Below are 115,343 nucleotides of genomic sequence, written 5' to 3'. Positions count from 1 at the left end.
GAAGAACCCGCCGGTCCGGACTTGGGGGGTGTACGGACCAGCGGGTTCGACCACTTAGCATAGTTGAATTAGCACCTCACGTAAAATCCCGGCCCGCAGCACTGCAGCACCGTTACCACCAGCCTCCGTCGCCCCACCGTATGCCAGTAGCCACACTGTCCAACGACTCCGCAGGAAGCCCTAGATGCCCCTACCCGCCAAGGCGTTCCAACTCTGGCTTCATCAGGTTGCCCCGTCCGCGAGCACAGCCGATATCTGCAGGATCTCCGGGATCAAGCGCACCACGCTGGCACAGCAGCTGGTGCGCGGCAAGGTGGCCGAATCGACCCTGGTGAGCATCAGCAGGGCCTTGGACTTGAACCCGCTGGCCGCTTTGGCCTCGTTCGAGCACTACAAGGAGCTGGGCACCCGGCCGCAGCCGCCGACCCCGGCCGAACTCGTCAGCCAGATTGCCACCATGGACCTGTTGCGGGCGGTCATTTCGAGGTCCTCGCCGGCCTACGGCGGCTATGGCGACGAGGGCAGCTCAATGACCCCCGCGTTGAGTCCGGCCCCGCACGCCACGTCCGTCCGGAACTGGGTGGACGCGATCGACGACGGCGAGTTGCGTCACAGGGTTTCGGCCGCGACCGGCGTCGCGCCGCAGAACTATTCGGCCCAGCTCACGGCCAATCGGCTCTCCCCCGAACTGGCGGTCGCTACTTCCCGCGCGGCGGGCGTAGGATTCACGGGCGGGCTCGTCGCCACCGGCCTAATCACCGAGGACGAGGCCGGCTGGCCGCCTGGGGCCAAGCAGTCCGCCTTGGATGCACTCTCCGATGGAGAACTTACCGCCCTGGCCGGGGAACGGCTTCAGGCGCTCGGAAAATCGCTGCGCCGCCAGGAGCAGGAACAAGCACAAACAGAGAAGATTTGGGAGAATCTCGGATGATCGCGATCCTGCAGTGGACCACTTTGGCCATCTGCGCACTCATCGCGGCAGCCCGTGTCCCCAGCGCGCTCCGGGGCGAAAACCGCTCGCTGTTCGGAATCTTCGTGCTGATGACCATTGCCATCTCCCTGAGTATCGAGGCCGGCTACACCGCCGTGGATTCGTTCCTCGGCGCCAACAACGTCGCCAATGTCCTGTTGCGTTTCGTCATCTACGGCACAGTCCTGCTGGCCGGTTACCGGATCGCCAACGGGTTCGACTCGGCGCCCAGTGTCCGGTCAATCGTGGGCCCCTGGGGAGTGGCAGTACTCGCCCTTGTTTCAGTTGCCACGCTGGTCCCCTTCCTCATGGCCAATACCGCCGGCACTTCCACGGGACTGACCCACCTGCCGGACCAGTCGCCCCACAACAGGGACTTGATCAGGTTGTACACCGCTGCGGGCCGGTTCTACCCCGCCTATATCGCGGCGTGCCTGCTTCCTCCCATCCTGGGTGTCCTGAAACGCCGGGTTCTTCCCCGGCTGGTACGCATCGGTGCCGCGATCTTGCTGGTCGGCGCGGTCGCGATGATTGTTCTCGCCCTCAGCGACATGCTGCCTCAACAGCTCGCATACCTGCAGTACTTCATCAGTTCCACGGCCGTGCTGGGCTTGGTAGTTGGCCTGGCCCTGATCTGGGCGGGACGGGTTCGGGCCGGCAGGCAGGCCCTGCGACGATGATCGGGATCCTGCAGTGGGGCACGCTCGCGGTGTGCGGCGTGGTCACGCTCGCCCGCGTTCCGAGCGCCCTCCGGGGCGAGAACCGGTCCCTGTTCTCTATCTTCGCCCTGATGACCGTGGCAATCCTGCTCAGCATCGATGCCCCGTACTTGGCCGTGGACCGTGTCCTGGGCGGCCTGAACGTCGCCAATCTGGTGCTCCGATTCGTCGTTTTCGCCGCCATTTTCTTCCTCGGGCTCCGGGTTGCCCGGGGCTTCAGCGCGGACGATGCCCTCCGTCTCATCACCGGCCCCGCCGGCATTGCTGTAGCCGCAGCCGCCTCGGCCGCTGTGGTGGCGGTGTTCTTCATGATGGACACGGCCGGCTCCACGGCGGGGTTGGTCGGCGTGTCCGCCAAGGACGGCCGAAATGCCGCCTTGGTCGAGTACTACGGAGCGGCCGGTCGTCTCTATCCGGCGTACATCACCGTGGCGCTGTTCCCGGCTATGGTGCGGACCGTGCGCGGCGGGCTTCCTGCCCTGGTGCGGTGCAGCGCGGCGTTGCTGGCGCTGGGCACCGTGGCCATCTCCCTGAGCCTGCTGTCCCCGGTCATTCCTCCGTCGCTTGGATTCCTGCGGTTCGTCTTTAACTACACTGCCGTGCTGTGCCTGGTTCTGGGTTTGGTCCTGGTCTGGGTGGCCAAGGTCCTTGCGAAGCGGGCGCCGAAGAAGCAAGCTAGCTTCACCTGAGTTCCTTGATTTTAAGGCCCAGGCCAGTGATGTGGGAGAACCCGGCATGATAGCAATCCTCCAGTGGGGCACGCTGATCATTTGTTCCGTGGTGCTCCTCCTCCGCGTTCCGGATGCGATCCGGGGGCGGAACAGGACGGTTTTCGGGATTATGGTTCTCGCGACCCTGTGCAGCCTGCTCTCGGTCCCCGGGCCCTATGAGGCGATCGACGCGGCTCTCGGAGGCTGGAATCTCACCCACCTCATCCTGCGATTCATCGTCTTCGCCGCGGTCCTGCTGGTGGGCGTGCGGGTGGCCAGGGGACTGGGAGACCCGCGCGGCCACCGCCTCATAACAGGCCCGGCAGGACGCTGGGCCCTGGCCGTCAGCAGTGTCGCCGTGGCTGCCACCTTCGCCTTCATGGACACCCGAGGGTCCTCGGTGGGCCTCCTGGACGTGGCGGACAACGGCGGCCACAATGCCGTCCTGGCGCCGTTCTATGCCGCCGCCGGCCGCACCTATCCGGCCTTTGTCTCCCTCGCTCTCCTGCCCGCCTTGCTGGCCACGGCCCGCAGCCACTTGCCCCGGCTGGTGCGGGCCGGGGCCTCCCTGACGTGCATCGGCGCCGTGGCCGCCGTCCTCAGCATCCCCGCCTCCTTCGCCCCGGAGGCCTGGGTCCCCGCGCAGCAGACCGTCAACTATCTGGCCGTCCTGGGCTATGTCCTGGGGCTGGGCCTGTTCTGGGTTTCCGGGCTCGTTGCGAAGGAATCTGGTAACGCTCGCGCAACATTCCGCAAGAACTAAGGACAGGGCATTCACAAAATCATTAGACCGTGAAAGAATCATGAATGTGTGAAAGCGACATTCGCTTTGTGTACGGAAGTCAGCCGTGCAAAGCCGAGGCAGTCGTCCAAGCGCCATTGGGGGGATGAGTGGTAGCGGTCCGCAAGGACCGCTCCCACTCAGCCTGTTTAAGGGTGCTTTCCCTCCGGTTTCCCCCCGGCTGCGGCCCGCCGTGCCGAACGTGGCGCCACGTGTCGGCGCCCCGCGTCAGCGCGTGAACCGCAGCGTGACCAGCTGGAACGGCCGCAGCGTGAGCTCGGCAAAATCGAGGCCTGCCGTCACCCCCGGGGCGGCGACGGGCCGCTCCAGCAGGTCCACGGTATGCACTCCGCGGACCTGGAAGTTGGCGGTCACGAGTCCGGCGGACCGCTCCCCCAGCGATTCGTACAGCCGCACGATCACGTCGCCGGAGCCGTCCTCGGCGAGTTTGACCGCCTCAATGGCGAGGGCGCGGTTGACCACGGTGAAGAGCGGTTCCACCCCGTGGGCACCTTTCACCACGCGCGGTGCCAGGTTGGTGCGGTAGCCCTCTTCGACGGCGTCCGCGATGGTTGCGCCCGGCCGGATCGTGACGTGGAGGTCGTGCCTGCCCTGGTCTGCGCCGGGATCCGGAAACTTCGGTGCCCGCAGGAGCGAGACCCGCACGGTGGTGGTGGTCCCGCCGTCGTTGTCCCGGATATTGCGGGTGACGTCGTGGCCGTAGCTGGACGCGTTGGAGATGGCCACCCCGTAGCCCGGCTCGGCGACGTGGATCCAGCGGTGGGCACAGATCTCGAATTTGGCGGCCTCCCAGGAGGTATTGAGATGGGTGGGGCGGAAGACGTGTCCGAACTGCGTCTCGGCCGCCGAGCGGTCGGCCCTGACGTCCAGCGCAAAGCCGAGCTTGAGCAGTTTTTCGCTCTCCTGCCAGTCCACGACCGTGGAGATCGCGAGCGAGTCGGCTCCTGCCTCCAGCACGATCCGCTGCGTCACCGCCGAGGAGCCGGCCATCCGCTCCACCACCACGACGGCGTTCGGGCTGTCTCCTCGGGGGTCGCGCTCCAGCGTCACCGAACGCGCCTCGACCAGCCGGACCACGTTTCGGCGGTAGAACGCGTCGATATCCCAGGCGTCCCATTCATTCGGCGTGTCCCGGTGCAACTCCAGGAGGTTGCCGCACTCCCCGGGAACGATCGCCTCGCGGCCGGTGGCGTGGTCCATGAGCGAAGCCAGCAGCCCGTTGGCATCCACCACCGCCCGGATGATGCCGTTGTCCAGGATGTAGCCGCCGTCGGCTGCGGTGACAGCCACCGGCTGCCCTGGCCCTGCGGGTTCGGCAACGGCCAGTGCCGGCACGCCCCTGCGCTCGTGCGGGGCGGCATTGAGGAGGAATTCCCGGTTCCCGGCCCCCAGTGCCGCGGCCGCGGCATCCGTGATGATCGCCTCCAGCCCCCGTTCGACGGCTGCGTAGTTCCGTTCGGCGTCCTGGTGTACCCACGCGATGGCGCTCCCCGGCAGGATGTCGTGAAACTGCTGGAGCAGCACCAGCCGCCACAGACGCTTGAGCTCCGCGGCCGGGTAGCTGTGCCCGGCACGAACTGCCGCCGTGGCACTCCAGAGTTCGGCTTCCCGGAGCAGGTGCTCGCTGCGCCGGTTTCCCAGCTTGGTCTTGGCCTGGCTGGTGTAGGTGCCACGGTGCAGTTCCAGGTACATCTCCCCCACCCAGACCGGCAGGGGCTCGTATTCGGCCTGGGCCTGGGCAAAGAAGCTGGCTGCCGAGCCGATCCGCACCTTCGGGGACCCTTCCAGGTCAGCCGTGCGCCGGGCCGCGGCCAGCATCTCGCGGGTGGGACCTCCGCCGCCGTCGCCGTACCCGAACGGAACCAGCGACGTGGTTCCGTGGCCATGATCCCGGTAGTTGCGTTCCGCGTGGGCCAGGTCCCGGGCGCTGAGGTCGGAGTTGTAGCTGTCCACCGGCGGGAAATGGGCAAACACCCTAGTGCCGTCGATGCCCTCCCAGTTGAACGTGTGGTGCGGCATCCTGTTGACCTGGTTCCACGAGATTTTCTGGGTCAGGAACCAGCGGCTGCCTGCGGCCTTGATGATCTGCGGCAGCGCCGCGGAGTACCCGAACGTGTCCGGGAGCCAGGCCTCCTGGCAATCCACGCCGAACTCGGCCAGGAAAAAGCTCTTGCCCTCGAGGAACTGCCGTGCCATGGCCTCGCCGCCGGGCATGTTGGAGTCCGATTCGACCCACATCCCGCCGACGGGAACGAACTGGCCGCCCCGGACCTTGTCCAGGATGCGCCCGAAGAGCTCCGGATAGTACTCCTTCATCCACGCGAGCTGCTGGGCCGAGGAACACGAGAAGACGAAATCGGGGTGCTCGTCCATGAGCGCGACGACGTTGGAGAAGGTCCGCGCGCACTTGCGGATGGTTTCCCGTACGGGCCACAGCCAGGCTGAATCAATATGGGCGTGCCCCGTGGCCACGAGCCGATGAGCCGAGGCATACGCCGGCCGGGACAGGACCTCGGCCAGGGCTGACCGTCCCGCATCCGCGGTGCCGGCAACGTCATCGGGGTCCATGATGTCCAGCATGCGTTCGAGCGCCCGCAGGATCTCATGGCGTCGGGGCAGGTCCATGGGAAGTTCGTGCATGAGCCCGCTAAGGGCCAGGATGTCCTGCTGCAACTCCCAGACCGTCTGGTTGCGCTCGGCGATGGCGATCCTGCCGAGGCGGTATTTCGGCTCGCTGCCCGACGTCGCCTTGTCGCCGTAGGGGGTGGCCGCGAAGGTCCAGTTCTGTGACAGGTCGGGGTTGGCGGCGGCTTCGACGTAGAAATCGACGGCCATGCCGCCGCCCAGGAGCTTGAGCGGGATGTACTGGTTCCGTGGTGAGATCGCCTTGATGATGGTCCCGTCGGACCGCCACGCGATGCCTTCGCACTGGAAGCCCGGGAGATCACCGCTGAAACCGAGGTCCACCAGGACTTCCACCGATGTGCCGGCCGCCGTGCCCCAGGTGTCCGGCACCTCGCCCTGGAGCCGCAGCCACTTGGTGCTCCAAGGACGGCCCCAGGCCGCGCCGTGTTCCTGGGGCATGAACTTGTGCCGCAGCGCCTCCAGCGCCGGTACCGGTTCCTCCGGCGCGTCCCAGTTGCTTAGCGTCAGGGGAATGCTGCGCGGGTACACCGCGGGGCCGATGCGGTCACGCAGAAAGCGGTCCAGCCGGACTTCGGTAAGACGGCGGTCATCGTGCAAGGTGTTCCTCTTCAGCCCGGGGTCCGATTGACTCCAATCGGTGGATAAAACTTACGCCGCAGGCAAGCCTTTGGCCAAGTGCCGACGTTGGCCGGTCCTGCCGGCCAGCCGTGCCTCCCGGCCCGATGACCGGAGCAGGTGCCCGTTCCAGCCGACGGCGCTGGCCGCCCGCGCTAGCCCACAGCGCTAGCCGACCGCGGGGGACGGAACCTTTATGCGGTGCTCGCCCGCGTACACGTTCAGGCTGGTCCGGCGGCTGAACCCTGCCAGGGTCATCCCGCTGGCCTCGGCAAGCTCGACGGCGAGGCTGGAGGGGGCGCTGACAGCGGCGAGGACCGGAATTCCGGCAAGGGATGCTTTTTGGACGAGCTCGAACGACGCCCTGCCGGACACCTGCAGCACGGTCCCCCGGAGCGGAAGCATGCCTTCGCGGAGCGCCCAGCCCACGACTTTGTCCACCGCGTTGTGCCGTCCGACGTCTTCCCGGAGGCACAGCAGCTCCGCCGAGCCGTCGTCGGAGATCCTGAACAGACCGGCGGCATGCACGCCGCCGGTGACATCGAAGATGTCCTGGGCGGAGCGGAGGGCGTCCGGGAGGGCCGCCAGGGTTGCCACGGGAACGGTCAGCGGATCCCCGGCCGGGCTGTAGTGCGAGGATTTCCGCACCGCATCAATCGAGTCCGTCCCGCAAATGCCGCAGGAACTGGAGGTGAAGACGTTGCGTCCGGTCTCCGGACGCGCGACGTCGGGCCGGAGTTGAGCCTCCACAACGTTGAACGTCTGCACACCGTCGGCGTCTTCGCCGGCGCAGAACCTGAGCGAGACCAGCTGCTCGGGGGTCCAAATGACACCCTCTGAGACAAGGAACCCCGCGACGAGGTCGAAATCATGGCCAGGCGTTCGCATGGTGACGGAGAACGGCATGCTGCCGAGACGGATTTCCAGCGGCTCCTCGACGGCAAGGACGTCCTCCCGGTGCCGGACCGGGAATTCGAGAGCCTGCGGGGAACCGTCCAAGACGATCTTGTGCACCTTGCGGCGCTGTGTCAGGCGGCCCATCCGGTACTCCTAAGCAACATGGTGTGCGGTTGTTTTGATTCTCTGGCTGGTTCCATCATTGCAAGCGCCGGACCGTGAGGCCAGCGCAGCGGGGGTGGTGGACCTTCCGTGGGCCTGTTCGGCGGACCTGTCCCGCTCGGGACCGCGGGGCCTGATCCGCTTGGCGGGACCGGGGGACCCGATCGGGCGGGACCGGCCGGGTTCGCGCCCGGGTGCCTGCGGTCTTCAGCCCAGCAAGGCACTCCAGTCCACCGGCCCGTCGCTGGCTGCGGGTTTCCTGGCCGTCCGCTTCGCGGCGGGCTTTGGCGCGGCGGAGGCGGTCGCCGGGTCCGGGAGCGGTGCGCCCCACGGGAGCGCGAAGGCGGGGACCAGCTCGCCCAGCTGCACGCCGTGGGGCGGGACCACCAGGACTCCGTCGGCGGCGGCCAGGCCCCGCATCATTCCCGGTCCCGTGTGTTGTGCCGGCGACGCCATGCCGTAGAGCAGGCGGAAGGGCATGAGCCGTGTCCGGCCGGGATCGGGGTCAATCGTCGAGCCGCAGGGCACCTCGCTGAGCGGAGGAATGGGACGGTGCCCCAGGGCTGCCAGGAGAGGGGCTCCGATGGTGGACAGCGCCATCATGGCCGCGAGCGGGTTTCCCGGCAGGCCGAGGATGTACCTGCCGTCCGGCAGTTCGGCCAGGACGGCGGGGTGGCCTGGCCGCATCGCGATCCCGTCGATCAGCAGGCGTCCGCCGAGGTCGGCGACCGAACGCCGGAGGTGGTCCGTTCCGGAGCGTCCCGTGCCGCCGGTGGTGATGACGACGTCGGCGGGCAGGCTTTCATCGGCGGGCTCGGCAGCCGGAGCCGAGTGTTTGTGGCCGGAGGGATTCCCGGTGGGGTCGCGGAACGGCTCGCTGGCTGCGCCGCCGGGCTGAGCGCGGGTGGGGTCGCTGGCCGCGGTGACGGGCTCGTTGTCCTCGAGGGCGGCGAGCCATTCGGCGTAGGTGTCGCCGATTTTCAATTCTTCCGTGCAGATCCCGCCGAGCATGTCCACGACGGCCGCCAGTTGGGGTCCGAACGTGTCGCGGACCTGCCCGGGCGCCGGCGTCCCCGATGTCACAACCTCGGAGCCGGTGAAGACGAGCCGCACCACGGCCTTGCCGAGCACGGGAAGCATGTCAAGTCCGGCCAGCGCGGCGAGGGCGAGGTGAGCGGGGTTCAGGACGGTGCCGCGCTTGATCAGGAGGTCCCCTGCGGCAGCCTCCTGCCCCGCCTTCCTGATGTGGTCACCGTTCCGCGGGTCACCCGGCTTCGCGGTGCCGCCCAGCTTAAGCACGGGCAGGCCGTCCTCGTCGGTGTCGATCACGCCGCTTTCACTGCGGAGGACCGCCTTTGCCCCGGCCGGGATGAGGCCGCCGGTGGCAATCGGACTTGCCTGGTGCGGCGCCAGCAACTGGTTGGGTTCGGCCAGGACCCAGGGGCCGCTGCCGTTGACAGCCCAGCCGTCCATGGCAGAGGAGGCATAGTGCGGCATATCCTGCAGGGCGACCACGTCGGCGGCCAGGGTCCGGCCCAGGGCCTGCCGGAGCGGGACGGGGGCGGCAGGGATGGGAGTGGCACAATCGAAAGCTAGCTGCCGGGCCTCCTGCCACGTGTGCGCCAGGTGCCGGTGCTGAACCTCCGCCGCGTCCCCGTCTGAAGTGTCCGTACCCGAAGTGTCTGCCGCCGCGACCTGGGCTAGCGTGTCCCGGTCCGCGTCGGCCTGACCCGATATGTCTGTGTCGGCGATGTCTTGTTCTGTATGGATAAACGGAGCCGCAGGGCTGCTGTCGGGACCGTTCCCGGGGCCGCTCTCATGCCCCTGTTCGCCAGGGGCAGCCGGTCCGCCGCCGTCCGGGGGCGCAGGCGTCATGCCCCGGAAGCTTCGGCGGCTGCGTAGTCCGTGGCGAGTCGGCGCGCGACAGCCATGGCGGCCTGCATGGAGGCGGTGTCCGTGGCCCGCCCGGAACCGGAGGCCAGACCGGCGGCAAAGCCGGCAATGAATGTGGTCAGCGGCGCCGCCGGGCGCACCACGGAATGGGCGGCCACGCCTGCCAGGGCGAGCACCTCGTTCACGTCAATCTCAATGTCTTCCAGCTCCAGCGCCTGGAGCAGGGCACGGCACCAGTCTTCCAGCGTTTCATCCTGGCTCTTCACCGTTTTGCCTCCATGGTCGAGTTCAGCTGCGGAATTCCGGACCGGTTCCCGGACCGAGGTCTGGAAACCTGTCGGACATCCCTAATGCGGAAGCGTCATCCCAGGTGTCAACATCATCCGTGGAACCGGAGGGAACGCGAACTTCCCGCACGTCCAGCCTAGCAAGAAGGGCGAAGACCGACGCGTTTTCCAGGCTGCCCGCGCGCGCGGCGTCCTCGGCGCATCGTTGTAGCCCGGCCGTGCTATAAAACCCCAGGAGCGGCTGCTTCCGGCCGTCAGCCGAGACGGCCATGACGCCGTCGCGCCCTTCGCTGCCCGTCGTACCGTCCGGCGTCACAGCGGGCGAATCAGCGGGCGAAGCGGCCAGCGCGTCGGCCAGGGTGCGGACGGCCGCGGCCGACCGCGGCATGTCGCAGGCGAGGACAAGGATGAACGGCGCGGGGTAGCCCGCTTCAGGGCGGCCAGCGTAATCGGCGGCCAGCGCGCCCACTCCCGCGGCGATGGCGGCGGCCGGGCCCGCGAACGGCGGGTCTTCCCGGCAACTGAGGACGCCGACGGGCAGGCCCCCGGGGTCAGGACCGACGACGACCGTGCGCCCTGCCGCGGCCGCGGAACGCAGTGACCGCTCCAGGAGAGTGGCGCCGTCGTAGATCAGCCGGGACTTGGGCACGCCGCCCAGGCGGGACGACCGTCCCCCGGCGAGAATGATGGCATCGAACTCCACCGGTTCAGCCTATCGCGGCGGGGGCTGCCGACGGTTGCCGCCGGGCCGGCGCCGCCCCCGGCTCCTTCGAGCGGCAGGCGGCCGCTCCGGGTCACCGACGCAGGGGCCTGGTTCAGGCGGCCGATTCAGGCAGCAGGAACGGGTCCCACGCCGGCGTCGGCTTTTCGAGTTCCTTGATCTGCCAGATGGTGCCCTTCGGCGGCCCCGGCACGAACCCGACCTTCCAGCCCATCTCCGCTGGCGTATGGTCTCCCTTGGCGTTGTTGCAGCGCAGGCAGGCCGCGACCAGGTTCTCCCAGGAATCGGCGCCGCCCCGGGACTTGGGCTGGACGTGGTCGATGGTGTGGGCAGCCTTGCCGCAGTAGGCGCAGCGGTGGGCATCGCGGCGGAGCACGCCGCGGCGGCTGACCGCTGTCATCGTGTTGTACCGCGGCCGGATGTACCGGTTCAGGAGGATCACGGAGGGGCGGCCCAAAATGTCCTGGGGGCCGACGACAGGGTCCTCACCTTCGGCCACGACGCTGGCCTTTCCGGTCAGGACAAGGACTAGCGCCCGGCGGAAGGTCACTACCGCCAGCGGTTCATATCCAGCATTCAGAACGAGTGTGCGCATCCGCATACCTCTTCACGGCCGCACCCGCCAGGGGCACGAGGGCCGGCTGCCCTGTGCATGGTCGGGCTATGGATCGACAAGACAAGAGTAAACACTCAACTGCCGGATCACCGAATATTTTTTCACGGACGCGGTGATTGACGCGGAAAGTTAATGAGGCGGTAACGCAAAAGACCCCCGCCTCACAAGAGGCGGGGGTCTTTTGAAGTGCGGAGGGCTTGTGCCTAGCCGCCGACGCGGATGAAGACCGGGCCGGAGCCGACGTTCACGCTGTACAGCGCGGTGGTGCCACCGTTCCAGCCGCCGTGGACGGCCATGCCGTTGCCGACGTAAACAGCGATGTGGGCCAGGCCCACGCCGCCGTTCTGGTAGTAGGCGAGGTCGCCCGGACGTGCTTCGGCGGCGCTCACGGTGCGGCCGAGGGACAGGTAACCTGCCGGCCAGCCGTGGTAGTGGATGCCGGCCGCGGCCAGGGCGTTGGTGGCGAGGGCGGTGCAGTCCTGCGCCACGCCGATCTGTGCGTAGGCGGCAGCGGCGATGGTCGCCCCGGCGCCGCTTCCGATGCCGGCGGGAGCCTGCGCAGCGACGCCGCCGCTGACGCCAAGCTGGGCGCCGCCGGCCTGGGAAGCCGTGGCGTCCTGGACCTGCACGACGGGCTTGGGAGCCTCGACGACGGGAGCCGGCGACGTGGTGACGGCGGGCTTCTCGTAGGAGATCGCAATGGTGGACGCGGCCGAGATCGTGGCCGGAGCGGACGCCTGGACCTCAAGGGCGGAAGCGGAGGTGGATTCGCGCTGAACGTTGGTCTCAGCAGCGTTGGCTGCGATTCCACTGGTCAGAACCAGACCGGAAGCTGCGGCGATGACCGCGGCCTGACGGCCCATGCCGCCGGCGTTGTCGCCGACTGCCTTGGCAATAACAGCCAGCGAGTTGGTCTTGGTGACCTCGGCGCGGTGCCGTGCAATGGTTGCACGAGTAGTCATTAAGTTCTCTCTTTCGTGATCCTTGGACCGCGCGTTTTTGGGCGCGGACTGAGGACGCTCCGGCATCTTGGGGGTACGCCGGATCGCCCCGAAATGGGTTACTTAGCGAAGGGTGTACTGCGAAGACGCGCCAAAAGCGGGAACTGCATGCTGTCCGGACTCAGTGGAAATCGAGCCAGCGGAACGTGATCCAATCCGGGCGCCGGCAAGGGCGGCACGAGACATGGATTTCAGCGGGCTCATAAGAGCCGCGCCAGTGCGCAGACGCGCAGCATTGTGGCGTGAAGACACGAAAGTAGCCTCTCCCAATGCCTACGAGGTGAGCTGTCGGATTCGGATGGGAGTCACCCGGCCGCGCTGCTTCCTGGGAAGCGTTGCGACTTAACCCCAAGGCCTTCTTTCGAAGGCCAAAATTGGTTCCCCCGCCCCTGCCAGACGATGTAATGCGAACGGACCTTGAGCGGTGGCAGAGCTAGGCAATCCACTCAAGAGCGCCAACTTCGGAAAAGTTGGCGTGCTTCAAACCCTACAGGAGTCCGGACCCAATGTCACATTCAGATCACGGCGTGTCGCGTGGATTTGAGAGCGGCCCATCATCTTTCTAGAGCCAGCCGAGCGGGTCAACGACATCGCCGTTGACCATGACTTCAAAGTGAAGGTGGCAGCCCGTGGAGGCGCCCGTGGTGCCGCTCATCGCAATGACATCGCCGCGGGAGACCTTCTGGCCGACCGTGACCGACGACGAGGACAGGTGGTTGTACGTGGTCTCCAGGCCGTTGCCGTGATCGATCACCACGCGGTTTCCGCCGCCGTAGGGGTGCCATCCGTTGAAGGTAACGGTGCCGCTGGCCGCTGCATGGACCTGAGTGCCGCACTGGGCGACGTAATCCTGGCCGCGGTGGAACTCGCCCGCGCCGCCGGTGATGGGGCTGACGCGGTAGCCGAACGGCGAGGCCGTGACCATCTGGTCCAGCGGCGCACCGAGCGTGCCGGCCGATGCCGCACGGGTGATGCTGCCCACGGACTGCGCACTCAGCAGCTGCTTGAGCTTCCCGTCCGGATCGCCCTTGGTGGTGACGGCGGTGCGGCTGAAATCGACCTTCGCGGCGGCGGCAGCCGTGACATCCGGCTGCACTGCGGCGGCCAGGGCGCCCGATCCGTCGGTGTTCGAGGCCATGACCGGGCTGGTGACGGGGACCGTTACCGTGAGGATCAGGCCGGTTGCGGCCAGGGCGATCCCGGCCTTCTGCCCGACGCCGCTGGCCGCTGCGAAGTCCGTTACCTGACGGAACGGACCGCGCCGGCGACGGCGTTCATCCCGGTGCACGTCGCGCGGGCGTTCGGCCGTATAGGCGAGTACGGGACGCGGCTCCGGAGCGGGACCGCTCGCGCGGCGACGGCCCCTGGCGGTCTGGGTGGTCAAGAACGGTTCCTCTCTGGATAGCCTGCGAAGTTAGCTGTCGGATTCGGGTCAGAGAGATCAAAGACCCGGTCCGCCGTTGCAAGCGCCCAGACACAGGGGCATCCTCAGGGATCCCTCGGTGGAAGTTGCTTGCCGCTGACGGACTTCACCCCAAGGCTGCCGAAGAAGCAGCCGAAAGTGGTTCCCCCGCCCCTGCCAGAAGGTGGTTCTGCGACTGATCCGCTGGCAGGGCTCGGCTTCGGATCAGGTAACGCTTTGGTATCGGTACTGGCCACTAACTATAGGCGATTAAGCCGCCCGGTAATAAATCCGTAATCGCTTTTGTGCACAACTCATGGGTCGTCCCATCTCCGGGACGTCGTGGCTGGTCAGGCGACTGTTACAAACACGTGCGCGGCAACCTCGGGCGGCAGCTCCAGCGCGCCTTCGATATCCGGGACCCGGACCGAGATGTACTCCCCGACCCGCTCCAGCGACACCAGCGCACCGGGCCGGATTCCGCCCTCGTCGAGCTGGGCCAGGAGCTCCGGTTCCACCTGGATCGGCTCCGCGAGCCGGTTGACCCTGATCCGCGAGCCCGGACCGTAGCCGGCCATGGCGTCCAGCAGGTTCACAACCCCGTCCATGTGGGCGCCGGAGGGCGCACCGCCCAGTTCCGCAAGCCCCGGAATCGGGTTCCCGTAGGGCGAAACCGTGGGGTGGTTGAGCATCTCGAAGATGCGTCGCTCGACGCGTTCACTCATGACGTGCTCCCAGCGGCAGGCTTCCTCGTGGACGTAGGCCCAGTCGAGCCCGATCACGTCAGCCAGCAGACGTTCGGCGAGACGGTGCTTGCGCATCACGCCGACGGCGCGTTTCCGCCCGGTTTCTGTCAGCTCAAGGTGCCGGTCGCCCGAAACAACCACCAGCCCGTCACGTTCCATCCGGCCGATGGTCTGGGAAACGGTGGGGCCGGAGTGGCGGAGCCGTTCGGCGATGCGGGCGCGGAGGGCGACGATGTTTTCTTCTTCAAGTTCCAGAATGGTCCGAAGATACATCTCCGTGGTATCGATCAGATCCGTCATTCAGCTCAGCTCCTCGAGCGCAGTCCTTGCGTCATTCCCACCGTACCGCGTGCGGGCTGCGTGCAGGATGCGCCCTGGCGAGATCCGCCGTACGTTCGCAGGACAGCCTAGCCTATTTTGAATTACTCCGGATAATCCTTCGTCCTGCCCGGGCGGCCTCACGCCGTCCGCCCTCCGGCCCTTCGCGCGGCGTCTCAATGACCGGACTGTGACAGCCCATTTTCCGTATCGCCGGGACCTGTGAGGCAAAATGGCAAGGCAGAATAAAGAGGGGTGTCCGTTGTAGCCATCCCCATCAGGCCATCTCCCAGCCACGCTACGAACCAGCCGAAAATTGGAGCAACTGTGAGCGACACCAGCATCACGATCCCCGCCAACCTCCTCCCCCAGGACGGACGGTTCGGCGCCGGGCCGTCCAAGGTCCGACCGGAGCAGATGGAGGCCCTCGCCGCGGCATCGGCGAAGCTGCTGGGGACCTCGCACCGCCAGGCGCCCGTGAAGAACCTGGTCGGCTCCGTCCGCAGCGGCCTCAGCGAGTTCTTCCGTGCCCCGGAAGGCTACGAAGTGATCCTCGGTGTCGGCGGCTCCACCGCGTTCTGGGACATTGCCAGCTTCGGGCTCGTGGAGAACAAGGCGCAGCACCTGTCCTTCGGTGAGTTCGGTTCGAAGTTTGCTTCGGCTACCAACAAGGCGCCGTTCCTCGCCGAGTCCTCCATCATCAAGGCCGAGCCCGGCACGCGTCCCACCGCCGTCGCGGAGTCCGGCGTCGACGTCTACGCGTGGCCGCAGAATGAGACGTCCACCGGCGTGGCCGCTCCCGTCCGGCGTGTGGCAGGCGCCGACGAAGGCTCGCTCGTGCTGGTGGATGCTACGTCGGCCGCGGGCGGGCTGGACGTGGACGTGGCGGAGTCCGACGTCTACTACTTTGCGCCGCAGAAGAACTTCGCATCCGACGGCGGCCTGTGGCTCGGCCTGTTCTCCCCGGCCGCGCTGGAGCGGGCGGCACAGATCAAGGCCAGCAACCGCTGGATCCCCGATTTCCTGGACCTTCAGACGGCCATCGACAACTCGCGGCTGAACCAGACCTACAACACCCCCGCGCTGGCCACCCTGGTCACCCTGGATGCCCAGGTGCAGTGGCTCAACGCCAACGGCGGCCTGGACTTCGCCTCGGCACGGACCGCTGATTCGGCCGGCCGGATCTACCGCTGGGCCGAGGCATCCGGCTACGCCACCCCGTTCGTGGCCAGGGCCGAGGACCGCTCCAACGTGATCGCTACTATCGACTTCGACGAATCGGTCGATGCCTCCGCCATCGCCAAGGTGCTCCGCGCCAACGGCATCGTCGACACCGAGCCGTACCGCAAGCTGGGCCGGAACCAGCTGCGCATCGCCACCTTTGTGGCAATCGAGCCGGACGATGTCTCTGCGCTGCTCGAATGCATCGATTTCGTGGTGGCGGAACTCAAGAAGTAGAGCCTCGGCGTCCGACGGCGTCGTCCCGGCCCGGTGCCGCGGCGGCGCCGTCGTCGTTCCCGGCAGGACCGTCGGGACGCACGCCCGGCTGCGCACCCTGGGCGCCCAGCAGGTCGCCCCGCTGATCACCGTGCTGACCGCCCTGGCGGGAGCCGGTCGCGCCGGTTCCGGGTTCCAGGCGGAAGTAGCGCATACCCCGCGCGCGGCGGTTGAAGTGGAGCCGCAGCTGCTTTGCCCGGATGATCCACACCAGCCCGATCAGTGCCGCGAGCAGGCCGGCGACGGCCGCAACGGCCATGGACCAGCGGGGGCCGGCGATGTTGGCCACCCAGCCGACGAACGGCGCGCCGATGGGAGTCCCGCCCATGAAAATCGCCATGTACAGGGCCATCACCCGGCCCCGCATCACGGGGTCGGTGGTGGTCTGGACGTACCCGTTGGCGCTCGTCATCATAGTGATCGCGAACAGCCCCACCGGCACCAGCGCGACGCCGTACCAGAAGTAGTTTGGGGCCAGCGCGGCCAGGCCCGAGGTGACGCCGAACGCCGCGGCCGCGCCGAAAATGACCCGCAGCCGCGGTTTGCCGCGGCCGGCGGACAGCAGCGCCCCGGCGACCGAGCCAATGGCCATGATCGAATTCATCAGGCCGAAGGCGCCCGCGTCGAGACCGAATTCCGTGCCGACCATGGCCGCGATGAACAGGGCGAAATTCAGCCCCAGGGTTCCCACGATGAAGATGGCCACGAGCACCACGACCAGGTCCGGACGGAACCGGACATAGTGCAGCCCCTCCCGGATCCTGCCCTTTCCGGCCGGCGCCCGGGGCAGCCGCCGCAGCGACGCGGCCGGGATTTTCGCCAGGCTCAGCAGCAGGGCCACGAACGTGAGCGTGTTGATGAGGAAGACCCAGCCCGGACCGACAACGGCTGTGAGCACGCCGGCGACTGCCGGGCCGATCATCCGGGCGACGTTGAAAGAGGCACTGTTGAGCGCCACGGCGTTGGAGAGGTAGTCGTCCTGGACCAGCTCCGAGACAAAGGTCTGCCGCACGGGAGCATCCAGCGCGGAGACCACCCCGAGCATCAGGGCGAAGGCATAGACGTGCCAGAGCTGTGCCGCGCCCGACACCACCAGGATGCCCAGCCCGGCGCTCAGCAGCGCCATCGAGGACTGGGTCAGCACCAGGAGCCGTTTCCGGTTGAAGCGGTCGGCGACCAGTCCGGCCACGGGCGCCAGGAACAGCTGGGGGCCCAGTTGCAGGGCCATCGTCACTCCCACGGCCCCGGCGTCCTGGGCCGTCAGATGGGCGAAGACCAGCCAGTCCTGGGCGGTGCGCTGCATCCACGTGCCGATGTTGGAGATGAGCGCGCCAACAAACCAGATCCGGTAGTTCAGGATGCGCAGGGACTTGAACGTGGACCTCATGCCCAGCCCTCCGCCTGCACGCTCCCGGACGCTTTCAACCGCTAGTCGGCCTCGCCTGCGGGGCGTTCCCGTTCGTCGTCGGCGTCCGCCGCGTCCGCGTCGTCGGCGTCTTCGTCCTGCTCGTCGTCGTCCTGTTCGTCGTCCGCGTCCGCGTCGTCAGCACCCTGCCGGCCGGCGTCGGACGACTGCGACGGCGTTCCGGCGCCGGGCGCTTCCTCGGCGGCCTCGTCTGCCTGCGCGTCTTCGGGGCGGACACGCTCAGCCCACGGAATCCAGGCCGGCGCCAGAATGGAATCTTCCGAAGGCAGGAGGCCGAGTTCGTCGACCGTCACCACCTTGGACCGCGAGTTGCGGGTCAGCACGGCGTACCACTGCCAGCCCAGGTATCCGGGCAGCTTGGATTCGAAAAGGTGGGTGACGAGGCGGTCACCTTCGCTGCGGGCCCCGATGTGCTCGCCGATCTGCTCGGCGGGGGCAATGCCCTCCACAGCGGTGCGGGCGACGTCGACGGCGGCGGCCAGGAAGGCGTCCGGCTTGCCGGTGCGCCAGACGGGTACACCGGCGCGCGGACGGGATCCCTGCTTGGAGCCGGCTCCCTTGGACCCGGCAGGCACTGTGGGTCCGGCATCCGGCGCCGGCAACTGGTCAGGTTCCTGAGTCATCAAGAGCCTTACACGTCCAGCTCGTCGGCAACCTTACGCAGGGCCGCTGCGATCGCCTTGCCCTTGTTGCCTTCCGGGTACTTGCCCGCGGACAGGGTCCCGGACAGGTTGTCCAGCACGCTGACGAGATCCTGCACCAGCGGGGCGAGGTCCTTGGCGCTGGGCCGCTTGGCCTTGGCGATGGACGGCGTCTTGTCCAGCACCCGCAGGCCGAGGGCCTGGGCGCCCTTGCGGCCGTCGGCTACCCCAAATTCAACGCGCGTTCCGGCCTTGAGTTCCGTGACGCCCTCGGGCAGCGCGGACTTGGGCAGGAAGACTTCCTGGCCGTCCTCGCCAGCGAGGAATCCGAAGCCTTTTTCCTTGTCATACCACTTGACCTTGCCGGTAGGCACGTAATCAACCTTCTTCGTTCTGCGGGGACACGGCCGGCGGTCACCGCATCCGCATGGATACGCGGGTTCAGGGTATGACTGCCCGGACCGTGTTGGTCTGTATCTTTCAAGGTTATCCTGCCTTGTTCACTTTAGCGGCGTGAGGCGCGGGCGAGGCCGTACTGTTAGCGTTGCCCACATGACACTGATGCGTTACCGGCGGCCGGTCATGATCGTTGCGGCCACCCTTGCTGTCCTGTCCCTGGTTGCCGTCGGCGCAGTCATGGCCATGGCCTTCAACAATGTCGTCTCACCCGCCTGGATTACTTCGGTGGCCCTCTACGGGCTCCCGGCGGCCTTCCTGCTCATGCTCGCGCTCGTTGTGGACGCGGTGGTGGCCCGGCGGCGTCCGCGCGGGCCCGGCGAAAGGTAACGTTGGAACGATGTCCCTCATCCGCGCGCTCAGCAAGGAACTTCAGGCACGAAGCGACGACTCGTTGCGGGCCTTGTTCTCCGCGCGGCCGGACCTGATTTCTCCCGGCGTCCCGGATTTCGCCGCCCTGGCCGCCCGTGCCAGCGGACGCGTCAGCGTGCAGCGGGCGCTCGAGCGCCTCAACCGGCCGCAGATGCAGGTGCTGGAAACCCTCCACCTGTGCACCAACGCCGACACCGGACACAGCGCGTCGGCGGCGATGCTGAAGAAACTGATCAACGGCGCCTCGGTCGCCGCCATCGACCGACTGCTCCATTCCCTGCAGGAACTGGCGCTCGTCCACCGCGCCGATCCGCCGCACGGAGTAACCGCCGCCGCAGCCAAGCAGCGGCACTACCTCCCGGTCGGCAGCCTCAAAGATGTGATCGGCATCTACCCCGCCGGGCTGGGGCGCAGCTACACCGAACTCGTGCGGCTCCAGCCGGCTTTCGCGCAGCGCGTGGTGCAGCTGGTCGGGGAACTGCACCGCAGCGGGGCGTCCATCTCCCCGGCCACGACGCCGATGGAAGCGGCGCTGGCGCTGCAGCACTGGACGGCGACTCCGGAGTCGCTCCAGGCCATCCTGGCCACGGCGCCGGACCGGACGGCCGCGCTCCTGGCCCGGTTCGGAAACTGGGCCATGGGTGCCGTCCCCCAGGCGCAACGCCGCGCCTCCGTGCTCCACGAAGGCGCCGACGTCGGACCGGTGGACTGGCTGCTGGCGCGGGGGCTGCTGGTGCCGTTGGACGCCGCCCACGTCGAACTGCCGCACAGCGTTGGAGTGTCGCTGCGCGGCGGGTTTGTAATTGAGAACTTTTCCCTGGCGCCGCCGGTGCCCCAGCTGGGCCACACGAGCGCGGGGCTGCGCCGCAACGCCGCGCTGGGCGCGATCGCCGAGACGCTGCGGCTCGTGGGCGAGGTGCTGTACACCGTGCGCGAGCAGCCCCTGGCGACGCTGCGCAGCGGGGGCGTCGGAGTCCGGGAGATGCGGCGGCTGGCGGAGTCCCTGCGGATCGACGTGAACGAGGCCGGTGTCCTCGCGGAGTTCTGCGGGATGGCCGGTCTCCTGCGGCTGGACGTTGACAGTTCCGCGTGGGTGCAGCCGCCGCAACTGGAGTGGCTGGCGCTTCCGCGGCAGGAACAGTGGCTGTGGCTGGTCAATGCGTGGCTGGCCAGCGAGCGCGCACCCTCCCTCGTGGGGCAACCCGTCAATGCCGCCGCCGCGGGGACGGCCGGCCACCGGGGCCAGGCCGGGACCACCATCAACGCTCTCTCTGCCGAGGCGCAGCGGCCCGACGCCCCGGTGGTCCGCAAACGCGTCCTGGAAATCCTGCATGAGCTCACCCTGGAGGCCACAGCGCCCGATGGCCAGGCGCCGGTCCTGGATGCCGCCGCCGTGCTGGAGCGTGCCGAATGGGCCCAGCCCCGGATGGCCCGCCGGTTCAGCTCGCTGATCCGCGGCATCCTCACGGAGGCCGAGATGCTTGGCCTGATCGGTTCCGGGGCCCTCAGCCAGCTGGGCGCCGCGATTGCCGGAGAGCAGCCGGACGAGGCCCTGGGGATCCTGGGCGAGCACCTGCCGGCAGCCCTCCAGCACGTATTACTGCAGGCGGACCTGACGGCGGTGGCACCGGGCTATCTCGATCCGGAGCTGACCGACCGGCTCCTCACCATGGCCGCCGCAGAAGGCCAGGGGCCGGCCACCATCTACCGCTTTTCCGTCGCATCGGTTCGCCGGGCCCTCGACGCCGGCCAGGATGCCGCGGCGATGCTGGACTTCCTGCGCCAGCATTCAGCCACCGCCATCCCGCAGCCGCTCCAGTACCTCATCGAAGACACCGCCGCCCGCCATTCCCGGCTCCGCGTAGGGGCTGCGGCCAGCTTCATCCAAAGCGAGGACGAGACGGCCTTGCTGGACGTGCTCAATGCCCCGGCCGCCTCCGGCCTCCGGCTGGTGCGCATCGCGCCCACCGTGGTGATCTCGCACGCCCCACCCCGGGAAACCGCCCAGGTGCTCAAGGCCTTGGGCCTGTCCCCCGTCCTCGAGGACGCCGCCGCGGGCGTCGTCCGGCTGCGCCGCAGCACCCCGGTTCCGGGCCACGGCCGGCCGGTGTACACGGCCCCGCGCACCGCTCCGCCAGAGGCCGACATGGACGCCCAGCTGGCCGTGCTGCGCAGTGACGGGCACCTGGCGCCGGGCGACGCCGGCCACCCGGCGCCTGGCAGCGAGGAAGCGACCCAGCTCGGACTGGAGACCCTGCTGAAGGCGATCCGCCTCAAGCAGCGGGTGGTCATGAACGTCGTGGACAGCATGGGGAATGCCAGCCGAGAGACTGTTGTTCCGGTAGCTGTGAATGGCGGGCGGGTGCGCGTGTTCGATCCGGACAAGGAGACCGAACGTGTCCTGTCCATCCATCGGATTATCGACGTAGAAGCTACAGAGGAACTGCTCCAGTGAATGACGGGCCCCTGATCGTCCAAAGTGACAAGACCATCCTCCTGGAGGTCGACCACGAGCTCGCCACAGAAGCCCGGCACGCCATCGCCGCGTTCGCCGAGCTGGAACGGGCCCCGGAGCATGTGCACAGCTACCGGCTGACGCCGCTGGGGCTCTGGAACGCCCGGGCGGCCGGGCTGGACGCCGAGAAGGTGCTGGACACCCTGCTCAAGTACTCCCGGTTCCCGGTGCCACACTCGCTCCTGATCGACGTCGAAGAGACCATGTCCCGGTACGGCCGGCTTCGGCTGGAAAAGGACCCACAGCACGGCCTGGTCATGCGCACATCCGACTATCCGGTGCTGGAAGAGATCAGCCGGGCCAAGAAGATCGCCCCGCTGCTCGGGCCGCGGATCGACGGCGAGACCGTGGTGGTGCATTCCTCCGCGCGCGGCCAGCTCAAGCAGCTTCTGCTCAAGATCGGCTGGCCGGCGGAGGACCTGGCCGGCTACGTGGACGGCACGCCGCACCCCATCGTGCTCAACGAAACCGGCTGGAAGCTGCGCCCGTACCAGCAACTGGCCACGGAGAACTTCTGGGCCGGCGGCAGCGGCGTCGTCGTGCTTCCCTGCGGCGCCGGCAAGACGCTGGTTGGTGCGGCCGCCATGGCCACCAGCTCCACCACCACGCTGATCCTGGTGACCAACACCGTCGCGGCGCGGCAGTGGAAGGACGAGCTCCTCAAGCGCACGTCGCTGACGGAGGAAGAGATCGGCGAATACTCCGGCTCCGTCAAGGAAGTCCGCCCGGTCACGATCGCCACGTACCAGGTCCTGACCACGAAGCGCGGCGGGCTGTATCCGCACCTGGAACTCGTCGACGGCAACGACTGGGGCCTGATCATCTACGACGAGGTCCACCTGCTTCCGGCCCCGATCTTCCGGATGACGGCGGACCTCCAGGCCCGGCGCCGGCTCGGGCTCACCGCCACTTTGGTGCGGGAGGACGGCCGGGAAGGCGAGGTCTTCAGCCTGATCGGGCCGAAACGCTACGACGCGCCGTGGAAGGACATCGAGACCCAGGGCTACATCGCCCCCGCCGACTGCGTGGAGGTCCGGGTGGACCTGCCCCGGGACGAACGGGTGGCCTACGCAATGGCCGAAGATGCCGACAAATACCGCCTGTGCGCCACGTCCGAGACGAAGACCCGGGTGGTGGAGGAGCTTGTGGCCGAACACGCGGGCGAGCAGCTGCTGGTGATCGGGCAGTACATCGACCAGCTCGACGAGATCGCCGAGCGCCTCGACGCGCCGGTGATCAAGGGCGACACGCCGGTCAAGGAGCGCCAGCGGCTCTTTGACGCCTTCCGTGCCGGCGAGGTGAAGACCCTCGTGGTGTCCAAGGTGGCCAACTTCTCCATTGACCTGCCCGAGGCGTCGGTCGCGATCCAGGTTTCGGGCTCGTTCGGGTCCCGCCAGGAGGAGGCCCAGCGCCTGGGCCGGCTGCTGCGCCCGAAGAAGGACGGCCGTGCCGCCCGGTTCTACTCGCTCGTGGCCCGGGACACCCTGGATCAGGACTTCGCCGCCAAACGGCAGCGCTTCCTCGCCGAGCAGGGCTATGCCTACGGGATCATGGACGCCAAGGACGTCGGCACCGCCGGTTGAGAGCCCATGCAACACTCATCGTCCATTCAGAGAACTCCCAGAGTCTGGGAGCATCATGGGAACATGAAGAAGAACGGTCCCGAAGCCAAGCTGCTCGTCGTCGATGATGAACCGAACATCCGCGAGCTGCTGTCGACATCCCTGCGCTTCGCAGGTTTTGAAGTTGTCTCGGCCGGCAGCGGACGCGAGGCACTGGCTGCGGCCGAGCTGCATGCCCCCGATCTGGCGGTCCTGGACGTCATGCTGCCGGACATGGACGGTTTCACGGTCACCCGCCGCCTCCGCGCCGCCGGCAAGCACTTCCCCGTGCTGTTCCTGACGGCCAAGGACGACACCGAGGACAAGGTCACCGGCCTGACGGTGGGCGGCGACGACTACGTCACCAAGCCCTTCAGCCTCGACGAGGTGGTAGCCCGCATCCGCGCGGTGCTCCGGCGCACGCAGCCGCAGATCGACGACGACGCCGTGATTCGGGTCGATGACCTGCAGCTCGACGACGACGCCCACGAGGTCCGCCGCGGCGGAACCGTGATCGAGCTGTCCCCCACAGAATTCAAGCTCCTGCGCTACCTGATGCTTAACCCGAACCGGGTCCTGTCCAAGGCCCAGATCCTCGACCACGTGTGGGAATACGACTTCAACGGTGATGCCTCGATCGTGGAGTCCTACATTTCCTACCTGCGCCGCAAGGTCGATATCGACCCCGACGCCCCCGCACTGATCCAGACCAAGCGCGGCGTCGGCTACGTTCTGCGGACTGCCGAGAAGCGCTGACCTTGCTGCACCGCTGGAAGTCGGCCTCGCTGCGGTCGCAGCTTGTGGCCATCATGATGGCGCTCATGCTCGTGGCCCTCACCGCCACGGGCGCGGGCACGCTGACGCTGCTGCACAGCTTCCTGCAGGGCCAGGTGGACGACAAGCTCCGGGCCGCCGTCGATTCCGCGCGCCAGGAGAAATCCTTCAGCCAGCTGCAGGAAACCACTTCCAACGTTCCCACCGACTACTCCCTCATGCTCTTCAGCCCGGGCCTGAAGCCCTGGGTGTTCGGTGGCGACAAGGATTCCCACCCCGCCATCGCCACGTTCTCCACCGTCGAGGCCCGGGAGCGCCAGCAGATGCCCTTCCAGGTGCGCGGCTCCGACGGCGGCAACTGGCGGGTCGTGGCGGTCAACGTCGTGGACAACAACCAGCGCAGCGCCGTCGTCGTGATCGGACTGCCGCTGGACCCCGTCGATTCCGTGATGGAGCACGCCGCCCTGGTGGTGGTGGGGGTAGGGCTGCTGACCCTCGTGCTGGCGTTCTTCATCGCTACGTGGACCGTCTCGCGGTCCTTCCGGCCGCTGACCCGGGTGGAGAAGACGGCCGCGGCGATCGCCGCGGGAGATTTGTCCCGGCGCGTGGAAGTGGAAAATCCGGGAACGGAGGTGGGCCGGCTCGGCAGTTCCCTCAACGCCATGCTCGCGCACATTGAAACCGCGTTCGCCGCCCGGATGGCGTCCGAGGCACGGATGCGGCGCTTCGCCGCCGATGCCTCGCACGAACTGCGCACCCCGCTGGTGACCATTCGGGGCTTCTCCGAGCTGTACCGGCACGGCGCCCTGTCCACCCCGGAAGACGTGGCCACCGCGATGGGACGGATCGAAAGCGAAGCCAAACGCATGGGAGCCATGGTGGAGGACCTGCTGCTGCTGGCGAGGATCGACGAGCAGCGCCCGCTGCAGCAGAAACCGGCGGATCTGCTGCTGCTGGCCAACGACGCCGTGGTGGACACCCAGGCGAGCGACCGCAGCCGCACCATCACGCTGACCGGCCTGGACGGCGCGGCCCCCGCTGCCGCACCAGTGCTGGGCGACGAAGCCAAATTGCGCCAGGTGGTCAGCAACCTGGTCGGCAATGCCCTGCGGTACACGCCGGAGGGCAGCCCCATTGAAATCGGCGTGGGAGTCCGGACGGCACCGGATGGCGCACAGCAGTCCGTGATCGAGGTCCGGGACCACGGTCCGGGCGTCCCGGACGACGAGGCTGCCCGGATCTTCGAGCGCTTTTACCGGGCGGACACCTCGAGGACCAGGGAAACCGGCGGCAGCGGGCTCGGCCTGGCGATCGTGGCCGCCATTGTCGGCGCGCATTCCGGCTCCGTGCGGGTCGGGAAGACCGACGGCGGCGGGGCCACGCTGGTGGTCAGCATCCCGTACCTGGATGAAAACGCTAAGGAAATGTCCGCCGCAGAGATGTCCACATAGGGGCCGACGGCGGTGTCCCCGCGGTGCGCTGCCCGCCTACGCTCGAGGTGTCCGGAAGATCCGGGTGACCATTCGAGAGGGCATTGCCATGAGCATCATCTCCGTCGACACGGAACTCCTTCAGCTGAAATCGGCCAATGTGCAGGCCACGGTGGAGCGGATCAGCGCGGACGTCCACGCCATGAAGCGCGGGCTGGACGAGCTCCAGGGCAGCTGGCGCGGCTCCGCGGCGACAAATTTCCAAAGCCTGGTCGCTGAGTGGACGCTGACCCAGGGCCGGGTCGAGGCCTCCCTGGCGTCCATCAACCTCGCGCTGAATTCTGCGGCGGCCACCTACGCCCAGGCAGAGCTGGGCAACGCGCAGCGCTTCATGTGAGCCTCACAGGGCGGCCTGGGCCGGTTAGGCCTCGGGGGTGCCCTGATGGAAGCGCAGCCGCCACTGCGCGCCGTCGAGGACCCACAGGGAGCTGCGCAGGGCTGATCCCTCGCGCGTGCGGCTGCGGTAGGTCAGGAGCAGGGTCTTCTCGCCCAGCCGGTCCGCCCCCAGGAGCTCCAGCTCGGTGGGTCCGCCCGGGTTGTCCTCCAGGGCCATCATCATGGCGTCGCGTGTCCACATCCTGCCGGAGCTGCCGATCTCGGTGAAGTCCGGGTGGAGCAGGACGCCGGTGCGTCCCAGGTCCGCCCGGGTTTCCGGGCGGAGCAGTTCACGTTCGAGGGACTCGACGACGCTTTCGGGGCTGGCGTGCGCCCCGGCCGCGGCTGCGGCCTGTTCCGCTTCGAGTTCGCTGAAAAGGTCCGGTTCGTCAAAGAGGCTGGGTGCGCCGTAACGGCCGGTTGCGTCGTAACGGCTGGTTTCGTCGTGGCGGCCGGGTGCGTCGAACAGGTCCTGCTGGCCGGAGGGGGCAGGCGCGGCCTGCGGTGCCGTGTGCCGGGCCGCCTGCCGGTCTGGCGGCGTCGTGGTGCCCGCTGGCCGTGCCGACGTCGGCGGGGCCGCCTGCGGACTTGCCGGCGCGCTCCGGGGTGTCGTGGAGTCTGCCCGGGCTGCCGGTGCGGGCGTTCCCGCCGGGGTACCGAACCCGGGCCCCTGCCGGACGGCAACGCCCTGCTGGTATGCCGTGGCTGCCGCCCGGGCGCGGTCATCCGCCGCCTCGTTGAGATCGTGACCTGCATGGCCCCGCACCCATTCGAAGGTGTACTTGCGGCCCACAAGCTCCCGGTCGATTTCCTTGAGGAGGTCCACGTTCAGCACCGGCTTGCCATCGGCCTTGCGCCAGCCTTTGCGCTTCCAGCCGGGCATCCACTTGGTCACGGCGTTGATGACGTACTGGCTGTCGCAGAGGATCAGCAGGTCTTCCCCCGGCACGTGGGCCGTGGCCCGGAACAAGTCCAGCACCGCCATCAGTTCGCCCTGGTTGTTCGTGCCGTGGGGCCACCCGCCGGCCCGCCAGCAGTCGTCATTCACGTACCAGGCCCAGCCGGCCGGGCCGGGATTTCCTAAGGCCGAACCGTCGGCCGCTGCTGTAATCGTCACTGATCTATCCTGCCAGACACCGCCGACACCCGCCGACCCTCCCCGGATCCGTCGCCAAACCACCGCAGCAGCTGACGGAGGCTATCTGGGCCGAGACGTGATTCACCGAGAGGTGCTTAACCGACGACGGCGGCCCCACCCGAAGGTGGGACCGCCGTCGTTGAACGATTAGTTCAGGTGGCTGGAAGCCGGGGGTTTAGAAACCGCCCATGCCGCCCATGCCGCCCATGTCGTCGCCGCCGCCCATGGCCGGGGAGTTCTTCTCCGGCTTGTCGGCCACAACGGCCTCGGTGGTGAGGAACAGTCCGGCGATGGAAGCCGCGTTCTGCAGGGCAGAGCGGGTGACCTTGACCGGGTCGTTGATGCCGGCGGCCAGCAGGTCGACGTACTCGCCGGTGGCGGCGTTGAGGCCGTGGCCTGCGGGCAGGCCGCGGACCTTGTCCACCACGACGCCGGGCTCGAGGCCGGCGTTGAAGGCGATCTGCTTCAGCGGAGCGTCGATGGCAACGCGGACGATGTTCGCGCCCGTTGCCTCGTCACCGGAGAGCTGCAGGTTCGCGAACGCCTTGGCGCCGGCCTGGATCAGGGCAACGCCACCGCCGGCGACGATGCCCTCTTCGACAGCAGCCTTTGCGTTGCGGACAGCGTCCTCAATGCGGTGCTTGCGCTCCTTGAGCTCGACCTCGGTTGCGGCTCCGGCCTTGATGACTGCAACGCCGCCGGCCAGCTTGGCCAGGCGCTCCTGCAGCTTCTCGCGGTCGTAGTCGGAGTCCGAGTTTTCGATCTCGGCGCGGATCTGGGACACGCGGCCGGCGATCTGGTCGGCGTCGCCTGCACCCTCGACGATTGTGGTCTCGTCCTTGGTGACAACAACCTTGCGGGCCTTGCCGAGGAGTTCGAGTCCGGCGGTCTCAAGCTTGAGGCCGACTTCCTCGGAGATGACCTGGCCACCGGTGAGGATGGCGATGTCGGCCAGCTGCGCCTTGCGGCGGTCGCCGAAGCCCGGAGCCTTGACGGCAACGGACTTGAAGGTGCCACGGATCTTGTTGACGATCAGGGTGGCCAGTGCCTCGCCCTCGATGTCCTCGGCAATGATCAGCAGCGGCTTGTTGGACTGCATGACCTTTTCCAGGACAGCAACCAGTTCCTTGACGTTGGAGATCTTGGAGTTGACGATCAGGATGTACGGGTCCTCGAGGACCGTTTCCTGGCGCTCGGCGTCGGTGACGAAGTAGGCGGAGATGTAGCCCTTGTCGAAGCGCATGCCTTCGGTGAGCTCCAGCTCGAGGCCGAACGTGTTCGACTCCTCGACCGTGATGACGCCTTCCTTGCCGACCTTGTCGAGAGCTTCGGCGATCAGGGCGCCGATCTCGTTGTCGCCGGCGGAGATGGACGCGGTGGCGGCGATCTCTTCCTTGGTCTCGATTTCCTTGGCGGAGGCCAGGAGCTCGACGGTGACGGCCTCGACGGCCTTCTCGATGCCGCGCTTGAGGGACAGCGGGTCAGCGCCGGCCGCGACGTTGCGCAGGCCTTCCTTGACCAGGGCCTGTGCCAGCACCGTAGCGGTGGTGGTGCCGTCGCCAGCGACGTCATCCGTCTTCTTGGCAACTTCCTTGACCAGCTCGGCGCCGATCTTCTCGTAAGGATCGTCCAGCTCGATCTCCTTGGCGATGGAAACACCATCGTTGGTGATCGTGGGGGCGCCCCACTTCTTTTCGAGGACGACGTTGCGTCCCCGCGGGCCGAGGGTGACCTTGACGGCGTCGGCGAGGATGTTCAGGCCCCGCTCAAGACCGCGGCGTGCCTCTTCATCAAATGCAATGATCTTGGCCATAACGGCAGTAGTCCTTTCGGGACAGTCGTTAAGAATGAACCTTCGCTGTGGTGCCCGCGACGGACGATCCCTACCCGGCGGCCTCTGTATGCCGCTGGGCCCGGGATCTCACCCCAGCAAGGTGTTTCTTTAGCTCCTGGACCGGCCGCCACCACGTCGCGTCCGGTCGGACCGGGCGTCGTGTTAGCAGTCAGTGCGCTGGAGTGCTAAGTCAATAATTAGCACTCCCCCGGGGAGAGTGCAAGCAGTGCCCGGCCCGAACCGCCCGCCACGCGGGCCCAATACGCTACGAGCGATCAGCCGCCGCTGCTCGTGGCGGCTTCCGTGCCGCTCATCGAGGCCAGGTTGTCCTCGCCGTACGTGTAGACCATGTAGTTCGCCTGGGTGATGTCCCCGCGGGAATCGAAGTTGATCCGTCCGGATTGGCCGTCGTAGTCGGGGCGCCGGCCTGCCCGCAGGGCTTCGACACAGTCTTTGTAGCTCGTGCACGACTGGCTGGCGGGCTGGGCGCCCGGCTGGCCGCCCGCATTTCCGACTGCTCCCGCAGTTCCCCCGGAAACGGAGACGAGGGACGCCGCGATGGAGGTTCCGGCGTCGTCCTCTGCCGCGGCGGCAGCGACGGCGGCGAGGATGACGGCGTCGTACGTTTCGGCGGCGAACATCATGTCTTTCAGACCGGGATCCACGGCAACGAGGTCCGTCTGGAATGCGGCGGAGGGGAACACGCCGGGCTGGACTCCGCGTGCGCCCTCGAGCGCCCGTGCGCCCAGTCCGGAGCCGTACTTGTTGACTGCTCCGTCGCTTAGGACGAGTTTCTTGCCGGCCAGGCCGGCGTTGTTCAGTTCGGCGATGGCACCCTGCGCGTCTTCGCGCGCGACCAGGACCACGGCGTCGGGGTTTGCGGCTTTCACGGAATTGACGGCCTGTTGCGCTGCACCCGGCGTGAACTCCGCGTCCCCCACAGTGTCCAGTCCGGATTGCTTGGCCGCGTCAGCGACGGCAGCTGCGACGTCTTTGCCGTAGTCGCCCTTCTCGTGCAGCACCGCCAGGGTCCTGGCGCCGCCGTCCTTGACGAGTTTGGCAAGGACTGACGCCTGGGCGGTGTCGGCCGCCGAGGTGCGGAAATAGTAGCCGCCGCTCTTGTAGTTGCTCAGCCCGGGGGCGGTGTTTGCCGGCGAGATGATGGCGACTTTGGCGTTTGCCAGCACGTCGACGGCGGCAGGGGCACGGCTGGAATCGGTCGGGCCGATCACAACGTCGGCCTTGGCGGCCACGAGCGCTCTGGCCTGGGCGGCAGTGTCCGTGCTGATGGTTTCCGGCAGGAGCTCCACCGGTTTTCCTTTGTGGCCGCCGGCGGCGTTGATGTCCTTGACAGCAAGCTTGGCCGCCGCGAGCTGCGGGGCGTTGAGAAAATTCTGCTGCCCCGTGTTGTCCAGGATCAGGCCGATGCGCAGGGTGCCGTCACCGCTTGCGTCGGCGCTGGCCACACGGGCACTTCCCGCGGGCCCGAGACAGCCCGTCAAGGCAAGGGCCGCCGCTGTCCCCGCAGCCAGGGCGCGGCCCAGCCGGATCGTTCCTGACGCGTGCCGGGCTGGATCACGCGGGGCTGGGTCCCGCAGGGCGTTCGTGACGGCAGGAAGTGCCACTAGGCGGGCCGGACACTTTCTGCCTGCGGGCCCTTTTCGCCTTCGCCGATTTCGAGCTCCACCCGCTGGCCCTCGTCCAGGGCGCGGTAGCCTTCCCCGATGATCGCGGACCAATGCACGAAGACGTCGTTCTCGGAGCCGTCCACGGTGATGAAGCCGTACCCTTTTTCGGCGTTGAACCATTTGACGGTTCCCAGTGCCATGGCGTCCACACTTTCAGCTAGCTTGTGTGCGGCCCACCTCGATGTGTGCCGCGGACTGCGAAGAGAAATCCGCAGATACTGTACCCACAGCGTCCCTCAGTAATGCCGCCGCCGGGCAGGGCCGCGGGCTAATAGTTATTGAGGCGTAACCGGAATGGCTTACTGGAAGCCGGGTCCGATCACCACGACAAGGGGCATGTTGAACTCGGCGGACTCCACGAGGGTGTCGATGCCGAGGAGCGTGCCCAGAGCCTCCGCGTTGCCCTTCTGCTCGGCGCTGCTGTAGAAGATCACGGACGTCTGCTGCGGGACGCCGCCCCAGTTGCCCGTCTGGCCCAGGACCCAGCCGGCGGAACTGACGGTGCCGCCGACGCGGCCGGCGAGACCGGCAGTGGTGGTCCCGTTGTAGATCGTCACCGGCTGCGTCTTGTCCACGCCGGGGGCGGTGGCGCTGGGGGTCGCAGAGGGCGATGCCTCCGGCGCTGTGCCGGCCGCTTCCGGGCTGGCCAGCGCAGTGCCGGCCGCCTGGGGGCTTGTCTGCGTGGGGCTGGGGCTTGCCGTGCTCGAGGCGGACGCGCTGGCGTCGGCGGTCACGGCGGCGGCCTGCCCGCCGGAAAAACCGAGCTTCGGCAGGATCAGGAAGGCCACCAGGCCGATGGCCAGGGCTACGCAGCCAGCCGCCAGGATGGGCGCCAGGCTCCGGCGGCGCGATTCGGCGACTGCCCGGTGGACACCCTGCCGGGTAGAGGTCTCCGGGACCCGATCAAATTCATCCCGAGCGTATTTGGTCATGGTAAAACGACGTCCTTGCTGAGTTCATACGGGTGCCCGGGGCCGGAAACGGACGCAACAGGACTTGCGCATCCGGCCGCGCGTGACGCGACTTTACGAATCTGTTCCCAGACGGCGGGCAGTGCGGGCACGTTGGCGTGATGTACGTAGTCTACGCAATCTCTTGACCAGCATCGGATCGTGGGCCAGGGCGTCCTCGGTATCTATGAGGGCGTTGAGGATCTGGTAGTAGTGCGTGGCGGAGAGGTCGAACAGCTCGCGGATGGCCTGTTCCTTGGCCCCGGCGTACTTCCACCACTGCCGCTCCAGGGCGAGGATCTGCTGGTCACGGGCGCTCAGCGGAGAATCCGTGGATACCCCGCCCAGGCCGTCGCCGCCTGCAAAAACTCCGGCGGCGTCCCCCGCGGGCACGTACTCTTGCGCTGTTTCGGCCACGACACACTCCTGGTTGATTCCGAAAAAACTGGCTGGATCCGGTAAAAAAGCCAATCCCATGCTACGGCCGAATGACAGGGTTGTCATTCGGCCGTGCGCCTGAGCGGGGGCTGGCGGCGGGGAATCCTGCGGAAGAATAGGACCTGTGTTTGATTCCGATGCCCTGTTCGAGCTTGAGCCCCCGGCCGCTGACAGCGTGAGCTTCGCGGACCTGGCGCGGCGGCCGCTGAACGAATTGGTGGCTCCGGACTGGGCGGAGGCGCTGGCGCCCGTGGAGCCGCAGTTACGGGAAGTCCTTGCGTTCCTGGACGGCGAGGTGGCCGCCGGTCACGAGGTGCTGCCGTCACCGTCCAACATGCTGCGGGCCTTCCGGCAGCCGCTGGCGGGCGTCCGGGTCCTGATCGTGGGCCAGGACCCCTATCCGACGCCGGGGCACGCCGTGGGGCTGTCCTTCGCCGTGGATGGCGCCACCCGGCCGATCCCCCGCAGCCTCGCGAACATGTACAAGGAACTGCAGACCGATCTCGGCTTCCCGCCGCGCGTCCACGGTGACCTCAGCCGGTGGGCGGAGCAGGGCGTGCTGCTGCTCAACAGGGTCCTCAGTGTCCGGGCCGGTGCCGCGGGTTCGCACCGGAACAAGGGCTGGGAGGCCGTCACGGCCGCGGCCATCCGGGCAGTCGCCGACCGTGTGTCGGCGGACAGCGCGGGGCCGGCTCCCCTTGTGGTGATCCTGTGGGGGAAGGATGCCGAATCCGTGCGGCCGCTGCTGGGGTCCGCCGCTGTTATCTCCAGCGCCCACCCCAGCCCGCTCTCGGCCTCGCGCGGCTTCTTCGGGTCGCGTCCCTTCAGCCGCACCAACGCCATGCTGCAGGAGCAGGGCAACGGCACAGTCGACTGGGAACTGCCGCCTCTGCCGTAACAGGCCTCGCGGCCACAGTTCCCGGCCAGGGTTCTTGGTTAGGCTTAGCCTCATGACCTCCGCCCCCGCCGCCACCACCGCCAACCGGAACTCGCGTCCCCAGACTGACCTGACGGTCCTGCGCCGCGAACAGCTCACCCCGCACATGGTCCGGATAATCGCCGGCGGCCCGGGCTTCGCCGGATACGTCAACAACGGCTACGTGGACCGGTACGTCAAGATCGCGTTTCCACAGCCCGGCGTCGAATACCCGGACCCGCTGGACCTGTGGGCCATCAGGGAATCCATGCCGCGCAGCCAGTGGCCGTACACCCGGACCTACACGGTCCGCTGGGTAGACGCAGCGGCCCAGGAACTCGCCATCGACTTCGTCATCCACGGCGACGAGGGCCTCGCCGGCCCCTGGGCGGCCTCGGCCCGGCCCGGCGACCGGCTGACTTTCACGGGCCCGGGCGGCGGTTATAACCCTGACCCGGTGGCGGACTGGTACCTGTTTGCCGGCGACGAATCAGCCCTGCCGGCCATCGGCGCCGCCATCGAGTCCCTGCCACGGGACGCCCGCGGCCTGGCCATTCTCGAGGTGGACAGCGACGCCGACATCCAGCCGATCGCCGGCCCTGCCGGCGTCGAACTGCGCTGGGTGATGCGCCGCGGGGTCCCCGCCGGGGACAGCGACCTGCTGGTCGCCGCCGTGCGCGACGCCGAGTGGCCCGAGGGCAGGGTGCAGGTCTTTGCCCACGGCGAGCGGGGCTACATGAAGGGCCTCCGGGAGGTTTTCTACGCCCAGCGCGGGCTGGAACGGGCCCAGGTTTCCCTCTCCGGCTATTGGGCCAAGGGCCGGGTGGAGGACGATTTCCAGGCGGAGAAGAAGCTACCCATAGGGAAGATCTAGCAGGGAAGATCTAACAGGGAAGACCTAGCGGCCCACCTTCTAAGGGCGCCGCGGAGTTTCCCCACTTTTGCCACCACGACGCCGGGACCCGCCGGCGCGGCGGGCTGACACGCCGCCGGGTCCCGGCAAAAGCGGGGAAACCCGGCGCTTCAGGGCAGCCAGACGGGCTGACTTCGCACGAACTAGCGGCGGCGGGCCCGGCGCCGCTCATTGCTGGCGAGGCTCCGCGTCAGGGGCCGCGCCAGGGTGTCACCGAGCACGATGCCGGCGGCGACGCCCAGCACAATCGCCCCGGCGTTCAGCATCCCGCCGGCGCCGATAAGAATCTCCGATTCCTCGATGGTCAAGACATACATGGATCGGAATATGGTGAGCCCGGGGAGCAGGATGAGAGCCGCGGGGACGGCCACGACCAGCTGGGGAGCGCCCATCCGGAGGGCCACCACCCGGGCCAGAAGCCCGATGACCACGGCGGCGAGGGCCGGCGCGAACCGGGACCCGATGCCCAGGGCGTCGCCCCCGATCAGGACCAGATAGCCCACCACCCCGACGGCCGCAGTCGGCAGCAGGAGCTTCCAGCCGGTCTGTTCGGTGATGCCGATCATGAGCACCGCAATGGCGATCAGGATGACGAGAACCCACAAGTCATACTTGGGCGGGAATGTTTCAGTGACGTCGATCGGCTCCATGCCGGTCATGTCGCCCACGACGAACCCGACGGCGATGCCGGCAACCAGCGCACCGAAGGTCAGCATGGTGGACAGGAACCGGCCCGCCGCCGTGACCGGGAAGCCGTTGATCGCATCCTGCACGGAGGACACGAGGCGTCCCGTCGGCAGCAGCAGCAGGATCCCGCCGACCACCACGATCGCGGGCGCTATCTGCACGCCCAACGGGCTGCCGAAGCGCCACAGCAGCAGGGCGATGATGGTCACCAGGAACGAACACGAGGCCGTGATGAAGAAGTCCGGCGTACGCCACCGGCCTAGCTGGCGGGCCAGCAGGCTGACCAGCAGGTTGGAGGCGAAAGCGACCATCGAGGCGCCCAGCCCGCCGCCCAGGACGCCGACGAAGACAGCGGAGAACACTCCGAAGGCCACCGTGACCATCCACCGCGGGAACGGCTTGGCGCTGCGGGTAATGTCCTCGAGCCGGCGCACAGCTTCCTCGCGGCCGACGCCGCCGGCCACGATGTCCGTCACCAGCTGGTGGACTTGCGAGAGGCCCGCGTAGTTATTGGTCCAGGACCGCACGACGCGCAGCAAAGAGATGGGCGTCTGGTCTTTCGGGGCGTAGTTGATGGCCACCGACTGGTTGGTGATGTCCACCTCGATATTCTTCAGGCCCAACGCTGCGGTGATCGCGATGATGCTGGTCTCGACCTCAAGGGCGCCGGCCCCGTACCGGAACATGGATTCCGCCAGTTTCAAGGCGAAGTCAATAGTCTTGCGGGCTGAGGCGTCCACCCCGCCGACCTGGATCATCGGGTTCGCGTAGGGGCTGCCGGCGAGCCGGTCCACGATGCTCAGCGGCGCCGTCGGCGGGTTTTCTCCCTGGACCAGCCGGCGCAGCATGCGCTTGGCGGCGGCGTTCTGGCGCACCTGCATGGCCGACATCGGCTGCGTCCGGGGCAGGCCGTCGGTGGGCGGCCTGCGGTGGCCGTCGGGTTGGTTGTTCATTGCGGCCTCCTCACTGTTCTTGGCTGTCCCCGCCTGTCTGGCTGTCCTTGCCTGGGTTAGTAAAACTGCTGGCCCGTGCGCCGGGTGTAGAGCTGGCGTGCCACGCGCTCCCCCGCCGTCATCCAGGCCTTGTACTTCAGCGGGTTCAGGACCTGGTCATAGCAGCCGACGAAGTCGGTGACGGTCTTGCTGAAGCTGGTCTTGAACAGGCCCAGCCCGTGGAACGGGTTCGACGTGTCCTTGAGCTTGTCGCTTGGCGGCGTGCCGCAGAAGTCGTATTCGGTGCAGCCAAGGTCCTTGAGCTGGTTGATCGCTGTCCACTGCACGAGGTGGGAGTCGCCGTACTGGCTCCGCTTCTGCAGTGAGCCGCCGTCCTTGTACGTTCCCTTGCGGCCGTAGTTGATCACAAACGCGCCAACCGAGGGCACGTCGTTTTCGTACACGAACAGGAGCCTGCCCTGGTCGCGGGCCAGGAAGTTGGTCCAGAACTGGCGGTAGTACTCATACTCGCGGACGCGGACCTGGGACTTGGCCTCCACGGTGGTGGTCATCAGGGAGTACATGGCCTGGAAGTTCTCTTCCGTGGGCTCGACGTTGTGAACCTCGACGCCCTCGCGGATGGCGCGGCGCACGGCATTGCGGCCGCGGGAATGGAGGTTGCGCAGCAGCTGGTTTTCCTCCGGTGCAATGTCGAGAAGCGCAGTGGAGTCGTTGGGCTGCAGGTTGTGGGTCTTGACCAGTCCCGCCGCCTCCAGGACGCGCGTGGCGTCGTCGGAGAGGATGATGTCCGGCTCGATCTTGATCGCGAAGACGCCCAGCCGGGCCCTTTTTACGAAGTCCGCGTTGGCGGCGGCGATCCCGGGGATGTCCTCGACGGCGGCCACGTCGGGGCCCTTGATCAGGTACCAGAGCTTGCCCAGGAGCGGAAAGGACTTCTCCAGGACCAGGTTGTAGCTCGTGTAATCGGCGGTCTCGTACACGAGGTGCAGGGGTTTCCAGCCAAAGTGCTGCTTGACCTCGGCGAACGCTTCCGATTGCAGGAGATTGCCGCCATTGGGGTTCGCGGTGACGTGGGCATCCCAGTTGGCAATCTCTTCGGCAGAGGCAAAGCGGGCAGTGAATTCACGCAAGGGTGCGGTATCCAATCATTGCGGTACGAGCTTCGGCGGCATGCAGACATGCACCCCCAAGTCTATCGGTCCGCACCCTGCCGCCGGTCCGGGAAAGACGGTTACGCTGGTCTCATGCAGGCTCAGCAAGAACCGCTGGAAGCCCGTCCCGGAGCCTCCGGCCGCCGCTCACGGGGCGCCGGGAGCGGCTTCGGCGCCGGCTCCCAAGTCGTCGCGCTGTTGGTATTCCTCGTCGCGTCGGCGCTCGTTGCCGCGCTTGGCGGCCTGGCCACCGCCAACCACGTCAACGGCTGGTACGCCGCCGCGGACAAGGCGCCCTGGTCTCCGCCGAACTGGGTCTTCGGGCCGGTCTGGACGGTCCTGTACATCGCCATGGCCGTCGCGGCGTGGCTCGTCTGGCGCAGCCACGCCGAAGGGTCCAAAGCGGCCCTGACAGCCTATGGTGTCCAGCTGGTGCTGAACCTGCTCTGGACCCCGGTCTTCTTTGCCCTCTACCCGGTGCTCGGGACGCCGGCGCTGTGGATCGCGTTCGTGATCATCGTGGCGCTCGCCGTGGCCGTGGCCGTGACAGTGGTGCTCTTCGGACCCATCAGCCGGACGGCAGGGCTGCTGATGCTGCCCTACCTGTCCTGGATCGTGTTCGCGTCCTCGCTGAACCTGTGGGCCGCGCTGCACAACTAACGGCCGTACCGCTGGCGCGGACGCGGACGCCTACCAGCTGTACGCGCTCCCTAGCACTCCACGACGTTCACGGCGAGGCCGCCCATCGCGGTTTCCTTGTACTTGGAGCTCATGTCCTTGCCGGTCTCGCGCATGGTCACGATGACCTCGTCCAGCGAGACCCGGTGCGACCCGTCGCCCCACAGGGCCATCTTGGCGGCGTTGATGGCCTTCGCGGCGGCAATCGCGTTGCGCTCGATGCACGGAATCTGGACGAGCCCGCCGATCGGGTCGCAGGTCAGGCCGAGGTTGTGCTCCATCGCGATTTCCGCGGCGTTCTCCACTTGCTGCGGCGTGCCGCCCATGACTTCGGCGAGGCCGGCGGCGGCCATCGAGGAGGCCGAACCCACCTCGCCCTGGCAGCCGACCTCCGCGCCGGAGATCGAGGCCTGTTCCTTGTACAGCACCCCGATGGCGCCGGCGGTCAGCAGGAACTTCACCACGACGTCGTCGCGGTCGGCCTGGGTTGCCTTGTCCATGCCGGGGGCGAAGTGCAGCGCGTAGTAGAGCACGGCCGGGATGATGCCCGCGGCGCCGTTGGTGGGGGCCGTGACCACGCGGCCGCCCGAGGCGTTTTCCTCGTTCACGGCCAGGGCGATCAGGTTGACCCATTCCTGCCAGTACTTAGGGTCCCGGAAGTCGGGGTCCTGCCCCGTGGTTTCCTTCATGAGACGCTCGTGCCAGTCGGGCGCACGACGCCGGACCTTGAGCCCGCCGGGCAGCAGCCCCTCGCGCTTGAGGCTGACCTCGACGCAGCCTTCCATCACCGAGTAAATGTGCAGGAGGCCTTCGCGGATCTCCTCCTCGGTGCGGGAGGCGCGCTCGTTGACGAACATGATGTCGCCGATCGAGAGGCCCTTGGACTGGCAGCGGCCCAGCAGTTCAGCGGCCGTGCGGAAGGGCAGGGGAAGTTCCTTCTTCGACTCGTCGAGTTCCTTTAGCGCCGCGTCCTCCTCGCCTTCGCGGACAATGAAGCCGCCGCCGACCGAGAAGAACGTGGCGCTGTGCAGGGTTTCGCCCCCGGCGTCGGAGACCGTGAACGTCATCCCGTTGGTGTGCCGGGGCAGGATGGTCAGGGGCCGCAGGACCATGTCCTTGACCCCGTAAGGCAACGGAACGGCTCCAGCAAGCTGCAGGGTGCCGGTCTCCGCGATCGTCGCCAGCCGTTCCTCCACTTCCTCGGGGAGGATCAGCTCGGGGTGGAAGCCCTCGAGTCCGAGCAGGATGGCCGTCATGGTGCCGTGGCCGTGGCCCGTGGCGGCGAGGGAGCCGTAGAGGTCAACCCGCAGCGATGCCACGCGGTCCAGGTCCCCGGAGGCTTTGAGTTCTTCGGCGAAGACGGCGGCGGCCCGCATGGGGCCCACTGTGTGCGAGCTGGATGGCCCTAATCCGATGGAAAAGAGGTCGAAGACTCCAACAGCCATTGTCGGTTCCTAACTAGGTCTTGCTGTGGCCCGGCAGAGGGTCTTGCCGGAAGGCGGTGCGGCCGCCGGTAGGCGGCAGTCCCGCCAGGTGCACGACGCCGGGCGGCGGCTTGTGGCCGCGGCCCGCCCGGCGTCGTGTCTTATTCAGTCATACGTCGCCTAGGCGAGGTTATCAACTGAGGGGTAGAGCGGGTGGGCGGCGGCGAGGGCCTCCACCCGTGAGCGCAGACCGGACAGGTCCGCACCGGCGTCGGCGGTCAGGGCCTCGGCGATGATGTCCGCAACCTCGGCAAAGGCAGCTTCGCCGAATCCGCGGGTGGCCAGCGCCGGGGTGCCGATCCGCAGCCCCGAGGTGACCATCGGCGGACGAGGATCGAACGGGACGGCGTTGCGGTTGACCGTGATGTCGATGGCCGCGAGACGGTCCTCGGCTTCCTGGCCGTTGAGCTCGCAGTTGCGCAGGTCCACGAGGACCAGGTGCACATCGGTGCCGCCGGAGATCACGTTGATCCCCTTGGCCGTGACGTCCGGCTGGACCAGGCGGTCGGCGAGGATCCGCGCACCGGCCAGGACACGCTCCTGGCGCTCCTTGAATTCCGGCGACGCGGCGATCTTGAATGCCACGGCCTTGCCCGCGATGACGTGCTCCAGCGGGCCGCCCTGCTGTCCCGGGAACACCGCCGAGTTGATCTTCTTGGCGATGTCGGCGTCGTTGGAGAGGATGATGCCGCCGCGCGGACCGGCAAGGGTCTTGTGCGTGGTGGACGTGGTGACGTGGGCGTGCGGGACCGGGCTCGGGTGCAGCCCGGCGGCCACGAGGCCGGCGAAGTGGGCCATGTCAACCATGAGGTAGGCACCCACAGAGTCGGCAATCCGGCGGAACTCCGCGAAGTCGAGCTGGCGGGCGTACGCGGACCAGCCGGCAACGATCAGCTGCGGCTTGTGTTCCTGGGCCAGGCGCTCGACCTCGGCCATGTCGATCCGGTGGTCCTCCTCGCTGACCTGGTACGGGATGACGTTGTAAAGCCGGCCGGAGAAGTTGATCTTCATGCCGTGCGTCAGGTGGCCGCCGTGGGCCAGGTTCAGGCCCATGATGGTGTCGCCCGGACGGATCAGGGCGTGCATCACCGAGGCGTTGGCCTGGGCGCCGGAGTGCGGCTGGACGTTGGCGTACTCGGCGCCGAACAAAGCCTTGACCCGGTCGATGGCGAGCTGCTCGATCACGTCAACGTGCTCGCAGCCGCCATAGTAGCGCTTGCCCGGGTAGCCCTCGGCGTACTTGTTCGTCAGGACCGAACCCTGCGCCTGCATGACGGCCTTCGCGGTGTGGTTCTCCGAGGCGATCATCTCCAGGCCATCGCGCTGGCGGGTGAGTTCGGCGTCGATTTTCGCGGCGATCTCCGGATCCAAGGCGGACAGGTCCGCGTCCAGGCTCGGAGAGACGACCTGCTCGAAGGCAGTCTCTGTGCCTGCGGCCGCGCTCACAGTTCGCCGCCGTTCTTGGAGGCGTATTCCTCGGCCGAAAGCAGCGGGCCCTCCGAGTCGGCGGCCACCTTGAAGAGCCAGCCGGCACCATAAGGATCGCTGTTGATCAGCGCGGGGTCCTCGACGACGGCCGCGTTGACTTCGGTGACCTCGCCCGTCACGGGGGCGTACAGGTCCGAGACGGACTTGGTCGACTCAACTTCGCCGCAGGTCTCCCCCGCGGTCACCGCGGAGCCGACCTCGGGCAGGTCCACATAGACGATGTCGCCCAGGGCGTCCGTGGCGACCGCGGAGATGCCGATGGACACGATGTTGGATCCGGCGTTGCCGGAATCCCTCGCAACCCACTCGTGCTCGTCGGAGTACTGCAGTTCAGGGGCAACTCTTGCCATGTGTTTCTTCCTTTACGTTGAAAAGTCGTGGGCTAAATCAATTGTGGCTGGGTCAGGCGGCGGGACTCGCCATCCTCCGCGTGCTCGGTCGCGAAGGCGCCCGCTGGGCGGACGTGACGCTCCCTTAGACGCACGCTTCCGGATGCCGCGCCCCACCGCTATTCAGTTCAGTTTTCGGGGCCAGCGGTTCTCCGGAAAGAAACCCTGGCCTTTCGTATTCTTCTAGAGCCGGGCCGCGGTAGGCGGTACATCCCCAGCACCTTTGGTATTCGAAAGCGCTGCTTCCCGTTGGTCCGGTTCTGGAGCGTGGTATCAAAGGTGAGCTGCCCTTGAGGGGCTGGCTGGCCGCGGTTTTCGAAAGCGTGCGTCAAAGCGACGAAGGAGCAGCACGCGTGAAAACTGGGGCCAGCCGGCCCCGGAGCCGGGCACCGGTGAGGCGCACGGCTTCGGGACCGACCCAGCCCGGCTACTTTTGGCGCTTGTAGAACGGCAGTGCCACCACTTCGAAGGGCTCGGCCTTGCCGCGGAGGTCGATGTCCAGGGCCGTGCCGGGCTCGGTGAAGGCGACGTCGACGTAGGCCATCGCCACCGGGTAGCCCAAGGTGGGTGAAGGCTGGCCGGAGGTGACTTCGCCGACCACGTTGCCGTCCTTGAGGACCGGGTAGTGGCCGCGGCCGGCCCGGCGTCCGGGGCCCTTGAGGCCGACGAGCTTGCGGCCCGTGGTGGATCCGGCGCCGGCTTCCTTCTTGGCGGCCAGGGCGGCTTTGCCGACGAAGTCGCCTTCCTTGGACAGTGCGACGACGGGTCCCAGGCCGGCGGCGAACGGGTCGCCCTCCAGGGAGAGCTCGTTGCCGTAGAGCGGCATGCCGGCTTCGAGCCGGAGCGAGTCGCGGGAGGCCAGGCCGGCGGGCGTCAGCTCGCCGTCCTCGGCGATGGCGACGAGCGCCTGCCAGAGGGCTGCGGCGCCGTCGTTGTTCACGAAGATCTCGAAGCCGTCTTCTCCGGTGTAGCCGGTGCGGGCCAGCAGGAGGTCCTGGCTGGTGCCGCCCACGAGGAAGGGAACTTCGACGGCGGCGTAGTACTTGAGCTCCGTGACGAGGCTGTGCCCGGCGGCGGGAACCAGGCGTAGCAGGATTTCCTGTGCCTTGGGTCCCTGGACCGCGATGAGTGAGGTTTCGGCGGAGGCGTCCTGGACGGTGACGTCGAACCCGCCTTCTTGGGCAGAACCCGCCCGTTCAGCCAGGGCCGCCGCGACCACTTTGGCGTTCCCCGCGTTGGGGACGACGAGGAACTTCTGCTCTTCATCTTTTGCTGAGGGGCGGCGGTAGGTGATGAGGTCGTCGATGATGCCGCCGTCCTCGTTGCAGATCAGCGAGTACTTGGCCTTGCCGATCGCCATCGCGGAGATCTTGCCGACGAGGGCGTAGTCCAGGAAGGCGGCGGCGTCGGGGCCGGTGACCCAGACTTCGCCCATGTGGGAGAGGTCGAACAGGCCCGCGGACTTGCGGACGGCGTGGTGCTCGGCGAGTTCGGAGCTGTACTTCAGCGGCATCTGCCAGCCGCCGAAGTCCGTGAAGGAGGCGCCAAGCTTCTTGTGCTCTTCGTAAAGTGCCGTGTAGTTCTCAGTCATCGTTGGCTGTCCCTAATTGTTAGAGCCGGAGTTGGCGGAGTGGTCCTCGAAGGCTTCTGTGCTTTCCTCAAAGGCTTCGAGCGGTGGGCAGGAGCAGATCAGGTTGCGGTCCCCGGCAGCGCCGTCGATCCGGCCGACCGGCGGGAAGTACTTGTCCTGCCGGAGGGTGTGGACCGGGAAGACGGCCTGTTCGCGGGGGTACTCGCGGGCCCAATCGGTGCTGATCACGGCGGCCGCGGTGTGCGGGGCGTTGCGCAGCGGGCTGTGTTCGACGGTGAAGTCGCCGTGGGCTACCTGGTCGATCTCGGCGCGGATAGCGACCATGGCGGTGATGAACCGGTCGATCTCGCCGAGGTCCTCGGACTCGGTGGGCTCCACCATGAGGGTGCCGGCCACCGGGAACGCCAGGGTGGGGGCGTGGAAGCCGTAGTCGATGAGGCGCTTGGCCACGTCCTCGGCGGTCACGCCGGTCTTGGCCGTGAGTTCGCGCAGGTCCAGGATGCACTCGTGGGCCACCAGGCCGCCTTCGCCGGTGTAGAGCACCGGGAAGGAGTCGTTCAGGCGGGTCGCGATGTAGTTCGCCGCGAGGAGGGCCGACTTGGTGGCCTCGGTGAGGCCCCGGCCGCCCATGAGCTTCACGTAGGCCCAGGAGATCGGCAGCACGCCGGCCGAGCCGTAGCGGGAGGCGGAGATCGGGGTGCCGTCGGCACCGTTGGCCGGGTCTGCGGCGTTCCCCGGCATGAACGGCGCCAGGTGCGCCTTGGCCGCGACCGGGCCGACGCCGGGGCCGCCGCCGCCGTGCGGGATGCAGAAGGTCTTGTGCAGGTTCAGGTGCGAGACGTCGCCGCCGAACATACCGGGCTGGGCCAGCCCGACGAGGGCATTGAGGTTGGCGCCGTCGATGTAGACCTGGCCGCCGGCGGCGTGGATGGCGTCGCAGACCTCCCGGACGTCGGCGTCGTACACCCCGTGGGTGGACGGGTAGGTGATCATGATCGCGGACAGTGCGTCCTTGTGCAGTTCAATCTTGGCCTGCAGGTCGGCGTGGTCGATCGTTCCGTCGCTGGCGGTGGCGACGACGACGACCTTCATGCCGGCCAGCACGGCCGAGGCCGCGTTGGTGCCGTGCGCGGAGGCCGGGATCAGGCAGACGTTGCGCTGCGCGTCGCCGCGGGAGTGGTGGTAGCCGCGGATGGCCAGCAGGCCCGCGAGCTCGCCCTGGGATCCGGCGTTGGGCTGGATGGAGACCTGGTCGTAGCCGGTGATCTCGGTCAGCTGGGCTTCGAGGTCCTCGATCAGTTCGCGCCAGCCGGCGGTCTGGGATTCGGGGGCGAAGGGGTGGATGGAGGCGAACTCCGGCCAGGAAATGGCTTCCATCTCGGCCGTGGCGTTCAGCTTCATGGTGCAGGAGCCCAGCGGGATCATGGTGCGGTCCAGGGCGAGGTCGCGGTCCGAGAGGCGGCGGATGTAGCGCAGCAGCTGGGTTTCGGAGCGGTGGGTGTTGAATACCGGGTGCTGGAGGTAGTCGGAGGTGCGCTCGACGGCGGGGTCCAGGCCGAAGCCATCTACGGAATCCACCACGCTGGCGCCGAACGCGGCGATGACGTCGGCGACGACAGCCACAGTCGTGGCCTCATCGGCGGAGATGCCGACGGTGTCGGCGTCGATGGCGCGCAGGTTGATGCCCTTGGCCTCCGCGGCCGCGATGATCTCAGCCGCCCGGCCCGGCACGGAGACGGTGATGGTGTCGAAGAAGGAAGAGTGCAGCACGTGAAGGCCGGCGGCCTTCAGTGCGGCGGCGATGGTCTTGGCGTGGACGTGGACCGACTCGGCAATTGCCTTCAGCCCGTCCGGGCCGTGGTAGACGGCGTAGAAGGAGGCCACGATGGCCAGCAGCGCCTGCGCGGTGCAGATGTTGGACGTGGCCTTCTCACGGCGGATGTGCTGCTCGCGGGTCTGCAGGGCCAAGCGGTAGGCCGGGACGCCGGCGTTGTCCTTGGAGACACCCACGAGACGGCCGGGCATGGAGCGCTCGAGGCCCTTCTGAACGGCCATGTAGGCCGCGTGCGGGCCGCCGAAGAACAGCGGCACGCCGAAGCGCTGGGCGGAGCCGACGGCGATGTCTGCGCCCTGCTCGCCCGGGGGCGTGATGAGGGTCAGGGAGAGCAGGTCGGCCGCGACGGTCACGAGGGCGCCGCGTTCCTTGGCCTCGGCGATCACGGCGGTGTGGTCGAACACCAGGCCGGAAACACCCGGCTGCTGCAGGACGATGCCGTTGATCACGCCGTCGGGAAGGCCTTTGGAGAGGTCGGCGACCTCGACCTCGAAGCCGAGGGCCTCGGCGCGGCCCTTGACGATCGCGATGGTCTGCGGGAGGCAGTCGGCATCCAGGACGGTCTTGCCGTCGTGGGCCGTCTTGTTCTTGTTGGCGCGGCGCATCATCAGCACGGCCTCGGCGACGGCGGTGGCTTCGTCCAGCAGCGAGGCGTTGGCGATCGGCAGGCCGACGAGGTCCTGGACCATGGTCTGGAAGTTCAGCAGGGCCTCGAGCCGGCCCTGGGAGATTTCCGGCTGGTACGGCGTGTACGCGGTGTACCAGGCGGGGGCTTCGAGGATGTTGCGGCGGATCACCGGCGGGGTGAGGGTGTCGTAGTAGCCCTGCCCGATCATCTGCACGGCGGTCTTGTTCTTCGCGGCCAGCTTGCGCAGTTCGGCGAGGACTTCCACTTCGCTGAGGGCTGCGGCGAGCGCGAGGTCGGAGTCCTGCCGGATATCCTTCGGAACAGCGGTGTCCACCAGTGCGTCGACGGTGTCGTAGCCGACAGCCTTCAGCATGGCGTCGACGTCGGCCTGGCGGCGGGCGCCGATGTGCCGGTCAACGAAGGACGTGGAGGCTGGGGTAACAGTCACAAGGAACTCCATAACTCAGGCGGCGCAGGGTACGCCACATTGATTCGGGTTCCTCCCCGCTCTGTATTGGACCTGAGAGTTTCCGCGCAGCCATGCGTGTGAGTGGCTTCGCTTGCACCGTCGGTGAGCACAGCGCGCCAAGGACGCGCTTGCTACTTTCCAGAGGTGCCTTGCCGCGGCGGTACTTGGGCCTGAGAGATTCCTGGGGAGGATTTGCTCCTACGGCGCCTGCTTGTACCTACTTGCAGGACTCTCCCGCCGCAGATCAAAGGCGTATTCAGTTGGGGGTGACAACAGTCACAGATCCCATTGTCCTATGCCGGGCGCGCGTCCGCAAACTGCCGGCCGCTGCGGGCCCCAGGTTACGGACGGCGAGCCACTCCCGAAGGGTCCGCCAACGCGATTTCGCGGGATCTCCGCCGGGTCGCCGTAGCCGCATAAACGCCCCCCCGGGACGTTTTCGGCGACCGGGCGGGCGCCGGGGGCGCTCCCGGGCTCAGCGGCGCAGTTTCTCGACGGCGGCCAGGAGACTTTCGACATCCGCCTCGATTTCAGCAGGCGGGCCGGCGGGGCCCCGGCCCAGCATGGCGTTGAAGTACAGCCCGTCCCCCATATAGAGGACGGCCTTCGCCGCGGCGGGCCCGACGTCGGCCGCCAGCAGTTCCAGCCAGCTCGCCTGGCCGGCGGCGAAGCGGCGCTGGGTTTCCTCGTGCGCCACCTCAGCCAGCCGGGTGGCCGCCACGAACACCCGGTCCATGGGCGTATCCGCCCACACCGAGGACTTGATGAAGTACGCCGCCGCTCCTTCCGGAGCCGCCGCCATGGCCGCGACGTCCGCCGCCAGGAGCCGGTCGAGACGTTCCAGGAGGACCGCGATCATCGCCTCCTTGGTCGGGAAGTGATAGAGCAGGCCGCCCTTGGACACGCCGGCCCGGCGGGCGACGGCGTCCAGCGTCGCGGCGCGTTCACCCACTTCGATGAGCAGGGATTCGAAGGCATCGAGGACGGCCTCGCGGGCCACGGGTTTCCTGGGCATGCTTCCCATCATGCCTGTCCGTACCCGCATTTCTTAACTGTACCGTCCAGACGGTATAGTTACGATGCATGAGCACTTCATCGATCACGACGGCAACCAGCACCACGGCGCCTTCGCGGCCCCAGGCGCCCTGGCGCGACTGGGTGGCGCTGGCCCTGCTGATGTTCCCCGTCCTGCTGGTGGCCGTGGACAACACCGCGCTGACGTTCGCCCTGCCGGCCATCGCCCGCAGCCTGTCCGCCTCCGGCGTCCAACTGCTCTGGATTATCGATGCTTATCCCCTGGTGCTGGCCGGACTGCTGGTCGCAATGGGCAGCCTGGGCGACAGGATCGGCCGGCGCAGGCTCCTCTTTGTGGGCAGCGCCGGCTTTGCCGCGGTCTCGGCCGCGACGGCGTTCGCGCCGAGCGCCGAATGGCTGATCGCCGGCCGCGCCGGCCTTGGCCTCTTTGGCGCCATGCTCATGCCGTCCACGCTCTCCCTGATCCGCAACATCTTTCCGCAGCCCAACCGGCGACGCCTGGCAGTCGCGATCTGGGCCGCGGGATTCTCCGGCGGCGCCGCACTCGGCCCGATTGCCGGCGGCTGGCTCGTGGAACACTTCTGGTGGGGCGCCGTCCTGCTGGTCGCGGTGCCGATCATCCTGCCGCTGCTGCTGCTCGGGCCGGCGCTGATCCCGGAGTCCCGTGACCCGAAGCCAGGCCGCGTAGACGTGCCCAGCATCATCCTGTCCCTCTTGGTGATGGTGCCTGTGGTCTACGGGATCAAGGCACTCGCCACCCACGGGCCGGCACCGGAGGCGTTCGCGGGCATCGGCGTCGGCCTGTTCATGGGCTATGTCTTCATCCGCCGGCAGCACGCCCTGGCCGGAGGCCACAGGACAGGCCACAGCACAGCGCCGATGCTCGATGTGAGCCTCTTTGGCAACCGGATCTTCAGCACGGCAATCATTGCCAACGTGCTGGCGCTGTTCTCCTTCAACGGCTTCATCCTGTTCCTGGCTCAGCATCTGCAACTGCTGGAGGGGCAGTCCCCCTCGGCCTCCGGTGTCGCCATGGTCCCGGCCCTGATCGCCACGGTCGTGGCGGGCCTGCTGGTGGTCCCGCTGGTGCGGAGGGTCCGGCCCGGCTTCGTGGTGGCCGGTGGCCTGCTGCTGAGCGCGGCCGGCTATTTCATGGTGGCCTTCGGCGACCACAGCCACGGGCCCTCCCTGCTACTGGCCGCGCTCCTGGTTCTGTGCCTGGGCGTGGGCGCCGCCGAGACAATCTCCAACGACCTGATCCTGGGCGCGGCACCCGCGGACAAGGCGGGCGCCGCAGCCGCTATTTCCGAGACCGGCTATGAGGTGGGGTCCCTGCTGGGCACGGCGATCCTCGGCTCCATCCTGACGGCCTCGTACCAGGGCAATCTCCGGCTGCCCGACGGGGTGTCCGGGCTGGTCCCGGCCGCGGCCACCAGCCAGGCCGGCGAAACCCTCGCCGGCGCGGTGGAACTCGCCCGGATGCTTCCCGCTCCCCTGGCGGAGGCGGTAACGGCGGCCGCGCGCACCGCGTTCGACTCGGGCGTGCACGTCACAGCGGCAATCGCCTTGGTCCTGATGTCCGGGGCCTGCGTCCTCGCCGCTGTTGTGCTCCGGAAGGTGCCCAAGGCAAGATAGCGGCCTCGGAGCGCTAAACACAGGAGTCCGGCACCGGAAAATCCCGGTGCCGGACTCCTGTCCCAATGAGCGCGCGTGGGGGGCGGGCAGTCGCGCCTGCCCTTACTTGTTGTCCGGAGTGGTCACGCTGGCGTTTGCCCGCATGGTCTCGGCATTCACCAGCCAGGCGTACTGCTCCAGCTTGGCGATGAACGCGTGCAGGAGGTCGGCGGTGGTGGGGTCTTCCTCGTCCACTTCGTCATGGACTTTGCGCATCGTGCCGACGGCTGCTTCGAGGGCCGCGACAATCCGCTCGATGGCGTCCTTGGTGTTGATCAGGCCCGCGGGGAACTCGGCGAGTGCGGTGGACTTGGAAACCGTTGAGCTGCGTCCGTCCGGCAGGGCGTGGAGGGCGCGCATGCGTTCGGCGAGGTCGTCCGCGAAGTCCCGGGCGGCGTCGATGATCTCATCCAGCTGAAGGTGGAGGTCCCGGAAGTTGGTTCCGACGATGTTCCAGTGCGCCTGCTTGCCCTGGAGGTGGAGTTCGATCAGGTCCACTAGGACTGCCTGCAGGTTGGCTGTCAGTGTTGGTGTTGCTTTCATGCATCCTCCTGGATAGAACCGGTACCGTGCGGGCCTCGCGCGCCACGTTCTGGCGCACCGGCCGATGATTTCGACGCTACCCCAGGGCAGCTACGGGCGGCGATGGTTCCGGAAGGAATTTCTCGGTCAGCTTACTAAGTCGGCTTACTAACCGCTCCGGGGGCCGCTTAGACTCCCTTGTTGGGGTCCGGGCCTGTGCCACGGCAGCCGCCCGGCATTAGGGTGGGAGCTGACGGGGCCAAGCGGCCCGCCCCGTTGGACTGTTCCAGTGCCGGACATAACGGCCGCCCGCCTCGTCAGGAAGGCCAGCCATGGGGTCGTTTCCGGTATTTGAGCACTCGTTGAACCCGTTTCCCAACTACGAAGCCATGCGGCGCAGCGAGCCCGTTTTTCAGGACCAGGAGACCGGGGTCTGGCACGTCTTCGGTTATGACGATGTGCAGCGTGTCCTGTCCGAGCACGCCACGTTTTCGTCCCGGATCGGCGGCGACAATCCCTCCGAAACAGGCCAGCTCTTCGCCGCCAGCCTGATCAACACGGATCCGCCCCGGCACCGTCAGTTGCGTTCCCTGGTCTCCCAGGCATTCACGCCGCGGTCAGTGGAAGCGCTCGGCCCGCGGATCTCGGAGCTCACCGATGAGTTACTGGCCCCGGTAGTTGCCGCCGGCAGCACGGACCTGATCGAACAGCTGGCCTATCCTCTGCCGGTCATCGTGATCGCGGAGCTGATGGGCATCCCCGCCGCGGACCGGGACCGGTTCAAGCAGTGGTCTGACGTGATTGTCAGCCAAACCCGCCCGGGCGCCGACGAGTCCAGCCACACGGGGGCCCATCGGGAAATGGCGGAGTACTTCATGGGCATGATCGAGCAGCGGCGCCGGGAGCCGGGCCCTGATTTGATCAGCGCGCTCCTCGCGGCCGAGATTGACGGACAGAAACTCAGTGTCATCGAGCTGCTCGGGTTCTGCAGCCTGCTGCTCGTGGCAGGCAATGAGACCACCACCAACCTGATCGGCAACGCGGTGCTGTGTTTCACCGAAGCGCCAGGCACGGCGGAACGCCTGATCGCCGAACCGGGTCTGCTCCCGCTGGCGATCGAGGAGGTGCTGCGCTACCGCTCCCCCGTGCAGTCCATGTACCGGATCTCCGCCGTCGACACGACGCTGGGTGACCGGTCCGTCCCCGCGGGGTCGCCGGTTGTGGCCTGGATCGGTTCGGCGAACCGCGACGGCGGTCAGTTCCCGCACCCTGACGTGTTCGACGTCGGACGCGCACCAAACCGACACCTCGCCTTCGGGCAGGGCATCCACTTCTGCCTCGGGGCTCCTCTGGCCCGGCTCGAGGCCAGGATCGCGTTGCAGGCCGTTCTCTCACGGTTGCCCGGGCTGGCCGTGGCTCCCGAAGCGCAACTGGAGCGGATGGATAGCACGATCGTCTACGGGGTGAAGCAGCTTCCCGTGTCCTGGCAGGCTGCCTGACGGCGAGCGCCGCACGGGACGCTACATCCGGACCAAGCTGGACGGCCGGGCCTACCGATCCGGCCCGGCTTCAACTCGCCAACCCGCACGGCACCGCGACTTGACCCCGAGGCGCCGCACCGGCCTCACCAGAAGTGCGCGACGTCCACCACGAGTCGAGACCCGGCACCTGGCCCCGGCAGGGCAAAGACCCGGAACGGCAACCGCGCGCGGACGCCGAGGCCGAGGGTGCTGTAGCCTTCGAAGCTGCCAGCCCACGCCACCTGCCGAAACGTCTGGTAACCGGTCACGTTGGAGAGTTCATTCTTGTCCGCCGGGCTGTAGGTGGGATTGCCGGCGTCGTCATAAGCGGGCGCATTGACCGTGAGCTGAATGAAAGCCTGGCCGCGCAGCGGAACCGGCAGACCGGACCCGTCCTGCACCACCTGGGGAACATAGCGAACGGTGTAGCCGGCCACGGGCGCGTTGAGGTCGATAACCAGCCGGTCAAAGCAGTAGTGCTGGCCGGTCCGGACATTGACCACCTTGGCCTGGGTCATGGCCGGATCCGTTTTCACCAGCGAACCCCAGACCAGTCCGCAGTAAGGATCCGCGGCCGCCGGGGCCGGCGCAAGGACCCCCAGGGCCACGGCCATCAGCACTGCCGCAAGCAATGCGTGGATCCTCTTCAACTGGATCGTTTTCAACTGGGTCGTTTTCAATTGAGCCACCCCCTGCGATGCGGTGGCTCAAGCGTAGAAGCGTTGGCCTCGATGCGCGAGTGCCGGACGGTCTTCGGCGCCGAACCGTTAATCCGGCCGGTGCCGGGTCACCGGAACGTGACCTGCCACCTGTCCGCACGCCGCGCGAAGCGGTGCCAACCCGGGCCGCGGTCCATGCCGGCGACGAGACGGGAAACCCGGCGAAAAACCAGGCCAGAAACCAAGAGACGGGGCAACGAACCAGACGCCACCGGATACAAACAAAGCGCCGGCCCCCTGCGGGATGCCGACGCTTGCTTGATACGGATGAAATTGGTGCCGCGCGCTGGAGGGGTCCCCTAGCCTTCGCAGTCGCGGCAGTACTTCAGGCCGTTCTTTTCTTTGGCCACCTGGGACCGGTGGCGGACCAAGAAGCAGGAGGAGCAGGTGAATTCATCTGACTGCTCGGGAACAACAATGACGGTCAGCTCTTCGCCGGACAGATCCGCACCCGGAAGGTCGATGCCTTCCGCCGTGTCGTTCTCGTCGACATCAATTACAGCGGTCTGGGCGCCGCCTCCGCGCGACGCCTGAAGCGCCTCTAGCGACTCAGCGGGAGATTCTTCTTCTGTCTTGCGTGGGGCATCGTAATCGGTAGCCATATCGGGGTTCACTTTCGTTGCTGCGCAGCGCCATTTCAGGCACCTCAGTGAAGCAGTTTAGGACATTATGCATGGAGTTGAAGAATAGTGTGGCCAATCCGACAGAATGAGTCGTTCCGGCGCCACACACGGGGTGAAGCCGCCTCCGGCCGGGCCCCCGCCGTTACGCCCCGGCGCACAGTTCAAGCAACGGGCCAGACCACCAGGGTCTGCCATTTCGCCGGGTCTGGTTCGGCGCCGGGATCGGTGAGGTAGTACTCCCACATGGCCTCCCCCGGGCTCGCCCCGTCCTCCTGCATCCGCGCCATGATCGCGCCATAGGTGTGCTGCAGCGATTCATAGGGGCCAATGTGCATCGCCTCGTAGGCTTGGCCCGCGGGCAGGGTCCCGGCGACCACCGCCGAAACTTCCCCGCCCGCGCTCTTGAACGGCGCGGCGAGGGGGAATCCTGCTTCGACGTCGACGACGTCGGTCGGCATCCCGCGGTAAAGCGCGAAGGGAGGGCCGGCCAGTTGGACATGCTGTTCCTGCACTGCGCCCATGACGGCCCCGAAGGCACGGCCGAAAAAGTCTCTCAACGCGTTCATCGGGACGGTCTCGCGCACCACCGCCGTTGGCTGTTCCTTCAGCTGGGCGGCCCTGATGTCCGGCGAACCCGGGTTTGCTTCAGTCATACGCCCAGACTCTGCCGAGCCCATGCCACGGTCTAGGGCCTTACGTCCCGCGCGGCGGAAGTGCCCGGACAGTGACCTGTAATGCGCCCCTGGAAGCGCCCTGCGGCGGACAAGGAAGTGAGCACGAACCCGCCAATAAATAAATGAACTTTATTCATATTAGGTCTTGCCTCGCACGCCGATCACCCCAATACTAAATGAACACTGTTCATTTATGTGACGCCCGTCTCACTGGAGTAGCCATGATCGAAATCACTTCCCTCGACACCCCGCCCTCCCTCGCCCGTACCCTCCCGTCCAGCCGCCCGGCACTGCGGGTCGGCGTCGTGCAGCACCGCTGGCATCCGGACGGCGCCGTCCTGCGCGCCGAACTGGACGAAGGCATCGAACGGGCCGCCCGGCTGGGAGCCACCGTCGTCTTCCTGCCCGAGCTCACGCTGTCCCGCTACCCTGCCGACACGCTGCCCGAAAACGATGCCGCCGGGGGCGGCACCCGCCCGCGGCCCTCGGACATCGCCGAAGACCTGTTCACCGGACCCACGTTCCGTTTCGCGGCGGACGCGGCCCGCCGGCACGGAATCTGCGTCCACGCCTCGCTGTACCAGAAGTCGGAAAACCCGAATGGAACTGACGACGGGCTGGGCCTGAACACCGCCATTTTGGTGTCCCCCGCTGGCGAACTGCTGGGACGCACGCACAAGCTGCATATCCCGGTGACGGCCGGCTACTACGAGGACAAGTTCTTCCGGCAGGGGCCCGACGGCGATGACGCCTACGAGGTCCACTCCCCCGCCGAACTCGGCGGCGCACGGTTGGGCATGCCCACCTGCTGGGACGAATGGTTCCCCGAACTGGCCCGGATCTACTCCCTCGGCGGGGCGGAGCTCCTGGTCTACCCCACCGCCATCGGCTCCGAGCCGGACCACCCGGACTTCGACACCCAGCCGTTGTGGCAGCAGGTCATTGTGGGCAACGGTATCGCCAACGGGCTGTTTATGGTGGCCCCCAACCGCTGGGGCAGCGAAGGCACGCTGAACTTCTACGGTTCCTCCTTCATCTCCGATCCCTACGGCCGGATCCTCGCCCAGGCGCCGCGGGACGAATCCGCCGTCCTCGTCGCCGACCTGGACCTCGACCAGCGCCGGGACTGGCTCACGCTCTTCCCGTTCCTGGCCACGCGCCGCCCGGAAACCTACACCCGGCTGACCGAGCCCGTGCGCACCGACGCCCCGCTCGGCCGTCCTGCGGATGAGGCCAGTGCGGATGAGGCCAACGAGTATGAGGCCAGTGCGCGGAAGGTCACCGCGTGAGCGCCTGGCGGATGCCGTCCGAAACGGCACCCCAGGACCGCGTCTGGATGGCGTTCCCCACCGGCGGCTACACCCTGGGCGAGACAGCGGAAGACGCCCACGCCGCCCGCTCCGTGTGGGCCGGCGTCGCGAACGCCGTGGTGGAGTTCGAACCGGTCACCATGCTGGTGGCCCCGGAGGATGCGGAAACTGCCGCGCGCTACCTCCACCCCGATGTCGAGGTGGTCACCGCCGCGCTGAACGATGCCTGGATGCGGGACATCGGCCCCACGTTTGTCCTGGACGCCACCGGCCGGCTCGGCGCCGTGGACTGGGTGTTCAACGGCTGGGGCGGCCAGGACTGGGCCGTCTGGGACAAGGATTCGCTCGTGGCGGCGGAGGTCGCGGCCCGCTCGGGAGCCAGCCACGTGGTGTCGCCCTTGGTGAACGAGGGCGGCGGCATCCATGTGGACGGCGAAGGCACGGTCCTCGTCACCGAGACGGTGCAGCTGGATCCGGGCCGCAACCCCGGGCTCAGCAAGGCCGACGTCGAGGCGGAGCTGGCCCGGACCCTCGGCGCCAGCCACGTCGTCTGGCTGCCGCGGGGGCTGACCCGGGATTCGGAGCGGTTCGGCACGCGCGGCCACGTCGATATCGTCGCGGCCATCCCGTCCCCGGGCACCGTGCTGGTCCACTCGCAGCAGAACCCGGCCCATCCCGATTTCGAGGTCAGCCGAGAGATCATCGGCCACCTCGCCACCACCCGGGACGCGGCCGGCCGTGAATGGAACATCATCGAGGTTCCCGCCCCGGAAACCCTCACGGACGAGGAAGGCTTCGTCGACTACAGCTACATCAACCATCTGGTGGTCAACGGCGGCGTCATCGCCTGCACGTTCGGCGACCCGATGGATGAGAAGGCGTTGCGCATCCTCGGCGACGCCTACCCGGGCCGCAAAGTGGTCGGCATCAACGCCCGCGAGCTCTTCGCCCGCGGCGGCGGCATCCACTGCATCACCCAACAGCAACCGTCCACCTCCCAGAATCTCCCGGAATAAGGGTCAGCCATGAGTCAAACTATCGGCCGTGAAGACGGCATCACCACCACCGGTCACGACGTCGTCGATCCGGCCGGCTCCAAGCACGGCATCACCGGCAAGGGCCTCAAGGGCGGCCAGCTGGGCCTGCTCGCCGTCGTCGTCCTGGGCATTTCCTCCGTGGCGCCCGCCTACAGCCTCACCAGTTCGCTGGGACCGGCCGTCGGCGCCGTCGGTGTGCAGCTGCCGGCGATCTTCATCGTCGCGTTCATTCCCATGATCCTGGTGGCGTTCGCCTACCGGGAGCTCAACGCCGATTCCCCGGACAGCGGCACCACCTTCACGTGGGCCACGAAGGCGTTCGGCCCGTTCGTCGGCTGGATGGGAGGCTGGGGGCTGCTGGCCGCCAACATCATCGTCCTGTCCAATCTGGCCGGCGTCGCGGTGGACTTCTTCTACCTCTTCCTGGCCCAGGTGTTCAACAACCCCGAGCTCGCGGACCTGACCTCCAACACGGCTGTGAACATCGTTACGTGCCTCGTGTTCGTGGCACTCGCCGTCTGGGTCAGCTACCGCGGCCTGCACGCCACCAAGCTCGTGCAGTACAGCATGGTCGGATTCCAAGTGCTGGTCCTGGCCGTCTTCGTCATCATGGCGCTCAGCCACGCCGCCTCCGGTGACGCGGGCACCTCGATCGCCTTCAGCTGGGACTGGTTCAACCCGGCCAAGATCGAAAGCTTCGAGCAGTTCACCGCCGGCATGTCCCTGGCCGTCTTCGTCTACTGGGGCTGGGACGTCTGCCTCACCGTGAACGAGGAAACCAAGGGCGGCAAGGGCACCGCCGGCCGGGCAGGAACCACGACGGCGGTCGCCGTCCTGGCCCTCTACCTCGTCGTGATCGTGGCCACCATGATGGTGGCTGGCACCGGAGCCGACGGCATCGGCCTGAACAACCCGGACAACCAGTCGAATATCTTCGCAGCACTGGCCTCCCCGGTCATGGGTCCGCTCGCCATCCTGATGTCCCTGGCCGTACTCTCCGGCACCGCGTCCTCCCTGCAGTCCACCATGGCTTCCCCGGCGCGCAGTCTGCTGGCGATGGGCCACTACGGCGCCCTGCCGCCGCGTTTCGCTTCCGTCAGCAAGCGCTTCGGATCCCCCGGTTACGCCACGGTGATCGCGGGCCTGATTTCCGGCGGCTTCTACGCCGTCATGAAGGTGGTCAGCGAGAACGTCCTCAACGACACCATCATGGCCCTGGGCCTGATGATCTGCTTCTACTACGGCCTGACGGCGTTCGCCTGCACGTGGTACTTCCGGCACAGCCTGTTCTCCAGCGTCCGCAACTTCTTCATGCGGCTGCTGTTCCCGGTCCTGGGCGGCCTGGTCCTCACCGTAGTCTTCTTCCAGACCGCCGTGGACAGCTGGGCGCCGGAATTCGGTAGCGGCTCGGAGGTCTTCGGGGTGGGCCTGGTGTTCATCCTGGGGATCGGCATCCTCGCCCTTGGCCTCGTGATCATGCTCGTCGCGGCGAAATGGCATCCGGGCTTCTTCCGGGGTGAGACCATCCGCAAGGACACCCCCGCCCTGGTGGTTCCGGAGTAGCCGCAAGGCTTCCAGACGCGTACGGCCCCGCTCCCCGGACTCCGGGAGCGGGGCCGTACGTCTGCGGACTAAAATTGGGCCATGGCCCTCCGCCATATTTCCAGGAGTCTGCTGCTCGCAGCACTCGTCACGGGGTTCATCGCGGTGGTACCGTCCGCCCTCCACGCCTCACCCGCCCCGCCCCAGGAAGCCGCGCCCTGCGCGAAGTTGAGTGCCCACCAGACACGGTTCAGCGCCGGCACCGCCACCAGGGTGGTCTTCGTGACGGCCACCGACGCCGTGCTGATCACTGGCTGTGTCCGCAACGGCGAAGGTTACATTCAGGAGTGGCAGCAGACCGGCTTCATCGGCAAGAACGGGTTCGCCCCGGAAGGACAGCTGCGAGAAGGCCCATACCGGTCACCCACCGGCGCGTTCTCGGCCACCGGGGCCCTGCGCCGGGCGGATCCGGGCACCAGGCTGCTGTACCACACGGTCAATCCGAGATCACGGTGGGGCGGACCGGGCAGTCCCGCCTACAACAATTACGTGGAGGGCGGATCTCCCGCCGACGAGAACCTCTGGTACTGGATGAACCAGGGCACCTATGAGCAGGCAGCCGTCATCAACTACAACCGCCTGCCGGATGCCGTGCCAGTCCCTGGCGCCGACTACGCAATCTTCTTTGGTGCCGGCAACAGGGTCTCGGCGGGGTGCGTTTCCACAACACTCGAGACCTCGACCCGGGTAGTGAAGACCCTTGTTCCCGGCGACCGCTTCATCATGGGGGCGGTCAGTGACATCTTCGTGGCGGCCCCGCCTGCCACTTCGCCCCCTACAGTGTCCTCTCCTGCGGCGTCTTCTCCTGCTCCTTCCCCGGCTCGGGCCGCTCCAGCCACAACCACATCCCAAAGCCAGGGCACTCCTACCGCGGACACCGGCGGACCGTCGCTGGTCTCCCTCGGGTTGCTGCTTGTTGTCGGCGGTGCCGGGGCCGTAGCCATCTCCTTTGTGCTGCGGAAACGCCGGAAGGCCCAACGGTCCTGACCCTCCGCCTGGGGTTCGGCGACTAGGGCCGAGGACGTGCTCAGTTTTGCTGCACCTTCAGTTCTTCGATGCGATGCGAGTCAATGTCGGACCTTTGGTGAGCTCGGCGCCCCAGCAGCGCGTAGCTGGCAGCACTAGTCAGTCCCCCGGCCAGCCAGGAGAGGTCCCACCCGCCAAGTGCCGTGGCTATGGGCCCCTGCATCTGAGGCACCAGTCCGTACATGAATAGCCATGTGGCGAAAACCCCGAGCACAAGGGAAGTAATTCCGGCCCAGTTCACAGAGGGCAGCCTGTTTGACCCGGGAGCCGCAAATAGACGGTCTGTGCCACGCGGCCATTTCTTTTCCAGCCAGAAGAAGTGAACCAGCATGACGCCGCTCCACGCGGCAACCCACGCAACCAGGCCCACGAGCCACGAATCAAGCACGGATGCAAAGTCATCCTGGAAAATAAAGAAGACCACGGCCACAAAAGAAAGTGCCCCGACGAAGACGTTAAGCTTCCGTCGGCTGATTTGTATATCCAGGGCCTGCGTCGTCACTGAAAAGCTGTAAATATTCAGGATGTTTGTGGCGATCGGGCCATGCAGAACCATGAAGAGGACCGGGATCGCCAACGCCCCAAAATTCTGCACGATGAGCTTGCCTGGATCGATCTCTCCGCTATTGGTTGCGAGGCTGGCGCCCAGAATTCCAAGCCAGACAACCGGGATGAATTGCCCAAGCACGGAGGCCAGGTAGACCTTCCGCCCAGGTACGGAAATACTGACAAATCGTGAATAGTCTGCGGCGTAGGTGAACCAAGTAATTCCCCAGCCGATGCCGATGGCAGTCATGACGGCGCTCATGGCAGCAATCCGCTCGGATCCTTCGAGAATCTGGCCGGAGGGCCCCGCATAGGCCCAGTCGATCTTCAGTCCCAACCACGCGACCGCGGACATGATAACGAGGATGACAAGCGTGGGCGGCACAGTCCAGCGTTCAAAAGCAGCAATGGCTTTGTACCCAAACCAGGCGATTGCCACTTGGGCACCCATAATCGCTGCCGCGACGGAAATCTTCCATGCATAGTTCGGTGCGTCCGGATCAACCCAACCAAGCATGCCCAACAGGGCCATCACCAGATCCAAAATGACCCACGTATTCACTGCGCACCAGCCGATGACGAGGAGGGCTTGCATTCCCGCAGGAATGTAGTTTCCGCGGCGGCCGAAGGCGGCCCGGGACTGCACCATGGCCGTCGCCCCCGTCTTCTGACCGAGTAACACAAAACAACCGAACAACAGCATGCCGATCAGGTTCCCCAGTACCAGAACCAAAATAGTGTCAGCGAGCCCGAGGCCCAGGTGAATGCCCAAAGCCCCGAGGACCCAGTTGATTGGCGCGAGGTTGGCGCCGGCCCAAATCCAGAATTGTCCCGAGACTTTTCGAGTGCGAGCCGCCTCCGGAATCGGCTGAAGTGACGCTTCGTAGTCTCCGAGATGGACTTCGGTGTTGGTACGCTCGGCACTGCCGGGGCCGATTGGCTTGTATGTGGTCATGGCACAGATCCTTTGGTCGTTTCGGTTGTGGCGGACGTAGTTCCGTTCAAATCGTCTTGTAGATGGTCATTATTGGGCACCGAGTTTTCGGTGGTTTAGTGGTTCTGACTGGCGTGATTCATCAGCGCGCAGATTGCCGACATAGGCAAAGGCGCTTATTCGTGCATATGGGAAGCGGTGCAACTACCGGTACGTGCGACGCAGATAAATGAAAGGCCCCGATGGTCAAAATGTTCACGAGGCCTCTCATTTTATGATTGGGACTATTGGCCCGCTTTTTGTTTGGCGGCGTTCACGGCGCGACTTTCACCAGTTCCGGCTCCGGATCTGTCTCTGTCTCTGTCGCCAAGTGGGCGTCGCTATTGCGTCGACGCAGGCGTCTCTCCACCGCAAATCCCGCCAGGCCAAGGAGCACGAAGACCACAGTCACTGCGTAGTTCTGGTACCAGGGCGCTTCCGGTTGGCGCGGCCATGCGATATTGACGATCTCAAAACCCAACCACAGCAATGCGGCCACGTTCACTACTGGGCCAAGAACTCCCAGGCTGAAGGGTCCGGCATTCCACTCTCCCTTCAGCCGTACTACCAGCGCGGCCAGCACTGGAAAGATGAAAGCCACGTAGAAGCCCGCCGTCGCGAAGGCAACGAGGGCGCCGTACACCTGTGATGCCGACAGGGCCAGAACAATCATTGAAGCGACCGCGGAGACTAAGAGGGCGTTGATGGGCAGTCGGTCGGTCTTGCTGAGACGCCTCAGGATCTTGGCCGCAGGTAGGGCATCCAGCCTGGCGAACGCGAAAACCGATCGAGATACGGCCGCCTGCAGTGCCACCGTCCCGGCGATGAATCCCAGGACGATGGCCACCAGGAGGGGTTTGGTGACGCCCTCGCCGAGATTGGCAGTGAGGGTTGTCGTAATCGGGTCCGGGTCGGCCCCCGACATGGCGGCGCCAATATCCGGGATTGCGAGGAGCAGGGCCAGGCAAGAAAACGTAATGACAGATGCCACCGTGATCAGAGACGTAAGTACTGCCCTCGGAACTTTGCGTTCGGGAGATCGGACTTCCTCGGCAATTGCGCCCGCACTTTCGAATCCCACAAACGACCAACCGATGATTGCCACCGCGGCAAGGAAAGGCCCAAAGACATATGCGGTTGTGTCGGGTGCGGATCCGAAAGCGTCCAGAATCGTGCTCAGGGAATTTCGGCGATGGAAGATGATCAGTACCAACCCGACTCCCAGGCTGGCGATGACCTCACACACGATGCTCACAGTCACTAGCAGACTCAGCCATTTCCTTCCGGCAGAGTTGGCGATAGTACTTATCAACAAGATGACGGCGCCCAGCACGATTTTCGTTGTGGTGTCAGGCTGCTCAATGCCGAGCAATGAGGCAAGAAATGTGCCACCGCCGAAGGCCACGGCGGCAACTGTGATGATGAGCGTCCAGATGTAGGCCCACCCTGCGTACCAGCTGTAGGTGTGTCCGAGAAGGGACCTGGACCAGAGGCAGACCCCGCCGGCAACGGGCCATCGTGAAGCGAGTTCGGCAAGCACGGCTGCTACCAGGGCCTGGCCTAGGAGGACCACCAACAACCCCCACCAGAAGGCCGGGCCTGCGGCCATCAGGGCCAAGCCAAATACTCCGTACAAGCCGATGATTGGCGACATGAATGCGAACGCCAACGAGAAGGAGGACCAGAACCCCATCTCCCGTTTCAGTTGGAGGGATTCAGGATTAGGCGTCTGTGTTGGACCAGAGGCGTCCGACAACAGCTGGGACGGGGAGTTCATTGCCATGAGCCTTCTTTCGCTGGGTCGGTCTTAGGGGGAAGCTTCACAACGCGCGGCGGGCGTGGCTGATGGGCGGCCAAGGGCTTCGCCCTAGGGCTGTTGTGTTTTGGGGTCATAAATTTTCGCCATGTCGCCGGATTCAGCAGCCCGGCGCTCAGTTGGCGCCGGATTCAGCAGTCCGGCGCTCAGTTGGCGCCGGGTTCAGCAGTCCGGCGCTCAGTAGTGCGGATACAGCTCCGCGGACGCTGTCACTGGATTGAGGGGCTCGGCGATCAATGCAGGGTCATCGAGTGCCGCTTCCGCGAGCGCTTCGCACGTCGAGAAGCGGACGTCGCCTCGTTCCAGCGCAGTTTCGATAACCGTCCGCAGCGCCTCCAGCCGTCCTGCCCGCCCAGTGAGGAAAGGGTGGCACGTGAGCATGAAAAGCGCGCCATGGCGTCGCATTGCGTCGATCTCGTGAATCCACATGTCCGCCACGACCAGTGGCGACTGGATGATTCCACCGATCTTGGGTTCCGGAAGGAAGGCATACTGCTCCCAGTCGTCCAGGCTCCAATGCGGGGGGAGCTCCGCAACCGTCCCCGCGGGCGTTTCAATGAGATACGGGATGTCCGCATCCATCAGGCTGGAATCGTATTTCAGCCCATACTCAGCCACCAGCGACGGAGTCTGCCACGAGGGCTCCCACATTGCGGCGCGATGCCCTTTTGGAGAAATGCCGAAGCGCCCGAGCGCGGAAAGCGCCAGATCGAAGTCAGCGCGCTCGTCGTCGAAACTCATGCTCACCGCCGTGCGGTGAGTGTGTGAGTGGTGCGCGATCTCATGACCGGCTTCCAGGACCTGCTCAACCATGTGGGGATACCATTCCGCGGTTACGCCTGGAATAAAGAATGTCGCCGGCTGCTGCACGTCTTTCAACATTTGGAGAATCCGCGGAACACCCACCTTGGGTCCGAACGCCTGGTGAGTCATCGCCATTGCATTGTCGGCATGGCGGCGGCCGGCGGCCAGGATGGGGGACTCGGCGTCGACGTCGAACGTCAGCGCGGCAACGCACGCCGCCCCCTGCCTCCAGCCGCTCTTATTAAATGTCATGATTGCCCCTATCAGAAGAAATGGGTCAGAAGAACAGGCTCAGAAGTCATGAGTGGAGAGCCAGTCGGCGTAGTCGCCGAGGGCCCGCTGCAGGGGCCAGGCCGATTCGTAGCCCAGATCCGCGCCAGCGGAAGCGATGCTGAAGTGGCCCTGCAGGTCCAAGGTTGGATCCGTCCCGGGACCGATCTCCACGGTGGCGTCCGGGAATGCCATTCGAACTTCTTTGACTACGTCACTGAGTGTCCAGTACTCGCTGCCGGAGATGTTGTAGGCCAGGGGCCTGGCCGAGGCTGTTTGCGGTGCCTGGACTGCCGCCAGTATGGCAAGAGCGACGTCGCGGACGTAGACCAGGTTATAGCGGTGATCGGCCCCGTGGTCCTGTGAGAATGAACCGTCACGGACTACGCCGCGCATGATATCCCGCAGGACTTCATCCATGCGGTTTCCGGGTCCGTAAACTTGGCCGATGCGCAGGGAGATGACGTCGATTCCATACCTGTCGCCGTAGACCTGGCCGAGCCATTCCCCGGTAACCTTCGTCACGGCGTAGGGCGTCGTGGGATTTACCGGCTCCGATTCGAGAACGACCGGTGCTGAGGTCTTTCCGTACACGCACTCGGAAGAGAAGTTGATGATCCGTTTGACGCCGTGGAGTCGTGCTGCCTCGAAAACCGCCACTGTTCCCTCGACGTTGGCTGCAAACGTCGCCAGGGGAAAGCTCAAAGAATAGGTCGGGTGGGATATCGCGGCGGTATGGACGATGGTGTCAATGTCGTGCTCCTTGAATACTTCGAGGAGGCGAGGGATATCAAACAGTTCGCCCTGAATGGAAACCACATCGGGGCGTGGAGCCTCGAGGAAATCCCGGTTGTAGCTGACAGTCTGATGGCCGGCGTCGGCAAGTTCGTTGATGATGTGGCGGCCAGTGAATCCGGCACCACCTGTGACCAGGACAGAGCTCATGTGATTTTGCCTTTCAGCGCGAGTGATAGATGTCAGTGTCCGAGGGGGAACGTCGTGGTTCGACCACCGTCGACAACAAGGTTTGTTCCCGTGACATATGAGGAATCGGGGCCCAACAGCCACAGCGCCGCGGCCGCAATCTCCTCCGGCAGGGCGAATCGGCCAAGAGGCACGGACGCTTCGTCCCTGGCGCGTTCTTCTTCGTTCGCGAACTCGGCCGCAAGCATCGGAGTATCTGTCGTGCCCGGCGACAGCGCGTTGACCCGGACGCCGGCAGGTGCAAGTTCGGCGGCCAAGGACCGCACCATCGACAGGACGCCGCCCTTGGTCGCGGTGTATGCGCTGTAGCCGGCCTGGCCGACGAGTGATAGTTCGCTGGCAGTGCAGACGAGCGAGCCCCCGCCGTTGGATGAGAGCGTTCGCGCCGCTGCCCTGGCGAAGTGGAAAGTGCCGGTCAAGTTCACCTGGATCAGTCTCTGCCACAGTTTGTCGGACGTTTCGGCGATGGGCGCAACGCTGGAAATTCCCGCGGCGTTGAAGGCCCCGCTCAGGGGGCCGAGTTCTGTTTCCGCCCGGGCGAAGGCGCTATCGACCTGCTGGGACTCAGAGACGTCAGCTTCGATGAAGATCACGGCGCCCGACAGTTGGCGTTTTGCGTCATCAAGCAGACGGTCCGGGAGCCCTACTGCTGCAACCTTTGCCCCTTGCGCCAGGAGGGCCCTGGTGGTCGCGAGACCGATGCCGGAGCTGGCTCCGGTGACAAGGTAGGTCTTGTCCTGAAAATGGCTCATGTCTTCTCTTCCCCATTGATTGTGCCAGGGTGGGCAGTATGCCCCCGGTCACGATTCGGGGGCATACGCCGGAATTGCCGATTTAGCCTAGCTGGCTGATTTAGCCAACGAGCGCACGAGTGTGGTCGTTAAGGAATATTCCGCGGGGGTCGAACTCCCGGCGCACCTGGATGAAGGTGTCAATCTCCGGGTAGAGACGCTCCAAGCGGCTCCTCGTCATGAAATGGATCTTTCCCCAGTGCGCACGCGGCTCGAATTCCTGAAGCAGCGCGTCTGCATCCCGGAAGAAAGGCCAGTAGTCAGTTCCAGGTTGGGTGGTCAGGGTAATGACGGTGGTGTCCCGTCCCTGGAACTGGGACATGTAACCTTCGTCGGCTTTCACCCAGCGGACCTCAACGGGGTACTTCTGGTCGGGATGCTTGGTGCGGATCAGCTCCTGGACAGCCTCGACGGCCTCCAGGCCGTGCTGGCTGGGAACGAAGTACTCGAGTTCATGGAACTGTGTGGTGAATCCGCCCGGGTAGATGCGGTAAGACCGGTCCAGCCGGGCACCCTCCGTGCGCGAAATTTCATGCTCGTCCTGGATCGGGGCAATGTTGTACCGCTTGGTGTAGCTGCGGTTCGCCATCTTCTGGCTCGGCGAACCGGGTAGGTCCAGGAGCTCGCATGAATCGTCGTCCGGGCACCAGAGGAACGAGTAGTGCCTGTTCGCGTCGATGTCGGCCTGCCAGGTTGCCGCGGTCTCCGCCCACGTGGGATACGTAATCTCCTCCTGCAGGTAATAGCGGTCCGCTACCGCCAGTTCGACCTCCAGGAAGATTCCGAGCGTCCCCAAGGCGACCTGGGCGGCCTTGAGTTCGCGGAGCTGCCCTTCACCAATTTCGACGATTTCGCCGTAACCGTTGATCAGCCTGACCCAACGCAGGTTTGATGAAAAGCTGCCCAGATCCTTTCCGGAGCCGTGGGTGCTGGTCGAGAGCGCCCCGGCGATCTGCTGCTTATCGATGTCGCCCTGGTTGCCCAGTGCCAGCCCCTGCTCCCACAGCGGATCGCCAAAAGCGCTGATGGTGGTGCCCGCCAGGGCCCTCGCGCGACGCCGCACAGTGTCGGTCCCGGTGATTGCCGAGAGTGCGGACATGTCCATCAGGACGCCGCCCGTCTGAACAAGCGGAGAGGAGGAATGTCCTGAGCCGACTGCGCGGACTGGCAGGCCTTCGCGGATGGCGAACCGGACGGCGTCGAGCGCTTCCTGTTCAGTCCGCGGCCGGACCGTGAAGGCCGGCGTGGCGCTCTGGTTTCCGCCCCAGTTGGTCCACGTTACGTCTGTCCCGAAGGGAGCGGACGGGGTTGCGGCGCGTGCCGACGACGCGGCGTGGGGATGATTCGTGGTGGTCATTGCTGAGCTCCGATGCTGGTCTCAACGCTCACGCGCTGTGGTTGATCATGACGTGCTTGGTCCGGGAGTAATCGTCCAAGGCATACAGCGAGAGGTCGCGGCCATAGCCGGATCCTTTGAATCCGCCCCACGGAACCTCACAAGCCAAGACCAGGTGTGAATTGACCCAGACGGTGCCGAAATCGAGTTGCTTCGGAACGCTGAGCGAGAGGCTCGAATCCCGCGTCCATACCGAGGCAGAAAGGCCGTAGGGGCTCTCGTTGGCCCGGGTAATGGCCTCTTCGGTGGAGCTGAAGGACTCGACGGTGACGACGGGACCAAAGATTTCGTGAGTGGCAATGTGGGCCCCGGCCGGTACGTTGCTGATCACTGTGGGTTCAATGAAGTAGCCGGGACCTTCCAAGGCCGAGCCACCGATGGCCACCTGAAGACCCGCGGCCTTTGCCTCGGCAAGCGATTCCTTTACGCGTTCGAAGTGCGGCCGCGAAATCATGGGACCGATTTCCACCTCGTCCCCTGCACCCGGGGCGCCGACGACGAGCGTGCCGACTTCCCGCACCAGATGCTCGGCGAACTCCTCAGCCACCGATTCGTGGACCAGCACGCGGCACGCAGCGCCACAGTCCTGGCCGGCATTCCAGAAGCCGGCGTTTCGCACACCGGCGGCGGCCGCGCGGAGGTCCGCGTCGGGGAAGACAACAACAGGGGCCTTGCCGCCGAGTTCGAGGTGGACGCGCTTGACGGATTTGGCCGCGGTCTCTGCCACTGCCTGTCCGCTGACGACGCTTCCCGTCAACGCAATGAGGGCGACATCAGGGTGCTCGGAGAGCCGCTGCCCAACGGTTCGGCCTTGTCCCGTCACGACGTTGAGAATTCCATCGGGGATGCGTCCGGCTGTAAGTTCTGCCAGCTTCAGCGTCGAGAGCGGAGTCTGTTCCGAAGGCTTGAGGACGATGCTGTTTCCGGCGGCCAGGATGGGCGCGATCTTCCAAGCAGCCATCAGTAGCGGGTAGTTCCAAGGCGTGATGACGCCTACGACGCCGACGGGTTCCCTGAGGATGACCGAGGTATGTCCGGTGGCGTAGTCGCCGCCTGCCATGGACGTCAGTGTGCGGGAAGCTCCGGCCATGAACCGGAAGGTATCGATGGTGCTGGAGACATCGTCTTCCGCGACCATTCGCGGTTTACCGGTGTTGGCGGACTCGATGATTTCGAATGCTTCACGGTTGGCTTCAATGATGTTGGCGATCAGCGAGAGCACCTCGGACCGTTCCTTCGGGGTCGTGGCGCCCCAGGACTTCTGGGCCGCCACGGCCGCCTCAACCGCGACGTCCACATCCGAGGCCGTGCCGGCCTGCACGGACGCGATGACCTGCTCCGTGGTGGGATCCACAACGTCTATGAGCCGGGTCGAGGAGCCGGGAACGAATGATCCACCGATGAAATGCCCCGTTGGAGGCAAAACGCTGGCGCAGCTTTGCTCCGCGGACGAGCGTCGGACTGTGAACCGCTCGAGGTCAGTGATTGTCATGATTTTTAGCCTTTGTTTTCTGCGCCGATTTCGACGTCGGCAGTCATGTGGGGTGGGGGGACATGCCCGGGGGTGGGCGGTATGGCCGCCCCCGGGCCGACTTGCGCGAGGGTGGGCGTTAGGCCTGAGGGGCTTCAATCAGCTCAGTTGCGAATGCAGGCGACTGAAAGGGGGCTGCTTCCGGCTCCTTCCGGAACACTCGCGCCGCAAAGTAGTAGAGGGGTGCAACGACCACCAGGCCAACAATCCAGGAGACGTCCACGCCGTTCATCGCTGCGGCAGCAGGGCCTGTGAACATCGCTGTTGCCGAGAACGGAACCTGGATCAGTGCGCCGGCAACATAGGCTCCGATCGCAACCCAGTTGAACCGTCCGTACACCCCGCCGTCGCGCTTGAAGAAGTCTTCAACCCTGTAGTCGCCGTGACGCAGGAGGTAGTAGTCGACGAGGTTGATGGCCGTCCAGGGAACCAGGACGTACATCAGGAAGGAGAGGAAGTTCGTGTAGAAGAAGATGAAATTGTCGCGGGCAAACAGTGCGATCACGAGGGCGAGGGTGAAGATGAGGATCGCCGCAATGGTCCGGGTCTTGGCGTGGGGCAACCAGGTCGGCCTGAACGTCTGCCCGATGGTGAGCGTGCACAGGACCCCGCAGTAGAGGTTCATGGCGTTCGACGCCGCAACGCCGAGGCAGAAGATTCCGATGATCACCATGGTCCATGGCCCTAGCATGGCTCCCAGGCTCCCGACTATTTCGACGCTGCTGCCATCGTTGATCAGTGTCAGGGCAAGCGTTCCCACCAAGGCACCCAACACCATCGGGAAGAGTGTTCCCAAGACGCAGCCCGAGTACGATGCCCAGAACGCCGGGGCCGAGCCGGTGCCCTGAGGCATATAGCGGGAGTAGTCCGAGACGTAGGGAGCGTAGGCGAGCTGCCAGAGGGCGGAGACGGAGATGGTGGCCATGAAGCCCACCCAGTTGAAGTTTCCCTGGTTCAGGAAGCTGGCCGGCAATCCGTGGACGGCCAGGATCCAGACGAAGGCCAGCACCAGCGCCAGACCCGCCACGATGCTCAAGAAGCGTGCATAGGCGTGGATGAGCCGGTAGCCGAAGATGGTGGCAACGACGCTCAAGACGCCAATGACAATGATGCCTGCGTCAACACTGATGCCTGGGCTGACTGCGGCCAGTGCTTGACCGCCAAAGACGAGGTTCGCCGCAAAGAACCCGACGTACATGATCACCACGATGACAACGATCAGTAGCGCACCGTACGAACCGAATTGGCCGCGGGTCTGAATCATCTGCGCCACACCCAGTTGTGGACCTTGGGCCGAATGCAGCGCCATGAAGATGCCACCGACGACGTTCCCAATGATGATTCCGACGATGGCGGGCACAAAGTTGAGCCCGAACACAGTGGTCGCGAGTCCCCCGGTCACGATGGTCATGATCATGATGTTGGAACCAAACCAGATGGTGAAAAGGTCCCGGGCTTTTCCATGGCGTTCGTGGGCGGGGATGGGTTGAATGGTCTTGTCCTCGAGCCGGGGTACCTCGGCTGCGGTGGGTGGGCGGTGAGCGTTCATGATGCGTTCCAGGAGTTCATGGGATTCTCTTTGTTCTGTCCCGGCGCTTCGTCGAGCACGGGATCTGATGTATCAATCATTCGTGACTTTCGTCACAGAGGAAATCCGGCGATTGAATAGTAGCCGTAGACCTGTTCATACATATGTACAAATCAGGCGCGAATGCCCAGCAGTTGTGGCTCAAACGGTGGCCGCTTGCAGCTCCTGGGCGACGTTGGCGGAGGCCTTGCTGCGGTTCACCATCAGGGCGAGGAGGTCGAAGACAAGGGTCGCCGCGGCGACGGTGGTGATGTCCGCGTGGTCGTAGGCCGGAGCGACCTCGACGACGTCGGCACCTACGATGTTGATGCCGTTTAGTCCGCGGAGCAGCGCCAGGAGCTCGCGAGAGTGGAGCCCGCCCATTTCCGGAGTGCCGGTGCCCGGCGCGTAGGACGGGTCCAGGACATCGATGTCGATGGAGACATAGACCGGGGTGTCGCCCAGCCGGTCCTTGACGCGCTGGATCGCGGCCGGAACACCGATGACGTCCAGGTCCGAGCAGCGGATGATCTGGAAGCCGAACTCGTGGTCGCGGAGGAAGTCGTTACGGTCGTAAACCGGGCCGCGGATGCCCACGTGCATCGACTTATCCTCGACGAGAAGGCCTTCTTCGAATGCCCGGCGAAAGATGGTTCCGTGCGTGACCGGCTGGTCGAAATAGGCGTCCCAGGTGTCCAGGTGCGCGTCAAAGTGGAGCAGGGCCACCGGGCCGTGGACCTTGTTCAATGCCCGCAGCATCGGGAGCGCGATGGTGTGGTCACCGCCGATGGAGATCAGCCTCTTGCCGGAGCCGGCGTCGCCGAGGAGCGGGAGGGCCTGCTCCTCGATCTCGCGGACTGCGCGGGCGATGTCGTAGGGGGTGCAGGCGATGTCGCCGGCGTCTACAACCTGGGCCTCGTACACGGGCTCGACGTCGAGTTCCGGGTGGTAGCCGGGGCGCAGGAGCCGCGACGCTTCACGGACAGCCGCCGGACCGAAGCGGGCGCCCGGGCGGTAGGAGGTGCCGCCGTCGAACGGGACACCGACTATCGCAATGTCGTAGTCCGGGACACGGTCAATCTGCGGAAGCCTGGCGAAGGTGCCCAGGCCTGCGTAGCGGGGGACTTTTGTTGCATCGACGGGACCGATTGGCTTGTGGGTGGTCATGTCAGGGATCCTCCAGTTACTTGGGTTCAGCCGGCTTGGCGGTTTTCTTTTCCGTACTTGGCGGTACTGGGCTCCTGCGCCGGTTGAGGTCTATGCCTTAACTATTAGTGATCGGCGTCACGCGGCCTATGCGCCGATTGACTACAAATAACCGAGGGGCTTATACATATGTATAAGCGGCTTGGGGTGGCGGCCTCAGCACTCATGAATAGGAACCACGCATGGCGATCACCGTGTCGGAATTGCTGGCCGAACCCCAGCTGGGCCTGAGTCTTCTGGCGGGTTCCGCCGGCCTGGGCAACAGGGTCACCTGGGCCCATACGTCCGACCTCCCGCGCCTGTGGGAATGGGTCACCGGCGGGGAACTCATGATGACCAACGGGCTCTCCATCCCGGCGGATCCCGCGGGGCAGGTGGAGCTGGCCGAGGCACTGGTCAATGCAGGTGCCAGCGCCCTTGCGATCGGCGAGCAGATGCATGCCCCTGAGCTACTTCCCGAGTTTTTCGAAGTCTGCGACCACCTGCCCTTGCCGGTCATCAGCATCCCTTACCCGCTTCCATTCATCGCCATCGCACGTTCTGTCGCCGAGTCTTCGCTGCTTGAGGAGTCCCGCAGACTGCGTCAGACGGCCCGCATCTATGACCTGCTGCGGCTTGCCGGGCCATCTGAGGACAACTGGCTAAGCCTGATCCTGGGCATCGAAGCCGAACTCGACGCGAGCCTCTTCGTGGTTGATCGACGGTGCCTGCATGCCTGGCATCCCGGAGGCCAGTCATTGCCTCCGGGCCTAAAGCAGGATCTTGAACCGCTGACCAGCAAATCACCGGTCGCCAGCAAGAAGTTCCAGTGGCACCGTTTGGCGGGCAGCCACGTTCTGTTGATGGACATCCCGACTCACGCCAATGCGCTTCTGGTGGTGTTGCCCAATTCCGAGCCCGTCCCGGATGCGGTGGTGCTGCTCCATGCGGCCACGGTCCTTGGGCTGGAGCTGTCGCGGACGATGCTGTCCCTTGAGAACCAGCGCCGCCTAGGCGCGGAGTTCCTTTTGCAGGCTTTTGACGGGCGCCTGGGCATAGCCGACATTGAAAGCCGGCTGCCTGAGTTTGGGATTTCGTCGCGGGAATTCCGAATCGTCTCCATGTCCAGCGACAACGGCGAGCGCCTGGCGGAGATCCACGTGGATCTTTGGCGGCACGGCTATCCGACGGCGTGCCAGCGCACTTTCAACACACTGCATTTGGCTGTCGCCTCAGACTGTTCCGACGATCTGCTGCGGCATGCCGTCCCCTCGGACGTGAGGATCGGAATCAGCCGGCCTTCCGCGGCGGCCGGGGCGCAGAGAGCACTTCAGGAATCAATGTGGGCGCTGGGGACGGCGTCAAGCACCGGCGAGGGCTTGGTCCGTTATGCCGAGGGACCCTCGTGGCTGGGGCTCACCAGCTTCGAGGAGGGCCACGCATTGGTCCAGCGGCTTCTCGGACCCATATTCCAGTACGAACAGGGAGAAAACGGTGACCTCCTTGTCACGCTGAAGACGTTCCTTGACTCGCAACGGTCCTGGCAGAAGACGGCGACCGCCCTGTTCGCGCATCGACAGACCATCATCTATCGCATCCGGAAGATCAGTGAGCTGACGGGCCTTGATATGTCCGAAACCTCCACGATTGCACAACTGTGGTTTGCCCTGCAGATCCATGACGCCATGGGCGTCCAGGGCAAGCTGGGGCATCTGCCCACGGCCGACGTCAGCACTCCACGGCGTTAACGGCTGAGGCAGTCAGCCGCGGCGAGCATCGCGTAGTGCGTGATGAGAATCCGCTGCCCTTGCGCCCCCGCTTTCGGCGCGCGCTCCCCTGCGGCTCGATCCGGCCCGCTCAGTCCGCGACGGTCGGCGCCTTGGATTCTCGTTCCTTGAGCGTGCCGACGCCCTGGGTGCACAGCTGCCGGAACCGCGCGGCATCGGGACCGAACGTCCGGTTCCAGTAGGGGATGCCCGTCGGCGTCAACTCGTGCTTGCCGTTGTCGACCTGCACCTCGACGGTCACCCACTCGCCCTTTGGGTCCTCGTCGTAGTAGTAGTGGACCAGCTGGTCGTCGGGCACCGGCGGCGCCCCGTAGTAGCCCCACTTCTGGTTCAGCTCGCCGAGCTTGTCGAGGGCCTTCTGCTTCCCGGTTTCGTCGAGCCTGTCGTACTGACGGCGCGTCTTCGGAGCCTCACCGATGGCCCATGCGTTCGAGACCGGTTTGCAGCCCGCGCCCAGGCCCCGCCCTTGTTGCCGAACGCCCTTGTCTCCCGGGCGGGTCAGGTTGGTGATCAGCGCCTTCTCGAACGAGGCACTCACCTGACAGGAGACCAGCGACAGCTGGGTGGGCCCGAACTCGTCTCGCCATTTGGCAAACGCCTCGTCCTTGCCGAAGAGCGCCTCGATGTCATCCGCCCGGTAGAAGACCGCATTTTTCTGCCAGTCAGGCGGCGCCTGCGCGCCGAGGCGGTCCTCCGAGCCGTGGATTGCGAGCACCAGGGTCCAGCCGTCTTTGTCGCTCGTGCCCATGACCCGGCTCTTAAAGTCGGCCAGATCACTCACCAAGACGCCACCGCCCAGCCCGATTGTGCGATCGCGCACCACCCAGAGCTGCTGCTGCCCGCCACCGATGGTCCGCTTGGCCGGGGAGCCCTTGCCCTCCGTCTTGTCCCGCTGGAAGACGACGGCCGCCTCCAGGCCGACGACGGGCTGGGGTCGACCGGCGACCGGGGTACCGCCGCGCAACAATTCAAGCACGGTCTGGTTGCCAACCGCGCCCTGCAGTCGCGCGACCGTGATCGGGTCCAGCGCGGCGCGCGCGAACGCCAGCGGCGGCGACGATGCCAGCCGCTGCGACCGGGTAGTTCCTTCGTCAGCCGCAATCCACTCCGTGCCCAGCGTATGTCTGTGCAGCATCACCAGGACCATCTTTCCCCGCACAGCCGTTGCGCCAGTGCCGGAATGGGCATGCGCGTGGGCAGTCGTCGCTGCCCGACCGGGCAGGTCGCGAAACCGACAGCTGGCGGGCCCACTCGGTTGTTGGCCGCCTTGCGCTCTTCATCCTGGACAACGGCTTGGCACGCTCGACCGTCACGGATTTGGCGCAAAAGCGCTCGTCGCGCTCCGCACTGTCAACGACGGCACGACGGACTTGGTCGAGGAGCCTGTCACCAATGGCATTCGCGCGATTACAAGAGGACCTTCTTCCGCCTGCGCGCTATAGCGGCATCGACCTTCAGATCATTGAGCCACCACTATCTGGGCGGGCTCTCCCAGGCGAAGTCGCTCATGAGGCGCGGGCGGTCTTCCGCGGACTAGTTCTGGCCATGGTGGAACAACCCGGATGTCCGGGAGAGTTCGGGCCCAGTGGGACGGCGATGAGGACAACCTCCAGATCAACGTACGCGATGACGGGCACGGCGCCCTCTCGGCCGACGCAGCTACAAGGGATCGTCTGGACCGACGTGTGCAAGCTTTGGCAGGAACCACGCAACTCGGCCTTGTATCTTCGCGACGCCCGACGGAGTTTGAGAGCCTCCGTCAGTCAACGCTCGCTTTTAGAAATCCAGTTCCACATACTCGTATTCGCCGAACGAGATGAATTGGTCCGAGTTGTAATCGATAACGACAGTCAGAAACAACGTCTTTCCTTTAAGTTTGGTCAGCGGAACAGTAGCGTACGGTTCGGTGACAATGGTGGAAAAGTAGGTCTTACCCTTACCGTCACCTGCCGGGATGATCCTGTTGTCTACCAGGTAGTTCATTCCTTCACGGGCGATCACCATCCGCCCGCTTGCGTACTCATAGTCGGCCACACCATGGCCCGGGGCAAAGCATCCGGCATCTTCCATCCGCACTCCCTGCGCTGGAAGGTCGAATACCGAACTGTCGGTCCACCCACAAATTTGAACAGCAACATGCGGCGGCGGTTGCGGGAATCTGAGCTCAAAAGGTTTGGTCAGCATTTTGAGGCGAATAGAGGTTATGTCCGACGAGTCAGCCGAGTGCATGCCGACTTGAACGCCATCCTGCAAAAACTGCAAGCCTAATTTGGGCGTCTGCTCGAACTCGGACGGAGGATCATCCTTATGCTGGAACCAGTTCGCCATATTGCTGACAACCGTGTAGGCCCCGGCCAGCGTCCCGATTGCCGCCGCGGTGGCAATCAGACCTGTCACGATTTTCTTGGTCAAACTCCATTTCCTGACCCGCGACGGTCCCGGGCGCGAGCCAGTGTCCCCATCGGCCAATTTCCCTCCTCCCCCAATCTCGATGCAGAAGACTTCCCTCCACGAAGTATGAGAAGTATGACTTACTGCAGAGTTACGATGCCAGTGCCCTTGGAACTCATTCTGGCGCCGAGGCCGTCCTACTTGGCACTAACCCAGTAGATCGGGCGGAAATCCCAGACGGCCTCCGTACAGCAGCCATCAGTGACGGATTGGGTTTTAGCCTGATCGTGGCCGGCTCCCTTCGGCCGTGTCCTAGATAAACACCAAATCGGGTGTCGGAGGGGTTTTGGAGGGAAAGCCCACAGACGAGGCAAAGCAAAACCGCGCCGCCACCAGGTAAGTTCCAAGTAACGGCGCGGTTCTTCGTGGGGCCCCCTGTCGGATTCGAACCGACGACCCCCGCTTTACAAGAGCGGTGCTCTGGCCAACTGAGCTAAGGAGGCATTCCTGCAGCCTGACTATCCACGCACCAGATGCGAAACACGGGGCAGATATTAGGACGCTAGACAAGGGTAGCCCACCGACGCCGGGTGGGAAAAACGCGCAACGCCCCCGCCACAAAAAGAGGGCCGGGCTCCGGAGTGATCCCGGAGCCCGGCCTTCTTCTACTGCCTCACCTGCAACCTACGACTGCGGGCCTTCAACAGCTTCAGTGCCATGGGCGCTTACTTCTTGGCGTCGACCGCGGCCTGCAGGAACTGGTCGAACGGGGTCTGGGCACTGTCGCCCGTGCCCCACTGCTTGCCCTCGACGAACACGGTGGGCGTGCCGGTCACACCGATCACCGCGGCCTCCTGGGTGGTGTGTTTGACCCACGGGCGGTACGTCTTGTCGTCCACACACTTCTCGATGCTCTTGGACCCGACGTCGGTGGCCATCTTCTTCAGCTCCGTGTCGGACAGGCCCGCACTGCCTTCGGCCGGCTGCTTCGCGAACAGCAGGTCGACGAAGTCCGAGAACTTCTCCGGGGATTCGTTCACCACGCAGGCTGCGGCGTTGGCCGCGCGCGAGGAGTAGTTCGTGGTCGATCGGCTGTCGAGGAAGCCCAGCGGGCGGTATTCCACCGTGATCTTGCCTTCGTTGCGCAGCTTGGTGAGGGTCTCGTTGTACTGCGCCTCGAAGTTCTTGCAGACGGGGCAGATGAAGTCGATGTAGAGGACCACCTTGACCGGCTTGCCGGCCTCAGCCTCGGCGCCCGGGGCCGTGACCGGAGACGGCGGGGTGGCCGGTGCGGCCGGGAGGTCGGAGAGCTTCACTGTCGCGGGGTCGGTCTTGGCCACGTCGGTGTTCGCCAGCAGAGTGACACCGCCGTGGATATTGCCGTTGGCCGGCGTGGGTCCTTCGTCGGCAACCGGGGCGTTGTTCTTGATGTTGGAAGTCACCACGAGCGCCACGATCACGATGATGGCGACGACCGCGGCAACAATGCCCCAGCCGATCAGGAGCTTGTTGCGCTTGTCCTTTTTCAGCTGCGCTTCGCGGATCTCACGGGCTTTCTCGCGCGCCGCGGCAGTGCGCTCTGCCTTCGACTGTCGGGGTTCGTTTGCGGGGCTCATTGTTTCCTCGGGTCGTTCGGCCAGGGACGGTCCACTCAGTGGCAACTTCATCATTTTAGGGGAGAAACCCGAGAACTTGCGCTTTCAAGTTTCCCCACCGCCTGCCCAACGGACGAATAGCCCGGAAGATTCCGTGCGGCTAGGGTTGACGGAGAGCCACAAGCAAGCCCAGGGGGCACCAATGGAAGCAACGGAAAGCGCCAGCCACGGCGCGCAGCACACCACTGAAGCGGCGGGGGCTGCTACGGACGGCGCGGCACAGAGCGCCGGGGCGGGGGACCAGTTCGACTTCATGGTGGTGTCCAACCGGCTGCCCGTTGACCGCTGCTCCGACGATGAATCCGGCTGCGAGGACGGCTGGCGCCGCTCCCCCGGCGGACTCGTCACAGCTCTGGCCCCGATGATGACCAAGACTGACGGCGCCTGGGTGGGCTGGCACGGCGCGCCCGATGAGACCGTCAAGCCCTTCAGCCATGGCGGCATCGACCTCATCCCGGTCCAGCTGAGCACGGACGACATCGAGCTCTTCTACGAGGGATTCTCCAACGCCACATTGTGGCCGCTGTACCACGACGTGATCGCCCCGCCGGAGTTCCACCGCACCTGGTGGGACTCCTACCGGAAGGTGAACCGCAGGTTTGCCGACGCCGTCGTCCGCCACGCAGCCGAGGGCGCCACGATCTGGGTGCAGGACTACCAGCTCCAGCTGGTCCCGAAGATGCTCCGGGAGGCCCGGCCGGACCTGAAGATCGGGTTCTTCAACCACATTCCGTTCCCGCCGCCGGAGATTTTCGCCCAGCTCCCGTGGCGCCGTGCGATCATCGACGGCCTGCTGGGCGCGGACCTGGTGGGCTTCCAGCGCAGCAGCGACGCCGGAAACTTCATGCGCTCCGCCCGGCGCTTCCTCGGCGCCAGCGTCAAGCAGCAGCAGGTCCACGTCAGGGGCGCCGACGGCGAAACCACCCACATTGCCCGGGCCCAGGCGTTTCCCATCTCCATTGATGTCAAGCAGATCAGCGAGCTGGCCAGGAAGCCGGAAGTCATTGAGCGCGCCAAGCAGATCCGCCGGGACCTCGGCAACCCCAAGACCATCCTGCTGGGCGTCGACCGCCTCGACTACACCAAGGGCATCCGGCACCGGCTCAAGGCCTACGAAGAACTGCTGCAGGACCGCAAAGTCACCGTGGAGGACGCAACCCTGATCCAGGTGGCCAGCCCCAGCCGGGAACGCGTGGAACAGTACCGTCTGCTCCGCGAGGAGGTGGAGGGCACCGTGGGCCATATCAACGGCACCTTCGACACCATGGAGAACAGCGCGGTCCGCTACCTCCACCACAGCTACCCCATCGAGGAGATGGTGGCTCTGTACCTGGCCGCTGACGTCATGCTGGTCACGGCCCTGCGCGACGGCATGAACCTCGTGGCCAAGGAATACGTCACAGCCCGGACGAACAACGACGGCGCACTGGTGCTCAGTGAATTTGCCGGCGCCGCGGACCAGCTCAAGCAGGCCCTGCTGATGAACCCGCACGACATCGACGGCCTCAAGGACACCATCATGAAGGCCGTCAACATGCAGCCCGCCGAGGCGTCCCGACGCATGCGGGCCATGCGCAAGCAGATTCTGGACCACGACGTCGACCTCTGGTCCTCGGACTTCCTGACCGCCCTGGCCGAAAAGGTGGTGCGTGATGACTCCTGACACCACCGGCGCCAACAGCTCAGGCACCAACAGTTCAGACGCCAACAGTTCAGACGCCGCCCCGCTCTCGCTGTCCCCCGAACTGCTCGAGGCGGTGCGCCGCGTCGCCGGCACCGAGCACTTGCTCGTGGCGATGGACTTCGACGGCACCATGGCACCCCTGGTGGATCATGCGGCCGACGCCCGCGCACTCCCGCGCTCCTCGGCCGCCTTCGCGGCCCTGACTGAACTTCCCCGGACGACGACGGCGCTCATCTCCGGCCGTGCGCTGGACAGCCTGCGGGCCGTCGCCTCCCCGCCGGAGGAGACACTGCTGATCGGCAGCCACGGCGCAGAAGTCTGGATGGGGCCCGGCTCTTCCCAGCTGATGCTCGACGACGCCCAGCGCGAACTCCTGGCCGAGATCCGCAAAGAGCTTGAGGGGATCGTGGAACAGGCCCCCGGGACCCTCCTGGAGGACAAACCCGCCGGCGTCGTCCTGCACACCCGGCTCGCGGCGGACGACGTCGCCGAGGACGCCGTCGCCGCGGCGCGGGCGGTCCTGCAGGACCGCAGCGGCGTCTTCATCAAGACCGGCAACCGCGTCCTGGAGACCTCCGTGGTGAACGCCTCCAAGGGAGAGGGCATTGCCTTCCTGCGGCAGGCTGCCGGGGCCACGGCGGTTGCTTTCGCCGGAGACGACACCACTGACGAGGACGCCCTCGCCAGCCTTGTCCCGGGCGATCTCGGCGTAAAAGTGGGGCTTGATTTCACCCAGGCCGAGTTCCGGATCGAGTCGCCCGTCCACGTCTGCGAACTGCTGGAGGCGCTGCTGCGCGAACGGACTAAGTCCGTAGCGTCCCGGAACTAAAGCTGGCTTACCAAGCGGGCAACTGGGCGTCGGTCACGATTCAGGTTCGTAGCCGATCAGCCAGTGAAGTCCGTGACGGTCGATGACCTGGCCGTCTGAGGCGCCCCAGGGCTTCGGGGCGAGAGGGTCGATCACTCGGCCGTCAACGGCGAGTTTGTCGAACCACTCGTGGAGAACTGACGGCTCGGCGGTCCCCAGCAGCGAGAGCATGAGGCCTTCGAACCGGACGCTTTTCTCGCCCGCTGCCGCATCTGACCCCGCCAAAGCGACTGCGCCGTTCAGCTGTCCGTGGGCAATGGCATCCGGCGGGCCGTCGCTGCGGTTGAACTCCTCGTACGTGAACAATGCAAGCTCTCCGCCGAAAACGTCGGCGTAGAAACCAAGTGCTTCACGTGCCGTGCCGGGGAAACTGACATAGATCTGCAGTGCCGTCATGCGCACAGCATACACAGCCGCTTCCGGCGCCACGTGACGGACCCCACGTGTGACATCCGTAACATTTTAACCTAAATGCCATATATCTGACATACTCTGTATGTGATGTGGCGCACAGCTACCGTGCGGCGTCACTGGATATTTCTCGACATACTCCCCGACTTCGGCCGGGGAGCATGCGCGTGAAAACCCATAACTGAATTACAACTGCATAAAAAGACCATTCACTACGGATCGTCCGGCACGTACCTGCCGGTGAAGGGATTGATAACTGTGGCTACAGTTACTTTTGATAACGCGACACGTTTGTACCCGGGCACCGAGAAGCCCGCTGTTGACAAGCTCAACATTGATATCGCCGATGGCGAATTTCTGGTTCTCGTTGGCCCCTCCGGCTGCGGCAAGTCGACCTCCCTGCGCATGCTCGCAGGTCTCGAGGACGTCAACTCCGGCCGTATCCTCATTGGCGACCGCGACGTCACGGACGTTCCGCCGAAGGACCGCGACATCGCCATGGTGTTCCAGAACTACGCCCTGTACCCGCACATGACCGTGGCGGACAACATGGGCTTCGCGCTGAAGATCGCCGGCGTCAGCAAGGAAGAGCGCGCCGAGCGCGTCCGTGAGGCCGCCAAGCTCCTGGACCTCGAACCGTACCTGGACCGCAAGCCGAAGGCACTCTCCGGCGGCCAGCGCCAGCGTGTTGCCATGGGCCGCGCAATCGTGCGTAACCCGCAGGTCTTCCTCATGGACGAGCCGCTGTCCAACCTCGACGCCAAGCTGCGCGTGCAGACCCGCACCCAGATCGCGTCCCTGACCCGCCGCCTCGGCGTCACCACGGTCTACGTGACCCACGACCAGGTCGAGGCCATGACCATGGGTGACCGCGTCGCCGTGCTGAAGGACGGCCTGCTGATGCAGGTCGACACCCCGCGCAACCTCTACGACAAGCCGAAGAACGTCTTCGTGGCCGGCTTCATCGGCTCCCCCGCCATGAACCTGCTGGAACTGCCGGTCGTCGACGGCGGCGTGCAGTTCGGCGGCACCGTCTACCCGGTTCCGCGCGACGTCCTCGAAGAGGCGCACGGCCAGACCGTGACCCTCGGCTCCCGCCCGGAAGACCTTGAAACGGTCGCCCAGGGTGAAGGCCTCCAGGTCGAGGTCGACGTCGTCGAGGAACTCGGCGCCGACGCCTACGTCTACGGCCACACCACGCTGGACGGCAAGAGCCACGACATCGTGGCCCGCGTCGACGGCCGCCGCCCCCCGATGAAGGGTGAGTCCATCTGGGTCCGCCCGCAGTCAGGCCACGTGCACCTGTTCGACACCAAGACCGGTCTCCGCCTCGGCGACTGATCCCCACCGGTTCCCACGCTGAAACCGACGGCGGTCCTCCCCACTGGAGGGCCGCCGTCGGGCTTTAACTTCGACGCTTTAGGCGCGGTCCTTTTAATACGGAAGAATTGATCCATGACCGAGGAAAACCCCATGACCGAGGAAAACAGTGCCCAGTGGCACGACGAGCCCACCGACTACGGTCAGATCGGGAAGCTGCCCCGGTTTGAGGCCGCGAGCGCCAATGACCAGAAGGCCTCCATGGTGTCCAGTTCGCTCAGCATCACGGCCGCCGCCACCGAGCCGGAGCTGCTCGACCTGCCCTGGCACATTGCCCTCGAGGACTGGCCGGCAGAGAATCTGGCGGCACTCCCCCGCGGCATCTCGCGGCATATCGTGCGCTTCGCCCACCTTGGCGGGTCGGTCATCGCCATCAAGGAAACCTCGGAGCACGTGGCCCGCCATGAGTACCACATGCTCCGCAAGCTCGCCCGGCTGGACGTGCCCTGCGTGGAGCCGGTGGCCGTCATCACCGGACGCACCACCCCGGAGGGCCGGCCGCTGAACCCGGTACTGGTCACCCGGCACCTGAAGTTCTCCATGCCGTACCGCGCCCTCTTCTCGCAGATGCTGCGCAAGGACACCCTGACCCGGCTGATCGACGCCCAGGCCCTGCTGCTGGTCCGGCTGCACCTGATCGGCTTCTACTGGGGCGATGTCTCGCTTTCCAACACCTTGTTCCGCCGCGACGCCGGCGCCTTCGCCGCCTACCTCGTGGACGCCGAGACCGGCGAGCTGTATCCCGATTTGTCCACCGGCCAGCGCGAGTACGACCTCGAAATCGCCCGGGTCAACATCGCCGGGGAACTCATGGACCTCCTCGACGGCGGCCTGATCGAGGAGAAGGTCGACCCGGTGGCCACCAGCGAGCTGATCATGGACAGCTACCGGCGGCTGTGGACCGAGCTGACGGCGAAGGAGTCGTTTGAGATCGGGGAACGCTGGCGCGTGGCCGCCCGTATCCGGCGGCTCAACGAGCTCGGCTTCGACGTCGAGGAATACGCCATCAAGACGACGCAGAACGGCTCCACCATCCAGCTCCAGCCCAAGGTGGTCGACGCCGGGCACCACCAGCGCCGGCTGCTGCGCCTGACCGGCCTGGACGCCCAGGAAAACCAGGCCCGCAGGCTCCTGAACGACATGGACTCGTTCCGGGCGGACAACAACCCGGGCATGGATGAGGAATACAGCGCGCACCTCTGGGTCAGCCAGATCTTCGAGCCGATTGTGCGGGCCATCCCCCGCGACCTCTCCGGCAAGCTCGAGCCCGCCGAGGCCGTGCACGAGGTCCTGGAGCACCGCTGGTACATCTCCGAGAAGGAGAACCGGCACATCCCCTTGGCCGAGGCCGTCCAGTCCTACATCGACAACGAACTCCGCCACCGCCGGGACGAGGCCGCAATCATGCTCAACCCGGACACTGGGCTGCTCAAGATCCTCGAGGTCGAAACCGAGGAATCACGGTACGGCGCCGACGAATCAATTGCCGAATACCCGGACGCCGACGACTAGCCACCCAACTGACTCGCAGCAGGGGCCGTTCTGGGCGCTCAAAACGGCCCCTGCTGCCAGCTAGTTGGGTTTGGGCGGGCGGGCGGCGGGCGGGTTACAGCACGGGCGGGCTAAATCGCCTTCCCCGGATTCAGGATCCCGGCCGGGTCAAAGAGTTCCTTGATTCGGCGCTGCAGTTCGCGCACCGGTTCCTTCTGCTCCAGGCCCAGCCAGCGCAGCTTGTACTGCCCGATCCCGTGTTCGCCGGTGATGGTGCCGCCCATGGCCAGCGCCACGGTGATGGACTTATCCAGGGCGGCGCCGAGCCGGGCCATGGCATCGGCATCCACGGTGTTCTCCACCCGCTCGATCCAGAACGTGGGGTGCAGGTTGCCGTCGCCGGCATGCGCCACGACCTTGAGCTGGACCCGGTGCTCGGCCGCCATGGCTTCCAGCTCGGCCACGTAGTCCACCAGCCGCGAGCGCGGCACGGCCACGTCCTCGCCCACCCGGTATTCGTCGTCCACCTCGGTCCCGCGGCTGTTGCGCCGCAGCTCGACAAGCTGCTCGGCCTCCGCGCTGGCTTCCATGCTCACCACCGCTCCCCCGGCCGCGAGGACCGGGCGGATGGCCGCGGCTTCCGCCGCCGCGCCGAAGCCGTCGGTCTGGATCAGCAGCAGGGATGCCCCGCGTGAGGCCAGGTCCGAGCCGTGGAGGTCGTCGAGCTGCGCGAGCGAGCCGCCGTCGAGCAGTTCCATGATGGCCGGCTGAACGCGGGCCTTGCCGACGGCAAGGACGCCGGCAGCGGCGCTGCGGAAGTCCGGGTAGAAGGCGGCGATGGTGTGTACGTCGCGCGGCAGGTATTTCAGCCGCACGGTCACGCCAACAACTATTCCCAGGGTCCCTTCCGAGCCGACGAACAGCCCGGTGAGGTCGTAGCCGGCGACACCTTTGAAAGTCTGGTGGCCGGTGTGGATGAGCGAGCCGTCCGCGAGCACGACGTCGAGGGCCAGGACCGAATCCCGGGTCACCCCGTATTTCGCGCAGCGAAGCCCGCCCGCGTTGGTGGCCACGTTGCCGCCGATGGTGGACATCTTGAAGCTTGCCGGATCCGGGGCGTACATCAGCCCGTGCACGGCGGCGGCGGCGTTGAGGTCCGCGTTGATGACGCCGGGTTCGACGACGGCGGTCTCGTCATCCGGGTTGAGCTCCAGGATGCGGTTCATCCGCTCGAGGGAAAGCACCACGCAGCCCTCGGACGCGTGGGCACCCCCCGAGACGCCGGTTCCGGCCCCGCGCGCCACGAGTGAGACGCCGCGTGCGGCGCAGGCCCGCACGGCGGCCTGGACGTCGGCCACCGATTCGGCGCGGACCACCGCCTGCGGGAGCTGATAGTCCAGGACCGGCGCCTGGTCCACGGCGTAGGCGGCCAGGGTGGCGTCGTCCACGGCAATTTTCGCCGGCCCCAGGGCAGAGGTCAGCTCGTCGATGATGCTGCGCATGCGGTCTCCAGTTCGGTCGAATCCGGATCCCAGTCTAAGGCTGCGGGACCGGCCCCCGGGTCCCCGGCAGCACCCATGCGGCGGCGGCCGGACCCCCGGTGCAGATCCGGACGGTTCCGCCAGCTTCATCGGCCCTCACCCTTCCGGCGGACGGGCCCGCTGACGGCCCCGGCTCGCGGCTCAGCGCCACCGTGACCTCGCCCGTCGCGTAGGCGGGCCGCCCGGCCAGGGCAGCGTACTGGGTCCCAGAGAGCGCCCCTGGAGCCAGTTCCGCCTCGGCGCCCGCCCGGGCGACGAACACCAGCACGGCGCCTTGCGAGGTTTCGCGAACGAATGCCAAGACGTCCCCGCGGGCGTACAGCCAGCGGATGCCGCCGCCGGTCAGCGCGGGCTGTTCCCGGCGCAGCGCGGCGAGGGCAGCGTAGTCCGCCCGCAGGTCGGTGAGGATGCGGCCGGGATCGTTCCAGGGCATGGGCGTCCGGGAGGCCTCCCCGTTGTCGCCTTTGAGTCCGAACTCGTCCCCGGCGAACAGCACGGGAACCCCCGGCAGGGTGAACATCAGCAGCGCGCCGAGCCGCTGGCCGCCGTCGATCATCACCGTGGCCGCCCGGGCCGTGTCGTGGCTGTTCAGAGCGTTCATGTTCTGCTGCCGGACATCCCAGCTGAACGCGGAGGCGAGGTCCAGGTGGGTAGCCAGGAAGTCCTCGGCGTCCGTCTTGTTAGGGCCGGGCAGCGGGGTTCCGAAGAAGTTGACGTGCCCGGCGTCCCCGGCAAGCCAGGACCACAACGGCCGGGTGAAGTTGGAGTAGGTCATGGCGCCGTGCCAGTGCTCGCCGCTGAAGTCGGGGGCTGCGTCATTTGTGGCCTCGGCGAGCAGCGCCGCCTCGGGGTTGATCGAGCGGACCCGGTCCGCGATCAGCCGGGCGACGTCGTGGTTGAGGTCGGTGCCGCCGAGCCGGCCGGTCATGTTGCCGACGTCAATCCGCCAGCCGTCCAGGTTGAAAGGCGGCCGGAGCCAGCGCGCCACGGGTGAATCATCGGCCAGGACGAACTTCTCGCGCAGGCCCGGGGATGCCCAGTTGAGTTTGGGCAGGGACCGGACGCCGTACCAGGACTCGTATTCCGTGTGGTCGGCGTTGAAATAGTAGAACCCGGATTCCTCGGAGGCCGGGTCCGCGAGGGCGCGCCGGAACCATTCGTGGGCGTCGCCGGAGTGGTTGGCCGTGAGGTCGCCCATCACCCGCAGGCCGCGGGCGTGGGCGGCTTCGACAAGTTCCACGAGCGCCTCGTCCCCGCCCAGCAGCGGATCCACGCACGTGAAGGTGGCTGCGTCGTAGCGGTGGTTGGAGCGGGCCGGGAAGAACGGCGTCAGGTAGATGACGTCGGCGCCGAGGGCCCGGATGTGGTCCAGACGCTCGGTGATGCCCCGAAGGTCGCCGCCGTAGTACTGGTACGGGGTCTGCGGGCCGGCGCCCTCCACCTCGGAGGTGTCCCAGCTGCACGGCACGGCCCAGTCCGGGGCCGGGTACGGGTCTTGTGCGGACGCCGAGCGTGCGAAGCGGTCCGGGAAAACCTGGTATATCGTGCCCTGGCGCAGCCAGCCGGGGGCGGGCCCGAATGTCGTCAGCCGGAAGTCCGCATAGTCGGAGACGTCCCGGCTGAAGAGGCCGTGCGCGTTGAGGCTCCAGTACCGCTGGCTGCCCCCGGCCGCGGCGCCGGTAGTTGCGTCCCCGATAGCTGCGTCCGCGGCGGCCGCGGCGCCGGTAGTTGCGTCCGGGACTTCCAGAAGGAACCGGTAGCGGGCCACCGGGTTGGTGACCGTCATCGCCGCTTCCCACCACCCCCAGCCGTCGGACTCTCCGAGGTTCACGCAGCTCTCGTAGCGGGGTTCGCCGTCGTGGAGGGACCGGAGCCAGACCCGGGCGGGCCGGCCCCAGACGGCCGGCACGCGGAGCCGCAGGCGGACCTCCGCCCCGAGTTCCACCTGTTGTGGCGCGTGGAGGGCCGAGCCGTCGTGGTGCGGGAGCGGGCCCGCGCTGCCCGGGAGCGTCATGCCTAGCCCTTCACCGAGCCCGCGGTGAGGCCGCTGACGATGTAGCGCTGCAGGTACAGGAACAGGGCCATAACGGGGACGGCGGACAGCACGGCGCCGGCGGCGAAGACTCCCCAGTTCTCCGAACGCTGCTGCGCCACGAAGGAGTACAGCCCGACGGCGAGGGTCTGGCTGTCGGGGTCCGTGAGCACCACGCTGGCGATGACAAACTCGCCGGAGATGCCGATGAAGGTCAGGAGACCCACGACGGCCAGGATCGGGGTGACGAGCCGCATGATGATGCCGAAGAAGATCTGCGCGTGGCTGGCGCCGTCGATCTTGGCCGCCTCGTCCAGGGACTGCGGCACGGTGTTGAAGAATCCGTACATGAGGTAGGTGTTCACGCCCAGGGCGCCGCCGAGATAGACCATGATCAGGCCCAGCTGGCTGCCCAGGCCGAGGGCCGGGATGACCTCGGAGATGCCGCTCAAGAGCAGGAAGATGGCGACGACGGCGAGCAGCTGCGGGAACATCTGCAGGAGCAGCAGGCTCAGCAGGCCGATCCGACGGCCGGTGAAGCGCATGCGGGAGAACGCGTACGCCGCCATGGCCCCCAGGAACACGGTGGCCGCCGAGGTCACACCGCCCACCACCATGGTGTTGACGAACCAGCGGGCGAAGGGGCGCGAGGGGTTGTTCATCAGCTCGGTGAAGTTGCCGAAGTCGATCCGGCTGAACAGGGCGTTGGATCCCACCAGGGTTCCGGTGGAGTTGAAGGCCGCGGAGAGCACGTACAGCAGCGGGAAGATCGCAAAGATCGTGACGACGATCCCCACCAGGTGCCGCCAGCCCTTGTCCTTGGACCAGGCGCCGAAGGACTTGCGCCGCCGGAGTGCTGAGAGGTCAGCCGCGGGCGCTGCGCCGGCCAGAACGGGGCTGTCTTCAGCGCCGGTCCTCCTGACCGATTTAGCTCCTGGTTCATCGCCTGTCTTCTTGCCTGTTTTCTTGCCTGCGGCGGGGAGCTGCGGGTGGTCCGTCGTGGAGTCGACGCGCGGTGCGGGCCCGTTCATGAGTTCACTTCCTCAAGTGCCTTGGTCTGCTTGAAGCTGATGGCCGAGACAGTGGCCACGATGATGAAGATGATGATCGCCAGGGCGCTGGCGAGGCCGTAGTCCCGCCCGGTGCCCTGCCCGAACGCCACCTTGTAGACGAGGGTGATCAGGATGTCCGTCGCCCCGATGTCCCGGTCCGTGTCGGCGAAGCGCGGACCGCCGCCGGTGAGCATGAAGATCACGTTGAAGTTGTTGAAATTGAAGGCGAAGGAGGAGATCAGCAGCGGCGCGATGGAGACCAGCAGGAGCGGCAGCTTGATGGAGCGGAACACCCGCCACGGGCTGGCGCCGTCCATCCGGGCCGCCTCGTCCAGTTCCGTGGGCAGGGACTGCAAAGCACCGGTGCAGACGAGGAACATGTACGGGAAGCCGAGCCACAGGTTGACCACCAGCACGCTGATCTTGGCCAGGACCGGGTCCGTGAGCCAGCCGATCGTGGCACCGCCCAGCAGGGTCTGGTTGAGCCAGCCGAACTGCGGGTTCAGGATGCCGGACCAGACCAGGCCGGAAAGGAAGGCCGGGAACGCGTAAGGCAGGATCATGAGGATCCGGTAGATCTTCTTGCCGCGCAGGTCCTCGCGGTTGAACGTGATCGCCAGGAACAGGCCCAGGGCGAAGGTCAGTGCCACGGACGCGACGGCGAAGGTGAAGGTCCAGAGGATGACGCCGAGCAGCGGACCGCGGAGGCTCGGATCGGTGAAGGCCCGCGCGAAGTTCTCCATGCCGACGTCGATCTTCCAGCCGGTGGCCAGGGTCTCGCCGCTGTCCGCGGCGAACGCGCCCTTGCCGTTGTCCCGGTAGACGGCGCCGGTGTCCGTGTCAGTAAAGGTGCCGGCGGCGTCGTCGTACTTCAGGGCCGGCTTGAACTGGTAGGCGGAGCTGCCGTCCGCGGTGCGCAGGGTGCCGTCCGCGGGGTCGGCAGAGACCGGAACGGTGATGCCCAGGATCCGCTGCTGGTTGGCGACGATCTCCTGGAAGTTCAGGGTCCGGTAGCCGTCGAGGGCGTTGGCCTTGCCGGTGGAATCCTTGGCGGCGCCGGAGACCTGTTCCAGCGGCGCCTCGGTGCTGCCGAGCGAGACCTTCCCGTCCGGGTCCGTGAACAGCAGGTAGAAGGCGCCGTCCTTCGACAGCACGGCTGCCTTGTAAGCCGGGGAGTCCGGGACGCGTTTCTGCGCGGTGAGCTGGATGGCCGCGATGGCGTCTTCCTTGGTGCTGTTGTGCCCGTCGCCGTAGTTGGTGAAGGCGATGTAGCCGCTGAACAGCACGACGAAGACCTGGAACACGAGGAGGAACAGCACGCCGGGGGCGAGATACTTCGCGGGCAGTCCGCCCTTGCGCAGGTAGATCCAGTTGATCACTGCCACCACGACGGCGGAGACGGCCAGCGCGCCCCAGGACTGGCTGAGGAACAGCATCATGAGCACGTAGACGGCGACGGCGTCCACGAGGCCCAGCAGCACGATCTTGGCGACCGTCCCCCTGGTGGTGTCGGGGCCGAAGGTTCGGCGGCGCGAGCCGTTTGGTTTCTGTGCCGGTTTCCCTGCGGGTGTCCCGGCGGGGCCGCCGGGCGCTGCGGGGGCGGAATCGCCGGCCTGGCGGAGTTCGGTGTCTGTCATGGCTGTCTACGGTCCTCGGGAGAAAGCTGGGTGGTGCAGGAACGGGCCGGGCGGCATGGTGTGCCGCCCGGCCCGGTGCTGTGCGGTTCCTCGGCATCCTGAACGGGATCCTTGGGAACCGCGCGGTGGCTAACCCGCGATCTTGGCCTTGATGCTGGCGGCCATCTTGGCCCAGTCGGCGGCGGGATCGCCCTGGCCCTTGATGAGGGCGAGCTCGGTGGCTCCCCAGTCAGCCCAGACGGCGCTCATTTCGGGGATGGCCGGCATCGGGACGCCGTCGGCGCCGATCTTGCCGAAGGCTGCCACGATGGGGTCGCTCGCGGCCTTGTCGAACGAGGCCTTGAGGGCCGGCGGACGGCCTCCTGCCTTGTACATGGAGTCCTGTGCTGCCTCGGTGGTGAGGTAGTTGGTGACGAACTCGTTCGTGGCAAGGGCGTTGGCGCTCTTGGCGCTGATGAAGAAGCCGTTGACGCCGATGAACGGCTGGGCGGGCTTGTCGCCGGCGGTGGGCAGCTCGTCGACGGCGAACTTGATGCCCTTTTTCTGCACGTCCGGCACGTTCCACGGGCCGGTCAGGTAGTACGGGGACTCGCCGGCCAGGAACTTCTCCTTGGCGATGTCACCGGTGATGTTGGAGTTGATGATCTTCTCACCGGCGTCGCCCCAGGCGGCCAGCTTCTTGGCGAACTCGACGCCGGCGGCGTCGCCGATCAGGAGCTGCTTGGGGTCGTAGCCACCGTCGGCAGCCTTGCCGAAGACCTGCGAGCCCATCGAGGCCTGCAGCGGGTAGAGGTGGTACGGGTCGCCCTGCTTCGGGTCCATGCCCACGAGGAATGGGAACTTCGCCTTGCCCTCTGCCACGGCCTTCTTGCCGTTGGCGATGACCTCGTCCAAGGTCTTGGCGCTCTGGGGCACGAGGTCCGTGTTGCGCAGGAGGGCGATGTTCTCGATCGCGTACGGGACACCATAGACGGAGCCGTTGTACGTCATGGCCTTGATGGAGGAGTCCTGGAACGCGGACTTCTTGTCACCGAGCTCCACCGGCGCGATCACACCGTTCTGGACGAACTTGCCGACCCAGTCGTGCGGTCCGACGATCAGGTCCGGGCCCTTGCCGGTCGGGACCTGGGTGATGAAGTCGTCACGGACGGCGGCGAAGTCCTTGACCACGAGCTTGACCTCGATGCCGGTGTCGGCCTGGAACTTGGCCGTGATGTCCTTCAGCGCGGGCGAGCGCTCCGCATCGACCCACATGGTGATCGTGCTGGCGCCGGAGGCCTTCAGGTCAGGCTTGGCCGTCGCCGTGGCGGGTGCGGTGGCTGCGGCGCCGCCGCACGCGCTGAGGGCCAGCGCTGCCACGACGGAGATCGCGCCCGCGGTGAATACGCGGCGGCTCGTCCCGTTCGTGAGGGTGTTCTGCACCTTCATTGGTGTCCCTTTCATAAAATCCTGCATCCACGCATAAGGCCCTGGAAGTCCGTTCCAGAGCCCCGTGGCATCGTCGGTGATGTGGCTCACAGCTGCAAGCGCTTCCAAAGTACACGCTAAGGGCCGCTTTGAAAAGTCAGCCTACCGGCCGGTAGCGGGCGGCCCCCTGGTGGCAGCGACGGGTTGCGGCCCCGCCCCGCTTCCCAACTGACTCGCAGCAGGGGCCGTTTTGAGCCCTCAAAACGGCCCCTGCTGCGAGCTAGTTGGGGAAAGGGATCGTCCAGTCGCTGGCCGAACCCGCTGTGTCCTTTTTGACTGGAAGCGCTTTCATTTTACGTATCCGGGACTTACGATTACCCTCATGTCCGTTGATTCAGTTCTCTTCTTCCCCGCCGCAGAGGCCGACATGCAGGCCGACATCCAGGCCGGTGCCCTGACGGGCCCGCTGACCCCGGTGCACGCCGCAGATCACATTCCCGGTTGGTGGCGCTCCGCCGTCATCTACCAGGTCTATCCGCGCTCCTTCCGGGACCTGAACGGTGACGGCATCGGCGATCTTGCAGGAATCACCGCCGAGCTGCCGCGGCTTGCCGAACTCGACATCGACGCCGTCTGGCTTTCCCCGTTCTACCGGTCGCCGCAGCGCGACGCCGGGTACGACGTCAGTGACTACTGCGACGTCGACCCCCTGTTCGGCACGCTGGGCGATTTCGACGCCATGATGGCCGAGGCCACCCGGCTGGGTTTGCGGATGATCGTGGACCTCGTGCCCAACCATTGCTCGGATCAGCACCTGACCTTCCAGGCCGCCCTGGCCGCCCCCGCCGGCAGCCCGGAGCGGGATATGTTCATCTTCCGCGACGGCCGCGGCCTGCTCGGCGAAGAACCGCCAAATAACTGGCAGTCCCACTTCGGCGGCCCGGCATGGACCCGGATCACCGAACCGGACGGTGCCCCGGGCCAGTGGTACCTGCACCTCTTCGACTCCTCCCAGCCAGACTTCAACTGGGACAACCGCGCTGTCCACGACGAATTCGAGCGGGTCCTGCGCTTCTGGCTGGACCGCGGGGTCTCCGGCTTCCGGGTGGACGTGGCGCATGCCCTCGTGAAGGCTCCCGGGCTGCCGGAGTGGGGCGGCCGCGCCGACGGCAACAGCTGCGACGGCTTCCCCGGCCACGACGCTCCGATGTTCGGCCAGCCTGCCCTGCATGAGATCTACCGGCAGTGGCGGCGGATCCTCGCAGAGTACGGCCCGGACCGGATCCTCTGTGCCGAGGCCAATGTGGACCCGCTCCCCCGGCTGGCCGACTGGGTCCGTCCCGACGAAATGCACCAGGCCTTCAACTTCCCCTACCTCCACACGGGCCTTGACGTGCACCGCATGCGTAACGTCATCACTGAGTCGCTGACGGCGTTGGACGCCGTCGCCGCCCCCACCACCTGGGTGCTGTCCAACCATGACGTCGTCCGCCACGCCACCCGCTTCGGGTACAACGGCCGGGCGCCGCGCGACGGTGACGGAATCGGCACCGCGGACCCGCAGCCGGACGAGGACCTCGGCCGGTCCCGCGCGGCCGCGGCGTCCATGTTCATGCTGGGGCTGCCCGGCGGGGCTTACCTCTACCAGGGCGAAGAGCTGGGCCTCCCGGACGGGATCGACATCCCGGACACCCGGCGCCAGGATCCCACCTTCGCCCGCACCGGCGGCGAGCGGCTGGGCCGCGACGGCTGCCGCGTCCCGCTGCCCTGGCGGGCCGGCGAACTCCACGCAGGATTCGGCCACGGGCAGGACCCCTGGCTGCCGCAGCCGGAAAGCTTCGCCGGGCTGGCGCGGGACGTGCAGGCTGCCTCGCCGTCGTCGCACCTGAGCCTCTACAAGCGCATGCTGGACCTGCGCCGCGGGCTGGAACTTGGCCGCGGATCGCTGTCCTGGTATGAGGACCTGTGCACGGACACGAGCCTTGCCTTCCTCAACGGCACCACGCTGGTGCTGCTGAACACGGGATCCGAACCCCTCCAGATGCCGGCCGGCCGGGTGCTCCTGCGCAGCTCGACAGCCGCGCAGGCAGGTTACGCTGCCGGGGACGGGTCCAGCACCGGAGATCAGTTAAGCTCAGGTGAAACTGTTTGGCTGGAAATCTACATCGAGGACACGGAGGGGTAGGAATGCCCGGCATCAAGGACGTCGCGGAACGGGCCGGCCTCTCCATCGCTACCGTTTCGCGCGCCTTGAGCGGCAAAGGCAACGTCTCCCCGCGCAGCCGGGAACGGGCCCGGGCAGCCGCAGCCGAACTCGGCTTCGTCCTGTCCTACCATGCCTCCAGCCTGGCCTCCGGGCGTAACCACAATGTCGGCGTCGTGGTTCCTTCGGTCCATCGCTGGTTCTTTTCCTCGGTGGTCGAGGGCGTCTCGGCGACCCTGCTGGACGCCGGCTACGACCTGACGCTGTACAACGTCAGCGAGGGGCAGGAGCGCAGGCACAGTGTGCTGAACGACTTCCTGCTCCGCAAACGCGTGGACGCCGTGATCGCGGTGTCCCTGGAGCTCTCCGAGTCCGAGATCGATCAGCTGCTGGCTATCCACCGCCCGATCGTGGGGATCGGCGGCCCGCTGCCCGGGGCGTCGACCATCCGCATCAATGACTCCGGCATCGCCGAGGCCGCGGCCCGGCACCTGATCCAGCTCGGCCACAGCAGGATCGCCCACATGACCGGCGACGCCGCCTATGAGCAGGATTTCCGCCTGCCCGGGACCCGTCAGGCGGGGTTCAAGAAAGCCATGCGCGATGCGTGTCTGGCCGTCCGGCCCGAATGGCAGGTCTCCGCCGATTTCACCATTCAGGGTGCGTACGCCAGCGCCCGGCAGCTGCTCGGCAGCTCGCCGGAACGCCCCACGGCCGTCTTTGCCGCCTCCGACGAGATGGCGATCGGCACCATCCTCGCAGCCCGGGATTTCGGCCTGCGGGTGCCGCACGACCTCTCCGTGATCGGCATAGATGGTCATGAGCTGGGCGAGGTCTTTGGGTTGACCACGATCGACCAGGACGCGCGCGGCCAGGGCGCGCTGGCGGTCCGGCGCCTCTTGGCAGGGCTCGACGGCGGCACGGACTTTGCGGCCGCGGACACCGAATACCCCACCCGCTTCGTGATCCGCTCCAGCACCGCCGTTCCGCCCGTCGACCAGGGCTCCCTGCGGGATTAAGCTTCCGGCTTCGCCGGGCCGCCCGCACCGGCGCCGCCCATGAACCGAACGAAACGGTCCAGGACGACAGGCCAGCCGGCCGAGTAGTCGTCTCGTGTCGCAGCGGGGTCTTCGGCGCCTTCCCAGCCACTGTGCACCAGCCGGAGCTCTGTGCCGTCGCCAACCGCCTTGAACGCCACCCGCAGTTCCGTGGACCACATGGCGGTGGTTCCAGGGTGCCAGCTGGCGTGGAATGACAGCGGCGGCTGCCAGTCGTCAATCGATCCCCAGACGGCGGTCCTGCCGTCATCAGCGGTCTCCAGGATCAGGCTCTCCTCGAACTCCACATAGGAGCCGGCCCCATAGACGCTGTGGTCCTCGAGCGGCCACCAGAGGTGCGTGTGTTCGGTGAAGCCCATGAACGCCCGCGCCACGGGGCCGGGGACGACGACGCTAATGACGACGGGATCAAGTTCGTCCGCTGCGTCGGGTTCCGGAGCTCCGGACGGGGCATGGCTGAAGAGGTTATCCATGGGCAACAACTTTACCTGCGCGGGCGGCTAGCGCTTTCTGGGAAGGGTTCTGCCGGGCCTCAGTCACGGCCAGTTGGCGAGGGAGAGCAGATGGATCCCGTAACGCAGTAGTAACGCTCCCCCCAGTACCGTTCCGCCATTGGGGACAGCTGACTGATCGGGGGGATCGCAGTGATGAACAGCAAGTCCAACTCGGGCGGATGTTCGGCGGAGACGCGAGAGGGTGAGAGAGTGCCGGGCCGGGGCTCCGGCATGGGCCGTGGTTACGGCGCTTCATCTTACAAGGCGCGGCAAGCGGGGCCGGACCCGGGCCAGGTCCCGTGCCATCGAGGACGGCACTCCTCTCGATGCTAGTGACCGGTCTACGCTTGTGGCACGGGTGCATGCAGAGTCGAGACGGTTAGCGACGGAACAACCTCAGGCCTTTGGCACGCTACGCGAGAACCTACAGCTGGTGACGCTGGATGTTCTCATCGAGAATTTCAGTAATAACTTGACGGGAAATGGCGCCAAGAATGAGGGCGCCTGGCAGCAATTCTTCACAGCAAACACCTTCGCCTTGAAGCAGATTTTCGCTGCCCCCGTGGCCTTCTACGGGGAGCAGGTGCACGTACGATCACCGGACATGAAGGGCGCTGGCAGCCAAATCGCTGACTTTGTGTTGTTCAATACCTTGACCCGCAGCATGGTCCTCGTTGAGATCAAAACGCCATCGACGGCGCTTGTCGCCAAAAACAAGTACCGCGGAGCATCCAGCGCAGAGGTCTACCCTCCCGACAAAGAGCTATCCGGGGCCATCGCACAACTCCAAGCACAGATGGAATCGGCCCGCACCGACTTTGAGCAAATCGTCCGCCGCACTCCCGGCGCCGCCCCGCTCGATACAAAGGTAATTACGGGAGCCGTAATAGCAGGAACCTTCAGCGCCATGGACCAACTCCGAGTAGATTCCTTTGTGCGCTATCGCAACGGACTCTATGGCATCGAGGTCATCACGTTCGATGAGGTGCTGGAACGGCTTCTCGCGCTGCAGACAATGCTCCAGGAAAGCGGCCGTTCGTGGTGCCTCGGGAGAGTGAGCCGCGGGTGAGTTTCGGGCGGCCCGGACCTGAGTGTGGCGGGCACCCGTCGGGGGCCGGGGGCATGACAGGTTGGGGGTTTAAGAAGGGGTTTTAAATGCGGGAGGACCCCCAACGTGGTTGGGGGTCCTCGACCTTAATGATGTTCCGGCGGTGACCTACTCTCCCACACCCTCCCGGGTGCAGTACCATCGGCGCTGTGGGTCTTAGCTTCCGGGTTCGGAATGGGACCGGGCGTTTCCCCCACGCTATGACCGCCGTAACCCTTGCTCCGCCGCTTCGACCCTGTGGGGGTGTGGCGGGGAAATCTTGTGGTTACAACACGCTGCATGTTGTGCAGTTGTGGTGTTATTTAGTTGTTGGTTCTCAAGCAACGGGTTTGTTGGTTGGGAACCACATAGTGGACGCAAGCAGTCTTGTTTCTTTGTACCCTCTCCCGTGGTGCGAACCCCTTTTGAAACGGGTTCGCGGGAGGGGTGTGTGGTGTAAGTTATCGGCCTATTAGTACCGGTCAGCTTCACGAGTCGTTAGTCCTCGCTTCCACATCCGGCCTATCAACCCAGTGGTCTGGCTGGGGGCCTCTCACACACAAGGTGTATGGAAATCTCATCTCGAAGCGAGCTTCCCGCTTAGATGCTTTCAGCGGTTATCCCATCCGAACGTAGCTAATCAGCGGTGCACTTGGCAGTACAACTGACACACCAGAGGTTCGTCCGTCCCGGTCCTCTCGTACTAAGGACAGCCCTTCTCAAATTTCCTGCGCGCGCAGCGGATAGGGACCGAACTGTCTCACGACGTTCTAAACCCAGCTCGCGTACCGCTTTAATGGGCGAACAGCCCAACCCTTGGGACCTACTCCAGCCCCAGGATGCGACGAGCCGACATCGAGGTGCCAAACCATGCCGTCGATATGGACTCTTGGGCAAGATCAGCCTGTTATCCCCGAGGTACCTTTTATCCGTTGAGCGACGGCCATTCCACAATGTACCGCCGGATCACTAGTCCCGACTTTCGTCCCTGCTCGAGATGTCTCTCTCACAGTCAAGCTCCCTTGTGCACTTACACTCGACACCTGATTGCCAACCAGGCTGAGGGAACCTTTGGGCGCCTCCGTTACTTTTTAGGAGGCAACCGCCCCAGTTAAACTACCCATCAGGCACTGTCCCTGACCCGGATTACGGGCCGAAGTTAGATGTCCAAAGTGACCAGAGTGGTATTTCAACGATGACTCCACCCGAACTGGCGTCCGGGCTTCAACGTCTCCCACCTATCCTACACAAGCCACTCCGAACACCAATACCAAACTATAGTAAAGGTCTCGGGGTCTTTCCGTCCTGCTGCGCGTAACGAGCATCTTTACTCGTACTGCAATTTCGCCGAGTTTATGGTTGAGACAGCGGGGAAGTCGTTACTCCATTCGTGCAGGTCGGAACTTACCCGACAAGGAATTTCGCTACCTTAGGATGGTTATAGTTACCACCGCCGTTTACTGGGGCTTAAATTCTCAGCTTCGCCTTGCGGCTAACCGGTCCTCTTAACCTTCCAGCACCGGGCAGGAGTCAGTCCGTATACATCGTCTTGCGACTTCGCACGGACCTGTGTTTTTAGTAAACAGTCGCTTCCCCCTGGTCTCTGCGGCCCCGATCCCCTCCCACCAGCAAGTGGTGTTCAAGGTTGGGGCCCCCCTTCTCCCGAAGTTACGGGGGCATTTTGCCGAGTTCCTTAACCATAATTCTCTCGATCGCCTTAGTATTCTCTACCTGATCACCTGTGTCGGTTTGGGGTACGGGCGGCTAAAACCTCGCGTCGATGCTTTTCTCGGCAGCATAGGATCACCGAATCCCCCCCTACGGGGGTCCCGTCAGATCTCAGGCATCATGAACGGCGGATTTGCCTACCGTTCGCCCTACATCCTTAGACCGGGACAACCATCGCCCGGCTCGGCTACCTTCCTGCGTCACACCTGTTAATACGCTTGCCTCCCAGGATCAGGTCCCGCGCTCCACCAAAACCCTTCCGTCCCGAAGGACGGTCAGGCAGGTTTCGGGCGGTTAGTATCCCCTGTTCAGCATGGGCGGTTTTTCGCCGGTACGGGAATATCAACCCGTTGTCCATCGACTACGCCTGTCGGCCTCGCCTTAGGTCCCGACTTACCCAGGGCAGATTAGCTTGACCCTGGAACCCTTGATCATTCGGCGGACGGGTTTCTCACCCGTCTTTCGCTACTCATGCCTGCATTCTCACTCGTGTAGGCTCCACCGCTGGTTTACACCGCGACTTCACCGCCCACACGACGCTCCCCTACCACTCCAGACGCCTGAACCAACCCCACAAGGGAGCGGCTTGGCTACTATCTGAAATCCACAACTTCGGCGGTGTACTTGAGCCCCGCTACATTGTCGGCGCGGAATCACTTGACCAGTGAGCTATTACGCACTCTTTTAAGGATGGCTGCTTCTAAGCCAACCTCCTGGTTGTCTTCGCAACTCCACATCCTTTCCCACTTAGCACACGCTTAGGGGCCTTAGTTGGTGGTCTGGGCTGTTTCCCTCTCGACTATGAAGCTTATCCCCCACAGTCTCACTGCTGCGCTCTCACTTACCGGCATTCGGAGTTTGGCTGACGTCAGTAACCTTGTAGGGCCCATTAGCCATCCAGTAGCTCTACCTCCGGTAAGAAACACGCAACGCTGCACCTAAATGCATTTCGGGGAGAACCAGCTATCACGAAGTTTGATTGGCCTTTCACCCCTACCCACAGCTCATCCCCTCCATTTTCAACTGAAGTGGGTTCGGTCCTCCACGACGTCTTACCGTCGCTTCAACCTGGCCATGGGTAGATCACTTCGCTTCGGGTCTAGATCACGCCACTGCAACGCCCTATTCAGACTCGCTTTCGCTACGGCTTCCCCACACGGGTTAACCTCGCGACGTAACACTAACTCGCAGGCTCATTCTTCAAAAGGCACGCCGTCACCACAACACAGCAAGCTGCGATGGCTCCGACGGATTGTAAGCACACGGTTTCAGGTACTGTTTCACTCCCCTCCCGGGGTACTTTTCACCTTTCCCTCACGGTACTGGTCCGCTATCGGTCATTAGGGAGTATTTAGGCTTATCAGGTGGTCCTGACAGATTCGCACGGGATTTCTCGGGCCCCGTGCTACTTGGGATACTCTCCAGGCGGTGCACAACATTTCGGTTACGGGGCTCACACCCTCTACGGCCGGCCTTTCAAGACCGTTCACCTATGCCTGCACTCTCACCTCACCAGCCCGGCAGAGCTGGAACGGACAGTCCCACAACCCCGACCATGCAACGCCCGCCGGCTATCACACATGGAACGGTTTAGCCTGATCCGCGTTCGCTCGCCACTACTAACGGAATCACTATTGTTTTCTCTTCCTGCGGGTACTGAGATGTTTCACTTCCCCGCGTTCCCTCCACGCACCCTATGTGTTCAGATGCGGGTCACCAGGCAGCTCGCGCCCCTGGCGGGGTTTCCCCATTCGGACACCCTGGGATCACAGTCCGGTTATCGACTCCCCCAGGCTTATCGCAGATTCCTACGTCCTTCTTCGGCTCCTAATGCCAAGGCATCCACCGTGTGCTCTTAAAAACTTGACCACAAAAGATCAAGGAGTAATTTTCGAGAGAACCACAGAAACCACCCCCACACCCCAAAGGATGCAAGGACAGATCCAGGTTCATATTCTTGGAAATTGCTTCTTATAAAAGATGCTCGCGTCCACTATGTAGTTCTCAAACAACAACCCCGTACCACACACCCCACACACCGACCCTCCCACCAAAGGAAGAACCACCATGCATGCTCGGTGCAGCCAGGAAACCAGAAACAAACCAGCCCCACACCCCGCAAGCCCGCGCACCCCCCACAAAAAAGGGGAACCACGCGGCCCGCAGGCCGTGGTCCTGTTGCCTCAGGACCCAACAGTGTGCCAAACACTAAACCGCTGATCACCCACCCGCACCGTTCCAGGACCTCCCGCCCCGAGGGGTGAGTGTCCGTACTGGGTGCCGGCGAAGAACCGGCGGCCGCTATTTGCTGATATTCCACCCGTGAGCACCCGCCGCAGAACTAGCGTCTGCGCAACGGGCGTACTCCTGACAACCCCTCCACACCCGCATACACGGGGCAAGGTGACTGTAGGCGCTCCTTAGAAAGGAGGTGATCCAGCCGCACCTTCCGGTACGGCTACCTTGTTACGACTTAGTCCCAATCGCCAGTCCCACCTTCGACAGCTCCCTCCCACAAGGGGTTAGGCCACCGGCTTCGGGTGTTACCAACTTTCGTGACTTGACGGGCGGTGTGTACAAGGCCCGGGAACGTATTCACCGCAGCGTTGCTGATCTGCGATTACTAGCGACTCCGACTTCATGGGGTCGAGTTGCAGACCCCAATCCGAACTGAGACCGGCTTTTTGGGATTAGCTCCACCTCACAGTATCGCAACCCTTTGTACCGGCCATTGTAGCATGCGTGAAGCCCAAGACATAAGGGGCATGATGATTTGACGTCGTCCCCACCTTCCTCCGAGTTGACCCCGGCAGTCTCCCATGAGTCCCCGCCATTACGCGCTGGCAACATGGAACGAGGGTTGCGCTCGTTGCGGGACTTAACCCAACATCTCACGACACGAGCTGACGACAACCATGCACCACCTGTGAACCGGCCCCAAAGGGGAAGGACTGTTTCCAGCCCGGTCCGGCCCATGTCAAGCCTTGGTAAGGTTCTTCGCGTTGCATCGAATTAATCCGCATGCTCCGCCGCTTGTGCGGGCCCCCGTCAATTCCTTTGAGTTTTAGCCTTGCGGCCGTACTCCCCAGGCGGGGCACTTAATGCGTTAGCTACGGCGCGGAAAACGTGGAATGTCCCCCACACCTAGTGCCCAACGTTTACGGCATGGACTACCAGGGTATCTAATCCTGTTCGCTCCCCATGCTTTCGCTCCTCAGCGTCAGTTAATGCCCAGAGACCTGCCTTCGCCATCGGTGTTCCTCCTGATATCTGCGCATTTCACCGCTACACCAGGAATTCCAGTCTCCCCTACATCACTCTAGTCTGCCCGTACCCACCGCAGATCCGGAGTTGAGCCCCGGACTTTCACGGCAGACGCGACAAACCGCCTACGAGCTCTTTACGCCCAATAATTCCGGATAACGCTTGCGCCCTACGTATTACCGCGGCTGCTGGCACGTAGTTAGCCGGCGCTTCTTCTGCAGGTACCGTCACTTTCGCTTCTTCCCTACTGAAAGAGGTTTACAACCCGAAGGCCGTCATCCCTCACGCGGCGTCGCTGCATCAGGCTTGCGCCCATTGTGCAATATTCCCCACTGCTGCCTCCCGTAGGAGTCTGGGCCGTGTCTCAGTCCCAGTGTGGCCGGTCACCCTCTCAGGCCGGCTACCCGTCGTCGCCTTGGTGAGCCATTACCTCACCAACAAGCTGATAGGCCGCGAGTCCATCCAAAACCACAATAAAGCTTTCCACCCCCCACCATGCGATGAGGAGTCATATCCGGTATTAGACCCAGTTTCCCAGGCTTATCCCAGAGTTAAGGGCAGGTTACTCACGTGTTACTCACCCGTTCGCCACTAATCCCCGGTGCAAGCACCGGATCATCGTTCGACTTGCATGTGTTAAGCACGCCGCCAGCGTTCATCCTGAGCCAGGATCAAACTCTCCGTTGAAGAAAAACAGACACACCATGCGCCCCCGGGAAAACGGGAAACACACAATGCACAAAATTTGAAACCAGCCAAAAACACCAGACCACACCACGGGGTGGCGCAACCTGGCACATTCAACCAATTCAATACAATAAATTGGTATCAACAAACTTGGCACACTATTGAGTTCTCAAACAACAGACACACCCGGCACCACCACAACCACACGGTCAAGGATCGCTCCGGAGCAACTTTTCAAACTTACCCGCTTGCTTCACCCTAGTCAAATCGGCGATCCGTACTCAGTTTTGCCATAGGCTTCTGGGTCTTGGTGGCCGTTCAACTCCGGGGAGCAGCGCGGAAATAAACTCTACCACCACTTGGGCCCGCTGACAAAGCCACCCCGGGGAGGGTGCAGAAAAGCCCGGAATCACGGGGATTCCGGGCTTCTCACGGGCGCCTCAGATCCGGCGGTCGCCTAGCTCAGCGGCTTGAAGTATGCCGCCCCGAGCGGCGGCAGCGTGACGGTCAGCGTGGCCGGCTGCCCGTCAATACCGTCCGCCGTCGCTGTCAGGGTTCCTGTGTTCTCCACACCGGAGCCTCCGTAGGTGGCGGCGTCGGTATTGAGCACTTCCTGCCATTCACCGGCGGCGGGAACGCCGAGAAGGTAGTCCGTGTGGGGGCCGCCGGAGAAGTTCACCGCGCAGACCAGCGGGTTGCCGTCCGCGTCACGGCGGATGAACGTCAGCACGTTGCGGTCAGAGTCTCCCCCGTTGATCCACTGGAAACCTTCGGGCTGGTTATCCCGTTCGTACATGGCCGGGGTGGAGCGGTACAGCTCGTTGAGGTCCCTGGTCAGGAGCTGAATGCCGTTGTGCGCCGGGATGTCTGCGAGCCACCAGTCCAGGCCGTACTGCTCGGACCACTCCGCTTCCTGGCCGAATTCGGTGCCCATGAAGATCAGCTGCTTGCCCGGGTGCGCCCACTGATATCCCAGGAACGCGCGGAGGTTGGCCAGCTGCTGCCACCGGTCCCCGGGCATCTTGCGCAGCATGGAGCCCTTGCCGTGCACCACTTCGTCATGGCTGATCGGCAGGAGGAAGTTTTCCGAGAAGGCGTAGACCATCGAGAAGGTGATGGTGCCGTGGTGCCACCTGCGGTTGTACGGGTCCTCGGCCATGTATTTGAGCGAGTCGTGCATCCAGCCCATGTTCCATTTGAGGCCGAAGCCCAGGCCGCCGCCGCTCGTGGGCGCGGTGACGCCGGGGAATGCGGTGGATTCCTCGGCGATCATGACGGCGCCCGGGTGGGTCTTGTACACCGTGGCGTTGACTTCCTGGAGGAAGGAGATCGCCTCAAGGTTTTCGCGGCCGCCGTAGCGGTTCGGCTGCCATTGGCCCTCTTCGCGCGAGTAGTCCAGGTACAGCATGGAGGCGACGGCATCCACGCGCAGCCCGTCGATGTGGAACTCCTCGAGCCAGTACAGCGCGTTGGCCACGAGGAAGTTGCGCACCTCCGTGCGGCCGAAATCGAAGATCAGCGTTCCCCAGTCCGGGTGTTCGCCCAGGTTCGGGTCGGCGTGCTCGTAAAGCGCTTCGCCGTCGAACCGGGCCAGGGCCCATTCGTCCTTGGGGAAGTGCGCCGGGACCCAGTCCAGGAGGACACCGATGCCGGCCTGGTGGAGTTCATCGACGAGGTGCCGGAATTCGTCCGGGTGCCCAAAGCGGGAGGTCGGCGCGAAGTAGGACGTGACCTGATAGCCCCACGAGCCGCCGAAGGGGTGCTCTGCCACGGGCATGAATTCGACGTGGGTGAAGCCGAGCCCTTTGACGTACTCCACGAGTTCTTTGGCCAGTTCGCGGTAGCCCAGCCCCATCCGCCACGATCCGAGGTGGACCTCATAGACGCTCATGGGCGAGTTGTGGGGATCGCGGCCGGCACGTGCCTGCATCCACTCGGCATCCTTGAAGACGTAGGAAGGTTCCACCACCCGCGAAGCCGTCAGCGGCGGGATCTCGGTCCCGAAGGCCAGCGGGTCCGCCTTCTCCACCCAGTATCCGTGCCGGGTCCTGAGTTCAAACTTGTAGCACGCCCCTGCTACAACGCCAGGGATGAACAGTTCCCACACGCCGGTGGAACCCAGGGAGCGCATGGAGTGTTCCCGGCCGTCCCAGCCGTTGAAGTCACCCTTGACGCGGACGGCCTGGGCGTTCGGTGCCCAGACGGCGAAGGACACGCCGTCGACGTCGCCCAGTGAGGACTTGTAGTGCTGGACATGCGCGCCGAGGGCGTCCCACAGGCGCTCGTGCCGGCCCTCGCCGATCAGGTGCAGGTCGATTTCGCCGATGGTCGGCAGGTAGCGGTAGGGATCGTCCATGACCTGCGGCTCGTGGTCCTTGTAGGTCACTTCGAGACGGTAGTCCGGCACGTGGCCGCGCTCGATCGGTTCCATCACGGCCACCCACACGCCGCCCGATTCGTGCGTCATGGGCACCGTACCCGCCGACGTGACGACAGAGACCGATTCCGCCAGGTGCTTCACGGTCCGGATCGTGACGTGGCCGTGGTCATCAAGGTGGGCCCCGAGGACCGAGTGGGGCGCGTGGTGTTCGCCTGTCCCGACCCTTGCGAGGGTGTCACCGTCCACGGGCAATGGTGCGCCGGGCCGATCGATACTTGCTGATCCTGTCATTTTTATACCTTCCGCTGCGGTTTCGGCGGCAACGCCGGAACCTGTACTGCCGAGGAGACGACGCGATGCATTTACCGGAATGGAGAGCCAGTCCGGTCTGTTCCTTAGTTCGTAGATGACTTCATAGAGGGCTTTGTCGAGCCACAGCGCCACAAAGAGCGGCGAGTCGCGGTCGATGCTGCCGGGGATTACGCCTGCATAGCCGGCCAGGAAGGCCTCGGCGCAGTCGTCCACCCATGTCCCCGGAACCACAGCGCCGGGATTTTCGCGGACAGCCGCGCCGGCGGCGTAGTCAAAGGACCGCAGCATACCCACGACGTCGCGGAGCGGCACGTCGGGGAAGTTGCGTTCGGAGATGGGCCGCAGCGGCTCGCCCTCGAAATCCAGGATGGCCCAGCGCGGCGCAGCGCCGGCCTCCCCCGGAACGGCATGGTCCGGAACCTTCAGGATCTGCCCGAGGTGGAGGTCGCCGTGGATGCGCTGGAGCTGCCCGGCGCCGGTGCCTTCGAGCCGTCCGAGGAGACGGTCCAGCTGGTCTTCATAGGGCCCGACGGCGTTGCCCGCCTGGGCCCAGGACTGGCGCACGCGCTGGGCTACTCCGGGGGCGATGTCCTGGCCCGGCGCGGATTCGGCGGCTGTGCCCAGTGCCTCGGCGAGCCGCCGGTGCACGGTGGCCGTCGCGGCGCCCAGCGCATGGGCTTCGGCGGTGAACCCGATCCCCCGGCTGGCCGCGTCCACGGCGAGCCGCCAGGCGTCGAGTCCGCCGGAGAGGAATTCGTGAGCGACCGCGAGTTCGCCGCGGGCGGGACGGACGGCGGCGGAAGGCTCCACGCCGGGCGCGGCCGCCGGCGTCTCCCATTCGCCGGTCACCCAGCCAAGGGTCGCCGGGACCTCCGCGGTGCGCCCGGCCGTCAGCGCCGCGCCGATTTCAACTTCGGGGTTCTGGCCCTCCGACAGCACCCGGAAGAACTTCAGGATCGCAGCTGTGCTGCCGTCGTCGTCGTCGACGATCACCGAACTGTTCGACTGTTCGCCGGAAAGCACGTTCACCTTCCCCGTGGCGAAGGGCAGGCGGTAGCCGGACTCCACCAGGTGGCCGGTGGCATTCCCCGACGGCGTGCTTCCGCCGTGGCGCATGAGCTCCAGCCAGGCGGCGACGAACGCGGCGTCGTGGACGCCGTCGTAGACCCACCGGTGGGCAGCATCGGTAAGGGTGCCGGGAAGCTCGCCGATCAGCGCACGGTCTGCCCCGGGGAGGGGTTCGGGGCGGAAACTGAGCGGCACCTGGACGATGTCGGTGCGGCTGCCGTCGGGGGTGGGATAGGACACGGCAAGGAGCAGCACTTCAAACGCCGTGCCGCCGGGGGCACCTTCCGGGTCGCCGGAGTCGAGCCGCAGGCTGCCCGCCGGCGCGAAGGTGAACTCCGCGCTCTTGACGGGGAACCATCGCTGGTGCGGAAGCCAGGCGCCAAGCAGTCCGCTCAGGGCCGGGGCTAGGGTCGGTCGGGTCATCTCAGCCTTCGATGGACAGGACGGGCATCGCCTGAGTGAACGGGGATGACGGGTTGGAGGCCGCGGAGCGGATCCGGAGCCAGAAGAAATCGTGGCTGCCCAGGGTCAGCGTCAGCGTTCCGTCCTCGCCGATCGCCGGGAACGCCTGGCCGCCGAAGACGTCCCGGAGGCCCCGGCTGGCGAATTTCGGCACCCGCAGGGTGGTTGCCACGGGGTGCTGCGAGAGGTTGAAGGCGCACAGAATGGTCTCTGCGTCCTCACCGGCGGCGTTTCCTTCCGGGAGTTCGCGCAGGTAGGCGAGGACGACGTCGTGGTCAGCTTCCACGTGCTGGAATCCGCCGAGCCCGAAGGCGGGGTGGTTTTTGCGGACGCTCAGGATCTGCCGGGTCCAGCGCAGCAGCGACCCCGAATGGGCCGCTTCCGCCTCCACGTTCGCCATGCTGTAGTTGTAGACCAGCGACTGGATCACCGGCAGGTAGAGCTTTCCGGGGTCGGCGCTGGAGAACCCGGCGTTCCGGTCCGGATTCCACTGCATCGGGGTGCGGACGGCGTCCCGGTCCTCGAGCCAGATGTTGTCGCCCATGCCGATCTCGTCCCCGTAATACAGGAACGGGCTGCCCGGCAGGGACAGCAGCAGGGCGTTGATGAGCTCGATTTCGGAGCGGGAGTTGTCCAGCAGCGGAGCCAGCCGGCGCCGGATGCCGATGTTGGCGCGCATGCGCGGATCCGGCGCGTACCAGCCGAGCATCGCGGCGCGTTCGTCGGCGGTGACCATTTCCAGGGTCAGTTCGTCGTGGTTGCGCAGGAACGTGCCCCACTGGGCGCCTTCGGGAATGTCCGGCGTGTCCTTCATCGTCTCGATGATGGGCGCCGCCTTCTGGTCCCGCAGCGCGTAGTACAGGCGCGGCATGATGGGGAAGTGGAACGCCATGTGGCATTCCGGTTCCTCCTCGGTACCGAAATACTCCACTACTTCGGCCGGCGGCTGGTTGGCCTCGGCAATGATCACGCGGCCCGGGTAGCTTTCATCGACCATCCGGCGCAACTGGCGGAGGAACTCGTGGGTTGCGGGCAGGTTCTCGCAGTTGGTGCCCTCTTCCTCGAAGAGGTATGGAATGGCGTCGGCGCGGAAGCCGTCGATGCCCTGGTCCAGCCAGAACCGCACGACGTCGAAGAGGGCGTCAATGACTTTGGGGTTCTCGAAGTTCAGGTCGGGCTGGTGGCTGAAGAACCGGTGCCAGAAGAACTGACGGCGGATGGGGTCGAAGGTCCAGTTGGATTCCTCGGTGTCCACGAAGATGATGCGGGCGTCTTCGTATTTCTCGTCCGTGTCGCTCCAGACGTAAAAGTCGCCGAAGGGCCCGTCAGGATCCTTGCGCGACTCCTGGAACCACGGGTGCTGGTCCGAGGTGTGGTTCAGCGGAAGGTCGATGATGACCCGGACGCCCCGGGCATGGGCCTCCGCCACGAGCCGTTTGAAGTCGCTGATGGTGCCGAACTCGTCCAGCACGGAGTTGTAGTCCGAGATGTCGTAGCCGCCGTCGCGCAGCGGCGATTGGAAGAACGGCGGGAGCCAGAGGCAGTCCACGCCAAGCCACTGCAGGTAGTCCAGTTTCTCGATCAGGCCATGGAAGTCGCCCGATCCGTCTCCGTTGCCGTCGGCGAAGCCCCGGACCAGCACCTCGTAAAACACGGCCTTGCGGTACCAGAGCGGATCGTGCTGGAGGCCCGGCGCGTTCAGTTCAAAGCTTCCCCTCGGGCTGAAGTGCTGGCTGGGGTTCTGCGGGCTGAAACTCACGGGCATTACCTCCGGATGCTAAGAATGTGGGCGGGCTCGACGTGCGGGTCCAGGCGGACGTAGTTGTACTCCCCCCATTCCCAGCTTTCTCCGGTCAGCAGGTCATCGACCATGAAGCGGCCGTTGTGGGTGAAGTTCTCCGGATCCAGTTCCAGCGCCGGCAGGTCCAGGGACACGGTGCTCTCCTTGGTGACGTGCGGGTCCACGTTGACGACGATGACCAGGGTGTCCTTCGTCCCGTCGGGGAGGGTCTTGTGCTTGGAGAACACCACGGTGGAGCTGTCCGTGCTCTGGTGCAGCGTCAGGTTCTGCAGGTCCCCGAGGGCCGGGTGCGCGCGGCGGATCTCGTTGAGGCGGGTCAGATACGGGGCCAGGCTGCGCCCGGACTCGGCCGCGGCGTCCCAGTCGCGGGATTTGTACTCGAACTTCTCGTTGTCGATGTACTCCTCGGCGCCGGGACGCGCCACGTGTTCGTAGAGCTCAAAGCCGGCGTACACGCCCCAGATCGGGCTTGCTGTCGCGGCCAGGGCGGCACGGATCTTGAACGCCGCCGGGCCGCCGAACTGCAGGTATTCGGTGAGGATGTCCGGGGTGTTGACGAAGAAGTTCGGCCGGAAGTAGGCCGCCGATTCGTGGCTGACCTCCTGGAAGTACTCCTCCAGTTCCTTCTTGGTGTTCCGCCAGGTGAAGTACGTGTAGGACTGCTGGAAACCGGCCCGGCCCAGGGCGTGCATCATGGCAGGGCGGGTGAACGCCTCGGCGAGGAAGACGACGTCGGGGTGCTTCTTATTCACCTTGCCGATCAGCCATTCCCAGAACCACACGGGTTTGGTGTGCGGGTTGTCCACCCGGAAAACCTTGACGCCGTGGCTGATCCAGAGCATCACGATCCGTAGAATTTCGTTGGACAACCCGGCGGGGTCATTGTCGAAATTCAGCGGGAAAATGTCCTGGTATTTCTTCGGCGGGTTCTCCGCGTAGGCGATGCTGCCGTCCACCCGGGTGGTGAACCATTCCGGATGGCTTTGGACCCAGGGGTGGTCCGGCGCGGCCTGCAGGGCGAGGTCAAGGGCCACCTCGAGCCCCAACTCACCGGCCCGCGCCACGAAGGCGTCGAAGTCCTCGAAGGTGCCCAGATCCGGGTGGATGGCGTCGTGGCCGCCCTCCGCGGAGCCGATGGCCCACGGCGAGCCGGGATCGTGCGGGCCGGCGATCAGGGTGTTGTTCGGCCCCTTGCGGTGCTGGATACCGATCGGGTGGATCGGCGGCATGTAGATGATGTCGAAGCCCATGGCGGCGACGGCGTCAAGGCGTTTCGCCGCGGTGCGGAAGTTGCCTGACGTCCATTCCCCGGTCGCATGGTTGCGCACGGCGCCTTCGGAGCGCGGAAAGAATTCGTACCAGGAGCCGCAGCCGGCCAGCGCGCGCTCCACCAGCAGCGGATACGGCTCGGAAACCGTCACATGTTCGCGGATGGGCTGGCGTTCGACGACGGCGGCCACCTCGGCGCTGAAGCCGGCAGCGAGCCGGTCCTCCGGTGTCCGGGAGGTGTCGGTGAGGACGACGACGGCCATCCGCAGCGTTCTGCGGTCCGCGGAGGGCCGCGAGGCGTCCTCGGAGGCTTCCGCCAGCAGGGCCGCGCCTTCGGCCAGCATGAGGTCGACGTCGATGCCGGCCTCCACTTTGACCTCGGCGTTGTGGTGCCAGGTGCCGTAGCGGTCATGCCACGCCTCGATCACGAAAGACCAGTTGCCGGTGGCGGGCAGGGTCAGGAGGCCTTCCCAGCGGTCCGTGCCCATGCCACGCGGCCCGCGCGGCGGGGCGAGGCGGACGCGTTGGCGCTCTTTGCCGCGGGGGTCGAGCAGGACGGCGCTGACGCCGAGCTGGTCATGGCCTTCCCGGAACGCGGTGGCTCCCACCACAATGGTTTCGCCCGCGACGGCTTTGGCGGGGAATTTTCCGCCTTCTACTGATGGCTCCACGGCGGTGATCGGAAAGCGGCCAAATCGAAGGCCATCCGTGATCAGGGCCTTGGGCTTTTGCTTGGACACGGCACTGGTTCGCAGGTTATTCGTCACAGGCTCGACGTTATCTACAAAACGGCCAGAATGCTAAGGCCTCGAACGTTTTCCGAGAGGTTTCCGGTTCTGGCCGGACCGATATCCGTCATTTACCGGAAAGAATCTTAAAGCAGTTCCGGGGCAACGACTTGTCCGTTAGTGTTTCGCTGGTGAAGGCAATCCGCAGATTTACTGTCCGAACCGTTCTTCCGGAGTCCATCCGGCCGTTGGCCAGGCTAGCCACCAATCTTCGGTGGTCCTGGCACCGGCCCACCCGGGAGCTTTTTGAGGGGCTCAACCCCGGGATCTGGGCGGAGAGCGCCCACGACCCGGTGTCCTTCCTGGGCCTCGTCAGCCGGGAAGAGCTCCAGCGCCTCGCGGCGGACCAGGACGTGGTGCGGCGTGTCCATGCCGCCGCCGACGACCTCGACCGGTATCTGGAACAGCCCCGCTGGTATCAGAGCCTTGGCGACGGCGCCCCGTCCTGCATCGCCTACTTCTCGCCCGAGTTCGGCATCACCGAGGTCCTGCCGCAGTACTCCGGCGGTCTTGGCATCCTGGCCGGAGACCACCTCAAGGCGGCCTCGGACCTCGGCGTGCCGCTGATCGGCGTGGGCCTGCTGTACCAGGCCGGCTACTTCAAGCAGTCGCTTTCCCGCGACGCCTGGCAGCAGGAAACCTACCCGGTCCTGGACCCTGACGGGCTGCCCTTGACGCTCCTGCGCGAGGCCTCCCCGGACGGCAACGGAAAGCCCATCCAGATCTCGCTTCCCCTCCCCCACGGCCGGCGCCTTCTGGCGCACGTGTGGCGGGCCGACGTCGGACGTGTCCCGCTGCTGCTGCTTGACTCCAACGTTCCGGGCAACGACGAGGCCGCCCGCGGCATCACCGACCGACTCTACGGTGGCGGCGGCGACCACCGGCTGCAGCAGGAACTCCTGCTGGGCATGGGCGGGGTCAAGGCGCTGCGCGAATTCCAGCGGCTCACGGGGGTCCCCGCGCCTGAGGTCTTCCACACCAACGAGGGACACGCCGGGTTCCTGGGCGTCGAACGGATCCAGGAACTGATGTCCGGCCCGGAGCCGCTGACCTGGGAGGAAGCCCTGGCCGCCGGGCGGGCGTCCACCGTGTTCACCACCCACACCCCGGTCCCGGCGGGGATCGACCGCTTCGAAATCTCGCAGATCCAGCACTTCTTCGAAGCCGGCCTCGCCCCGGACGTCCCCGTGGCCAAGATCCTGGATCTGGGCCGCGAGGACTTCGCCGACGGCAACCCCTTCGTATTCAACATGGCTGTCATGGGGCTTCGGCTGGCCCAGCGGGCCAACGGTGTGGCGAAACTGCACGGCGTGGTCTCCCGCGGGATGTTCTCCGCACTCTGGCCGGGCTTCGACCACTCCGAAGTGCCCATCACCTCCGTCACCAACGGCGTGCACGTCCCCACCTGGGTGGATCCCCGGATCTCCGCGCTGGCCAAGGACGAGTTCGGCGCCGAGGCGGAGGCGCAGGGCCGCTGGGACCTGGCCTACAACGTCACCGACGAGGCCCTGTGGGCGTTGCGGCGCGAAATGCGGGTGTCCCTGGTGGAGGATGTCCGGCGCAGGCTCCGGGCCGCCTGGAAGAAGCGCGGCGCGGCCGACGCCGAGCTGGCGTGGACGGACTCCGTCCTGGACCCGGACATCCTGACCATCGGCTTTGCCCGGCGCGTGCCGACCTATAAGCGGCTGACCCTGATGCTGCGGGACCCTGAACGGCTCAAGGCACTCCTGCTGCACAAGACGCACCCCATCCAGCTGGTCATCGCGGGGAAGTCCCACCCGGCCGACGACGCCGGCAAAAAGATGATCCAGGACCTGGTGCGGTTCACCGACGACCCCGCCGTGCGGCACCGGATCGCATTCCTGCCCAACTACGACATCGCGATGGCCCGGACCCTGTTCCCGGGCTGCGATGTGTGGCTCAACAACCCGCTGCGCCCGCTGGAGGCCTGCGGAACGTCCGGCATGAAGGCGGCGCTGAATGGTTCGCTGAACCTCTCGGTCATGGACGGCTGGTGGGACGAGATGTACGACGGCGAGAACGGCTGGGCGATCCCGACCGCCAACAACGACGCCTCGCCGGAAGAACGCGACGACATCGAGGCCGCGGCACTCTACGAACTGCTCGAGACGCAGGTGGCACCGCGGTTCTACGGGCTGACTGTCTCCGACGGGGCCGGCGCGGCCGGACCGTCCGTGTCCGGCCCGCAGAGCGTTCCGACGCACTGGGTCTCCATGATCAAGCACACGATGTCCCACCTCGGCCCGGCGGTCTCAGCGGAGCGGATGCTCCGGGACTACGTCAACGTGCTGTACCGCCCCGCAGCGATCGCCGGACGCCACGCCGTGGCGGACAACTACGCCCAGGCCAGGGCCCTGGCGGCGTGGATCTCGCGGATCCGGGCCGCGTGGCCGCAGATCCAGGTCGAACACGTCGATTCGGTGGGGGTCTCCGAGGACCCGCAGATCGGCGATCTGCTCCAGGTCAACGCCTACGTGGCCCTGCGCGAGCTCTCGCCCGACGACGTCTCGGTTGAGGTGGCCTACGGCCGGGCCGAGGACACCGACGAACTGACCGACATCACGGTCGCGGAGCTCAAAGCCGCCGAGGACCTCGGCAAGGGCCGGCACCTCTTCAGCGGCACGCTGGTGATCGACCGGTCCGGGTCCTTCGGCTACACCGTGCGCGTGCTGCCCAAGAACGAGGCGCTGGCGTCCAAAGCCGAACTTGGCCTGATCGTCAACGCCTGATCGTCAAAGCCCCCGGGCGCCCGGGGGTAGCCGCCCGGCGGGCGCCCGGGGGTAGCCGCCCGGCGGGCGCCCGGGGTAGCGTCCGCCCGGGCGGCGCGGCCTGCAGGTGTTCTAGAGGCAGACGGCGATGACGTCCAGGCTGGTGCCGGCGTAGCCTTCGGCGTCCTGCAGGGTTTCGCAGATGACGCCGAAAGAGCGGTCCGCGCGGAGGGCGGCAGGAACCTGCCAGATAAACGTGATGGGTGCCTCGCCGTCGTCCGTCACGGCGTCGGCGACGTCGTGCAGCGAATCGTGCAGGGCATCGAGGTCCACTCCATAGTCCTCGGGGAAGTCCAGGACCTCGCTGAACGTGTCCAGGACCGCCTGTTTGGTGTCGGCGGCGGGGATCACCAAGGTGCGGCGGCCGGCGTCGTCGATCTGTTCCTTGAGCTCTTCGATGGTCCAGGCGTCTGCCGAGTAAATCTTCATGGGGTCCTTAATCGCGGATGGCTAGGTGCGGTAGATATTGATCGTGTTGGCCTGGACCAGGTCCCGCTCACCGGAGGCTACGCGGGCGCCCTGGCGCCGGTCATGGAGTTCGGAGGTGGTCACGCGAAGCTCGAAGAGCCGGTGCCCGGTGCCGTCGTCGTTGCTGAGCCGCGGCAAGGTGACCTTGACGTCGTCGGCGCCGCCGTTGACCACCACCAGACCGTCCACGTGTCCGTCGTCGGACCCGAGCAGGAGCTGGATCACGCGGTGGCCCGGGTCATGCCACGTGTCGGCCGACATGGGTTTGCCGTTGACATCGAACCAGTGGAAATAGGACTGGGTGTCGCGAGTGGGGTAATCGTGCGGCTGGCTGGCCAGGAACTCCTTGCGCAGCCGGATGACCCGCTTGGTGGTGCGCAGCATCGCATGGGATTCGACGGTGCTGGTCCAGTCAATCCAAGTGAGCTCATTGTCCTGGCAGTAGGCGTTGTTGTTCCCCTGCTGGGTCCGGCAGATCTCGTCCCCGGCGGTGATCATGGGCACGCCCTGGGAAATCATCAGGCAGGCCATCAGGTTCCGCCGGCTCTGGGCACGCCGGGCAAGGATGTCGATGTCTTCGGTGGGACCCTCGAAACCGTGGTTGTAGCTGCGGTTGTCGCCGTGTCCGTCACGGTTCTGCTCGCCGTTGGCCTCGTTGTGCTTGCGGTCGTAGGCCGTCAGGTCGGCCAGGGTGAAGCCGTCGTGGGCAGTGACCAGGTTCAGCGACGCCAGCCGGGACCGGCCCGAGGACTCGAACAGCCGGGCGGATCCTGAGAGGGCGTCCGCGAGGCGGGCCACCGGGCCGCCGGTGCCGCCGGCGTCGATCGCGGCGCGGTCGGCGAGCCAGAAGCTGCGGACGGCGTCGCGGAAGTGGTCATTCCAGTCCACCCACCCGGCCGGAAAACGCCCCGTCTGCCAGCCGCCGTAGCCCACATCCCAGGGCTCGGAAATCAGCTTGACGCCGGACAGGACAGGATCGGCGCCCACCGCGACGAGGAAGGGGTGCCGGGGATCGAATTCGTTGGCGCCGTTGCGGCACAACGTGACGGCAAGGTCGAAGCGGAAGCCGTCGATATGGAACTCGTTCACCCAGTAGCGCAGCGAATCCAAGACCAGCTGCACCACGCGGGGTTCGGCGAAGTTCAGGCTGTTGCCGCAGCCCGTGGTGTCCACATACCTGCCGTGACCGTCGTGGCGGTAATACTGCAGCTCGCCCAGGCCGCGGAAGCTCAGGGTGGGACCATCCGTGCCGCCCTCGGCGGTGTGGTTGTACACGACGTCGAGGATGACCTCCAGTCCGGCGGCGTGCAGGAGCTTGACCATGCCCTTGAACTCGTCCTGGACCGCGTGCGCCCCGGCGGCCTGGGCGGCCTCGGTGGCGTAGCCGGGGTGCGGAGCGAAGAAGGCGGCCGTGTTGTAGCCCCAGTAGTTCGTCAGCCCGAGCTGCTGCAGGTGCGGCTCGTCCACGTGGAAATGGACGGGCAAGAGCTGGATCGCCGTGACGCCCAACGAGATGAGATGCTCGATCATGGCCGGGTGGGCCATGCCGGCGTAGGTCCCTTGCAGGTCCTCCGGAATATCGGGGTGCAGCTTGGTCTGGCCCCTGACATGGGCCTCGTACACGATCGTGTTGCGCCACGGCACACGGGGACTGCGGTCCAGCCCCCAGTCGAAGTCGTTGCCGACCCGGACGTTGGTGATCAGACCCTCCCGCTCATCCACGGCCCGGCCGTACGGGTCCATCAGCAGCGGCTGTTCGCCGACGGCGTCGAAATCCGTGGAGGGCATGGACAGCGGCAGGGCCTCGTGTTCCGGTGTGCCCCGGAAGCCGTAACGCGAACCGGCGGGAATGCCCTCCACAATGCCGTGGTGGACGCCGTCGGTAAGGTTGGGCAGGGTCTTGACCTGCCAGGTTCCCCCGGGCGGCTGAAATGCGATCTCAAGGGTAGCCACGCCGGGCGCGTAGACAGCCACGTTGGCGAACGCACCCCGGGGATCGTCCACGGCCGGCGACCCGGTAAACGGAACGCTGATCCCCAGCGGAAACGCTCGCGAAGCGTCTACGGTGGATGCTGTATCTATAAAGGGCATAACCATTGCTTAAAGCTTAGCCGGGCCGGACAAATGGCCCCCGTTTTCGTTTTCATGACGTTTTGCAGTGTACGGAACTGCCGCCTGCATACTGGAATGAAGCGCCGAGTTGGAGGTAATTGTGCGCGCAGCATTAGCCCAAATCATCACGGGCCGCGATCTGGCCGCGAATCTGGCCCTCGTGGACACGTACGCGCGCCAGGCAAAGGCCGGCGGCGCCGGCCTGGTGGTGTTCCCTGAAGCCACGATGCGGGCATTCGGCAATTCACTGCTGGATATCGCCGAACCGTTGGACGGTCCGTGGGCGGCCCGCGTGCGCGCCCTCGCCGTGGAACTCGACATTGTGATCGTCGCCGGGATGTTCACTCCGGGGACTGCCGGCGACGGCGCCAAGGTGCGCAACACCCTGCTGGTCACCGGCCGCGGCGTTGAGGCCAGCTACGACAAGATCCACCTCTTCGACGCGTTCGGTTTCGCGGAGTCGGACACGGTCGACGCCGGCACGGACCCCGTGACCTTCGAACTCGACGGCGTGACGTTCGGCCTGGCCACCTGCTACGACATCCGCTTCCCGGCCCTGTTCACGGAAAACGCGGACCGCGGCGCCGACGTGAACATCGTGTGCGCCTCGTGGGGTTCGGGCCCCGGCAAGGCCGAGCAGTGGAAGCTCCTGGCCCGCGCCCGCGCCCTGGACTCCACCACCCTGGTCCTCGCCTGCGGCCAAGGCGACCCGGCCAGCGTGGGCATCCCGGTCAAAGGCTCCGCCCCCACCGGCGTCGGGCACTCCGTCGTCGTCTCCCCCATGGGCGACATCCTGGCAGAGCTCGACGGCGCCCCCGGCCTCCTGTTCGCCGACCTCGACACCGCCGCAGTCAAGGAAGCCCGAGCCAAACTCCCGGTTCTGGCCAACCGCCACAAGTTCTAAGCCGCCTGCCATTCGCCGTGGCCACAAGCAACGCGGGGTCACTTCGCGCCCATGTTGAGGTCTCAGATGGGCCGTACCTGACCCCGCGTTGCTTGTGGCGGCTCCCGAGTTAAGCCGCGGTAGACGGAAAACGCTCCCCCACAAGATGTGAGGGAGCGTTTGCCATCCAGCCGAAACGGCTACTTGACCGAGCGCTGGCGGGAGATCTCGTAGAGGGAGATGCCGACGGCCATGGAGGCGTTGAGGGATTCCATGGCGGAGTCGATCGGGATCGAGACGATCTGGTCGCAGTTTTCCCGGACCAGGCGGCTCAGGCCCTTGCCCTCGGAGCCCACGACGAGGCACACGGGCTCGGTGGCCAGGGCGAGGTCCGGCAGCGAAACGTCGCCGTCGCCGTCGAGCCCCAAAACGTAGATGCCCATGTTCTTGAACGCCTTGAGCGTGTTGTTCAGGTTGGCCGCGCGGGCAACGGGCACGCGGACGGCCGCGCCGGCGCTGGTCTTCCAGGCCGAGGCCGTGACGCCCACGGAGCGGCGCTCCGGGACGACGACGCCGTGGCCGCTGAAGGCGGAGACGGAGCGGATGATCGCGCCGAGGTTGCGGGGATCGGTGATGCCGTCCAGTGCAACGAAAAGCGGGGCGTTGGCTACGTGGCCCTTCTTCCAGGCCTCGAGGGTGTGCTCGGCGAGCTCGTACGCGTCCTGGTATTCGTACGGCGGGATCTGCAGCACGAGGCCCTGGTGGATGGCGTCGTCGGTCATCCGGTCAAGCTCGGGCTTGCCGGTTTCCATCAGCGGGATGCCGCGTTCGGCAGCGAGCTTCAGCGATTCCTTGACACGGTCGTCCATTTCGATGCGGACGGCGACGTGCAGGGCCTTGGCCGGAATGCCGGCGCGCAAGGCCTCGACCACGGAATTTCGGCCGGTGACGACCTCTTCCGTGGCACGGCCCTTGGGTCCGGAGCGGCCGGTGCGGGCGGCAGCACTCGTGGTGCGGCTGCCGCTGGCGCGCTTGGCCTCGGAACGTTCGGCGAGTTGCTTGTTCTTGAACGCCTTGTGGTAGGGGCGGTCCTCCGCCTTCGGCGTGGGCCCCTTGCCCTCAAGTGCTTTGCGGCCGTGACCGCCGGTTCCGACGGAGGGGCCCTTCTTCATTTTGACCGACCGGCGACCGTTGTTGGCCATGAGTTCCACCCCTGCTTGTTACGTACTTTGTTGATAAGTCTGACCTCCAGTCTACTGACCCGAGTAAAATCCTCGATCCCGGGGTGGCCCGCGGCAGAACTCGGAGCGGATGCCAGACGGTGCAGCGCCGGCCGTTCAGCCGCGTTTCAGGCTCCAGCTCGCCCCGTCCGGGCCGTCCTCGACGACGATGCCGGCGGCGGCCAGGGTGTCCCGGATGGCGTCGGACGCCGCCCAGTCCTTGGCGGCCCGGGCCTGGGCCCGCGCCTCCAGCTGGGCCTCGACCAGGACGCCGAGGGCCGCGGTGGCGTGATCGTCAGCGGCAGGTTCCGCCGCAGCATTCAGGCCCAGGACGTCAAGCATCGCGGTGACGCCGGCGAGTGCCTGGGCGGCCGCGTCGAGGTCACCCGTGGTGAGGGCCGTGTTCCCTGCCCTGACGGTGTCGTGCAACGCGGCCAGGGCCTGCGGGACGTTGAGGTCATCGTCCATGGCGGCGGCGAAGGCGTCCGGGACCGAAGCGGGCGACGGTTCCAGGAGGGAGCCGGGGCCGGACGGACCCGTGACGGGTGCGTCCGGGAGGACCCGTGCGGCGCGGCTGAGGAAGCCGTCGATCCGCTCGACGGCGGCGGCAGCCTCCTGCAGCGACGTCGGCTGGTAGTCCAGCACCGAGCGGTACTGTGCCTGGCCGAGGTAGTAGCGGACCACACGGGGCGGGGCGAGCTCGAGCATTTCCGTCGGGCTGACGGTGTTGCCGATGGACTTGGACATCTTCTCGCCGGCGTAGGTGACCATGCCGTTGTGCATCCAGAAGTTGGCGAAGCCGTGGCCGGCCGCCTGGGACTGCGCCATCTCGTTTTCGTGGTGCGGGAAGCGCAGGTCGAGGCCGCCGCCGTGGATGTCGAATTCGGTGCCAAGGTACTTGGTGACCATCGCGGAGCATTCGAGGTGCCAGCCCGGACGGCCGGCGCCCCACGGCGAGGACCAGCTCGCCGTCGTCGGCTCCCCGTCCTTGTAGCCCTTCCACAGCGCGAAGTCGCGGGGATCCCGCTTGCCGCGCGGGTCGGCGTCGGGGGCGCCCTGCATGTCGTCGATTTTTTGGCGCGTCAGGGTGCCGTATTTGTCCCAGGAGCGCACGTCGAAGTAGACGTCGCCGGAGTCGTCCAGGGCAGGGTAAGCGTGGCCGCGGTCGATCAGCCGCTGGATGAGGGCATGCATTTCCGGGATGTGGCCCGTGGCACGGGGTTCATAGGTGGGGCGCGAGACGCCCAGGGTGTCGTAGGCCTTGAGGAATTCCTGCTCGTAGCGGTAGGCCAGCGCCCACCACTCCTCGTTGCGGACCGCCCCGGGCTCGTCCTCAAAGTCGGCGCCGAAGGAGGCCGCGGACTTGGCGAGGATCTTGTCGTCGATGTCGGTGACGTTGCGGACCGCCGTCACGCGGAAGCCGCGGTACTGCAGCCAGCGGGTCAGCT

At 65.9% G+C, this 115,343-nt stretch carries 86 protein-coding genes, 1 tRNA gene, 3 rRNA genes, 1 pseudogene and 3 riboswitches (1 of these 94 cut by a window edge); of the genes and pseudogenes, 31 read left to right on the top strand and 60 right to left on the bottom strand.

From position 1 onward, the window contains the following. The first annotated feature begins 184 nt into the window (after nt 1-184). The 4 genes from LDO15_RS04145 to LDO15_RS04130 are packed head-to-tail and all read left to right on the top strand — an operon-like array spanning nt 185 to nt 3,162. Nucleotides 185-931 (top strand): hypothetical protein, encoded by a 747-nt coding sequence (locus tag LDO15_RS04145; protein ID WP_223984277.1) that lies wholly within the window; start codon nt 185-187, stop codon nt 929-931. After that, nucleotides 928-1,650 carry a hypothetical protein gene (locus tag LDO15_RS04140; RefSeq protein WP_223984276.1) on the top strand — a complete coding sequence of 241 codons (723 nt, stop codon included), beginning with the start codon at nt 928-930 and terminating at the stop codon, nt 1,648-1,650. The genes LDO15_RS04145 and LDO15_RS04140 overlap by 4 nt, the downstream gene beginning before the upstream one ends. Continuing rightward, a complete protein-coding gene (locus LDO15_RS04135) occupies nt 1,647-2,378 on the top strand; it encodes a hypothetical protein (RefSeq protein ID WP_223984275.1) in 732 nt (243 codons plus the stop codon). Before LDO15_RS04140 ends, LDO15_RS04135 begins: the two co-directional genes overlap by 4 nt. Nucleotides 2,379-2,424: 46 nt before the next feature. Then, entirely contained in the window at nt 2,425-3,162 is a 738-nt protein-coding gene (locus tag LDO15_RS04130; protein ID WP_223984274.1) for a hypothetical protein, read from the top strand. Nucleotides 3,163-3,408: 246 nt separating this feature from the next. Here the strand turns inward: LDO15_RS04130 and LDO15_RS04125 are convergent, their stop codons facing one another. The 9 genes from LDO15_RS04125 to LDO15_RS04085 form a co-directional block, all read right to left on the bottom strand. Continuing rightward, complete coding sequence (locus LDO15_RS04125) at nt 3,409-6,444, bottom strand: glycoside hydrolase family 38 C-terminal domain-containing protein (RefSeq protein ID WP_223984273.1); 3,036 nt, start codon at nt 6,442-6,444, stop codon at nt 3,409-3,411. A 186-nt stretch (nt 6,445-6,630) separates the two neighbouring features. Next, a complete protein-coding gene (gene fdhD / locus LDO15_RS04120; protein WP_223984272.1) occupies nt 6,631-7,503 on the bottom strand; it encodes a formate dehydrogenase accessory sulfurtransferase FdhD in 873 nt (290 codons plus the stop codon). A 225-nt stretch (nt 7,504-7,728) separates the two neighbouring features. Next, nucleotides 7,729-9,396, bottom strand: coding sequence for a molybdopterin molybdotransferase MoeA (locus LDO15_RS04115; protein WP_223984270.1), 1,668 nt, complete (start codon nt 9,394-9,396; stop codon nt 7,729-7,731). Beyond that, nucleotides 9,393-9,680, bottom strand: coding sequence for a DUF6457 domain-containing protein (locus LDO15_RS04110; RefSeq protein ID WP_223984267.1), 288 nt, complete (start codon nt 9,678-9,680; stop codon nt 9,393-9,395). The genes LDO15_RS04115 and LDO15_RS04110 overlap by 4 nt, the downstream gene beginning before the upstream one ends. Before the next feature lie 22 nt (nt 9,681-9,702). Continuing rightward, nucleotides 9,703-10,404: an NTP transferase domain-containing protein gene (locus LDO15_RS04105; protein ID WP_223984264.1), complete on the bottom strand. Its 702-nt coding sequence runs from the start codon at nt 10,402-10,404 to the stop codon at nt 9,703-9,705. Between the two features lie 112 nt (nt 10,405-10,516). After that, on the bottom strand, nt 10,517-11,017 hold the full coding sequence (locus LDO15_RS04100; RefSeq protein ID WP_223984262.1) for an HNH endonuclease: 501 nt from the start codon (nt 11,015-11,017) through the stop codon (nt 10,517-10,519). 224 nt (nt 11,018-11,241) lie between these two features. Continuing rightward, entirely contained in the window at nt 11,242-12,000 is a 759-nt protein-coding gene (locus LDO15_RS04095; RefSeq protein ID WP_223984260.1) for an NlpC/P60 family protein, read from the bottom strand. Between the two features lie 295 nt (nt 12,001-12,295). Then, a riboswitch (cyclic di-AMP (ydaO/yuaA leader) is annotated at nt 12,296-12,479 on the bottom strand. A gap of 122 nt (nt 12,480-12,601) precedes the next feature. Next, nucleotides 12,602-13,423 (bottom strand): M23 family metallopeptidase, encoded by an 822-nt coding sequence (locus tag LDO15_RS04090; protein WP_223984258.1) that lies wholly within the window; start codon nt 13,421-13,423, stop codon nt 12,602-12,604. A gap of 4 nt (nt 13,424-13,427) precedes the next feature. Beyond that, nucleotides 13,428-13,641, bottom strand: a riboswitch (cyclic di-AMP (ydaO/yuaA leader). 150 nt (nt 13,642-13,791) lie between these two features. Then, the gene (locus LDO15_RS04085) at nt 13,792-14,487 is read right to left on the bottom strand and encodes a metal-dependent transcriptional regulator (RefSeq protein WP_223984256.1); all 696 of its coding nucleotides are present in this window, start codon (nt 14,485-14,487) and stop codon (nt 13,792-13,794) included. 345 nt (nt 14,488-14,832) lie between these two features. On the opposite strand from LDO15_RS04085, the gene serC reads away from it, so the two are divergent. After that, on the top strand, nt 14,833-15,963 hold the full coding sequence (gene serC / locus LDO15_RS04080; RefSeq protein WP_223984254.1) for a phosphoserine transaminase: 1,131 nt from the start codon (nt 14,833-14,835) through the stop codon (nt 15,961-15,963). Here the strand turns inward: serC and LDO15_RS04075 are convergent. The 3 genes from LDO15_RS04075 to LDO15_RS04065 are packed head-to-tail and all read right to left on the bottom strand — an operon-like array spanning nt 15,953 to nt 18,443. Further along, a complete protein-coding gene (locus LDO15_RS04075) occupies nt 15,953-17,389 on the bottom strand; it encodes an MFS transporter (RefSeq protein WP_223984252.1) in 1,437 nt (478 codons plus the stop codon). The two genes, serC and LDO15_RS04075, sit on opposite strands and share 11 nt — an antisense overlap. 41 nt (nt 17,390-17,430) lie before the next feature. Further along, complete coding sequence (locus LDO15_RS04070; RefSeq protein ID WP_223984250.1) at nt 17,431-18,051, bottom strand: DUF3027 domain-containing protein; 621 nt, start codon at nt 18,049-18,051, stop codon at nt 17,431-17,433. Between the two features lie 8 nt (nt 18,052-18,059). Further along, a complete protein-coding gene (locus LDO15_RS04065) occupies nt 18,060-18,443 on the bottom strand; it encodes a cold shock domain-containing protein (RefSeq protein ID WP_223984248.1) in 384 nt (127 codons plus the stop codon). 178 nt (nt 18,444-18,621) lie between these two features. Between LDO15_RS04065 and LDO15_RS04060 the strand changes: the two genes are divergently transcribed. The 6 genes from LDO15_RS04060 (at nt 18,622) to LDO15_RS04035 (ending at nt 25,614) form a co-directional block, all read left to right on the top strand. After that, nucleotides 18,622-18,855 carry a hypothetical protein gene (locus LDO15_RS04060; RefSeq protein ID WP_223984245.1) on the top strand — a complete coding sequence of 78 codons (234 nt, stop codon included), beginning with the start codon at nt 18,622-18,624 and terminating at the stop codon, nt 18,853-18,855. Nucleotides 18,856-18,865: 10 nt separating this feature from the next. Further along, a complete protein-coding gene (locus LDO15_RS04055; protein ID WP_223984242.1) occupies nt 18,866-21,352 on the top strand; it encodes a helicase-associated domain-containing protein in 2,487 nt (828 codons plus the stop codon). Continuing rightward, nucleotides 21,349-22,995 carry a DNA repair helicase XPB gene (locus LDO15_RS04050; RefSeq protein ID WP_223984239.1) on the top strand — a complete coding sequence of 549 codons (1,647 nt, stop codon included), beginning with the start codon at nt 21,349-21,351 and terminating at the stop codon, nt 22,993-22,995. The genes LDO15_RS04055 and LDO15_RS04050 overlap by 4 nt, the downstream gene beginning before the upstream one ends. Before the next feature lie 63 nt (nt 22,996-23,058). Continuing rightward, entirely contained in the window at nt 23,059-23,769 is a 711-nt protein-coding gene (locus tag LDO15_RS04045) for a response regulator transcription factor (protein ID WP_223984236.1), read from the top strand. 2 nt (nt 23,770-23,771) lie between these two features. After that, the gene (locus LDO15_RS04040; protein ID WP_223984234.1) at nt 23,772-25,238 is read left to right on the top strand and encodes a HAMP domain-containing sensor histidine kinase; all 1,467 of its coding nucleotides are present in this window, start codon (nt 23,772-23,774) and stop codon (nt 25,236-25,238) included. A gap of 88 nt (nt 25,239-25,326) precedes the next feature. After that, nucleotides 25,327-25,614, top strand: a complete 288-nt coding sequence (locus LDO15_RS04035) for a WXG100 family type VII secretion target (protein ID WP_120955122.1) — start codon at nt 25,327-25,329, stop codon at nt 25,612-25,614. Between the two features lie 24 nt (nt 25,615-25,638). Here the strand turns inward: LDO15_RS04035 and LDO15_RS04030 are convergent, their stop codons facing one another. From LDO15_RS04030 to LDO15_RS04005, 6 genes are all read right to left on the bottom strand, one after another. Continuing rightward, entirely contained in the window at nt 25,639-26,769 is a 1,131-nt protein-coding gene (locus tag LDO15_RS04030; protein ID WP_223984232.1) for a ribonuclease HI family protein, read from the bottom strand. A gap of 196 nt (nt 26,770-26,965) precedes the next feature. Further along, nucleotides 26,966-28,603, bottom strand: coding sequence for a chaperonin GroEL (gene groL, locus LDO15_RS04025; protein ID WP_223984230.1), 1,638 nt, complete (start codon nt 28,601-28,603; stop codon nt 26,966-26,968). Nucleotides 28,604-28,899: 296 nt separating this feature from the next. Beyond that, nucleotides 28,900-30,090, bottom strand: coding sequence for an ABC transporter substrate-binding protein (locus tag LDO15_RS04020; protein WP_346655980.1), 1,191 nt, complete (start codon nt 30,088-30,090; stop codon nt 28,900-28,902). Between the two features lie 158 nt (nt 30,091-30,248). Continuing rightward, the gene (locus tag LDO15_RS04015; RefSeq protein ID WP_139184482.1) at nt 30,249-30,452 is read right to left on the bottom strand and encodes a cold-shock protein; all 204 of its coding nucleotides are present in this window, start codon (nt 30,450-30,452) and stop codon (nt 30,249-30,251) included. A gap of 159 nt (nt 30,453-30,611) precedes the next feature. Next, a complete protein-coding gene (locus LDO15_RS04010) occupies nt 30,612-31,244 on the bottom strand; it encodes a LytR C-terminal domain-containing protein (RefSeq protein WP_223984228.1) in 633 nt (210 codons plus the stop codon). Between the two features lie 93 nt (nt 31,245-31,337). Next, nucleotides 31,338-31,679 (bottom strand): DUF3263 domain-containing protein, encoded by a 342-nt coding sequence (locus tag LDO15_RS04005; protein ID WP_223984226.1) that lies wholly within the window; start codon nt 31,677-31,679, stop codon nt 31,338-31,340. A 145-nt stretch (nt 31,680-31,824) separates the two neighbouring features. Between LDO15_RS04005 and LDO15_RS04000 the strand changes: the two genes are divergently transcribed. Together LDO15_RS04000 and LDO15_RS03995 are read left to right on the top strand one after the other, a co-directional pair. Further along, nucleotides 31,825-32,598: a uracil-DNA glycosylase gene (locus tag LDO15_RS04000; RefSeq protein ID WP_223984223.1), complete on the top strand. Its 774-nt coding sequence runs from the start codon at nt 31,825-31,827 to the stop codon at nt 32,596-32,598. Between the two features lie 52 nt (nt 32,599-32,650). Beyond that, a complete protein-coding gene (locus tag LDO15_RS03995) occupies nt 32,651-33,490 on the top strand; it encodes a siderophore-interacting protein (RefSeq protein ID WP_223984221.1) in 840 nt (279 codons plus the stop codon). Nucleotides 33,491-33,672: 182 nt separating this feature from the next. On the opposite strand, the gene LDO15_RS03990 is transcribed toward LDO15_RS03995, so the two are convergent. Both LDO15_RS03990 and LDO15_RS03985 read right to left on the bottom strand, forming a co-directional pair. Then, nucleotides 33,673-35,169, bottom strand: a complete 1,497-nt coding sequence (locus LDO15_RS03990; RefSeq protein ID WP_223984220.1) for a threonine/serine exporter family protein — start codon at nt 35,167-35,169, stop codon at nt 33,673-33,675. Nucleotides 35,170-35,225: 56 nt separating this feature from the next. Next, nucleotides 35,226-36,299, bottom strand: coding sequence for a peptidoglycan bridge formation glycyltransferase FemA/FemB family protein (locus LDO15_RS03985; protein ID WP_223984219.1), 1,074 nt, complete (start codon nt 36,297-36,299; stop codon nt 35,226-35,228). A gap of 114 nt (nt 36,300-36,413) precedes the next feature. On the opposite strand from LDO15_RS03985, the gene LDO15_RS03980 reads away from it, so the two are divergent. After that, complete coding sequence (locus tag LDO15_RS03980; protein WP_223984218.1) at nt 36,414-36,980, top strand: TspO/MBR family protein; 567 nt, start codon at nt 36,414-36,416, stop codon at nt 36,978-36,980. Between the two features lie 50 nt (nt 36,981-37,030). Here the strand turns inward: LDO15_RS03980 and LDO15_RS03975 are convergent, their stop codons facing one another. The 6 genes from LDO15_RS03975 to LDO15_RS03950 all read right to left on the bottom strand — a co-directional run bounded on the left by LDO15_RS03975 (nt 37,031) and on the right by LDO15_RS03950 (nt 45,896). Beyond that, nucleotides 37,031-38,443, bottom strand: a complete 1,413-nt coding sequence (locus LDO15_RS03975; RefSeq protein WP_223984217.1) for an L-serine ammonia-lyase — start codon at nt 38,441-38,443, stop codon at nt 37,031-37,033. 159 nt (nt 38,444-38,602) lie between these two features. After that, nucleotides 38,603-39,928, bottom strand: coding sequence for a serine hydroxymethyltransferase (gene glyA / locus LDO15_RS03970; protein WP_276572941.1), 1,326 nt, complete (start codon nt 39,926-39,928; stop codon nt 38,603-38,605). Beyond that, complete coding sequence (gene gcvH, locus LDO15_RS03965; protein ID WP_223984216.1) at nt 39,925-40,320, bottom strand: glycine cleavage system protein GcvH; 396 nt, start codon at nt 40,318-40,320, stop codon at nt 39,925-39,927. Before gcvH ends, glyA begins: the two co-directional genes overlap by 4 nt. A 466-nt stretch (nt 40,321-40,786) precedes the next feature. Beyond that, a complete protein-coding gene (gene gcvT, locus LDO15_RS03960; protein ID WP_223984213.1) occupies nt 40,787-41,950 on the bottom strand; it encodes a glycine cleavage system aminomethyltransferase GcvT in 1,164 nt (387 codons plus the stop codon). A gap of 12 nt (nt 41,951-41,962) precedes the next feature. Then, nucleotides 41,963-44,872, bottom strand: coding sequence for an aminomethyl-transferring glycine dehydrogenase (gene gcvP / locus LDO15_RS03955; protein WP_223984212.1), 2,910 nt, complete (start codon nt 44,870-44,872; stop codon nt 41,963-41,965). A gap of 157 nt (nt 44,873-45,029) precedes the next feature. Then, nucleotides 45,030-45,128, bottom strand: a riboswitch (glycine riboswitch). Nucleotides 45,129-45,356: 228 nt separating this feature from the next. Next, the gene (locus LDO15_RS03950) at nt 45,357-45,896 is read right to left on the bottom strand and encodes a TetR family transcriptional regulator (protein WP_223984211.1); all 540 of its coding nucleotides are present in this window, start codon (nt 45,894-45,896) and stop codon (nt 45,357-45,359) included. Nucleotides 45,897-45,964: 68 nt separating this feature from the next. Here LDO15_RS03950 and LDO15_RS03945 point away from each other — a divergent pair, with 68 nt between their 5' ends. Next, nucleotides 45,965-47,551, top strand: coding sequence for an MFS transporter (locus LDO15_RS03945; RefSeq protein WP_223984210.1), 1,587 nt, complete (start codon nt 45,965-45,967; stop codon nt 47,549-47,551). A 102-nt stretch (nt 47,552-47,653) separates the two neighbouring features. On the opposite strand, the gene LDO15_RS03940 is transcribed toward LDO15_RS03945, so the two are convergent. After that, nucleotides 47,654-48,133, bottom strand: coding sequence for a DNA starvation/stationary phase protection protein (locus tag LDO15_RS03940; protein WP_223984209.1), 480 nt, complete (start codon nt 48,131-48,133; stop codon nt 47,654-47,656). A gap of 311 nt (nt 48,134-48,444) precedes the next feature. On the opposite strand from LDO15_RS03940, the gene LDO15_RS03935 reads away from it, so the two are divergent. Continuing rightward, a complete protein-coding gene (locus tag LDO15_RS03935; RefSeq protein ID WP_223984208.1) occupies nt 48,445-49,611 on the top strand; it encodes a cytochrome P450 in 1,167 nt (388 codons plus the stop codon). 125 nt (nt 49,612-49,736) lie between these two features. Here LDO15_RS03935 and LDO15_RS03930 read toward each other — a convergent pair whose 3' ends face one another. From LDO15_RS03930 to LDO15_RS03920, 3 genes are all read right to left on the bottom strand, one after another. Next, nucleotides 49,737-50,246, bottom strand: a complete 510-nt coding sequence (locus tag LDO15_RS03930) for a hypothetical protein (protein WP_223987062.1) — start codon at nt 50,244-50,246, stop codon at nt 49,737-49,739. A gap of 404 nt (nt 50,247-50,650) precedes the next feature. Next, nucleotides 50,651-50,953, bottom strand: a complete 303-nt coding sequence (locus LDO15_RS03925) for a DUF4193 domain-containing protein (protein WP_056741192.1) — start codon at nt 50,951-50,953, stop codon at nt 50,651-50,653. A gap of 182 nt (nt 50,954-51,135) precedes the next feature. Next, the gene (locus LDO15_RS03920; RefSeq protein WP_223984206.1) at nt 51,136-51,627 is read right to left on the bottom strand and encodes a GyrI-like domain-containing protein; all 492 of its coding nucleotides are present in this window, start codon (nt 51,625-51,627) and stop codon (nt 51,136-51,138) included. 242 nt (nt 51,628-51,869) lie between these two features. Between LDO15_RS03920 and LDO15_RS03915 the strand changes: the two genes are divergently transcribed. The 4 genes from LDO15_RS03915 (at nt 51,870) to LDO15_RS03900 (ending at nt 56,584) form a co-directional block, all read left to right on the top strand. Beyond that, the gene (locus tag LDO15_RS03915) at nt 51,870-52,937 is read left to right on the top strand and encodes a nitrilase-related carbon-nitrogen hydrolase (RefSeq protein WP_223984204.1); all 1,068 of its coding nucleotides are present in this window, start codon (nt 51,870-51,872) and stop codon (nt 52,935-52,937) included. After that, entirely contained in the window at nt 52,934-53,974 is a 1,041-nt protein-coding gene (locus LDO15_RS03910; protein ID WP_223984203.1) for an agmatine deiminase family protein, read from the top strand. The genes LDO15_RS03915 and LDO15_RS03910 overlap by 4 nt, the downstream gene beginning before the upstream one ends. Before the next feature lie 9 nt (nt 53,975-53,983). Beyond that, a complete protein-coding gene (locus tag LDO15_RS03905) occupies nt 53,984-55,558 on the top strand; it encodes an APC family permease (RefSeq protein WP_223984202.1) in 1,575 nt (524 codons plus the stop codon). An 81-nt stretch (nt 55,559-55,639) separates the two neighbouring features. After that, nucleotides 55,640-56,584, top strand: a complete 945-nt coding sequence (locus tag LDO15_RS03900; protein WP_223984201.1) for a hypothetical protein — start codon at nt 55,640-55,642, stop codon at nt 56,582-56,584. 40 nt (nt 56,585-56,624) lie between these two features. Here LDO15_RS03900 and LDO15_RS03895 read toward each other — a convergent pair whose 3' ends face one another. The 9 genes from LDO15_RS03895 to speB all read right to left on the bottom strand — a co-directional run bounded on the left by LDO15_RS03895 (nt 56,625) and on the right by speB (nt 68,468). Continuing rightward, entirely contained in the window at nt 56,625-58,124 is a 1,500-nt protein-coding gene (locus tag LDO15_RS03895; protein ID WP_223984200.1) for a cytosine permease, read from the bottom strand. 292 nt (nt 58,125-58,416) lie between these two features. Continuing rightward, the gene (locus tag LDO15_RS03890; protein WP_223984199.1) at nt 58,417-59,925 is read right to left on the bottom strand and encodes an amino acid permease; all 1,509 of its coding nucleotides are present in this window, start codon (nt 59,923-59,925) and stop codon (nt 58,417-58,419) included. Between the two features lie 210 nt (nt 59,926-60,135). Continuing rightward, a complete protein-coding gene (locus tag LDO15_RS03885; RefSeq protein WP_223984198.1) occupies nt 60,136-61,014 on the bottom strand; it encodes a polysaccharide deacetylase in 879 nt (292 codons plus the stop codon). Nucleotides 61,015-61,053: 39 nt separating this feature from the next. Then, on the bottom strand, nt 61,054-61,977 hold the full coding sequence (locus LDO15_RS03880) for an NAD(P)-dependent oxidoreductase (protein ID WP_223984197.1): 924 nt from the start codon (nt 61,975-61,977) through the stop codon (nt 61,054-61,056). Nucleotides 61,978-62,009: 32 nt separating this feature from the next. After that, nucleotides 62,010-62,768 carry an SDR family NAD(P)-dependent oxidoreductase gene (locus LDO15_RS03875; RefSeq protein WP_223984195.1) on the bottom strand — a complete coding sequence of 253 codons (759 nt, stop codon included), beginning with the start codon at nt 62,766-62,768 and terminating at the stop codon, nt 62,010-62,012. Nucleotides 62,769-62,868: 100 nt separating this feature from the next. Then, nucleotides 62,869-64,164: a D-arabinono-1,4-lactone oxidase gene (locus LDO15_RS03870; RefSeq protein WP_223984192.1), complete on the bottom strand. Its 1,296-nt coding sequence runs from the start codon at nt 64,162-64,164 to the stop codon at nt 62,869-62,871. Between the two features lie 28 nt (nt 64,165-64,192). After that, a complete protein-coding gene (locus LDO15_RS03865; protein WP_223984189.1) occupies nt 64,193-65,695 on the bottom strand; it encodes an aldehyde dehydrogenase family protein in 1,503 nt (500 codons plus the stop codon). Between the two features lie 118 nt (nt 65,696-65,813). After that, nucleotides 65,814-67,283 (bottom strand): cytosine permease, encoded by a 1,470-nt coding sequence (locus LDO15_RS03860; RefSeq protein ID WP_223984186.1) that lies wholly within the window; start codon nt 67,281-67,283, stop codon nt 65,814-65,816. A gap of 180 nt (nt 67,284-67,463) precedes the next feature. Next, nucleotides 67,464-68,468 (bottom strand): agmatinase, encoded by a 1,005-nt coding sequence (speB, locus tag LDO15_RS03855; RefSeq protein WP_223984183.1) that lies wholly within the window; start codon nt 68,466-68,468, stop codon nt 67,464-67,466. A gap of 221 nt (nt 68,469-68,689) precedes the next feature. On the opposite strand from speB, the gene LDO15_RS03850 reads away from it, so the two are divergent. After that, a complete protein-coding gene (locus LDO15_RS03850) occupies nt 68,690-70,234 on the top strand; it encodes a PucR family transcriptional regulator (protein WP_223984181.1) in 1,545 nt (514 codons plus the stop codon). Nucleotides 70,235-70,343: 109 nt separating this feature from the next. Here the strand turns inward: LDO15_RS03850 and LDO15_RS03845 are convergent, their stop codons facing one another. Further along, entirely contained in the window at nt 70,344-71,411 is a 1,068-nt protein-coding gene (locus tag LDO15_RS03845; protein ID WP_223984178.1) for a hypothetical protein, read from the bottom strand. Nucleotides 71,412-71,554: 143 nt separating this feature from the next. Between LDO15_RS03845 and LDO15_RS03840 the strand changes: the two are divergent. Continuing rightward, a pseudogene (locus LDO15_RS03840) lies at nt 71,555-71,979 on the top strand (LuxR family transcriptional regulator); the annotation flags it as partial. Between the two features lie 70 nt (nt 71,980-72,049). On the opposite strand, the gene LDO15_RS03835 reads toward LDO15_RS03840, so the two are convergent. The 3 genes from LDO15_RS03835 to LDO15_RS03825 form a co-directional block, all read right to left on the bottom strand. After that, the gene (locus tag LDO15_RS03835) at nt 72,050-72,685 is read right to left on the bottom strand and encodes a hypothetical protein (protein WP_223984176.1); all 636 of its coding nucleotides are present in this window, start codon (nt 72,683-72,685) and stop codon (nt 72,050-72,052) included. A gap of 405 nt (nt 72,686-73,090) precedes the next feature. Continuing rightward, nucleotides 73,091-73,167: transfer RNA gene (locus tag LDO15_RS03830), tRNA-Thr, on the bottom strand. 222 nt (nt 73,168-73,389) lie between these two features. Then, nucleotides 73,390-74,280, bottom strand: a complete 891-nt coding sequence (locus tag LDO15_RS03825) for a thioredoxin domain-containing protein (RefSeq protein ID WP_223984174.1) — start codon at nt 74,278-74,280, stop codon at nt 73,390-73,392. Nucleotides 74,281-74,572: 292 nt separating this feature from the next. On the opposite strand from LDO15_RS03825, the gene LDO15_RS03820 reads away from it, so the two are divergent. Then, the gene (locus LDO15_RS03820) at nt 74,573-75,982 is read left to right on the top strand and encodes a trehalose-6-phosphate synthase (protein WP_223987060.1); all 1,410 of its coding nucleotides are present in this window, start codon (nt 74,573-74,575) and stop codon (nt 75,980-75,982) included. After that, a complete protein-coding gene (otsB, locus tag LDO15_RS03815) occupies nt 75,972-76,832 on the top strand; it encodes a trehalose-phosphatase (RefSeq protein WP_223984170.1) in 861 nt (286 codons plus the stop codon). The genes LDO15_RS03820 and otsB overlap by 11 nt, the downstream gene beginning before the upstream one ends. Nucleotides 76,833-76,865: 33 nt before the next feature. Here otsB and LDO15_RS03810 read toward each other — a convergent pair whose 3' ends face one another. Next, nucleotides 76,866-77,267 (bottom strand): VOC family protein, encoded by a 402-nt coding sequence (locus tag LDO15_RS03810; RefSeq protein ID WP_223984168.1) that lies wholly within the window; start codon nt 77,265-77,267, stop codon nt 76,866-76,868. 273 nt (nt 77,268-77,540) lie between these two features. Between LDO15_RS03810 and ugpC the strand changes: the two genes are divergently transcribed. Both ugpC and LDO15_RS03800 read left to right on the top strand, forming a co-directional pair. Beyond that, entirely contained in the window at nt 77,541-78,623 is a 1,083-nt protein-coding gene (gene ugpC / locus LDO15_RS03805) for a sn-glycerol-3-phosphate ABC transporter ATP-binding protein UgpC (protein ID WP_223984166.1), read from the top strand. 132 nt (nt 78,624-78,755) lie between these two features. Then, nucleotides 78,756-80,174 (top strand): DUF4032 domain-containing protein, encoded by a 1,419-nt coding sequence (locus LDO15_RS03800; protein WP_223987058.1) that lies wholly within the window; start codon nt 78,756-78,758, stop codon nt 80,172-80,174. A gap of 110 nt (nt 80,175-80,284) precedes the next feature. Here LDO15_RS03800 and LDO15_RS03795 read toward each other — a convergent pair whose 3' ends face one another. The 5 genes from LDO15_RS03795 to LDO15_RS03775 all read right to left on the bottom strand — a co-directional run bounded on the left by LDO15_RS03795 (nt 80,285) and on the right by LDO15_RS03775 (nt 87,843). Continuing rightward, nucleotides 80,285-81,655, bottom strand: coding sequence for an FAD-binding oxidoreductase (locus tag LDO15_RS03795; RefSeq protein WP_223984164.1), 1,371 nt, complete (start codon nt 81,653-81,655; stop codon nt 80,285-80,287). Between the two features lie 34 nt (nt 81,656-81,689). Then, on the bottom strand, nt 81,690-83,708 hold the full coding sequence (locus tag LDO15_RS03790) for a glycoside hydrolase family 13 protein (protein WP_223984162.1): 2,019 nt from the start codon (nt 83,706-83,708) through the stop codon (nt 81,690-81,692). 2 nt (nt 83,709-83,710) lie between these two features. Next, nucleotides 83,711-84,757: a sugar ABC transporter permease gene (locus LDO15_RS03785; RefSeq protein WP_223984159.1), complete on the bottom strand. Its 1,047-nt coding sequence runs from the start codon at nt 84,755-84,757 to the stop codon at nt 83,711-83,713. Then, on the bottom strand, nt 84,754-86,415 hold the full coding sequence (locus tag LDO15_RS03780) for an ABC transporter permease subunit (RefSeq protein WP_223984158.1): 1,662 nt from the start codon (nt 86,413-86,415) through the stop codon (nt 84,754-84,756). Before LDO15_RS03780 ends, LDO15_RS03785 begins: the two co-directional genes overlap by 4 nt. 129 nt (nt 86,416-86,544) lie before the next feature. Further along, nucleotides 86,545-87,843, bottom strand: coding sequence for a maltose ABC transporter substrate-binding protein (locus tag LDO15_RS03775; RefSeq protein WP_223984157.1), 1,299 nt, complete (start codon nt 87,841-87,843; stop codon nt 86,545-86,547). A gap of 406 nt (nt 87,844-88,249) precedes the next feature. Between LDO15_RS03775 and LDO15_RS03770 the strand changes: the two genes are divergently transcribed. Both LDO15_RS03770 and LDO15_RS03765 read left to right on the top strand, forming a co-directional pair. Then, nucleotides 88,250-90,007 (top strand): glycoside hydrolase family 13 protein, encoded by a 1,758-nt coding sequence (locus tag LDO15_RS03770; protein ID WP_223987056.1) that lies wholly within the window; start codon nt 88,250-88,252, stop codon nt 90,005-90,007. A gap of 2 nt (nt 90,008-90,009) precedes the next feature. Further along, on the top strand, nt 90,010-91,044 hold the full coding sequence (locus tag LDO15_RS03765) for a LacI family DNA-binding transcriptional regulator (RefSeq protein WP_223984156.1): 1,035 nt from the start codon (nt 90,010-90,012) through the stop codon (nt 91,042-91,044). On the opposite strand, the gene LDO15_RS03760 is transcribed toward LDO15_RS03765, so the two are convergent. Further along, nucleotides 91,041-91,556, bottom strand: a complete 516-nt coding sequence (locus tag LDO15_RS03760) for an SRPBCC domain-containing protein (RefSeq protein WP_223984155.1) — start codon at nt 91,554-91,556, stop codon at nt 91,041-91,043. The two genes, LDO15_RS03765 and LDO15_RS03760, sit on opposite strands and share 4 nt — an antisense overlap. Before the next feature lie 454 nt (nt 91,557-92,010). Here LDO15_RS03760 and LDO15_RS03755 point away from each other — a divergent pair, with 454 nt between their 5' ends. Then, the gene (locus tag LDO15_RS03755) at nt 92,011-92,646 is read left to right on the top strand and encodes a Shedu anti-phage system protein SduA domain-containing protein (protein WP_223984154.1); all 636 of its coding nucleotides are present in this window, start codon (nt 92,011-92,013) and stop codon (nt 92,644-92,646) included. Between the two features lie 134 nt (nt 92,647-92,780). Here LDO15_RS03755 and rrf read toward each other — a convergent pair. The 6 genes from rrf to LDO15_RS03725 all read right to left on the bottom strand — a co-directional run bounded on the left by rrf (nt 92,781) and on the right by LDO15_RS03725 (nt 106,375). Next, nucleotides 92,781-92,897, bottom strand: a 5S ribosomal RNA gene (gene rrf, locus LDO15_RS03750). A 218-nt stretch (nt 92,898-93,115) separates the two neighbouring features. Next, nucleotides 93,116-96,261, bottom strand: a 23S ribosomal RNA gene (locus tag LDO15_RS03745). A gap of 555 nt (nt 96,262-96,816) precedes the next feature. Then, a 16S ribosomal RNA gene (locus LDO15_RS03740) occupies nt 96,817-98,343 on the bottom strand. The 16S, 23S and 5S rRNA genes sit together here, the layout of an rRNA operon. 457 nt (nt 98,344-98,800) lie before the next feature. Then, nucleotides 98,801-102,526: a 1,4-alpha-glucan branching enzyme gene (locus LDO15_RS03735; protein WP_223984153.1), complete on the bottom strand. Its 3,726-nt coding sequence runs from the start codon at nt 102,524-102,526 to the stop codon at nt 98,801-98,803. Between the two features lies 1 nt (nt 102,527). Next, nucleotides 102,528-104,324 (bottom strand): maltose alpha-D-glucosyltransferase, encoded by a 1,797-nt coding sequence (treS, locus tag LDO15_RS03730; protein ID WP_223984150.1) that lies wholly within the window; start codon nt 104,322-104,324, stop codon nt 102,528-102,530. Nucleotides 104,325-104,329: 5 nt separating this feature from the next. Then, nucleotides 104,330-106,375, bottom strand: coding sequence for an alpha-1,4-glucan--maltose-1-phosphate maltosyltransferase (locus LDO15_RS03725; protein ID WP_276572940.1), 2,046 nt, complete (start codon nt 106,373-106,375; stop codon nt 104,330-104,332). Nucleotides 106,376-106,554: 179 nt separating this feature from the next. Between LDO15_RS03725 and glgP the strand changes: the two genes are divergently transcribed. Beyond that, the gene (gene glgP, locus LDO15_RS03720) at nt 106,555-109,173 is read left to right on the top strand and encodes an alpha-glucan family phosphorylase (protein ID WP_223984147.1); all 2,619 of its coding nucleotides are present in this window, start codon (nt 106,555-106,557) and stop codon (nt 109,171-109,173) included. A 111-nt stretch (nt 109,174-109,284) separates the two neighbouring features. Here glgP and LDO15_RS03715 read toward each other — a convergent pair whose 3' ends face one another. Continuing rightward, a complete protein-coding gene (locus LDO15_RS03715) occupies nt 109,285-109,641 on the bottom strand; it encodes a barstar family protein (protein WP_223984145.1) in 357 nt (118 codons plus the stop codon). 21 nt (nt 109,642-109,662) lie between these two features. Further along, nucleotides 109,663-111,777 (bottom strand): glycogen debranching protein GlgX, encoded by a 2,115-nt coding sequence (gene glgX, locus LDO15_RS03710; RefSeq protein ID WP_223984142.1) that lies wholly within the window; start codon nt 111,775-111,777, stop codon nt 109,663-109,665. Between the two features lie 115 nt (nt 111,778-111,892). On the opposite strand from glgX, the gene LDO15_RS03705 reads away from it, so the two are divergent. After that, on the top strand, nt 111,893-112,696 hold the full coding sequence (locus LDO15_RS03705; RefSeq protein WP_223984139.1) for a carbon-nitrogen hydrolase family protein: 804 nt from the start codon (nt 111,893-111,895) through the stop codon (nt 112,694-112,696). 179 nt (nt 112,697-112,875) lie between these two features. Here LDO15_RS03705 and rlmB read toward each other — a convergent pair whose 3' ends face one another. Further along, nucleotides 112,876-113,877, bottom strand: a complete 1,002-nt coding sequence (gene rlmB / locus LDO15_RS03700; protein ID WP_223984135.1) for a 23S rRNA (guanosine(2251)-2'-O)-methyltransferase RlmB — start codon at nt 113,875-113,877, stop codon at nt 112,876-112,878. A 135-nt stretch (nt 113,878-114,012) separates the two neighbouring features. Further along, nucleotides 114,013-115,343: the 3' portion of a cysteine--tRNA ligase gene (gene cysS, locus LDO15_RS03695; protein ID WP_223984133.1), read on the bottom strand. It continues 148 nt past the right edge of the window; only the last 1,331 of its 1,479 coding nucleotides appear in the window; its start codon lies off the right edge, out of view; it ends in the stop codon at nt 114,013-114,015.

It is taken from the genome of Arthrobacter sp. NicSoilB8 (assembly GCF_019977355.1).
Taxonomy (GTDB): domain Bacteria; phylum Actinomycetota; class Actinomycetes; order Actinomycetales; family Micrococcaceae; genus Arthrobacter.
This window is presented reverse-complemented; position numbering and strand designations above follow the sequence as displayed.

Coding starts and splice junctions, on each gene's coding strand:
- LDO15_RS04145 (WP_223984277.1), top strand. CDS start 185: ATGCCCCTACCCGCCAAGGCGTTCCAACTCTGGCTTCATCAGGTTGCC.
- LDO15_RS04140 (WP_223984276.1), top strand. CDS start 928: ATGATCGCGATCCTGCAGTGGACCACTTTGGCCATCTGCGCACTCATC.
- LDO15_RS04135 (WP_223984275.1), top strand. CDS start 1,647: ATGATCGGGATCCTGCAGTGGGGCACGCTCGCGGTGTGCGGCGTGGTC.
- LDO15_RS04130 (WP_223984274.1), top strand. CDS start 2,425: ATGATAGCAATCCTCCAGTGGGGCACGCTGATCATTTGTTCCGTGGTG.
- fdhD (WP_223984272.1), bottom strand. CDS start 7,503: ATGGGCCGCCTGACACAGCGCCGCAAGGTGCACAAGATCGTCTTGGAC.
- LDO15_RS04115 (WP_223984270.1), bottom strand. CDS start 9,396: ATGACGCCTGCGCCCCCGGACGGCGGCGGACCGGCTGCCCCTGGCGAA.
- LDO15_RS04100 (WP_223984262.1), bottom strand. CDS start 11,017: ATGCGCACACTCGTTCTGAATGCTGGATATGAACCGCTGGCGGTAGTG.
- LDO15_RS04095 (WP_223984260.1), bottom strand. CDS start 12,000: ATGACTACTCGTGCAACCATTGCACGGCACCGCGCCGAGGTCACCAAG.
- LDO15_RS04085 (WP_223984256.1), bottom strand. CDS start 14,487: ATGACGGATCTGATCGATACCACGGAGATGTATCTTCGGACCATTCTG.
- LDO15_RS04075 (WP_223984252.1), bottom strand. CDS start 17,389: ATGAGGTCCACGTTCAAGTCCCTGCGCATCCTGAACTACCGGATCTGG.
- LDO15_RS04070 (WP_223984250.1), bottom strand. CDS start 18,051: ATGACTCAGGAACCTGACCAGTTGCCGGCGCCGGATGCCGGACCCACA.
- LDO15_RS04060 (WP_223984245.1), top strand. CDS start 18,622: ATGACACTGATGCGTTACCGGCGGCCGGTCATGATCGTTGCGGCCACC.
- LDO15_RS04055 (WP_223984242.1), top strand. CDS start 18,866: ATGTCCCTCATCCGCGCGCTCAGCAAGGAACTTCAGGCACGAAGCGAC.
- LDO15_RS04045 (WP_223984236.1), top strand. CDS start 23,059: ATGAAGAAGAACGGTCCCGAAGCCAAGCTGCTCGTCGTCGATGATGAA.
- LDO15_RS04035 (WP_120955122.1), top strand. CDS start 25,327: ATGAGCATCATCTCCGTCGACACGGAACTCCTTCAGCTGAAATCGGCC.
- groL (WP_223984230.1), bottom strand. CDS start 28,603: ATGGCCAAGATCATTGCATTTGATGAAGAGGCACGCCGCGGTCTTGAG.
- LDO15_RS04015 (WP_139184482.1), bottom strand. CDS start 30,452: ATGGCACTGGGAACCGTCAAATGGTTCAACGCCGAAAAAGGGTACGGC.
- LDO15_RS04010 (WP_223984228.1), bottom strand. CDS start 31,244: ATGACCAAATACGCTCGGGATGAATTTGATCGGGTCCCGGAGACCTCT.
- LDO15_RS03995 (WP_223984221.1), top strand. CDS start 32,651: ATGACCTCCGCCCCCGCCGCCACCACCGCCAACCGGAACTCGCGTCCC.
- LDO15_RS03990 (WP_223984220.1), bottom strand. CDS start 35,169: ATGAACAACCAACCCGACGGCCACCGCAGGCCGCCCACCGACGGCCTG.
- LDO15_RS03980 (WP_223984218.1), top strand. CDS start 36,414: ATGCAGGCTCAGCAAGAACCGCTGGAAGCCCGTCCCGGAGCCTCCGGC.
- LDO15_RS03975 (WP_223984217.1), bottom strand. CDS start 38,443: ATGGCTGTTGGAGTCTTCGACCTCTTTTCCATCGGATTAGGGCCATCC.
- gcvH (WP_223984216.1), bottom strand. CDS start 40,320: ATGGCAAGAGTTGCCCCTGAACTGCAGTACTCCGACGAGCACGAGTGG.
- gcvT (WP_223984213.1), bottom strand. CDS start 41,950: ATGACTGAGAACTACACGGCACTTTACGAAGAGCACAAGAAGCTTGGC.
- gcvP (WP_223984212.1), bottom strand. CDS start 44,872: ATGGAGTTCCTTGTGACTGTTACCCCAGCCTCCACGTCCTTCGTTGAC.
- LDO15_RS03950 (WP_223984211.1), bottom strand. CDS start 45,896: ATGCCCAGGAAACCCGTGGCCCGCGAGGCCGTCCTCGATGCCTTCGAA.
- LDO15_RS03945 (WP_223984210.1), top strand. CDS start 45,965: ATGAGCACTTCATCGATCACGACGGCAACCAGCACCACGGCGCCTTCG.
- LDO15_RS03940 (WP_223984209.1), bottom strand. CDS start 48,133: ATGAAAGCAACACCAACACTGACAGCCAACCTGCAGGCAGTCCTAGTG.
- LDO15_RS03935 (WP_223984208.1), top strand. CDS start 48,445: ATGGGGTCGTTTCCGGTATTTGAGCACTCGTTGAACCCGTTTCCCAAC.
- LDO15_RS03930 (WP_223987062.1), bottom strand. CDS start 50,246: ATGGCCGTGGCCCTGGGGGTCCTTGCGCCGGCCCCGGCGGCCGCGGAT.
- LDO15_RS03925 (WP_056741192.1), bottom strand. CDS start 50,953: ATGGCTACCGATTACGATGCCCCACGCAAGACAGAAGAAGAATCTCCC.
- LDO15_RS03920 (WP_223984206.1), bottom strand. CDS start 51,627: ATGACTGAAGCAAACCCGGGTTCGCCGGACATCAGGGCCGCCCAGCTG.
- LDO15_RS03915 (WP_223984204.1), top strand. CDS start 51,870: ATGATCGAAATCACTTCCCTCGACACCCCGCCCTCCCTCGCCCGTACC.
- LDO15_RS03905 (WP_223984202.1), top strand. CDS start 53,984: ATGAGTCAAACTATCGGCCGTGAAGACGGCATCACCACCACCGGTCAC.
- LDO15_RS03900 (WP_223984201.1), top strand. CDS start 55,640: ATGGCCCTCCGCCATATTTCCAGGAGTCTGCTGCTCGCAGCACTCGTC.
- LDO15_RS03895 (WP_223984200.1), bottom strand. CDS start 58,124: ATGACCACATACAAGCCAATCGGCCCCGGCAGTGCCGAGCGTACCAAC.
- LDO15_RS03890 (WP_223984199.1), bottom strand. CDS start 59,925: ATGGCAATGAACTCCCCGTCCCAGCTGTTGTCGGACGCCTCTGGTCCA.
- LDO15_RS03885 (WP_223984198.1), bottom strand. CDS start 61,014: ATGACATTTAATAAGAGCGGCTGGAGGCAGGGGGCGGCGTGCGTTGCC.
- LDO15_RS03880 (WP_223984197.1), bottom strand. CDS start 61,977: ATGAGCTCTGTCCTGGTCACAGGTGGTGCCGGATTCACTGGCCGCCAC.
- LDO15_RS03875 (WP_223984195.1), bottom strand. CDS start 62,768: ATGAGCCATTTTCAGGACAAGACCTACCTTGTCACCGGAGCCAGCTCC.
- LDO15_RS03870 (WP_223984192.1), bottom strand. CDS start 64,164: ATGACCACCACGAATCATCCCCACGCCGCGTCGTCGGCACGCGCCGCA.
- LDO15_RS03865 (WP_223984189.1), bottom strand. CDS start 65,695: ATGACAATCACTGACCTCGAGCGGTTCACAGTCCGACGCTCGTCCGCG.
- LDO15_RS03860 (WP_223984186.1), bottom strand. CDS start 67,283: ATGAACGCTCACCGCCCACCCACCGCAGCCGAGGTACCCCGGCTCGAG.
- speB (WP_223984183.1), bottom strand. CDS start 68,468: ATGACCACCCACAAGCCAATCGGTCCCGTCGATGCAACAAAAGTCCCC.
- LDO15_RS03850 (WP_223984181.1), top strand. CDS start 68,690: ATGGCGATCACCGTGTCGGAATTGCTGGCCGAACCCCAGCTGGGCCTG.
- LDO15_RS03825 (WP_223984174.1), bottom strand. CDS start 74,280: ATGAGCCCCGCAAACGAACCCCGACAGTCGAAGGCAGAGCGCACTGCC.
- LDO15_RS03820 (WP_223987060.1), top strand. CDS start 74,573: ATGGTGGTGTCCAACCGGCTGCCCGTTGACCGCTGCTCCGACGATGAA.
- otsB (WP_223984170.1), top strand. CDS start 75,972: ATGACTCCTGACACCACCGGCGCCAACAGCTCAGGCACCAACAGTTCA.
- LDO15_RS03810 (WP_223984168.1), bottom strand. CDS start 77,267: ATGACGGCACTGCAGATCTATGTCAGTTTCCCCGGCACGGCACGTGAA.
- LDO15_RS03800 (WP_223987058.1), top strand. CDS start 78,756: ATGACCGAGGAAAACAGTGCCCAGTGGCACGACGAGCCCACCGACTAC.
- LDO15_RS03795 (WP_223984164.1), bottom strand. CDS start 81,655: ATGCGCAGCATCATCGACGAGCTGACCTCTGCCCTGGGGCCGGCGAAA.
- LDO15_RS03790 (WP_223984162.1), bottom strand. CDS start 83,708: ATGACGCTCCCGGGCAGCGCGGGCCCGCTCCCGCACCACGACGGCTCG.
- LDO15_RS03785 (WP_223984159.1), bottom strand. CDS start 84,757: ATGAACGGGCCCGCACCGCGCGTCGACTCCACGACGGACCACCCGCAG.
- LDO15_RS03780 (WP_223984158.1), bottom strand. CDS start 86,415: ATGACAGACACCGAACTCCGCCAGGCCGGCGATTCCGCCCCCGCAGCG.
- LDO15_RS03775 (WP_223984157.1), bottom strand. CDS start 87,843: ATGAAGGTGCAGAACACCCTCACGAACGGGACGAGCCGCCGCGTATTC.
- LDO15_RS03770 (WP_223987056.1), top strand. CDS start 88,250: ATGCAGGCCGACATCCAGGCCGGTGCCCTGACGGGCCCGCTGACCCCG.
- LDO15_RS03765 (WP_223984156.1), top strand. CDS start 90,010: ATGCCCGGCATCAAGGACGTCGCGGAACGGGCCGGCCTCTCCATCGCT.
- LDO15_RS03760 (WP_223984155.1), bottom strand. CDS start 91,556: ATGGATAACCTCTTCAGCCATGCCCCGTCCGGAGCTCCGGAACCCGAC.
- LDO15_RS03735 (WP_223984153.1), bottom strand. CDS start 102,526: ATGACCCGACCGACCCTAGCCCCGGCCCTGAGCGGACTGCTTGGCGCC.
- LDO15_RS03715 (WP_223984145.1), bottom strand. CDS start 109,641: ATGAAGATTTACTCGGCAGACGCCTGGACCATCGAAGAGCTCAAGGAA.
- glgX (WP_223984142.1), bottom strand. CDS start 111,777: ATGGTTATGCCCTTTATAGATACAGCATCCACCGTAGACGCTTCGCGA.
- rlmB (WP_223984135.1), bottom strand. CDS start 113,877: ATGGCCAACAACGGTCGCCGGTCGGTCAAAATGAAGAAGGGCCCCTCC.